This window comes from Myxococcus sp. MISCRS1, assembly GCF_026626605.1.
Classification (GTDB): Bacteria; Myxococcota; Myxococcia; order Myxococcales; family Myxococcaceae; genus Myxococcus; species Myxococcus fulvus.
In genome coordinates, this window is the sequence record NZ_JAPNKB010000001.1 from 5,854,424 (window position 1) to 5,968,012 (window position 113,589).

Consider the following 113,589-nt stretch of genomic DNA (forward strand, 5'->3'; position numbering starts at 1 on the left):
GGGTACAGCGCCGTGGTCCTGTTCGTGAAGGACCACACGCTCAACGCGCTGCGCTTCGCCCAGGCCCGGGGCATCCCGCACCTGGGCATCTCCACGGCCCTGTTCGAGGTGGCGCCCGAGGTGGCGTACTTCATGAACGCGCCCCAGCGCTCGGCGGTGCTGCTGGGCACCAGCTGGCTGGTGGGCGCGGCGACGCTGCCCGCGCTCCACTTCGCGCGGGAGTTCAAGACGCTGGACTCCATCGCGATGGGCGCGGTGCTGGACGAGCAGGACGTGGGTGGGCCCGCCGCGTCCGCGGACCTGGAGCGCGCCGCGAGCGCCGCGCCCAACGCGCTCATCCTCGAGGACGGCAAGTGGCGCTGGGTGGGCGGCCCGGCGGGGGAGCGTCGCTTCCGCGATGGCGACGGGAACGAGCACGTGGGGCAGGCGTACTCGCTGACGGACCCGGTGAGCCTGGCGGCCGAGACGAAGGCGCGCGCCATCCGGCTCGACGCGGTGGTGGGCCTGTCCGCCGGGCGTCGCAAGGGTGGGGCCTGCTCCGTCGAGACGCTCTTCGAGCTCGAGGGCACGCTGCAGGACGGCACGCGGGCACTCGTGCGCTACGAGATGAGCCACGCGCAGGGGCAGGCGCCTGTCACGGCGGTGGGCGTGGCCGTGAGCGTGGAGCGACTGCTGGGGCTCGCGGGCGGCGCTCCCGTCGCGCCGGGGCTCTACCTGCCGAACGTCCTCATCGAGCCCGCCTATCTGATGCGACGGCTCGAGGAGGCCGGTGTCCGTACGCGCCGCCTCTCCTGATTCGCATCCCCTTGCTCGAAAGGAATCCCGTCATGAACAACGCATCGAAGCTCAACCCCGTCCTCTTCATCGGTGGCTCCGGCGTCGTCGGTCGTCGCGCCGTGAAGGCCCTCCGCGACCTCCAGCCGCACCTCCCCCTCCGCATCGGCGCGCGCGATGTGACGAAGGCGTCCGCGCTCGCGCGTGAAGTGGGCCACGCCGACGCCGTGCGCATCGACCTGGAGCGCGATGACCTGGGCCTGCCTCCGGGCTCCACGTTCAGCGCCATCGTCGTGCTGCTCAAGGACGACTCGCTCCGGACCCTGCGCTACGCGCAGGACCAGGGGGTGCCCTACGTGTCCTTCTCCGACTTCGTCTTCGACATCGGCCCGGAGGTCGCGCTCCACGTCCAGCGGCCCACCGCCGCGCCCACGCTGCTGCTCGGGCACTTCCTGGGCGGCACCGTCGCCCTGGCCACGCTCCACTTCGCGCGCGAGCTGGCGAAGGTCCACGCCATCCGCATCTGCGCCGTGTTCGACGAGGAAGACGTGGGCGGACCCGCCGCGCTCGGCGACATGGACCGCGTGGCGAAGGGCGTGCCCAGTCCGCTCATCCGCAAGGAGGGCCGGTTCCTCTGGGCCACCAGCGAGGCCGACCTCACGCGCACCTTCCAGGGCGTCGACGGCACGCAGTGGCAGGGCCGTGCGTATCCGCTGCTCGACGTGGCCTCGCTCGCGGCGGTCACGGACGCGAGCGACATCCGCCTGGACTTCGCGCTGCGCCCCGCGTCGCGCCGCGCGCCGGGACAGGGTCCGGGCCACGAGGTCATCATCGAGCTGGAGGGCGTGAAGGCGGACGGAACGCCGTCACTCGTGCGTCACGCGCTGGTCGACGCGGACGTCCATTCCGGTCTCAGCGGAAAGGGCGCCGCGCTCGCCGTGGAGCGGCTGCTGGGCCTCACGGGTGGGACGCCCGTGGAGCCCGGCTTGTACTCACCCGAGGGTGTGCTCGACGCGGCCTACGTCGTGAGCCGCCTCCAGGAGTGGGGAACACGGATTCACCGCGTATGACGCAATCGAGTGCCTGGAGAGGAGGCCGCCGTCCCCACCCGACTGGCGACTGTCAGTCCACGGGCGGATACTCGCGCCTCCCCCTCACTCCGTTCCCGCAGGAGTCCGCTTCATGTCGCGTCCGCTGACCGCAGCACTCCCTCGTCCTTCTTCGGTGAATCGGTCTTCCGTGAGTGTCGCGGTCTCGAACGTGAAGGTGGCGGACCCCGGTGACGCGGGCGCGCCGCGCGCCGTGCCCGCGGGTGAGCGCACGGAGCGGCTCGACGGCATCTCCCGCTTCATGCAGGAGCTGGAGCAGGGACAGCGCGCGCTCGTCGGCGTCATCCAGTCGGCGCCCTCGGGCGAGCGGCTGTCCAACGCGGAGCTGCTCGCGCTCCAGGCCTCGATGACGCGCTACACCCAGGCGCTGGAGCTGGTGAGCCAGCTGGTGGGAATCGGCGGCAGGCCGACGCGCACCGCGCCGGCGCGCTAGCCGGACTTCTTGCGCTGACCCCGGGGCGCCGCGGCGGAGGACTCCTCACCCAGCCGCGCGCCCAACTGCTCCCGGATGGCGAGCACGCGGGCCTTCAAGTCCCGGAGCTCCTCCAACGTGCAGCCCGAGGCCTCCAGGATGGACGGCGGCACGCTCTCCGCCCTGGCGCGCAGCGCGCGACCGGACGCCGTCAGGCGGATGCGCACCTGGCGCTCGTCGAGCACGTCCCGCTCACGCTTGAGCAACCCCGCCGACTCCAGCCGCTTGAGCAGCGGCGTCAGCGTGCCCGAGTCGAGCAGCAGCCGCTCCCCCAGCGCCTTCACCGTGACGCCGTCCTCCTCCCACAGCACCATCATCGCCAGGTACTGGGGATACGTGAGGCCCAGCTTCTCCAGGAGCGGCCGGTACGTGCGGTTGAGCAGGTGCACCGTCGAGTACAGGGTGAAGCACAGCTGCTCGTCCAGGTGCAGCGCGTCGCCGCGCTTCTTGTTCGACGGGGACATGACGGCTCCTCTCCCCACCATGCCCCCGGACTGCATTGTGCGCAATGAAATCGTGCCTCAGGGCCGGGGCAGGTCGCGCGCCAGCCGCAGCCAGACGGGGAGCCGCTCCAAAAGCGTCTCCAGGTCGAAGGGCTTGAGCAGCGTGTCGAGCACGCCCGGGTGATGGATGGGCCGCGTCGTCATCGCCACGACGGCGAGGCCCGGCCAGTGCCGCGCCACGCGCCCGAGGAAGTCCTGGCCCGTCATGCGCGGCATTCCCATGTCGAGCAGCACCAGCCTGGGACGGCCGTGCACCTCCAGCCAGGTGAGCGCCTCCAGGCCGTCCTTCGCCATGGACACGAGCTGTCCCGTGCTCGCGATGATTTCGACGACGGCGGCGCGCAGGTCCGCATCGTCCTCCACGACGAGGAGGATGCCTTCGGGGACTCCCGACATATGCGAGCGTGCGTAGGTCAGCGTGGCCGTGGGGAACAGGGAACATCTGCCGGTTTCCACCGGCAGATGTCCGAAGAAGACTACGAGTCCTCGAACATCGCCTGGAGCACCCTCCGGGCGAGCTTCACCTCCGGGTCGGAGCGACACGAGAGGAAGTCGCAGATTTCCGCCACGTCGCCGGTTCGCTCGTGCTCGAAGCCCTGGAAGAGCGTCTTGAGCGACACGTCCAGGCCCACCGACAGCTTGCCCAGCGTGTCGAGCGAGGGAGAGAAGGACCCGCGCTCGATCCGACGGATGGCATCCACGGAGAGGTCGCACCGCTCGGCCAGCACCTCCTGGGTGAGCTCGCGGCCATTACGGAGCTGGCGTACATGGCTGCCGAACTTGCGATGGAACCTCGTCCAGTTCGCTACCTTGTTTTTCGCTTTCTCCATATGAGTGACGGGTAATTTGGGGACGCGGCGCCCCAAGTGAAGTGAGTCTGTTGGCGTGTGGACCCTGGCATCGGCCTGTCCGCCAACTCGCAGGCCCTGTGTGTCGCAGGCGCGCGCGAAACCAGTGGGCAAGGTGCGAGCCCCCGAAAGCTTCGGGCTCCCTCGGAGAGCAGGGGGCCTGGCGGGCCGGGAAAATGCGCGAGCGGAAGCTTTCGTCTACGCTGGATGCCGCATGACGCATTCGGAAGTCGGGTGGGTGGGCGTCGGGCGCGTGCTCCGCGTCCTGGCCTGTGGCGGGCTGCTGACCGCTTGTGAAATCGGTTCCGAGGCACGTCCCCCCTCCGCGCCAGTCCCCGCGGCGGTGGCGACGCCGGCCGTGGCGTCACCGAGGACCCCGGTGCCGGTGACATCCGCCGTGGCGCCCCGCAGGGTCTTTCCGGAGCCGTCCGAGCGGACCCGCTCGACGCAGGCGCTGGCGGTGAAGCTGGGTGCTCCGGGCGCGAAGGTGGAGGACCCGTGCGTGGCGTCGGTGGCGCAAGGGTGCGTGCGCACCGCGCTGGCGCCCTTCTTCGAGTCGCTGGACGCGCTGTCGTCGGGCACGGCGAGGCGGCCCACCGTCATCGAGGCGTTCGGCAACTCCCTCATCGCGGGAGATCGCATCGTGGACATCCTGCGGGATGACCTGGGCGCGAGCTTCGGCGCGGCGGGCCGGGGCGTGCTGCTGGTGGACCGGATGGCGCCCTACGGCGGGCGTGGCCGGGCGAGCCACAGCGCGAGCGGTTGGACGCCGCGCACGCTGGGCGAGCTGCGCGCGCCGCCGCTGCCGTTCGGAATCACCGGCGTGTACCACGTGGCCACCCAGGCGAAGGCGCGCGGCCGCTTCAAGCTGGAGGGCGAGGCGCGGGGCACGCTGTGGTGGCTGGACGTCCCGCGAGGGGGCGCGCTCAGCGTGGTGAGCGGCGACACGGTGCTGGCGCGGACGACGCCGGAGGGCACGGGCGCGTCGCGCTCCACGCGCTTCGAGCTGCCGCCCGGCGCGACGACGGTGGACGTGGTGGCGGAGGGCAAGGGCGCGGTGGTGCAGGGGGTGGTGCTCCAGCACGAGCGCCCTGGCATCGTCCTGGACATGTTGGGCGTCCCGTCCGCGGACGCGAGCCTGTACGCGCGGCTGGAGGACGGAGCGCTGCGCTCGCAGCTCACCGAGCGGGACCCGAAGCTGCTGGTGTTCTTCCTGGGCGGCAACGAGTCCAAGCGCCTGGAGTGGAAGCGCACGGACCTGGCGACGCTGCGCGAGGACCTGGGGGCGCTCTTGCGGCGGGCCCGCGTGGCGGCGCCGTCGAGCGCGTGCCTGGTGGTGGGGCCGATGGACGCGGTGCGCGACGCGAAGGACTCGGGCAAGGCCTTCACCCAGCGCCCGTTCCTGGAGGCGGTGGTGGAGGCGGAGCGCGAGGTGTCGCTCGCGGAGGGCTGCGCGTTCTTCAACCTGTACGAGGCGATGGGCGGCAAGGGCGCGCTGACGCGCTTCCACAAGTCCGGCTTCATGCATGACGACCTGGTGCACCCGCGTGGACGCGGGCTGGATGTGCTGGGGCACCTGGTGACGGACGCGCTCCTGCGCGCGTGGGTGGAGACGCCGCCGGCCCAGGGCCCCGTGGCCCAGGTGGCTCCGGCGGCCGAGCGGGTGGAGGCCGTGCCATGACGATGCGAAGCGCGGGGTGGCTGGCCGTCGTCCTCTGGGTCTCGACGCCGGTGGTCGCGGCGCCGAAGCTGCCGTCCGTCTGTGAGAGCGTGGAGGTGGACGAGGCCGGCGCCTCGCCGCGCGCGCTGCCCGAGGAGGTGACGAAGGCGCTGGACGCCATCGTCCGCTCGGAGCTGTCCCAGGGGCCCGTGGCGGGCTTGTCCGTCGCGGTGTCCCGCGGGGAGCAGCGGTGGGTGTGTGGCTATGGCTACCGCGACGTGGCGAAGCGGCTGCCCGCGACGCCGCGCACCACGTACCGCATGGCGTCCGTCACCAAGTCCTTCACCGCGGTGGCGGTGTTGCAGCTGGTGGAGCAGGGCAAGCTGTCGCTGGACGCGGACATCCACTCGGTGGTGCCGACGTACCCGGCGAAGCAGTGGACCGTCACGGTGAAGGATTTGCTGGGACACCTGAGCGGCGTGCCCACGTATGACGGCGTGGCGTCGACCCAGAACGTGAAGGCGGTGAGCACCGAGGAGGCGCTGGCGGTGTTCTCGCAGAAGCCGCTCGCGTTCGAGCCGCGCTCCCGCTACCTGTACAGCACGTGGGGCTACAACCTGCTGGGCGCGGCGGTGGAGTCCGCGTCCGGGCAGTCGTATCGCGACTACCTGCGCGAGCATGTCTTCCAGCCCGCGGGCATGGCGCACGCGGACCTGGATGTCACCGCGACGCGCGATGAGCACCAGGCGGTGGGCTACCGGGTGAAGGACGGGGTGCTCCAGCGCTCGCGCTTCCTGGATGTGTCCAGCCGCTTCGGTGGGGGTGGGACGCGGGGGACGGTGGGGGACATGCTCGGCTTCGGTCGGGCGGTGCTGTCGCACCGGCTGGTGTCTCGCGACACGATGGGGAAGATGCAGGCGTCCATGGCCACGAGCGATGGGCGGCTGACGGACTACGGCATGGGCTTCGCGACCTATCCGCTGCGCGGCCACTACCTGGTGGCGCACGCGGGAGGGCAGCCGGAGACGACGACGCTGCTGGTGATGTTCCCCGCGGAGGACACGGTCATCTCGCTGGCCACGAACATCGAGGGCGAGGCGAAGCGCCTGCGCCGGCTGTCCATCCGGTTGATGGAGGGGGTGCTGGAGCAGGGCGTCACGCGGCGGGATGCGCACTTCACGGACCCGGTGGACTCGGTGGTGTACGAGGGGCTGGGGCGCATCGCGAGCTATGGGCTCGCGTACCATCTGTGGGCCACGCGCGGGCCGGGCTCGCTGCCGGCGGAGGAGGACCTGCCGGGCGCATTCAGCCGGGTGTCGGAGCTGCTGGACCGCAAGGCGATTGCGCGCGATGGCAAGGCGGCGCTGGAGCGCATCCGCGGTGGGCATGACCCGCGGCTGGGGTCGGTGTTCATCCGCGTGGGCGCGCACATGGCGCGCACGTTGGAGAAGGCGCGGGGCCCTGAGCGGCTGCTGGCGTATCCGGCCGAGGGGCCGCTGTCGTTCTTCGCGGACTACCTGGCGGCGTGTGAGGCGCAGGGGGGGCCGGACACGGAGCGCTTCGGGGAGCCGCTGCGCACGGACCTGCTGCGGTTCGTGGCGGGGTGGAAGCGCGCGGAGGTGCCGGAGCTGCAACGTCAGCGGCTGGACGAGGAGTCGAACCCGGAGCCGCGCTGGGCGGTGGTGAAGAAGGCGGCGGGGCTGTCGCCGGACGTGCGGCCGGACTACTCGGACGAGATGCTGCGCATCGCGGAGCGCTTCGCGTGGCGCAAGCAGCAGGCGGGGCGGCTGCGCTGGCTGGAGCGCGCGGTGGAGCTGCACCCGAGGAGCGTGGACGCGCGGCTGGCGTTGGCGCAGGCGCTGCTGGTGGCGAAGCGGGACGAGGAGGTGCTGGGGCATCTTCGCGAGGCCCACGCGACGCCGCAGGGCATGCTGGCGCTGGCGCCGACGCCGCTGCTCAAGCGCGTGGCGGAGGCGGAGTCTCCGCGCGTGGGGCTGGGGCTCTTGCGTGCGGCGGTGGCGCTGCATCCGGAGTCGCCGGAGCTGTGGGAGGCGCTGGCGAAGCGGGAGAAGGCGCAGGGGCACAAGGCCGAGGCGAAGGCGGCGCTGCGTCAGGCGCGACGCGCGCGTGAGGCCCGGCCGGAGCCCTCGGTGGACCCCGCGAGCCGGAGCGGTGGAGACCGTGGCGCGGGCCCCGTGCCGGATGACCACGGACTGGTGCGGCCACGTCCGTCGCCCTGAGCGGTGGCTCGCGTCGCGGGCCGGAGCGGTGGAGACGGTGGCGCGTGCATGTGCCTCTCGCCTCGCGCGGGCGCCTCGTTGCGAGCCCACGCGCCGGAGCGGCGCGAAGCTCGTGCGCCCATGCTCTTCTCTCGCGCGGGCGCCTCGTTGCGAGCCCACGCGCTGGAGTGGCGCGGGCGCCACGTGCCGGAGCGGCGCGGCGGATGCGCCCGCGTTCCTCGCATTGCGAGGATGCCTCGCTCCGAGTCATGACCCGGGCGGGTGCCGGAATGAGCACGGGTTGATGCGTCCGTGTCTCATGTTCTGAGCGGGTGGCATGCTCGTCGAGTCACCGAGGGCAGACGGGCAGGCGCTGCGCATGAGGCGCTCCCGCAGGCGTTCCGCTGGGGCCTTGCGAGCGTTGCGACTGTGCGAGGATGTGAAGCGTGTCCGAGTTCGTGTGTCCCTTCTGTCAGGCCCCCGTGGGCGCAGGTGCTCTTCGCTGCGGTGGCTGCGGCGCCTCCTTTGTCGTCTCGCCTCCGCCCGACTCGGGCGCTCCGGTGTGTGCCGTCCATCCTCAGTGGATGAGCCTTCATGCCTGTGAGCGCTGCGGCGCCTTCGCGTGCGCCCGGTGTCTGCGCCGAGGTCCTCGGCAGGAGCTGGTCTGCGAGTCGTGCCACGCCCGCGTGCCCCACGCCCTGCTTCCGTGGGACCAGCGCGCGGAGCTGGGCTGGGTCAAGGCGTTCTGGAGGACGTGCGTCGAGGTGATGCTCCGCCCCGTCACCACCTTCGAGCGGATGTCTCGCGAGGCGTCGGTGGGCGACTCGCTCCTCTTCGCCGGCCTCAGCGCGTTCGTGGGCTACGCCTCCACCTGGCTCCTCTACACCCTCTTCCTGCTCGCCTTCCCCTACGAGAGCTTCCCCGCCAGCGGCTCCGACAACGAGACCCACCCCGCGCTCTTCCGCGGCGTCGTCGTGGTCCTCTTCGTCGTCTGCATGCTGCTGTTGCCGTTGCTGAGCATGGGCCTCACGCTCGCTGTCGCGGGGCTGGACCACCTGGTGCTCAAGGTCGCCGGTGCGCAAGGCACGTTCAGGACGACGCTGCGCGGCCATGCCCTGTCCCAGGGCGTCAACCTCGCGGGCCTGGTGCCCTTCTGCAGCATGTACGTGCTGCCCTTCTGGAGCCTCGGCGTCCGCGTCTCCGCGTACCGGAGCCTGCACGGTGTCGGCTGGGGGCCCGCGGTGTTCGGCGCGCTGCTGATACCCGCGCTCACCTGCTGCATCGGCGTGGGCAGCTACGTGGCCCTGGTGATGGCCCTCCTCGCACCCGGGACCCTCAAGCTCTGACGACCGCGCTCGGTGCTTCGCGTCGCCATGCCGTGGAGGGGACCCTGCCTTCGCGTCGCGGCGACGCGAAGGCGCGCTCATGCACCTGAGGGGACTACTGTGTCGCCGACGCGCCCGTCGTCGGGATGGCGGCCGTCACCGTGCGCTGCTTGGGCCAGAAGCGCGCGTCGTGCACGTCGTCCAATGACGCGATGCGCTTCTTCGTGCGCGCGTCGTAGACGCGGGCGTGGGCCTCCGCGCTCACCAGCAGCAGGGCGCCCCTCACGCGCACGGCCACCACCTCCGTGGGGGACAGCGACAGGGACTCGGGCTCCGCCAGCCGGTCCTCCGACTCCCACCGCAGCGGCAGCATCAGCACCGGCAACTCGGTCGCCGCGCGCCACGCGTACAGCGGCCCGCCATGCGTCTCCAGCGAGACCCAGGCGCCGTACTCCGTATGGCCCTTGTCCTTCACCACCGCGTCCAATCGCACGGCGTCCTCGCTGCCCTCGGAGAGCTCCGTCGCGACGGGGTCGTCCGGGTCCGTGCCGACGGTGGAGGACACCAGCTGGCTCGCGGTGGCCAGCGCGCTCGTGCCCGGCGCGTCCTCGGTCTCGTACACCGTGGCGACCGACTCGATGCGCTTCCACGTCTCACCCTCGCGGCGGTACGCGTGGGCCAGGCCCGGGCTGCTGCCCTCCATCTCCGGCACCATCAGCTTGCGGCCGTCGACGACGAAGAACTCCTCGCCGCGCTCCTCCTTGCGCGCCAGCCCCTCGAGCTGGGAGACGAGCGCCACCACCTGCCCTCGGGCGTCGAAGCCGACCGTGTCCGTGTGGCCCTCGGTGGGCAGCGGCAGCGGGACACCCTGGGCGGCGTCGAAGTCCACCCTCCAGGCGCGCGGCTGCACATTGCCGTTGCCCCGGTCCACCAGGACGCCCTGCTTGCCGTCCGGGCTCCACGCCAGGCGGACCCGCGCGCAGGGCGCCTCCACGGTGGCCAGGGCCTTGCGTATGCCCGTGGGGTCCTGACGCAGCCACGTACAGCTCGCTGGCGCCGCGTCCTGGAGGAGCGACAGCGAGAAGGCGGGCACGGGCTCCGGGGCGGGCTTGGGCGCCGCGGGCGTCTCGGGGACGGGGTCCTGTGACTTCTTGCAGGCGCCACCGAGAAGCATGGTGCCGAGGAAGAACGCGGGGCCGAGATGGCGGAGCATGGAGGCTCTCCGGTGCGGGGTTCCTTCACACCATCGCAGAACGGCCGGAGTGGGAGGAAGTCACCCTCGGAGTAGACGGCGAGGAAGTTTCCGATAGACCACTCGCGCGTGGGTGCCATTCACCCCGCTCCCCCCGTCACGACGCATCGCTTCCGTCGCATGTCTTTTCATTTTCTCGCGCGATGAAGGCAGGCGGGCTCAGACGAGCCAGCCGCTCTCGTCGAGGAACAGGGCCTCGCTGAACACGGTGTCGTCGTCTTCCTTCGCGGCGCGCGCGTTGTCGAAGTAGAGGCTCTCGCCGTCCTTGACGATGTGCAGCACGCGCAGGTCCTCGCGGGCGCGGGGCGTGATGGTGAGCGGGTTGTCGGAGAGCACGACGAAGTTGGCGCGCTGACCGGGCTCGAGCGTGCCCTGAGGTTCGGCGTCGCCGGAGGCCGCGGCGTCGGTGGTGGTCGGGTCATCGACGATGGCGGGAATCATGGTGCCGCCCCGCAGCGAGACGACCTCCGTGTCGGGGCCGCGCAGCGCGAGGATGTCGGCGCGGGTGCCCACGGCGAGGATGCGGCCGGCCTGGACTGCGATGGCCTCGGCGGTGGGCTGCTGGTCGTTCATGGTGAGGAGGGTGCCACCCTCGAAGATGCGGTCCGCGGGCTGGGTGGGGCTCATGGCGTGGGCTCGGGGGAGGGGGTTGCTTTCAGCAAAAGGTGTTGTCGCGCGCGGAGCCCGTCCACGGGGGCGTGAGGTGTCGCGCCGTCGCCCGAGAGGTTGCCCGCCGGGGTGGGAGCGCCGTGCGGACGGTCCCTGGGCCTGTCGGCGTGTGTTGCCCGCGGCGCGTGGCGTCCCCACGCTGCCAGTGGGGTGGTGGAGCGCTGACGGGCCGCCTCGCGCATGCCATGTCACTCGACCTGACGGAACCGAATGTCCAGGAGCAGGTCATCTCGCTGGGGACGCTGGTGGCGGACCTGCTGGGGGTGTTCTCCGGCTCGGTGCTGGGCGCGCTGCTGGCCGAGCGTCGGAAGATGGACCTGATGGGCTTCCTGGTCCTGGGCCTCGTGTCCGGCGTGGGCGGCGGCATCCTTCGCGACACGCTGTTGCAGGTGGGGCCTCCGCTGGTGTTGGTGAAGCCGGCGTATCTGGTCGCGGCCTTCACGGGGGCGTTCGCCGCGTTCCTCTTCGAGCTGCGGCACGGGCCGACGGTGAAGCTCTTGTCGATGCTGGACGCGCTGACGCTCGGCTCGTTCGCGGTGGCGGGCACGCAGCGCACGCTGGAGGTGGGGCTCAGTCCGGGGACGGCGGTGTTGATTGGCATCATCACCGCGTCGGGGGGCGGCATCATCCGCGACGTGCTCATCCGGCGCACGCCCACGGTGATGAGGCCGGAGCCCGGGTACTACGCCATCGCCGCGCTCGCGGCGAGCGTGGTGTGTCTGGCGTTCTCGCTCATGGGGCACAGGCGTCTGGCGTTGGCGGCGGGCATGGCGGTGGGCGCGCTGGTGCGGCTCATCTCCGTGCGGCGCGGGTGGAGGCTGCCGGTGAAGCGCTCGCGGCAGCCTCCCAGGAAGGGCGATGACTTCGGTGGGCCCCCGGACAGCGAGGAGTGGGTGAAGCCGTGAGGTGGCGGCTCAGGGCTTCTTCTTCTCGCGGAGGACCTCGGCGGGGAGGTTGCGTCGGAACGGACGCAGCAGCGCCGAGACGGCGGGCTACTCGGTGAACAGCTCCGCGGAGGAGTACAGCTCGGGCTCCTCCTGGCTGGTTCCGCCCGCCACGAGCACCTTGCCGTTGATGAGGCGCGTGGCGGTGTGGCCCTGCGTGGGCTGGTCATTGCCCACCACGGACAGCTGCCAGAAGGCCTGCGGGTCGTAGACCTCCGTGACGCCGCCAATCTGGTTGCGCGTGCCGCGCGCGACGAGCACCTTGCCCGACGGCAGCAGCGTCAGCGAGTGGCCCATGCGGCGCTCCTCGGTGGCGTAGGACGTGTACTCCCACTCGTTGTCCTCCGGCCAGAACAGCCACGCGCCGCTCGCGTACTGGCCCTGCTCCTGTCCCACCGCCAGCACCGCGCCCTGGTTCAGCAGGATGGCCGCGTGCCCGTAGAACGCGGGCGCCGCCGCGGCGGTGCTCCACGTGCCCGTGCTCACGTTGTAGACCTCGGCCGCGCCGACGACGCCGTCGTCGTTGATGGCCAGCACGTTGCCGGACGGCAGCCGCGTGAGGCTGGCGCGGCCCGCCACCACGGACGTCGAACCCGTCGCCGTCCACGTGCCCGTCGCCGGGTCATACAGCTCCGCGCTCTTCAGCGCCGTCGCCCCGAAGCCGCCGAACACCAGCACCTTGCCGGTCGACAGCACCACCGCCTTGTGGCCCCGCCGCGCCGTGGCCAGGCTGCCCGTGGCGCTCCACGTGTTCGTCGAGGGGTTGTACAGCTCCGCGCTCGCCAGCGTGCCGGCGCCCTGGCCGCCCACCACGAGCACCTTGCCCGAGGACAGGAGCGTCGCCGTGTGGTTGGAGCGCGTCTGGCTCATCGTCGCCGTCGCCGCCCAGGTGTTGGTGTTCGGGTTGTACGTCTCCGTCGACGCCGTCACGCTGCCCCAGCCGCTGCCGCCCGTGACGAGCACGTTGCCCGTCGGCAGCCGCGTCGCCGTGTGGTACGCGCGCACCTGGCTCATCGACGCCGCCGCGGACCAGGGCGAGGTGAAGGCCGCCCGCGCCTCGGTGCGCGGCGCCTCGGCCGCCGCCGTGGTGGCGCCCGCCATCGTCGCCAGCGCTCCGCACAGTCCCAGGCCCAGCCACGTCTTCGCTGTGGTTGCTCGTGTCATCCGTTCCTCGTGGTGAAAGGGTGAGGCCCGCATTGTGACAAGTGGGACCGACGCTCCGGGCGGTCTTCCACGTCAACTCCGCGTGACGGCGGCATAACAGTCACCTGGTTGCATTGGAAATACGGTGTAGATGTGTGTATCTGGCCCTTGAGGTATGTCCGTGGCAGCCTGCGCGCGTGACGGAGCCTCTGTTCGATGACCTGCTGGGCCTCGCGTGCTTCGCGCGCGTGGTGGAGCACCGCTCGTTCACCCGGGCCGCGGCGGTGCTCGGGGTGTCCAAGTCGGTGGTGAGCGCGCGCATCTCCCGCCTGGAGTCCAGGGTGGGGGAGCGGCTGCTCATCCGCACCACCCGCAAGCTCTCCGTCACGGACGCGGGGATGGGGGTGTACGCGCATGCCGCGCGCCTGTTGGAGGAGGCGGGCGCCGCCACGCGAGGGGCCTCCGACGCGGGACGGGGGAGTCTGCGCGTCAACGCGCCCATCAGCTTCGCGCAGATGTACCTGGCCCGTCCCCTGGCGCGCTTCCTCGCGGCCCACCCGGGGGCTTCGGTGGAGGTGATGTTGAGCGACAGGCTGGTGGACCTGGTCGAGGAGCGGGTGGATGTCGCCTTGCGAATCACGCGCCTGCGCGATTCGAACCTCGTGGCGCGCAAGCTCGCGACCACCGCGCTGTGTGTCTGCGCGGCGCCCGCCTACCTGAAGCGCAGGGGGACACCCCGCAGGCCCGAGGACCTGTCGGACCATGCGTGCCTGCGCTACGCGCACCTGCGCGCCGAGGACGAGTGGCGCTTCCACGGCCCCCGGGGGCGCATCCCCGTGTCGGTGAGCGGTCCGCTGACAGTGGCCAACGGCACCCTGCTGCGCGAGGCGGTGGCGGAGGGAATCGGCCTCGCGGTGCTGCCGCGCTTCATGGTGGACGAGGACCTGCGCGCGGGGCGGCTCGTCACCGTCCTGGACGACTTCATGCCCAGGCCCGTGGGCATCCACGCGGTCCACGCGGCGGGGCGCTCCCCCGCGCCGCTGGTGCGCGCCCTGCTCGACGTGCTGGCCGCGGAGTTCCGTCCCGCGCGCTGGGGCTGAACGGACCGACGCACGGGATTGTCCTGCCAGCAGAACGATTCGTTCTCGACACAGACCTTCCGCGGGAGCCGCCAGGCGCGCATTCCATGTCGCGTCAGCTCACCCGTCTTCCGGAGGTCGTCGTCATGCTCGGCAACGCATCCCATCCCGCCTCATCCGCCCTCGCCGCCACCGTGCTCCGCGTGTCCCTGGGGGTCGTGTTCCTGGCCCACGCGGGCGCCAAGTGGTTCATCTTCACCCTCGATGGCACCGCCCGGTTCTTCGTGGCCCACGGCTTCCCCGGGTGGACGGCCACGCCGGTGTTCGCCATGGAGCTGCTCGGCGGCCTCGCGCTCATCGCGGGCCTGCGGGTCCGCCTCGTGTCACTGGCGCTCCTGCCCGTGCTGCTCGGCGCCTTCGCGTCCCACGCCTCCCTGGGCTGGATGTTCACCAACCCGGGCGGAGGCTGGGAGTACGTCGCCTTCCTCATCATGGCGCTCGCCACCCAGGTCCTCCTCGGCAGCGGCGCCTTCGCCGTGGACGGCGTCCTCGCGCGAAACGCCTCGGTGAATCACGGCTCGGTCGCCCAGACCTCCACCTCGTGAGCCCGCGCCCGCGCCAGCCCGTCCCCGATGACGACCGAGTAGGGCGGCCTCGCCGGCTGCAGCGCCCGAACCTCCCTCGGCAAGCGCTCACGCTCCCGACGCGCGTACTCCCGCGCCTCGGCCAGTGACGCCACGGCCCCGGGCACGCGCTGTCCCGCGCGCATCACCGGCCGCAACAGCGGACGCCCCTGCGCCGCGTCTCCCCGCCGCACCAGCAGGTCGCGCCTCGCCACGCCGTCCTCCTCCTGCCGGTACACCTGCTTCGCCCCGGGGAGCAGCGCCTTGCCCGCGGACAGCTTCACCCGCGCCCGGCCCGCGTACTCCACCAGCTTGTAGGCCATGTCCAGCGAGGGTGCGTCCGCGGACACGCCCATCGCCGTGCCCACCCCGAAGCTGTCGATGGGCGCGCCCCGCGCGAGCAGCCCCGCCACCTGCTCCTCGTCCAACCCGCCACTGGCCACCAGCCGCACGCGCTGAAGCCCCGCCTCGTCGAGCAGCTCCCGCGCCGCCAGCGACAGCGCGAGCAGGTCCCCCGAGTCGAGCCGCAGCGCGCGCACGCGGAACTCCTCACCCCGCTCGCGCGCCAGCCGGATGACGTGCTGGATGCCCCGCAGCGTGTCGTACGTGTCCACCAGCAGCGTCGCGTCCGGATACACGCGCGTGAAGGCGCGGAACGCCTCCAGCTCATCGTCGTGCGACTGCACGTAGCTGTGCGCCATCGTCCCCGCGAGCGGAATCCCATACCGCTTCCCCGCGAGCACGTTCGACGTCGAGTCCACCCCCGCGAGGTACGCCGCGCGCGCCACCTTCAGCCCCGTGTCCGCGCCGTGGATGCGCCGCAGCCCGAACTCCATCACCGGCCGGCCCCGCGCCGCCTCCACCACCCGCGAGGCCTTGGACGCCGCCAGCGTCTGCAGATGCACCAGGTTGAGCAGGTACGTCTCCACCAGCTGCGCCTCCGGCAGCGGCGCCCGCACCTCCAGCAGCGGCTCCTGCGCGAAGACCGGCGTGCCCTCCGGCATCGCGTCCACGTCCCCGCTGAAGCGGAAGCGCTCCAGCCACCGCAAGAGCCGGTCCGAGAAGCGGCCCGTCGACTCGAGCCACGCCAGGTCCTCGGACTCGAAGCGCAAGCCCTCCAGTGTCTGGAGCACGTCCTCCAGGCCCGCCGCCACCAGGTAGTTGCGCTGGCGAGGCAGCCGGCGCGCGAAGAGGCTGAACACCCCCTCGTCCCACTGGCCCTCGGCCAGGTACGCCTCCGTCATCGTCAGCTGGTAGAGGTCCGTCAGCAGCGCGGCCTCGGACTCCATGTCGACTCCCCTCCTGCGCGGGCCCCGAGCCGAGGCGCGGGCCGCACTCGAATGCACGACTCAGGCCGTCACGCCCGCGCCTCCTTGCGCCGACGTCGCGCCCGCCACCCAGCGCTCCAGCTCCGGCTTCGGCATCACCCCGCTGCGCCGCGCCACCTCGCGCCCGCCCTGGAACACCACGAACGTGGGGATGCCCTGCACGCCGAGCGCGCTCGCGGAGCGCGGGTTCTGCTCCGTGTTGAGCTTGAGCACGAGCAGTCGCCCCGCCTGGGCCCGGCCCACCGCGTCCAGGATGGGGGCCGCCGCGCGACACGGTGCGCACCAGGGCGCCCACAGGTCCAACAGGATGGGCACCGGCGAGCCCAGCACCGCCCGGTCCAGCCCCTCGCCGTCCACCTCCTGCGGCGCGCCCGACAGGTCCAGCGCCCGGTGACACCGGCCACACTCGGGGTTTCCCGAGGGTCGGGGCTCTCTCACACGATTGAACGCACCACAGGCCGCGCAGCGGAACATGACGCCTCCTTCTCGACAGCCTCTCATTGCGAAAGGTAGGCCGCGCGGGGCCCCGGCGCGTCCCCCCCGCGAGCACGTCACGCCGAGGGCACCGCCTGCCCGCCCGCCACGGTGCCCTGACTTTTTTGCGCCCTCTGTCGCGCATGCGCAGTTTTTTCGCGGTCCTCCATCGCGCCCGAGCCACGAGGAGGGCATGGTGTGGGCGTTGCAGGGAGCACCATCAGGACGGGCACCCGGTCCGTCGGCGGGAGGGCAGGCATGCGGCTGGCGGTATTCGACACCCATCGCTACGACCGGAGCGCGTTGGAGGATGCCAACGCGGACTTCGGCCATGCGCTGACCTTCCTGGAGCCCCGCCTCACGGCGCAGACCGCGCGGCTGGCGGAGGGCTTCCACGCCGTGTGCTCGTTCGTGAACGACCGCGTGGACGCGGCCACGCTGGAGTTGCTGCGTGCGTGCGGCGTGCGGCTCGTGGCCACGCGCTCGGCGGGCTACAACCACATCGACCTGGAGGCCGCGCGGCGGCTGGACGTGCGGGTGACGCGCGTGCCGGAGTACTCACCGCACGCGGTGGCCGAGCACGCGGTGACGCTGGTGCTCTCGCTCAACCGCCACATCCCCCGCGCCTTCGCGCGCGTGCGCGACTGGAACTTCTCGCTCGACGGCCTGGTGGGCTTCGACCTGGCGGGCAAGACGGTGGGCATCGCCGGCACGGGCCGCATCGGCCGCGTCGCGGCGCGCATCTTCCGGGGCTTCGGCTGTGACGTCGTCTGCTTCGACGCCGTCGCCGACGCGGCCTTCGCGCGCGAGGTGGGTGCCCGCTACGTGACGCTGGAGGAGCTCTACGCCGTCAGCGACGTCATCTCGCTGCACGTGCCGCTGACGCCGGGCACCCACCACATGGTGGACGCGAAGGCGCTGGCACGGATGAAGCGCGGCGTGGTGCTGGTCAACACGGGCCGGGGCGCGCTCATCGACAGCCGCGCGCTCATCGACGCGCTCAAGTCCGGCCACATCGGCGCGGCGGGGCTGGACGTGTACGAGGAGGAGGAGGGCGTCTTCTTCCAGGACCTCTCCGGCCAGGTGCTCCAGGACGACGTGCTGGCGCGGCTGCTCACCTTCCCCAACGTGCTCGTCACCTCGCATCAAGCCTTCCTCACCCGTGAGGCGCTGGGCAGAATCGCCCACACCACGCTCGCGAGCGTCCGGGCCTTCGAGCGCGGCGAGCCCCTGGTCAACGAGGTGCGCGTGGAGCAGGTGCGGCCCGCGTGAACCCCATCCCGTAGCCGACTCGAGGAGTCCCCCATGTCCATCGTCTGCGCCACCAACTTCTCCGATGCCGCGCGCCGCGCGTGTGACGTCGCCGCCGAGCTTGCCCGGAAGGCGAACGTGCCGCTGTTCCTGGTGCACGTGCTCAACCCCAACTCCGCGCGGGCCTTCGGTCCCTCGCTGCTCCAGGCGGCCGAGGCCGCGCTGGGCGACGAGGCGAAGCGGCTGTCCCAGAAGGGCGCGCGCGTGGAGCAGGAGCTGCGCACCGGCGAGCCCTCCGCCGAGGTCGCCGACGTGGCCCGCCAGCGCCTGGCCACGCTCGTGGTGGCGGCCTCGCCCAGCAAGGAGGCCCCGTTCCTGGGCGTCGGCGGGACGGTGGACCGGCTGGCGCAGTCGCTGGAGGTGCCGCTGCTCGCCGTGCAGGACGCGAACGCCATGGAGGCGTGGGCGCGGGGCCAGCGGCCGCTCAAGGTGGTGCTGGGCGTGGACCGCTCGCTGCCGTACGAGGCCGCGCGCGAGTGGGTGCGCGCCCTGGGCGTGTGGGGCCCGCTGGACGTGGTGGGCGCGCGCGTGGTGTGGCCGGACGAGGAGTACCGGCGGCTGGGCCTGCCGCGGCCCATGGAGCTGGCGGAGGTGACGCCGGAGCTGCGCGCGGTGCTGGACAAGGAGACGCAAGCCCTGGTGACGCCGCTGGGCACGCAGGGCGTGAAGGTGCGCACGGTGCTGGAGCCGTCCCTGGGCCGCATCGCGGACCACCTGGTGGAGCTGGCCGCGCGCGAGCAGGCGGACCTGCTGGTGGTGGGCACGCACCACCGCCGGGCGCTGGGGCGCATGTGGAGCGTGTCCCACAACGCGCTGAGGCTGGCGCGGGTGTCGGTGGCCTGCATCCCGTCGCAGGCGATGGCGCCGGGCGTGGACGCGCCCCTGCCGTCGTTCCGCGAGGTCATGGTGGCCACGGACTTCTCCGAGACGGGCAACCACGCGGTGGCGCACGCCTTCGGCCTGGTGCCTCCCGGGGGCAAGGTCTACCTGGTGTCCGTGGCGGAGCTGGGCTCGCAGGTGGACACGGAGCGCGGCCGGCTGATGGCGCTGGTGCCGCGCGAGGCGGAGGCCACCGGACGCCGCGCGCAGGCGGAGGTCATCATGGATGCGCAGGACGTCGTCACCGCGCTGGTGCAGACGGCGGAGCGGCTGGGCGTGGACGCGGTGGTGATGGGGACCCACGGGCGCACGGGGCTCAAGCGCGCGCTGCTCGGCTCGACGACGCAGGCGGTGCTGTCGCGCACCTCGCGGCCCGTCCTGCTGGTGCGGCCTCCCACCGTGTGAAAGGCGACGCTCCACGCGCGGGCCCGCCCACCCGGAGGGCGGGCCCTCGTACGACGCGTCGAAGTGTTGACCCGAGGATGGCCGGGGGGCTCCAGCAGGTTGGCGGCACGCCAATGGATTGGAGTCAGGCCCTCTTCCCGGGTGGGATGGTGGTAGGTGTCCTCGTCCCTTTACCCTGGAAAGGACCTGACCATGGCCGTCACGCTGCCCCCTCTTCCCTACGCCCATGACGCCCTCGCTCCGCACATGAGCAAGGAGACGCTGGAGTACCACCACGACAAGCACCACGCGGCGTACGTGAACAACCTCAACAAGCTGCTGGACGGCAAGGCCGAGGCCAACAAGTCCCTGGAGGAGATCATCCTCAGCAGCGACGGCGGCGTGTTCAACAACGCGGCCCAGGTCTGGAACCACACCTTCTTCTGGAACTGCATGAAGCCCAAGGGCGGCGGGCTGCCCACGGGCGAGCTGCTGGCGGCCATCGAGCGCGACTTCGGCTCCTTCGACAAGTTCAAGGAGGAGTTCTCCAACGCGGCCGCCACGCAGTTCGGCTCCGGCTGGGCGTGGCTGGTGCTGGACAAGAACAAGCTGGCCGTCACCAAGACGAGCAACGCGGACCTGCCGATGAAGCACGGCCAGAAGGCGCTGCTGACCATCGATGTGTGGGAGCACGCGTACTACATCGACCACCGCAACCTGCGGCCCAAGTTCATCGAGACGTTCCTCACGCACCTGGTCAACTGGGACTTCGTGGCGGACAACCTCCTCAAGAAGGGCTGAGGTTTCCACCGGGGGGTGGCTTTCCAAGGCGGGCTGTCATTGGGTTGAATGACAGCCATGGCCCTTGCCGCCCCCCCTTGGTCGTCCCACCGCCGGAGCCGGGGCGTGACGAAAGCCCTGGTGCTCGTGGCGCTCTGTCTGGTGATGGGCGCCGCGGCCGGGCTGTTCGTCCTGAAGCAACGCGGGTTGTCCGGCGAGGGAGGCCCCACCGCGCGGGCCCCTGTCGTGTGGTGCGAGGGTTTGCCGGTGGAGCGCTGCGGGCAGCATCCGCGCGACTGCCGCGTCTTGGCCTACTGCGATGGCGTGAAGTTCTGCGCGGCGACGACGGCAGCGCCTGAGCCCTGTGGCGTGGCGGGCGAGCGACCCGAGGGCATCGAGGGAGGGGCTGACGGGGCGGCCTCGCTCGTGGAGGTGGCGGAGGACCCGGTGATGGAGGCCGTGCTCCGCTCGGACGGGTTCCGCCTGGGTGAGCTCATCGCCTCCGGGCGTGGCATCAACCTGCCGGGCAGGTCCAAGGCCACGCGGAACCTCTCGCCGCTGATGGCGGCGGCCGAGAAGGCGGATGTGGCCATCACCCGGCTGTTGCTCTCGTCGGGGGCGGACCCCTCCCTGCGGGTGCCCCGGCACGCGGAGGCCTGGCCGCCCCATGGGTGGACCGCGCGGTGCTTCGCCCGTTTCCAGGCGCTGTCCGCGGTGGAGGCGGGGCTCGTGGGCGCGAACACGGAGGAGGAGGGGTGTCTGCGGGAGGCGGACCTCCTGTCGGCGTTCCGGAGCCGGGACTCCACGCGCGCCCTCTCGCTGAGCCGCGAGCTGCGCGGAAAGGTGCAGGTCCGGGTGCTCGAGCGGGCCGCGGAGCTCTCCCTCAAGCACCGCAGCCCCTTGTTGATGCGCGCGGCGGTGGGCGCGGGCTGGGTTCCGCCGAAGGGCAACGAAGCCAGCTTCGAGCGCTGGCCCGCCTACCGGGCGTTGCTCCAGCGGGACCTGCAGACCGTGGAGGTCCTCGTGGAGGCGGGGGCGCGGTGGCCGCCGCTCGCGGAGCTGGCCCGGCTGGGACATGCGGACCTGGTGCGGCGCTCCCTCGAGGCGGGGGCGGACCCGAATGCCCAGCTGCCTCGGCTGCCCACGCCGCTCGTGGCGGGGGTGCAGTCGGGGAGCAGCTCGGTCGTCGACGTGCTGCTCGAGAAGGGCGCCGACCCGAACCTGCCGAGCCGGGGGGACGTGATGCCCCTGGGCGCCGCGGTGAACCGCCCGGGGGGCGCTCCCGCGGACGAGGAGATGGTGGGGCTGCTGCTGGAGGCGAAAGCGAATCCCAGCACGGCGGGGAAGGTGGGCGCCCTGTTGTACGCGGCGACGGGGGCCTGTCGTCCGAGCATGATTCCCCTGGTGCTGAGCCATGGGGCTCGCTGGGACAAGGCCACCCAGGGCGCGTTCCTGTATCTGTCGGCCCTGGACGCCCGCAGGTGCCCGGACGCCTCGAAGCTGGAGCTGCTCCAGGCCCTGCTCGCGGCGGGTGTCACGCTGAGCGCCGAGGACGCGGAGCGTCACGATGCGCGGTGGCGCGAAGCCATCCTCCATCCCCCCTTCGCGCGGGTCCTGCGTCAGGCGGGGCTGGTGCTGGCGCCCGTGCCTCCCAGGCCGGTGCACGAGAAGCACCTGCTCCTGTTCGACTCCGCGGACAGGGGCAAGGACCCGCGTGGCGAGCCCCGGTGGAACAACGCCGCGTCCTCCGACGCGCCGTGAGGTCCGCTCAGAAGGCGATGCCCGTCTGGATTTGCGGCCCGAAGCTGAAGCCGCTGTCGCCCGGCGCGCCGGTGAAGAACAGCGGCAGGTCCAGCTCGAGGAACCACTTGAGGTGTTCGGTGATGGGGAAGGGCTTCACGACGATGGGCACGACGCCCAGGTTGAACGGCTGGCCCGCGCCCACCTGCATGGCCAGGCGCACGCCGGCGGTGAAGCCGCCGAAGTTGTAGAGCAGGCCCGGGTCCACCACGAAGCTGGTGCCCACCCGCTCCGGCTCGCCGTCCTTCTCGAAGTCCCAGCGGCTGAAGGCGATGAACTCGAAGTCGAGCGTCCACTGCTCGGTGAGCTTCAGCGAGATGCCGGGCGTCAGGCCCAGGGAGAAGAAGTCCCCGCCGATGACCGTGGTGTCATCGTCGGTGATGTTGAGCAGCGGCAGCGCGAAGCCCACGTGACCGCCCAGCCGTGGATACATGGCCGCCATGCCGGAGCCGCCCATGGCGGCCTCTTCGTGGTGACGGCGGTGCCGCTTGTCCTTCTTGAGTGAGTACCCGGAGCTGGGGCGCCAGTCCTCGCCCTCGTGCTCGGTGGCCTGCGAGCTCCAGGGCGCGAACGTCGCGAGCAGCCCACCCAGCCCCACCATGCCTCGCCAACCCAGCCGACTCCCCATGCAGCCATCCCCCTCGTGACACTTCGCCCTACCTCGACACGACGGAGGGTGGGGAGCCCCTCAAGTCAGGACAAGCCGGCCGGGACTGGGGGACAAGGGGCGCGTCGGATTCTGGTGGGCCTCAGGGCAGCTCGCAGTCGAGGAAGTCCTTCTCGAAGACAGGGCCCAGCAGCATCCGCTTGCCGAAGACGGCGGCGGTGGCGGTGGCGGAGGTCTGCTGTCCGTCGTCGAGGAAGACCTCGGTGACCTTCATGTCCGCGTCGGTGCCGGACAGGCGCAGCACCTGGGCGGGCGCGCGGGCCTTGCCGGTGGTGTCGCCCGCATAGGCGGCGAAGTCGAGCAGCTTCGGATGGGCGGCGACCCAGAGGTTGCCCTCGGCGTCGAGCTCGATGTTGTCCGGGCCGGTGTCCAGCGCGAGCGAGTGGCGCAGGGTCAACGCGCCCGTGTCCACGTCGCGCGAGTAGCTGTCGAGCGTGCGACCCACGGCCTGCGCCAGGTACACCGTGGCCCCGTCGTGGGAGCGGTTGATGCCATTGGCGTACGTGGTGCCCTCGATGACCTTCTTGAAGCGCTGGCCGTCGAAGTAGAGGACGTTGCCCTGGCCCAGCTGGAGATAGTCCTCCAGGGTCTGCCAGAAGCCCGGCGGGTTGCCGTGGTCGTTCGTCACGTAGAAGCGCTCGGCGTCCACGGCGACCACGTCGTTGGGCGAGACGAGCTCGGGGCCCTCCCGGGTGGCGCGGTGGACGAGCAGGCCGTCGCTGCCCACCTCGAAGCGCTCGATGGTGTTGCGGTGCCCCGGGAGGTGGTTCACGACGAAGAGCGTCTGCGCGCCGGTGGGGTCCACGTACAGGCTGATGCCGTGGGGCTGGAAGGTGCCCTGGAAGCTCCCGGTCAGCAGCACCGGCGGCGTGTCGCCCTCGAGCGAGTAGCGGTAGATGTCGCCCCGGACGGGGGCGCCGGCCGCCATCGCCGCGCGGCGGTCATGCGAGGACACGTAGGCGTACTCGCCGCTCGGATGGAAGGTGAGGTCCTCCGCGCCGGGCATGCCCGACACCGGCTTGCACCTGCCGGGGGCGTGGGGGGCGATGGAGCGGAACTGACCCGCGTCTCTCATTGTCTTGAGCGCGAAACCCGCGAGCAGCACGCACAGCATGCCCGCGACCATCAGGAATTTCTTCATGGGGATTGGGAGGCAGGGAGGAGGAATCCCGCAGGCTACCACGGCGGTGTGGAGGCGGCTGGGGCCCTGGCGCCAGGTCCTGGTGACGGGGGGCTTCTTGCTGTGGCTGAGCCAGTCGCGCGGGGCCCTCTGGGACGTCCGCCCGCCGGAGCCGACGACGGTGTACCTGCCGGTCTCGCGGGTCGAGGGGCCCTCCGGGCCGATGCGCACCTTCGAGGATGGGATTGACGTGAGGGGGCGCGTGCTCGACGCGCGCGGCAGGCCCGTGGCCCGGGGCTTCGTCTCCTTCACGCTGCCGGGCGGCCTGTGTGGCAACGAGCCTCGGATGAAGGGGCGGGTGGCGTTCACCGAGGGCGTCTTCCGGGTGGAGCTCCCCCACGCGAGGTTCGTGACGGTGGTCGCGGAGGACGGCCGCGCGAGCTCGGTCCGCGTCGAGCCAGGGCTGTTCCGGAGGGTGGAGGTGACGGCGGTGCTGCCGGACCACCCGACCGCGCCCTCGGGCGCGGACGCCGTGCTGCCCTGGGCACGGCCCGAGGGGCCCATCGACGAGAGGTCCGAGCGGCGCTCGCCGCAGGAGGCGCGCCAGGCCGCGGCGCTGACAGGCCCCCCGCGCACCGCCTGTGAGTACCTGGCGGGCGCGCGCTTCGAGACCGTGGCGGTCCCCTCACAGGGGGCCCGGGAGGTCGAGTTCCCCGTGACGTCCGCGGGGGCGCTCACGTTGGACCTGGGGCGCTTCGTCGGGTCATCCCCGGTGGACTGCGACGGCTGGAGCCTGGTCAAGGTGGACCGGTCCTGGATGACGCGGCAGCGCGTGGGCCACGTGGAGCCGTCGACGGGGCGACTCGTGCTCGAGGGCGTCGAGTACCTGCGCGCGGGCCCGGTGCACGGGGGCCGCGTGTACTGAGCCGCGCGTGCCGGACGCTTCCGGGCGCGGAGGGCGGGCTCGCGCGAGCGGGCGGGCTTCAGGGAAGATGCGCGCGGTGGCCTCCACCGGAGCGAGGACGGCATGGACCTGGAAGAGTTGCGAGCCTTCGTGGGCGTGGCGGAGACGGGCTCGTACCTGGAGGCGGCGGAGGTGCTGGCGGTGTCGCGCACCACGCTGCGCAGGCGCGTGGAGGCGCTGGAGGCCCGCGCGGGCGTGCCGCTGCTCACGAGCACCCGGACGGGCATCATCCTGACGGAGGCGGGGGTCCTGCTCGCGCGCCGGGGCCGCTTGATGATGCAGGAGACGAGCGCGCTGGTGGCGTCGCTGCGCGAGGTGGGGCACACGCCCTCCGGCACCCTGCGGGTGGTGCTGCCGGTGGGGATGCCGCCGCACCTGCTGGCGCCGCTCTTCGGACTCTTGAGGACCACCTACCCCCAGCTGCGCGTGCACGCGCGCTTCAGCGAGCACCCTTTGTCGGAGTCGCTGGAGGACGTGGACCTGGCGGCGCACTTCGGCGACGCGCTGCCCCGCGGGCCATGGTTGTCGCAGGTGGTGCTGCGCGTGCGCGAGGGGCTGTGGGCCAGCGAGACCTACCTGCGCCAGCGTGGCGTGCCCGCCTCCGTGGAGGACCTGAAGGCGCACGAGCTGTTCTGCTGGCAGGCGCCCGGTGACGACGCGAGCGTGTGGCCCACGCTCACGGGGGCCCCGTTCCCGGTGGCGCCCGCGCTCATCTCCACCGACATCCACTTCGTCCGCGTGTGTTGTCTGGCGGGGCAGGGCATCGGCCTGATTCCCAGCGTGGAGCTGCCGGACCCGGCGGGAGGGGACGCGCTGGTGGCGGTGCTCCCGGACGTGGTGGGCCGGGTGCGTCCCTTGAGGCTGAGCGTGCCGGAGGCCCTGAGCGAGATTCCCAAGGTGCGCCAGGTGCTCACGCACATCCGCCAGTTCCTCGAGCCGCTGTGATGGGGCGGGGCGGCCATCGGGTGGCCATCTTCGGCCATCCGCGGGCCCTCGCATCCACGCTACGCCAGGAGCGTCTCATCCCCGCCCTGGAGCCCGCCATGCGTCCGTTGCTGATGTCGCTCGTGTCGACCTGTGTCCTCGTGTCCTCGGCCCACGCCAAGGACCCCGCGCTCGGGGCGAGCACCTTCACCGTCTACGAGGCGTTCCTCAGCCCCGCGCAGGAGCCGGGTGAGGAGTCGGAGGTGCCCAAGCTGTTGGAGAAGAGCCTGGGCGCCACCGCGCCCTCGACGCCGCGCGAGGCGCGCAAGTCCCGCGGGCACGGCGTGCTGCGCTTCAGCAAGGATTTGACCCGGGCCTACGTGGAGGTGGAGATGACGGGCGTCAATCCCGCGGACATCCTCATGTTCCACATCCACTGCGGGCCGCCCGGGGTGCTCGGGCCGGTGGTGGTGGACTTCGGGGAGCTGGGCAACCTGTCGAAGACGCTCGCCAACGGGCGCTGGTCCGTGGAGCTCACCAACGCCAACGTCACCTTCGTCAAGGAGATGAAGGGCATCAAGCCCGGGCTGCCGGAGAGCTGCCCCGCGGAGCTGGGGTTCCTTGCCCAGACGCGGACGCTGGCCAGCCTGGAGTCCCTGGCGCGCAAGGGCGTGCTCTACTTCAACCTGCACACCAAGGCGCATACCTATTACGGGGAGATGCGCGGGCAGCTCTACGCCGCGCAGCCCTGAAGGTTCCGCGCCGCCGGCGCAATCGTCTGGCTTTTCGTTCGATATGCGGGAGGGACCCCGGACGTTGGGAGTCCAGGGGCCGGAACACATGAACGAGGAGCTTCATGACGAACCGGTGGAAAGGTGGCGTGCTCTGGGGCCTGCTCTGCGCGGGGATGGGGAGCGCGTGTTCCCGCGAGCTGGATGACGTGGTGAAGGTGCCCGTGGAGCAGGGGCCCTCCCACAGACTGGAGGACCACGGGGACTGGTCCACCGAGCCGCTCGCCGCCTGCCCGGTGCTCCCCGCCGGGAGTACGAGCGCCGCGTGCGGAACGCTGGAGTCCTTCGACCTGTCGGCCTGCTCGCGCGACAGCCTGGGGGCGGTGCGGGGCGCGGGCATCTTCACCCTGCATGTCATTGGCAATGACATCCTGACGAACGACAACAGCCAGGGCACCGGAGCGGTGCGCATCCTGGAGGACGGGCGCGTGTTCCAGGATGGCGTGCCCTTCCCGGAGTCGCGCCTGGATGAGAGCACCTTCTTCGCCTCGCGCGGCGGCACGCTCCCGGATGGGCGGGCGTACCGGACGTCGATGGTGGGGTGCAAGGCGGAGGGCTCGACGCGGCTGACGGGCTGCTTCGTGAACTGCCTGGGTGGCACGCCGGCGTTCCAGGGCACCTTCGAGCTGGAGAAGGTCCGCCGGCGCGAGGGCGAGGCGGAGGGCTCCAAGCTGGAGCTGGTGGGTGAGGGCGTGGTGCCCCAGGGCACGGTGGCCGACGTCTTCGTCACCAAGGGCCACGCCTACGTGGTGTCGCTGGAGGATGCGTTCAAGGGGCCCGGCGGGCTCTACGTGTTCGACCTGGCGGACCGCAAGGCGCCCCGGCTGGTGAAGAACGTGTTCTTCCCGGGGGACAGCTACTGGAACGGCGTGTGGGCCAAGGACGACGCGCTGTATGTCGCCAGCGCGGCGCGGGGGCTGCTGGTGTTCGACATCTCGGACCCGGCGGACCCGGTGCTGGTGAGCGCGCTGCCGGGCGGAGGTGCGGTCAACGTGCACACCGTTTTCGTGGCGATGGACCGGCTGTATGCGATGTCCATCTCGCCGGCGCCGGTGACGCTCATCTTCGACGTGAAGAACGCGCGGGAGCCGGTGCTGCTCGGTCGCTACGCGGACCCGAGCGTCAATCCCAGCGTGGCCTCCTTCCCGCATGACGCCACGGCGTGGGGCAACCGGCTGTTCGTGAATCACTGGCGCGCGGGCCTGCTGATTCTCGACGTGAGCGACCCGGCGAACGTGGTGAAGGTGGGGGAGTATGTCTATCCGCGCTCCACCAGCCACACGAACCGCTGGCACTACGTGAACAACCGCCTCATCGTCTTCGAGGGCGGCGAGGACTGGGGAGGGCACGTGCGGGCCATCGACATGACGGACCCGAAGGACCCCATCCTCGTCGGCGAGTACCGGCTCTCCCCGGGCGTCTCCGTGCACAACATGGAGCTGAAGGGGAATCGGCTCTACCTGAGCCATTACCAGCACGGCGTGCGGGTGCTGGACGTGTCGCGGCCCTCGGAGATGAAGGAGGTCGCCTACTACAACACCTGGCGGGCGACGGACCGGGCGCGGGGGTTGATGTTCTTCGACGGCGCCATCGGCGTGCGCATCCCGGATGACGGCCACGTGTATGTCATCGACACCTCGCGGGGCCTGCTCATCTTCGAGGAGGTGGAGTAGCGGACGTGACGCCGCGCCGGAGGTGGGCCTCGTGTCCGCCTCCGGCGGTGGGGTCCTCCTCCGGGATGACTGGCATGGTCTCGCGAGGGCCTCCTGGCCTACGCTCGCGCGGGGTGCCGGGTCATTCGAAGTCGGGAGCCGGAGAGATGGGCTCGATGAAGCGTTACGGGTGGATGGTGGTGTTGCTGCTCGCGGGCGGCTGTGGTTCGCGTCACCACGGGCCGACGGTGCACGAGCGCCGGGCGGCGATTCGGGCCGACCATGCGGGCAAGTATGGCGGCGAGGGCTTCCAGGCCACGCAGTGGGGCATGTCGCGCGCGCAGGTGCGGGCGCTGTACCCCGAGGCGCTGGTGACGGCGCGCGAGGACCTGGTGGTGTCGACGACGCTCGGGGAGCGTCCGGCCCGGGTGTTCTTCCTCTTCGCGGGAGACAAGCTGGGCTCGGTGTTCGTGCGCTTCGCGACCCCGGAGGTCCTGCGGGACGAGCACCAGCAGATGGTGGAGGTGCTGAACGCGAAGTACGGGCGGCCCCGGAAGCGAGGCTCGTCGCGACGTGTGTTGAAGTACCGCGAGTCCATCGACCTGGCGTGGCTGCTCACCAAGACGTCGCCGCCCGCGGCTGAGTGGGCGCCCGCGCGGCGAGATTCCGCGTTCGGGACGAGCGAAGCACCGGCGGAGGCGATGTCCTCGCCGCCGCTCGTGGAGGAGTCGGGGAGGGTGACCGTGGCGCCTCCCGTGGAGGCGCAGGCGATGGAAGGGCGGGCGGGGAGCGAGGCATCCGCTCAGGCGCAGTCGACGGGAGGACAGGCGGAGATCGCGACACCCGCGCAGGAGCAGTCGACGGGAGGACGCGCAGGGAGCGCGGCATCCGCTCAGGCTCAGTCGACGGGAGGACGCGCAGGGAGCGCGGCACCAGCGCGGGCGCAGGCGACGGGAGGACAGGCGGGGAGCGAGGCACCCGCGCGGGCCCAGGCGAGCGGAGTTCCTGCGGACGACGCGATGGCCTCATCGCGCGAAGGGGCTCGGGAGGGCGAGGCGCAGATGGACGTGCCGCCGCTCGTGGCGGTCGAGCAGGACGCGATGGACGAGGCGCCGCCGCCGCTCGTGGAGGCCCAGGTGGACGATGACGACCGGCCTGACGCGTACGACGACACCCAGGAGGAACCCTCTTCTCCGGAGCCGGAGATTCGCGCGTCCCGGAACGGGTACGTGGTCGTCGCCCGCTGGAAGGCCCCGGAGACGGCGGTCCGGCTCCTGGGCTACCAGGTGGCGCGAGACCGCCTGCTGACGCTGCTCTACGAGAGCGATGCCTACGGCGAGGAGATTCGCGAGGAGATGGAGGGGCGGCTCGCCGCCGAGCTGCGCAAGCAGGCCCGCGACTTCTAGCGGACAGTGACGGCGGACCCCGCGTCACTCCCTGCTTCCCGCCGAGCGAAAGACATGGTTCCTCCCGGCTTTCGTCACGGAAGTCCGGCCGGGAGGAATCACATGAGCATCCAGGGTTCGAAGGTCGCCCTCGTCACCGGGGCATCGCGAGGCATCGGCGCGGCGGTCGCGGAGCGGCTCGCGCGGGACGGCTTCAGTGTCATCGTGAACTACTCGAGCTCCGCGGGGCCCGCGGAGGCGCTCGTGCGTGACGTCGAGCAGGCCGGCGGCAAGGCCCTGGCCGTGAAGGCGGACATCAGCAAGAGCGCCCAGGTGCGCGGCATGTTCGACGCGGCCGAGAAGGCCTTCGGCGGCGTGGACGTGCTGGTCAACAACGCGGGCATCATGACGCTGTCGCCCGTGGCGGACATGGAGGACGCCGCCTTCGAGCGGCTCGTCGCCGTCAACCTCCAGGGCACCTTCAACACCCTGCGCGAGGCCGCGCGCCGGCTGCGCAAGGGCGGGCGCATCATCAACTTCTCCTCCAGCGTGGTGGGCCTGCTGCAGCCCACGTACGCCGTCTACGCGGCCACCAAGGCGGGCGTGGAGGCGATGACGAGCGTGCTGGCCAAGGAGCTGCGCGGCCGCGACATCACCGTCAACGCCGTGGCCCCCGGCCCCACCGCCACGGACCTGTTCCTCGACGGCAAGCCCCAGGAGGTCGTGGACCGGCTGGCGAAGCTGGCCCCGCTGGAGCGGCTGGGGCAGCCCGTGGACATCGCGTCGGTGGTCTCCTTCCTCGCGGGCCCCGACGGCGCGTGGGTCAACGGGCAGGTGCTGCGCGCCAACGGCGGCATCATCTGACGCCGGGCGCCCGTGTCACGGCGAGCCGTGCACGTCGACATAGGCGCGCTGGGCCGGCACGGACACGAGCCGGCCCTCCGGCATCACGTACGCGGTGAGCCGCCCGCCGTACACGCAGCCCGAGTCGAGCCCCACCGCGTGCGGATGCCGCTGCACGCCGCGCATGGCGTCGTGGCCGAAGATGACCAGCTCCGGCCCCTGCCAGCAGCTGGCCCAGGGCACGCCGCCGTCCACCCGCTTCGACGGCGTCCCATCCGGGGCGATGCTGCGCAGGTTGAGCAGCTCGTCCGCGCGCTGCGCCTCCAGGGGAACCCCCGGTACCAGCCCGCCGTGCACCGCGAGCACGTTCAGCTCCGGGAAGCGGCGATACAGCGGCTGCGCCTCCAGGTACGCCCAGTCCTCGGCGCACAGCGTGTCGAGCACCTGTCGGTGCTCCTTGCCCAGCTTCTTGCCCTCGGGTCCGCGGCCCGAGTGCCAGCGCAGCACGTGCGCGTCGTGGTTGCCGCGCACCGCGAGCATCCCTCCCTCGCGCGCCCGCCGCACCACGCCCGCCGAGTCCGGCCCCTTCGCGACCAAATCACCCACCAGCACCACGCGGTCGTCGGGGCACCAGCCGCACGCGGTCAGCAGCACGTCCAGCTCCCGCGCGCAGCCGTGCACGTCGCCGATGAAGAGCGTGCGCATTCCTCACTCCACCTTCGAGCGCAACAGGCGGCTCAGGTTGACGTCGAGCTGGCTGGAGATGAGGCGCAGCACGCTGTCGAGCTGCGAGCCGGTGAGGCGCAGCTTCTCGGTGAGCAGCCGCCGCGTCTCCTGGAGCAGCGACTCCTGCGCGGCCACCACCCAGCGCGCCGCCGTGGAGCGGTGCACGCCGTACAGGGCGCCCAACTGGTCGATGCTCAGCCCGTCCAGGTACTTCATGCGCAGGAAGTTGCGCTGCCGCGCCTCCAGCATCCCGAGCGCGGCGGTGAACGAGGCGCTGAACTCCGCGCGGTAGGTGTTCTTCAGGTACATCAGCTCCGGGTCGTCCCCGGGCGCCACGAGCAGCGACAAGTCCCCGTCATCCGCCTGGGGATGTCCGCCGCGCTGGCGCTGCCAGTCGAGCGCGAGCCACAGCGCCGCGGCGCGCACCCAGCCGCTCAAGGGGCCCGTGCCGGGGTAGGCCGCCAGTCGGGCGGGGGCATCCTGGCTGCCCACCAGCATGCGCTGGCGCAAGAGCTGGCGGACCTCGTCGAGCCCCGAGGGCGGCAGCTTCAGCCGTGCCACGGCGGCGTTCACCTCGGGCATGAAGCTCGCCTCGAAGGCACTCAACGCGGAGGGGAGCTGGTCCGCCGCCGCGCGCGCCAGGTAGACGTCCGGGAGGTGGAACTTCTCCACGTCCTCGGAGGGGGCCTGCGCGGGGAGCAGCCGCGCCAGGTGGACGACGAAGCGTGCGCCGTCCAGCTCCACCCCGGGCCACGCCTCGCGCGCTGTACCCAACGCGCGCGCGAGCAACGCCTGAAGCGGGGGCAGCGACTCCGGCGCGCAGGGGACACCTCGCGCCGCGATGAAGGCCTGGGCCAGGGAAACGTCCGGGGAGGACACGCCGTGGGACGATAGCACCCCCCTCCCGTAATCCAGATTCGACCATTTCCGAAGTGAACGCTTGTTTGCCCCGTCTCGTGACGGGAGTGGGACGCCTGGATGCCTTGTGTGACAAGGGGCTCGCCTGTCCCGGAAACGGGCGCCCGCGGCCCCTGGACCGCGCGCTCCATGGCCCGGCCATTGCTGGTATGGGGCGGGAGTCGACGTCGCGGAGGTACACGTGGAGTCCATTGGTGGCGGGCCTGGGGACGCGGCTCATACCTCGTGGTTGGAGCTGAGCGCGGGTGCGCTGAGGCACAACGTGGAGGTGTTCCGGGCACTGGAGGGGGGCAAGGGGCCCTCGGGGGCACTGGGGGTGGTGCTCAAGGGCAACGCCTACGGGCACGGGCTGTCGCAGGTGCTGCCGGTCGTCCACGGGCTGGTGGACATCCTCTATTTCATCGCGCCGCAGGACGCGCTGCGGGTGCGGGAGTACGAGCGGGCCCAGGGCCTTTCTCCCCGGCAGGTGGTGGTGCTGGGCGCGGTGGGGCCGGAGGAGGCGGTGGTGCTGGCGCGGGAGGGCGTGGAGGTGGTGGTGGCCGACCGTGGCTGGGAGGCCGCGGTGCCGGTGCTGCGCGCGGCGGGGCTGGCTCGGCCGCTGCGGGTCCACGTCCACATCGACACGGGCCTGGGGCGCGAGGGCTTCACGTTGGAGCAGCTGCCCGGGGAGACGCGCTTCCTCGTGGACGCGCGCGACGTGCTGGAGGTGGTGGGCGGGTTGAGCCACTTCGCCAACACGGAGGACGTGACGGAGCAGGGGTACGCGCTGGCGCAGGTGGACGCGTTCGAGACGGGGCTGGGGTTGCTGTCGGCGCAGCTGGGGACCGGGCGGGTGTTGCAGCGGCACATCGCCGCGAGCGCCGCGACGTTGGTGTTGCCCCGGGCGCGCTACGAGGCGCGGCGGGTGGGGATTTCGTTGTACGGGCTGTGGCCGTCGGCGGAGACGCGGCTGTCGGCGCGACTGGTGCTGGGCGAGGTGCCGTCGCTGCGGCCGGTGTTGTCGTGGCGGTGCAAGAGCCAGGTGGTGAAGTGGCTGCCGGCGAATGCGTACGTGGGCTATGGCTGCACGTACCGGACGTCGGAGCCCACGCGCATCGCTGTATTGCCGGTGGGGTACTACGACGGCTACCCGAGGCTGGCGTCGGGCAAGGCGCACGTGCTGGTGAACGGGCGGCGGTGCGCGGTGCTGGGCCGCGTGATGATGAACCACCTCATCGTGGATGTGACGCGGGCGACGCCGGATGAGCGCCCCGTGACGGCGACGCTGATGGGCCGCGACGGCGAGGAGTCCATCACCGCCGAGGCGCTCGCGGGCTGGGCGCAGACCATCCACTACGAGGTCGTCACGCGCCTGGGCGCGCACCTGCGCCGCGTGGTGGTGGAGTAGGGCCCCGGTCAGCGCTTCGCGTCCATCCCAGCGGGCGCCGGACGCCGCCCGGGTGGTCGCGCGGCGGCATCACGCGGCCGCGCGATGGGGGGGCAGCCGGGCGCGCGCGCCTCAGCGCTTCTCGTCCGTCGCCGCGGGCGGCTGCACCTTCCAGCGGCGGTGCAGCCACATCCACTGGTCGGGGTACTTGCGGATGCAGCGCTCCAGCGCCGCGGTGATGCGCGCGGTGTGCTCCGTCACCGGGTCCGCGCACTCGCCGGGCGCGGGCGCCGGGATGGGGCCCTCCACCTCCAGCCGGAAGCGCGCGCCCTTGCCGCTGCGCACGCCCATCACCACGTACACCGGCGCGCCCGTGCGCTGCGCGGCCACCGCGCACGCGGGCGTGGTGGACGCGAGCCGACCGAAGAACGGCACGAACACCGCGGCCTTCGCCGGCAGCGCCTGGTCCAGCAGCATGTAGGGCGACTCGCCGCGCTCCACCGCCTCCGAAATCTCCTGGATGGCGCCGCGCGGATAGATGAGCCCCGCGCCGCAGCCCAGCCGGTTCTCCGCGATGCGCGTGTTGAGCGCGCCCTTGAGCGGACGCACCAGCGCGTCGATGCCCACGCCCCAGCGAATCAGCATGTCGCCGAGCAGCTCCCAGTTGCCGAAGTGCGCCGTCACCAGCAGCGCGCCCTGGCCCGTGGCCACCCGGGCCCGCAGCGCGTCCCAGGCCTCCTGGCCCACGACCCCCTGCTCGCCCCAGTCGGCGGGCAGCCGGTCCCCACCGGGAATCGACTCCAACACCACGCGCGACATGTTGATGTACGCGCCCCGCGCGATGTCGCGCCGCTCCGCGTCGCTCTTCTCCGGCAGCCCGCGCGCCAGGTTGTCCATCACCACGCGGCGACGGATGCCCAGCGTGTACGCCAGATTGCCCACGAAGCGGGCGAGTGCGTCGCGCGACTGGGGCGACAGCCAGGTGATGAAGGCGAAGACGGGCCGCGTCAGGAGCTTCACCAGCGCGCCGGGCGGCGTGCCGATGATGCGGCGCAGATGCTCCGCGGGCTGCTTCTGGGCGTTCGTTACCGGGACGACCTGGTCGGAAATGGGAGCGGAGGCGGACACGCGGGCACTCCACCCCGAAGTGAAGTTTCCGGCAAGGACACACTCGCGCTCGGCGCTACCCTGGCTGCTCGGCATAAGACACACTGCGCGCCATGCCCAACCTGCTCCGTCCGGTGGCGCTGGCCACCGTTGCCCTGTTGTCCGCATGCGGTGCCCGGCAGACCCCGCCGGCCACCGAGCCCGTGGCGACCACCGCCGCGGCTCCCTCCACCGCGGCCCCCACGCCGCCCACGCTGCGCCTGCCCAAGGACGTGCGTCCCAAGGGCTACGCCGTGGAGCTCACCCTGGACCCGAAGGCCTCCGCCTTCCAGGGCGTCGCGGAAATCGGCCTCGACGTGTCGAAGCCCACCACCGTCGTGTGGCTGCACGGCAAGAACCTCACCGTGAAGCAGGCCACGCTGACGCAAGGAGGCACGCCGCGCGAGGCGACCGTGCACCGGAGCGAGGCGGGAGACTTCCTGGGCTTCTCCGTGAAGGAGCCGCTGACGCTGGGCACCGCGAAGCTGCGCGTCGTCTACGAGGGCATCGCCTCCGAGAAGGAGACGGATGGCGCCTTCCGCGTGAACGAGGGCGGTGACTGGTATGTCTTCACCCAGTTCGAGCCCATCGACGCGCGCCGCGTCTTCCCCTGCTTCGACGAGCCCGAGTTCAAGGTGCCCTGGCAGTTCACCTTCCACGTGCCCGCGGGCAACGTGGCCGTCACCAACACGCCGCAGCTGGCAGAGGAGGCCCGCCCCGACGGCGGCCGCACCTACCGCTTCGGCCGCACGCAGCCCCTGCCCAGCTACCTCATCGCCTTCGGCGTGGGCCCGTTCGACTTCCTGGAGGCGGCCGACTCCGGACAGAAGAAGGTGAAGACGCGCATCATCACCCCGCGCGGCCGCACCGTGGAGGGCACGTACGCCGCCAAGGTGACGCCCGAAATCCTCGCCGCGCTGGAGGCGTACTTCGGCATCCCCTACGCATACGAGAAGCTGGACGTCATCGCGGTGCCGCTGCTCGGCGGCGCCATGGAGCACCCGGGCCTGGTGACGTTCAACTCGCAGCTCATGCTGTCCAAGCCGGAGGAGGACTCCATCGGCCGCCAGCGCGCCTTCTCGGAGACGCAGGTGCACGAGCTGGGGCACCAGTGGTTCGGCAACCTCGTCACCCTGGCGTGGTGGGACGACCTGTGGCTCAACGAGTCCTTCGCGTCCTGGGTGACGCCGCGCATCGTCGAGTCCTGGCAGCCGACGTGGGACGCGCCGGTGGAGCGCGTGCAGGACCGCAGCCGCTCGCTGGACGCCGACAGCCTCTTGTCCGCGCGCCGCATCCGCCAGCCCATCGACAGCGCCAATGACATCCACAACGCCTTCGACGGCATCACCTACGGCAAGGGCTCCGCGGTGCTGACCATGACGGAGGAGTGGCTGGGGCGCGAGGTGTTCCGCAAGGGCATCCAGCGCTACATGAAGAAGCACGCGCACGCCAACGCCACGGCGAAGGACTTCCTGGACGCGCTGTCGGCGGAGGCCGGGCAGGACGTGACGGGCGTCTTGAGCACGTTCCTGGACCAGGGCGGCGCGCCGCTGGTGACGGCGACGCTCGAGTGTGGCGCGGGCCAGCCCAAGGTGGTGCTCACCCAGCAGCGCTACCTGCGCCTGGGCTCGAAGGCGCCGGGGCCGCAGACGTGGAAGGTGCCCGTGTGCGTGAAGTACGCGGTGGGCAACAAGGACGCGAAGGCGTGCACGGTGCTGGAGGGCGAGCGCGCCGAGGTGGCCCTGACGGAGGCGAAGACGTGCCCGGCCTGGGTGTTCCCCAACGCGGAGGGCGCGGGGTTCTTCCGCATCCAGCTGGCGGGCGAGGCGGCGAAGAAGCTGACGAAGGCGGGCATGGCGAGGCTGTCGCGCGCGGAGCGGGTGGCGCTCTTGGGCGACGTGCGGGCGCTGGCGCTGGCCGGGGCGCTGCCGGCCTCGGAGGCGCTGGCCCTGGCGGAGCGCTCGGCGCACGACCCGGACCGGGTCATCGTCGAGAGCACCATGGAGATGCTGGACCTGGTGAGCACGCGGCTGCTGCCGGAGAGCCGGCATGCGGACCGGGCGCGCTTCCTGCGCGAGACGTACGGCCCCCGGGCCCGGGAGCTCGGCTTCACGCCGCGCAAGGGCGAGAGCGAGGACACGCGGCTGTTGCGTCCCCGCGTCATCCGGCTCGCGGGCCGCGACGGCGCGGACCCGAAGCTGGTGGCGGAGGCGAAGGGGCTCGCGGACAAGTGGCTCGTCAACCCCGCGGCGGTGGACCCGGAGATGGTGGACGCGGTGCTCTCCATCGCCTCGGCGCACGGGGACGCGGCCTTCCAGCAGAAGCTGCTGACGGCGGTGCGCTCGGAGAAGGACCGCTCGCGGCGCGGGGACATGATTCTGGCGCTGAGCGGCTTCGTCGACCCGGAGCTGGTGAAGCAGAACCTGGGGCTCGTGTTCGAGAAGGGGATGGACCCGCGCGAGACGGTGTGGATGGCGTTCGCGGCCTCGCAGCACGTGAAGACGCAGGGCGTGGCGTTCGACTTCGTGACGAAGAACTACGACAAGCTCGTGGGCGACTCGCCGGACGCGCTCCTGCCGCAGGACGCGGCGGGGCGGCTGTCCTTCGTGGGCCGCGCGTTCTGCGGTGAGGAGCAGCGCAAGGCGCTGGCGGAGTTCTTCACGCCGCGCGCCGAGAAGGCCCCGGGGGGGCCTCGCACGCTGGCGCAGGTGCTGGAGTCGGTGGACCAGTGCGTGGCGCTGAAGGCCGCGCAGGCCCAGAGCGTCGAGTCGTTCCTCGACGGCCGCGTCACCCACCCCCAGCCGAAGCTGCAGAAGACGCGCTGAGCTCGGCGTCACACAAGCCCGGAGGGCCTTCGCGGCCTCCCGGGCGGGCAGGCCCCGCGACGTCGCGCGCGGGGCCTGTCGTCGCGGGCGGGCCGACTACTTCCGGCCGCGCGACATGAACGCCATGAAGGCCTCCTGGGCCTCCGTGGAGCCCAGGCGCTCGATGAACTTCGCGCCCTCGCGCGCGAGCGTGGCGTGGGTCTGCTCGCGCAGCGGGCCGCGAATCAGCTCCTTCGTCACGCGCACGGCCTCCGCGGGGCGGGAGGCCAGGGTGCGGGCGCGCTCGGTGGCGACCTCGTGGAGGCTCGTGTCGGGGACGACCTTGTTGATGATGCCGGCGCGCAGGGCGGTGGCCGCGTCGAAGGGCTCGCCGAACAGGAGCAGCTCGCTGGCCAGCGCGTAGCCGGCCATGCGCGGCAACAGCAGGCTGCTGGCGCCCTCGGCGCACAGGCCCAGCTGCACGAAGGGCATGTGGAAGCGCGCGCGCTCGGTGGCGATGACGTAGTCGCAGTGCAGCAGCATGGTGGTGCCGATGCCCACCGCCGGGCCGTCCACCGCCGCGAGCACGGGCTTGGGCGCGTCCACCAGCGCCTTGAGGAAGAGGAACACGGCGCTGTCCTCGCCCGCGGGCGGGTGCTCCATGAAGTCGCCGATGTCGTTGCCCGCGGTGAAGACGGTGCCGGCGCCGATGAGCAGCACCGCGCGGACCTCGTCGTCCGTCGCCGCCTGCTGGAGCGCGGCGGTGGCCGCCTCGTACATCGCATGCGTGAAGGCGTTCTTCTTCTCGGGTCGGTTGAAGGTGAGGGTGAGGACCCCCGCTTCCCGCTTCGTCAGCAACGTGTCGGACATGGCGCCGGAGCCTAGACCGACTCGCGCCGGGGCGCGGGCGGAACTTGCGGCCCACCCCGCGTGTGCTCCGTCTCCCTACGCGAAGCGGCTCAGGGCCGCAGCGCGCGGGCCACCAGCGGCGCGAGCGTCACCACCCTGTGCTCGATGGGCAGCCCCGAGCGCGGCTCCACGCTGTCGGTGGAGACCAGCTGCCCCAGGGGCAGCGTGCGCAGGCGCTCCACCGCCGGGCCCACGAGCAGCGCGTGTGTCGTCACCACCGTGAGGTCGTCCGCGCAGCCCGCGTCGCGCAGCGTGCCCGCCGCCGCCACCAGCGTGCCGCCGGTGGACACCATGTCGTCGACCAGGATGGGGCGCTTGCCCCGCACCTCGCCCATGAGGCCGCTGGCGTGCACCTGGTCCCCGCTCAGGCGCACCTTGTGAATCACCGCCCAGGGACGCCCGAGCAGCCGCGCCAGCGCCTCCGCGCGCTTCACCGCGCCCAGGTCCGGCGCCACCACCACGGACGTGTCGCTCACCCTGGGCAAGAGCGCGTCCGCGAGCAGCGGCAGCGCGGTGAGGTGCTCCAGGGGCGAGTCGAAGCACCCCTCCAGCGCGGGGCTGTGCAGGTCCACCACCAGCACCCGCGCGAAGCGGCCCTGGGACAGCATGTCCGCCACCAGCCGGCCACCCAGGGGCTCGCCGGGCCGGGCGCGCCGGTCCTGTCGCGCGTAGCCCAGGTAGGGCACCACCGCCTCCAGCCGCGCCGCGCCGGCCCGCCAGCACGCGTCCGCCATCAGGAGCAGCTCCAGCAGGTGCTCCCCCGCGGGCGGCGTCAGCGACTGCACCAGCACCACCGTGCGGCCCCGCACCGAGGCGGGCACCTCCAGGTGCATCTCCCCATCCGGGAAGCGCTCGAAGTGACAGTCGGCGAGGGGCACGCCCAGGGCCAGGGCGAGCTCCCGTCCGAGGTGCGGACTGGCGGTGCCGGTGAGGAGGAGGGGGTCCATGGGCCGCACCCTAGCGCGCCCGGTGCCCCGGAGCGCGGGCCCCCGCCGTCCGCCCCGGGCACATGCCTCCAGGCGGGCCGTGGGTCGCCCCTCCGGCGCAAGCAGGCCGGGCCGTGCTTTTCCTTGGGAGCATGGAGGATGACGCATGCGCTTTCGCGACAGGGCCGATGCCGGACGCAGGCTGGCGGCCACGCTCTTGCCCTACCGGGGCTCCAACGTGCGCGTGTTGGGGCTGGCCCGGGGCGGCGTCCGGGTGGCGTACGAGGTGGCCCGCGCGTTGGAGGTCCCCCTGGACATCTGGGTCTCGCGGCGACTGAGCATCCCCGGCCGGGTGATGACGCTGGGCGCGGTCTCCGAGAACGGCGCCCGGTTCCTGCTCTCGGATTCCCTGCGCCTTATGCCCATGCCCCGCGCGGAGGTCGACGCCCTGGTGTCCGACGAGGCGGCCGAGGTGGACGCGCAGGTGCGGCGCCTGCGCGGGCGGGCCCAACCGGAGCTGGGCGGCTGCACGGTCATCCTGGTGGATGACGGCGTGCTGACGGGCGCCACGGCCGCCGCCGCGCTCGTCGCCTTGCGACAGTTGCACCCGGCGCGCCTGGTGATGGCCACGCCCGTGGCGTCGCCGCGAGGGCTGGAGGTGGTGCGCGCGGAGGCGGACCAGGTGTCGTGCGTGGAGACGGAGCCGGGCCTGCGCACCGTGGCCGAGGCGTACGACGACTTCCGCGCGTTCCCGGACGTGGAGCTGCAGAGCCTGGTGGAGCGCTCGCGCCAGCCGCCGTGGCGCTCGCGCTCGGTGCTGGAGTCCGCGGACCCGGGCGGCTCCTGGATGTGAGTCGTGAGCCGTGACGCGTTCTGGAGTCCCCCGCAATCCAACAAGAGGTCCGCCGCGATGACGACCGAGGTCAGTCTGGACGTGGACGTTCGCGAGGTGAGGGTCCGCTCCGGTCACGCGGAGCTGGGAGGCAGCCTGGGGGTTCCGCCCGGCGCGCGCGGGCTGGTGGTCTTCGCGCACGGCAGCGGCAGCAGCCGGTTCAGCCCGCGCAACGTCGCCGTCGCGCGCGGCCTGCGCGAGGCGGGGCTGGGCACGCTGCTGTTCGATCTGCTCACCGAGGACGAGGAGGCGATGGACCTGGGCACCGGCGAGCTGCGCTTCGACATCCCGTTCCTCGCGCGGCGGCTCATCGCGGTGACGCGCTGGGCGCGCACGCAGCCGGAGCTGGCGGGGCTGGGCCTGGGCTACTTCGGCTCCAGCACGGGCGCGGCGGCGGCGCTGCTGGCGGCGGCGCTGCATCCCGGGGACGTCCAGGCGGTGGTGTCGCGCGGCGGCAGGCCCGAGCTGGCCGGGCCCGCGCTCGGGCGGGTGCGCGCGCCCACGCTCCTTCTGGTGGGGAGCCTGGACGTGGACGTGCTCGAGCTGAACCAGGAGGCGTTCGACGAGCTGCTCTGCGCCAAGTCCCTGGTCGTCATCCCCGGCGCCACGCACCTGTTCGAGGAGCCCGGCGCGCTGGGGGACGTGGCGCGCCGCGCGGCCGACTGGTTCTCCCGCCACCTGGACGCCCCCGGGTTCGCCGCGCGCGAGTGAGGTCGTCCTGGGGACTCGCGGTGCGACGGCGCGCGGACGGGCCGTGGACCGTCGGGGGCTCGCGCCGGAGCCAAGCTTTGGCGCACCGCCCGGACGCGCGGGCTGCTATAGGCAGGTGCATGCCCTCGCGTGAACCACGCTTCGTCTGGTTGGACCTGGAGATGACCGGGTTGGACCCCGAGTCCTGCGCCATCATCGAGATTGGCGTCATCATCACCGGCCCCGACCTGCGCCCGCTCGCGGAAATCGAGCGGGTCATCTGGCAGCCGGAGGAGGTGCTCCTGCGCATGGAGCCCGTCGTGCGCGAGATGCACACGCGCAACGGCCTTCTGGAGAAGGTGCGCGCCTCCAGCACCTCGCTGCGCGTGGCCGAGCGCGAGGTGACGGCGCTGGTGGCCGAGCACTGCCCGCTGGGCGAGGGCGTGCTGGCCGGCAACTCCATCCACACCGACCGCCGCTTCCTGTTCCAGTACATGCCGCTGCTCGAGCGCTACCTGCACTACCGCATGGTGGACGTCACGAGCCTCAAGGTCCTCACGCGCGCCTGGTACCCGAACCTCGTCGAGCCGCGCAAGCCGCCCTCCGGGCACACCGCGCTCGCGGACCTGCGCTCGAGCATCAACGAGCTCCAGTACTACCGGGACACGCTCTTCCGCGCGACGCCGGGCTGAGCGGCGTCACGCTCGAGGGCCTCAGCCCTGGGAGCCCTCGCCGCTCCCGGGCACGGGCGGTCCGTTGGGGCCGCCCAGGAGCTCGCTGATGGTGTCCAGCAGCAGGTCCAGCTCGAAGGGCTTGGCCAGGAACCTCGCGCTGGAGCGCCGCTCCTCGTCGGAGATGCGCCCGGCGCTCATGACGACGACGGGGATGGACTTCAGGGCGGGGTCGTCGCGCATGCGGCGCAGCATCTCCCGCCCGTCCATCACCGGCATCATCAGGTCCAGCAGCACCAGGTCCGGCTTGATGTCCGCCATCCGCTGGAGCCCCTCCGCGCCGTTGAAGGCGGTGAGGATGCCGTAGCCCTCCACGGAGAGGATGTCCTGGAGCGCCTCGACGATGGCCAGCTCGTCATCGACGATGAGCAGCCGCTTCATCGAAGCCCTTCCTCCCTTCGCCAGGCGCCCTCGGCGCGCTCATGGGCCGCATCTCGCCAGACGTCATTCCACCCGCGCGCCCCTGGGCGCAAAGCTAGGGGAAAGTCCGGCGCAAGCCACGCATTTGCGTGAGGTGTGTTCGGAATATTGCGCTCGAGGTGGCTCACCGCAGGCGCGCTCGCAGCAGGTGTTTCTGCACCTTGCCCAGCGCGTTTCGCGGCAGGGAGTCCATGAAGACGACGCGGCGGGGCTTCTTGAAGCTGGCCAGCCGGTCCTTGCACCACTCCACCAGCGCCTGGGCCTCCGGGGCGTGCACGCCCGGCGGGGGCACCACCACGGCGACCACCTGCTCGCCGTAGTCCGCGTCCGGCAGGCCCAGCACCGCCACCTCGGCCACGCCCGGGTGGGTGGCGAGCACCTCCTCCACCTCGCGCGGGTACACGTTGAAGCCCCCGCAGATGATGAGCTCGCGCGCCCGCCCGGTGATGCGCAGGTAGCCGTCCGCGTCGAGCTCGCCCAAATCCCCGGTGTGGAACCACCCCTCCGAGTCGAACGACTCGCTCGTCGCGTCCGGACGCCGCCAGTAGCCGGCGAAGACGTGGGGGCCGCGGACCTCGATTTCCCCCGTCTCGCCCTGGGGCAGCGGGCGGCGGGTGCGCACGTCCACCACGCGGGCCTCCTGGCCGGGGAAGGGGAAGCCCACCGTGCCGGGGCGGCGCTCGCCGTCGTACGGGTTGGTGGTGTTCATGATGGTTTCCGTCATGCCGTAGCGCTCGAGGATGCGCGCGCCGAAGTCGTGCTCGATGTCATGGAACAGCTGGGGGCTCAGGGGCGCCGAGCCGGAGACCCAGAGCCTCAGCTCCCGGGGCTTCACGCCCGTGCGTCGCGACTCCTCCAGCAATCGTCCATACATGGTGGGCACACCAAAGAACATCGTCAGCGACGTGTCATCGCGCAACGTCGCCAGCGCGTCGGTGGCCACGAAGCGCCGGTGCAGCTCCAGGCTCGCGCCCGTGTACAGCGTGCCGTGCAGGCCCACCATCAAGCCGTGCGTGTGGAACAACGGCAGGGTGTGCAGCAGCCGGTCCGCCGCCGTCCACCGCCACGCCTCGGTGACGGCCTTGACGTTGGCCAGCAGGTTCCTGTGCAGCAGCATGGCGCCCTTGGAGCGCCCCGTGGTGCCGGACGTGTAGCCCAGCACCGCCAGGTCCTCGGGCCGCGGCAGCGCCAGCGCCAGCGTGGACTGGCTCCCCTCGGTGACGAGCGTGTCGAAGTCGATGACCTCCAGCGACGCGGGCGGCGTCACCGTGGGCGCCTCCACCGTCACCAGCCACTGCAGCGTGGGCAGCTGCTCGCGCAGCGGCGCCAGCTCCGCCACGCCCGCCGCGCCGGTGACACACGTGTGCACCTCCGCGTCCGCCAGGATGTGGGCCAGCTCCACCTGGCGATACGCCGTGTTCACCAGCACCACCACGCCCCCCGCGTACTGCACGCCCAGGTAGGCGACGATGAAGCTCGGGCTGTTCTCCAGGAAGAGCGCCACGCGCTCGCCCGGTTGCAGGCCGCGCTGGCGAAGTCCCCGGGCGAGCGCCGCGACGCGCGCGGCCAGCTCTCCGTAGGAGGTCGACTCACGCTCGAACGTGAGCAGCGGCCGTGCTGGCGCGCCGTGGGCGTGGTCCAGGAAGGCCTCGAGCAGGGACGAAGTCATTCGCACCGCAGCCTACTGCCGTGGCTTCGTCTGGGAACAAGCTGTGAGTCAATTTTGACGCTCTAGAATGGTATTAACTGCATAGTCTGCAATTCTAGTCGACGCTGACCTCACCCGGGAGACGGGGAGTGTTTGCCGGGCCGGACGGCACGCGCATCCGGGTCGCGCGGTTGTTCGCTTCTGGGACATCACTTCGCGGAAGCGGGCACGGCCTGGGGCGAGGGAGGCCCTGCCTCCAACGATTCTGTGGGGTTGGTGCGCGAGGAGGTGTTGGCACGCGGCTCGCTCTAGGGCCTGGCGTGGACATTCCCAAAGCCAAGAAGCCTCGCCGCAAGCCCTGGGTCTTCGCCATCGGAGGCGCGCTCGCCCTCATCCTCGTCACGGTGGGGCTGGGCCGGCTGCGCCCCGCGGCGCCGTCGGTGGACCGGGCCTCGGTGTGGTTGGACACGGTGAAGCGCGGCCCCATGGTGCGCCAGGTGAAGGGCGCGGGCACGCTGGTGCCCGAGTACATCCGCTGGCTGACGGCGGACACGGCGGGGCGCGTGGAGCGCATCCACGTGCGGCCCGGCGCCGAGGTGAAGGCGGACACGCTCCTGATGGAGCTGTCCAACCCGGACGTGCAGCTGCAGATGCTGGAGGCCGAGCGGCAGCTGGCGAGCGCGGAGGCCGAGTACATCCAGCTGCGGATGACGCTGGAGACGCAGCGGCTGGCGCAGGAGGCGACGGTGGAGACGCTCACCGCGGAGTCCTCGGACGCCGCGCGCCGGGCGTCGGCGAACACGGCGCTGGCCCAGAAGGACCTCATCCCCGCGCTCGAGGCCCGGCAGCAGGGGGAGAAGGCGGGCGAGCTGACGCGCCGGCTGGAGTTGGAGCGCAAGAAGCTGACCGTGGTCGCCGCGAGCATGAAGGACCAGCTGGCCGCGCAGGCCGGACAGGTGGAGCGATTGAAAGCGGTCGCGCGCTTCCGTCGTACCCAGGTGGACTCGATGAAGGTGGTCGCCGGGGAGGATGGCGTGCTGCAGGAGCTGCCGTTGGAGCTGGGCCAGTGGGTGACGCCGGGCGTGCTGCTGGCGAAGGTGGTGAAGCCCGAGCGGCTCAAGGCGGAGCTGAGAATCGCCGAGACGCAGGCGCGCGACATCGTCCAGGGCCAGAAGGCGCTGGTGGATACGCGCAACGGCGTCGTCGAGGGCACGGTGGCGCGCGTGGCGCCGGCGGCCAGCCAGGGCACGGTGCGGGTGGAGGTGTCCCTGCCGGCCCAGCTGCCCCGGGGCGCGCGGCCGGACCTCACGGTGGAGGGCACGGTGGAGCTGGAGCGGCTGGCCAACGTGCTGTCGGTGGGGCGCCCGGCGGGCGCGCAGCCCAACGGGACGATGTCGCTCTTCCGTTTGATGCCAGGAAGCGACGAGGCCGTGCGGGTGCCGGTGCAGCTGGGCCGGGGCTCGGTGAATGCCGTGGAGGTGCTCCAGGGCCTCGCGGAAGGTGACCAGGTGGTGCTTTCGGACATGGCCGCGTGGGACGCGGTGGAGCGGGTGAGATTGCGATGACGACGACGACGAGCAGTGTGGAGACCCCCGCTTCCGAGGACGCGGCGGTGCTTTCGGGTGGACCGAAGGCGGACCCGAACAAGGCCCTCATCACGCTGGAGGGGCTGACGAAGGTGTTCGAGACGGAGGAGGTGGAGACGCACGCGCTCTCCAACATCCACCTCAACATCCGCCAGGGGGAGTGGGTGGCCATCGTCGGCCCGTCGGGCTCGGGCAAGTCGACGCTGCTGGCGGTGCTGGGGTTGCTCGACACGACGACGCGCGGCACGTACCTGCTGGACGGCAAGAGCGTGCTGGACCTGTCCGCCACGGACCGCGCGCTGGTGCGCAACCGGCACATCGGCTTCATCTTCCAGAGCTTCAACCTCATCGGCGATTTGACGGTGTTCGAGAACGTGGAGCTGCCGCTGACGTACCGGGGCATGCCCGCCGCCGAGCGCAAGCAGCGGGTGGAGCGCGCGCTGGAGAAGGTGGGCATGGCGCACCGCGCGCGGCACATGCCGGGCCAGCTCTCCGGTGGTCAGCAGCAGCGCGTGGCCGTGGCGCGCGCGGTGGCGGGAGACCCGCTCATCCTGCTGGCCGACGAGCCCACGGGCAACCTCGACTCGAAGAACGGCGAGGCGGTGATGCAGCTGCTCTCCGAGCTGCACAAGGCGGGCGCCACCATCTGCATGGTGACGCACGACCCCGCGCACGCGCGCACCGCCACGCGCACGGTGAGCCTCTTCGACGGCCGCATCGTGCAGGACGAGCAGCGCCGCTGACCGCCCGTCGTCCCCTTCGACACGCGGACTCCCCACCCATGGAAAACCTTCTTCAGGATGTCCGCCTGGCGCTGCGCTCGCTGCGCAAGAGCCCCGGCTTCACGCTGGTGGCGGTGCTGGCGCTGGCGCTGGGCATCGGCGCGAACAGCGCGGTCTTCAGCGTGGTGAACGGCGTGCTGCTGGTGCCGCCGCCCTTCGCGGCGCCGGACCGGCTGATGGACGTGTCGAACGACTTCGCCCGCGCGGGGCGCAAGGGGCTGACGTCCTCGGTGGCGGAGTACCAGGACGCCGCGAGGCTGCCCGTCGTCTTCTCCTCGGTGGCGGCGTACACGGATGACAGCGTGACGCTGACGGGCGTGGACACGCCGCAATCGCTGGTGATGGTGGAGGCCACCGCCTCCTTCCTGCCCACGCTCGGCGTGGCGCCCATGCTGGGCCGCAACTTCACCGAGGCGGAACAGACGCAGGGCAATGACCGGGTGGTGGTGCTCACGCACCAGACGTGGCGCGCGCACTTCTCCGAGGACCCGAGCGTGCTGGGACGCACGCTCCAGCTGAACGGAGAGCCGTACACCGTCATCGGCGTGCTGCCGCGCGGGGTGGCGTTCCCGGCGGGCTCGCAGCTGTACAAGCCCTTCGCGCCCTCGGCGGAGCTGGCGTCCGAGGACAAGCGCGACACGCGGTTCCTGGAGGTCATGGCCCGGCTGAAGCCCGGCGTGACGCTGGAGGCGGCGCGCGAGGACCTGGAGCGGGTGTCGCGGCAGCTCGCCCAGGAGCATCCGAAGTACGCGCAGGGCCAGCGCACCATCGCCCTGAAGTCGCTGGAGGACGAGGTGGTGGGCGAGGTGCGCGGGACGCTGTGGCTCTTGCTGGGCGCGGTGGGCTTCGTGCTGCTGGTGGCGTGCGGCAGCGTGGCGAACCTGCTGCTGGCCCGAGCCGCGGCGCGCGAGCGCGAGGTGTCCATCCGCGCGGCGCTGGGCGCGAACCGCGCGCGCCTGGTGGCGCAGTTCCTCACCGAGAGCCTGCTGCTGTCGCTCCTGGGCGGGGCGCTGGGGTTGCTCTTCGCGCTGTGGGGGACGGACGTGCTGCTCGCCTTCGTGGGTGACGCGTTGCCGCGCGCGGCCGAGGTGCGGCTGGAGGTGCGCTCGGTGCTGTTCACCGGTGGGGTGAGCCTGTTGTCGGGACTGGTGTTCGGGCTGGTGCCGGCGCTGCAGGCGAGCCGCGCGGACCTGAACGCGGCGATGCGCGAGGGCTCGCGCGGCACGGCGGGCGGGCGCTCCGGGAAGCTGCGCTCCGGGTTGGTGGTGGGGCAGGTGGCCTTCGCGCTGGTGCTGCTGGTGGGCGCGGGGTTGTTCGGCCGGAGCCTGCTGGCGCTGCTGTCGGTGGACCCCGGCTTCCGGCCCGAGGGCGTGCTCACCGCGCGGCTGACGCTGCCGGAGAACCGCTACGCGACGACGGAGCAGCAGGGCGCCTTCCAGCGCGAGCTCCTGACGCGCCTCCAGGCCCTGCCCGGCGTGGAGTCCGCGGGGCTCACCAACCTGCTGCCCCTGGGCCGCTCGGTGACGTTCGGCTTCGACATCGACGGGCGCACGAAGGGCCCCGACGAGGTGTGGCCCGCGGTTCAGCTGCGCACCGTGAGCCCGGACTACCTCTCCACGCTGGGCATGCGGCTGCGCGAGGGGCGGCTGCTCGAGGCGACGGACGTCCCGGGCACGGCGTGGGCGGTGGTCATCAACAAGACCTTCGCGGACGCGTACTGGCCCCAGGGCAACGCGCTGGGACAGCGGCTGAAGTTGAGGTACCCGAAGGCCGAGTGGGCCACGGTGGTGGGCATCGTCGAGGATGCGCGCGAGTGGGCCTTGGACAAGCCGGTGGTGCCCATGGCGTATTACTCGCTGCCGCAGCTGGGCGGCTCGCACCTGGCGCTCGCCGTGCGGACGAAGGCCGGGGCCCCGGAGGCGCTGCGCGCGGGCATCGCCGCCGAGCTGCGCCAGGTGGACGCGGACGTGCCGCTGTTCGGCGTGGCGCCGCTGACGCGGCTGGTGGACGAGTCCATCGGCGCGCGGCGACTGTCGGCGCTGCTCATGGGCCTGTTCGGCGGCACCGCGCTGCTCTTGGCGGCGCTGGGCCTCGCGGGCGTCATCGGCTACTCGGTGGCGCAGCGCACGCGGGAGCTGGGCATCCGCATGGCGCTGGGCGCGGCGCGCTCGGACGTGCTGTGGCTGGTGCTGCGCCAGGGCCTGAGCCTCGCGGGGCTGGGGGTGGTGCTGGGCCTGGGGTTGTCGCTGGGCCTCGCGCACCTCTTGCGCTCGCTGCTGTACGGCGTGGCCGCGTACGACGCGTGGACCTTCGCGGGCGTCGCGGCGCTGCTGGGCGCGGTGGCGCTGGCGGCGACGTGGCTGCCGGCGCGCCGGGCCACGCGCGTGGACCCCATCATCTCCTTGCGCTCCGAGTGAGCACGAAAGAAGCACGCACCATGACCACTCCCCTCATCTCCCTGCGCCAGGTCGAGAAGTCCTATCCCCTGGCGGGCGGCCGCACCTGGGTGCTGCGCAACATCGATTTGGACATCCAGGCCGGCGAGTTCGTCACGCTGATGGGCCCCTCCGGCGCGGGCAAGTCCACGCTGTTGTCCGTGCTGGGCATGCTCGACGCCGAGTGGAAGGGCGAGTACGTCCTGGACGGCCAGGCCGTGCACGCGATGAAGCCCAAGGAGCGCGGGGAGCTGTCCCGCCGCACCATCGGCTTCGTGTTCCAGCAGTACCACCTGCTCGACAACCTCACGGTGGCCGAGAACCTGGAGGTGCCGCTGTCCTACCGCAACCTCAAGCGCGGCGAGCGCGAGGCGCTGGTGGGCGACATGCTCGACCGCTTCCAGCTGGTGGGGAAGAAGGACCTGTTCCCCTCGCAGCTCTCCGGCGGTCAGCAGCAGCTGGTGGGCATCGCCCGCGCGCTCATCGCCACGCCCAAGGTCCTGTTGGCGGACGAGCCCACGGGCAACCTCCACTCGGCGCAGGCGAAGCACATCATGGAGGTGTTCCAGACGCTCAACCAGCAGGGCACCACCATCATCCAGGTGACGCACTCGGAGGCCAACGCGGCCTACGGCCACCGCATCATCCAGCTCGCTGACGGCTGGCTCCAGAAGTCCTGAGAGTTTCGCGAGGAACGCCATGCTGAGCGACCTGTCGATGGACGTGAAGTACGCCCTGCGGACGATGCGCCAGTCGCCCGTCTTCACGGTGGCGGCGGTGCTGGTGTTGACGCTGGGCATCGGCGTGACGACGGCGCTGTTCAGCGTCGTGGACGCGGTGCTGCTGCGCCCCCTGTCGTTCCCGGAGCCGGAGCGACTGGTGGTGCTGTCCAACGCGCGGCCCGGGAAGCCCCTGGCGCGCTACAGTCTGCCCAACTACGAGGACGTCGCGCGGCGCTCCACGCAGCTGCGCTCGATGACCGCGTACGGCCAGCGGCTGATGAACCTCACCGGCCAGGGTGACGCCGAGCAGCTGCGCGGCGCGGTGGTGGTGGGGGACTTCTTCGGGGCCTTCGGTACGAAGCCGATGCTGGGCAGGACCTTCGCGCCCGAGGAGCGCGCCGCGCCGCTGACCGTCATCTCGTACGCGCGCTGGCTGAAGGAGGGCGGCGGCGCGGGCGTGCTGGGCCGCACGCTGACGCTGGGCGGTCAGCCCTACACGGTGATTGGGGTGATGCCGCCGTCCTTCGACGCGCCCTCCCTCACCACCGAGGTCTGGGTGCCCTTCGACAGCCTGCCGGGCGCGGCCACGTCGGATGAGCGCACGCAGCGGGGCTTCCGCTCCTTCGCCGTCGCGGCGAGGCTGGCCCAGGGCGCGACGCTGGAGTCGGCCCGGCACGAGCTGGAGGGCCTGCGCGAGGAGCTGCTCGCGCGGGACGACACCACCCTGGGGTTGCGGGTGGTCCGCTACGACGAGCACCTCACCCAGGGCGTCAGCCTGCTGCTGTGGGTGCTGCTGGGCGCGGTGTCCCTGGTGCTGCTGCTGGCGGCGGCCAACGTGGCGCACCTGCAGCTCGCGCGGGCGGCGGCGCGGCAGCGGGAGATGGGCATCCGCGTGGCGCTGGGCGCCGGGCGTGGCCGGCTGATGCGTCAGCTCCTCACGGAGAGCGTGCTGCTGGCGCTGATGGGCGGGGTGGGCGGCGTGCTGCTGGCGCTGTGGATCACCGATGTGTTGATGGCGCTGGGCGCCGACAAGCTGCCCCGCTCGGGCGAGGTGGTGGTGCATGGCCGCGTGCTCGTCTTCGCGCTGGCGGTGACGCTGACCACGGGCGTGGGCGTGGGGCTGGTGCCGGCGCTCCAGCGCACGCAGCTGTCGCCGGCGACGGTGCTGGGGCGCGGAGCGACGGAGACGTCCCGCGGGCGCGCGCACGCGGCGCTGGTGGTGGCGGAGGTGGCGCTCGCGCTGATGCTCGTCACCTCGGCGGGGTTGATGCTCAAGAGCTTCTGGCGGATGTACCAGTCCGACCCGGGCCTGGACCCGGCGGGCGTCTTCGTGGCCCGGCTGGCGCTGCCGCAGGGCCGCTATGACACGCCGGAGCGGACGGAGGCCTTCCATCGGGAGCTGACGGCGCGGCTCTCCGCGCGTCCGGAGGTCGCTGGTGTGGGCGTGGGCGAGAGCCTTCCGGCGGGGGGCTCCATCTCGCGCTCGGGTTACTGGAAGGAGGGCTCCGAGGATCCACCCGTGCGTCCCGACGCGCTCATCAACGCCGCCACGCCGGGCTTCCTGGAGGCGCTGCGCGTGCCGCTGCGGGCGGGGCGGCTCCTGACGGAGGCGGACGGAGCGAAGGCGCCCCGGGTCGCGGTGGTGAGCGAGCGCTTCGCGCGCGAGGTCTTCCCGGACCAGGACCCGATTGGCCGCCGCATCTCCTTCGGAGGTGACGACGAGCAGGGCAACCCGCTGTGGACGACGGTGGTGGGCGTGGTGGCGGACGTGGCGTACGCGGGTGTGGAGACGGGGCACGAGCCCACCGCGTATGTCCCCATGGCGCAGGAGCCGACGACGGACGGGCAGCTCGCGGTGCGGGCGGCGCCGGGCCTGGACCCGAGGACGCTGGAGTCGGTGGTGCGCGAGGAGCTGCGCGCGGTGGACTCCTCGGTGGCGCTGGCGCGCGCGAGCACGCTGGAGGAGCGGCTGGCGATGGACTTGGGACAGCCGCGCTTCCGGGCGGTGCTGTTGGGGGCCTTCGGCGTGCTGGCACTGGTGCTCGCGGCGGTGGGCATCTACGGCGTGATGTCGTACTCGGTGGCGCAGCGCTCGCACGAGATGGGGGTGCGGCTGGCGCTGGGCGCGCGCGGCGTGGATGTGCTGTGGCTGGTGGTGGGGCAGGCGCTGCGGCGGGTGGGGCTGGGGTTGGGCCTGGGCCTGCTGGGCGCGCTGGCGGCCCATCGCATCATGGAAGGGCTGCTGTATGGCATGGGCGCGCTGGATGTTCCGGTGTTGGCGGGCGTGGCGCTGTTGCTCCTGGGTACCGCCTGGCTGGCGAGCTGGCTTCCGGCTCGCAGGGCGGCGAGCGTGGACCCCGCGTCGGTGCTTCGTCGCGGCTGAGTCCCTTCCTTTCTGGCACTCTCTTTCTCCTGGATGACCTCCGTGTCCGAATCACTCTCCGTTTCCGTTCCCACCCCCGTCCCTGCGTCGCCGGCCCTGGTGGCCGCCGCGAGGCCCTCGCGCATCCTCATCGCGGACGACCAGGCCGACGTGCTGGAGGCCCTGCGCCTGCTGCTCAAGCGTGACGGACACACCGTCGTCACCGCGCAGTCGCCCGCGGGAGCGCTCGCCACGCTGGAGGCCGAGGACGTGGACCTGGTCCTGATGGACCTGAACTACGCGCGCGATACCACGTCCGGCAAGGAGGGCATGGACCTGCTCGGCCGCATCCGCGCACAGGACGCGTCGCTGCCGGTGGTGGTGATGACGGCGTGGAGCAGCGTGGAGGGCGCGGTGGAGGCCATGCGTGGCGGCGCGCGCGACTACGTGCAGAAGCCGTGGGACAACACGCGGCTGCTCGCCACGCTGCGCACGCAGCTGGAGCTGAGCCGCGCGCTCAAGCGCAGCCGCCGGCTGGAGGAGGAGAACCAGCACCTGCGCCGGGGACAGGGCGGGCTGCCGAACCTGGTCTCCGAGTCGCGCGCGATGATGCCGGTGCGCCGCATGATTGAGCGCGTGGCCCCGTCGGCCGCCAACGTGCTGGTGACGGGTGAGCACGGCACGGGCAAGGAGGTGGTGGCCAGGCTGCTGCACGCGTCCTCCACGCGCGCGGACCGGGCCTTCGTGGCGGTGAACTCCGGCGGCCTGTCGGAGGGGGTCTTCGAGAGCGAGCTGTTCGGCCACGTGAAGGGCGCCTTCACGGACGCGAAGACGGACCGCATCGGCTGCTTCGAGCTGGCGGACGGCGGCACGCTGTTCCTGGACGAAATCGGGAACATGCCGCTGTCGCAGCAGGCGAAGCTGTTGCGCGTGCTGCAGACGGGGGAGCTGCACCCGGTGGGCTCGTCGAAGACGCGGCGGGTGGACGTGCGCGTGGTGAGCGCGACGAACGTGGACCTGCCCAAGGCGGTGGCCGAGGGCCGCTTCCGCGAGGACCTGCTGTACCGCCTCAACACGGTGGAGGTGCCGCTGCCGGCCCTGCGGGAGCGGCGCGAGGACATCCCGCTGCTGGCGGCGCACTTCCTGGCCGAGCACGGCAAGCGCTACGGGCGCCATGACGTGCGGATGTCGGCGGGGGCGCTGGAGGCGCTCTTGTCCTATCCGTGGCCGGGCAACGTGCGCGAGCTGGAGCACGCGGTGGAGCGCTCGCTGTTGATGGCGGTGGGCAACGAGGTGACGGCGGAGGATTTGCTGCTGCGCCGGGCGGGGCGTGAGGGGTTGTCGCGGCTGGAGGAGATGACGCTGGAGGAGGTGGAGCGCTACCTCATCGAGCGGGCGCTGGCGCGGCATGAGGGCAACGTGAGCGAGGCGGCGAAGGGGCTGGGCCTGTCACGCAGCGCGCTGTACCGTCGGCTCCAGTACTACGGCATCAAGGGAGCAAGGTGAGGCGCGAGCGCGGGCCCTGGCCACATGACCTGCAGGTGCTGGCCCTGACGTGGCTGGCGGGACTGCCGGGCGGGGTGGCGTCGCTCGCGCTGGTGTGGACGGGAGACTTCTCGTCGAAGGTCCGCTGGACGCTCACCACGCTGGTGGTGGGCATCTTCCTGGGCGTGGGGCTCCTGGTGCGCGAGCGGGTGATGCGGCCGCTGCACGCGGTGGCGAACCTGTTGGCCGCGCTGCGCGAGGGCGACTACTCGACGCGCGGGCGTGGGGCTCGGGCGGGCGACGCGCTGGGCGAGGTGCTGCTGGAGGTGAATGCGCTGGGCGACACCTTGCGCGAGCAGCGACTGGGGGCGCTGGAGGCGGGGGCGCTGCTCGAGCAGGTGATGGAGGAGATCGACGTCACGGTGCTGGCGTTCGACGTGGCGGGGACGCTGCGGCTGGTGAACCGGGCGGGTGAGAAGCTGTTGGGCCAGTCGCGCTCGCAGTTGATGGGGAAGGGCGCGGGCTCGGTGGGGCTGGCGGACCTCTTGGAAGGGCCGGCGCCGCGCAGGCTGTCGCGCATCTTCGCGGAGGAGGGCGGGCCGTACGAGCTGCGGCGCGGGGCGTTCCGTCAGGGGGGACTGCCGCATCACCTGGTGGTGATTGCCGATTTGCGACTGGCGTTGCGCGAGCAGGAGCGCGAGGCGTGGCGCCGGCTGGTGCGCGTGTTGAGCCATGAAATCAACAACTCGCTGGCGCCCATCCAGTCCATCGCGGAGGCGCTGCGGGACACGCTGGTGATGGAGCCCAGGCCGTCGGATTGGGAGGACGACGCGAAGAGCGGACTGGGAATCGTGGCGAGGCGCTCGGAGGCGCTGGCGCGGTTCATGTCCGCGTATGCGCGGCTGGCCAGGCTGCCGCCGCCGGTGTTGCGAGGCGTGGAGGTGGATGGGTGGGTGCGGCGCGTGGCGGCGCTGGAGCATCGCAAGCCCGTGGCGGTGCGGACGGGGCCGTCGCTGGTGGTGCGGGGGGACTCGGACCAGCTGGAGCAGTTGCTCATCAACCTGGTGCGCAACGCGGTGGACGCGGTGCTGGCGGAGCCGCGCGGGGGCGACGTCTGGGTGTCGTGGGCGGTGCTGTCGCCGGGGGCGGTGGAGGTCTGGGTGGAGGACGAGGGCCCAGGGCTGGCGGACACGGGGAACCTGTTCGTGCCGTTCTTCACGACGAAGCCGCAGGGCAGCGGCATCGGCCTGGCGCTGAGTCAGCAGATTGCCGAGGCGCACGGTGGCACGCTGCGCCTGGAGAACCGTCCGGAGGGACGTGGGTGCCGGGCGCGGCTGCGGCTCCCGCTGGAGGGGCGTGGGGTGATGGTGGGGTGAGGGTGCTTCAGCGGAGCTCCTCGGCCAGGGCGACGATGATGCCCGAGGGGCCTCGGAGGTAGCAGAGCAGGTAGAGGTCCTGGTAGCGGGCGACCTCGCCGATGAGCTCGGCGCCGTGTTTGCGCAGGCGGGTGACGACGTCGTGGATGTCGTCGACGGCGAACATGATGCGACGCAGGCCCATGATGTTGGCGGGAGCGTCCTTCGGCTCGCCGTGGGTCGCGGCCGGGTGGTGGAACTTCGTCAGCTCCAGGCGGGTGGGGCCATTCGGGGTCCGCATCATCGCGATGTCGACCTGGACGTTCTCGAGTCCGACGCAGCGGTCGACCCAGTCACCGGCGACGGGCATCTCGCCCTCGAGCTCCAGGCCCAGCTCGGTGAAGAAGGCGATGGCCGCCGGGAGGTCCTCGACGACGATGCCGATGTTGTCCAAGCGCTTGACGGTCATGTGTTCGTCCCTGGGGTGATGGGGGCCGGCGGACAGCATCGCTCAGTGGGGCCAGGTACACGGCATGAAGATGCGTGTGAGTCGTTGCCCGGTGGGGCGTTCGAGCAACTGCAAAGGCAAGCGCCGTGAGCGGGTGGGTCCCAGGGGACACGATTGTCAGGCTGGCACGCCTGCCCGAGGATGGGGGTGGCTCGAACATCCCTGGCTCGCACAGCTCCACGAAACGGGAGGGCTGCCATGAAGTGCTTCAAGTGGTGGGTTTTGGCCTGTGCTGTCGGTCTGGTGATGGGATGTGGAGGCGCGTCGACCGAGGTCGCTGTCGAGGGCGAGGTGCTGGAGTCGTCCTCGCAAGAGCTCGCGGTCTGTACCGCGCTCTGTTCCTCGGGCTCGGTCAGTTGTCCGACGGGGACCTCGACGTGCACGACGACGGACTACCAGGGCGTGACGTGCGACGGGGTCTTCATGCCGTGCCCCTCCTCGCCGCCTGGGTGTATTGACGATACGCCCTGCAAGTTCGTGCACCGGACGGAGTGCGGAGAGGAGACGAGGAGGCGGTGCTGCTATCCGGTCGATATTCCTGGAAGCTGCGTCTGCTTGGGGCGATGGCAGTGCGATCCGGATTGGCCGTAGCGGGTTGGCCTGTAAGTGATTGAGTCGGGCACCTCGAGTGAGCGATTCGAGTGTTCGCCCGGGGTGTCTTTCGTGGGCGGGACTGTTCTTCCGGTCGCTGGCTCGCCGCGCGAGAAGCCACGCGGCGAGGAACGGGCGACGCTCAGAAACCGCAGCAGGTGATGTACTGGTCCTGGCACACAGCGCGGCACGCGGTGTCGCCGTTGCAGCCGGCGACACAGGCGACCCGGGCCGGGCCGCAGTACGAGGGGCACGCGGCAGTGGGGCCCGGAGGCACCAGCTCCTGCGCGGTGTGCGCGGCGACACAGACCTGCTCGCCGGCATCAAGGTTCGTCACCTCGGCACCGCTCGTGGCGACGACGCCCATCAGGCCCACCAGCATCACCACCGCGGACATGAACACCTTGTTCAGCATGGGGCTTCCTCCAGGTTGTGTGGAACCGCGCCTGCGCTGCCTCACGCGAGCCCGAGGGACTCACGCGTGACAGGCGTTGCGTGCATTCCAGCACAGAGCCCTGCCCTGGAGGGACGGGTGTCCGGAGACTCAGGCCACCTGGGCGCCGGTGTCGGGCGGGGCGTCGTAGGTGGGGGTGAGGTCGACCACGTTCACGGTGACCAGGTGGTAGACGATGACGTTGCTCACCCAGAAGAACATGGCTGCGTAGTGCACGTAGATGAGCGGCGAGCCCGGCCACACCTGGAGGGGATGGTCGAACATGTTGGCGGCCATGTAGCCGCCGAACCACTCGCCCATGAAGCAGACCACGGCGCCGATGCCCACGCGCGTCCAGACCTTCACGCGGCGCGGGTAGAACCAGAAGTAGTGCAGGGTCCACAAGAGGCCCACGCACCCGGCCCACAGAATCATGCTGCCGAAGGAGAACCAGTGGTACGGCGACTCCGGGTAGTGCCACCCCCAGTCGCCGTTCATCCATCGCCAGGCCACGTTCTGGGACAGCTCCATGAACCAGAACAGCGGTGCCACGTAGAGCACCTGCGTCATGAGGACCCTGAGGAAGCAGCTCAGCGTCTTCCAGAGTCTCACCGTGGACCCGTCGAGCGAAATCATGCCTTTGTCCCCCCCGTGTCTCGGCCTGGTTGACCGAGGGCCGTGCACTTCACAGAACGCAAGAAGTCGCATGTCTTGAGACGAACGTGGGCGACAACCCGTTGTCTCCTGACGCCAAGCCGGTGCGCGCGGATGCCGCGATGCACGGCGTGCCCTGTGTCACGCGCGCGTGAAACCCGAGGGGACGCGGGGGCTTACGGTGTCTCGATGGGAAAGGCGCCGTGCGTCAGAAGCCGCGGCTCAATGCCGTGAACGGCCACGGACCTGCAGTAAGCGCGGAGCAGGGCTGTAGCTCGTGATCGAGTGTCCGCGCCGTGGCGGTTCCGGGGATGGTTGCGCCAGCGCTGCCCGGCTGTCGGCGCGCACTGCCTTGTCGTCAGTGTGGATTGCCCGACAGTTCATCCACTGCTCATGGGCTACGAGTTGGAGAGCCCCAGGATTGGTAGCACCCCGAATGCACGGTCGGCATGGACCAGGAGCGCTGCCGAGCTCGCTGGCGGAGCAACTTGCCAGGAGCGCATGGAGCCTCATAGGTGACGGGTCCGAGTTGAGAGGTCTCTTCGTGCAGAGAGCTCAAGAGTAGGGACATGGCACAGCGCTACTTCGACCTGAGCATGGACGAATACGTCAAGGGGCGGTGGTACCTCGACGACCCGACGTCAGTGACAGGTCAGGCGTTGGAGGATGTCTGGATGTTCTCGGATGGGCGGCCCATCGCGCCACAGGCGCAGCTGAGAGTGCCCATCTCTCGTCCAGGAATACCGCTCGATATCGAGTTTGCCGGAACAGGGTTGGCACCTGTCGTGAGCGGGCGTGTGGCGTCCATCTTCCGCGAGATGGCACCAGACGATGTGCAGTTGTTCCCGGTGGAGGTCGAAGGAGAGTCGAGCCCCTATTTCATTTTGGATGTCGCTCGGACCATTCGCTGTATCGATGATGCAGCTTGCCGTGAGGTGCAGCTCTACACCGCGGACGACAAGCTGCATGCGGACCGGGTGGGCGAGTACCGGTCGGTCATCGGTCTGCGAATCGACCCAGCGAAGGTCGTGAATGCGCGCGTGTTCCGACCCTGGGGATGGCCTGCGGCCCTGATCGTCGACGAGGAACTCAAGGACGCGCTGGAGGCGAACGGTATCTCGGGAGGACGGTTCGACGAGGTCTGAGCTGCCTGGCAACTCGTCGCCGGAGCGGAGCTCCGTCACGGGTCCACGGGCACCCGTGACACAGGGAAGCGACGTACCCGGTTGGCCTGGGGCGGGAAGCACTCCAGAATCGGCGGCATGAAGCGTCTCCCCCACCTGTGTCGCGCCCTCGCCCGGGCCTTGACCCTCCTCCTCGCTCCCCTGCTGTGTGGCCTCGCCCTGGAGGCTCGCGCCGAGGTCGCGGTCCAGCGCACCTTCACCAAGCTCGCCTCCTCCAACGGCCACGGCGCCGTGATGCTCGACCTGGAGCAGAAGAAGGTCTCCCACTTCCGCGAGCACCTCTTCGCCACCGAGGAGCCCGTCATCGACGGCGTGGGCAACGACGTCTTCGTCCGCGGCCAGCCCCAGGTCGTCCACGCGCGCGATGTCCTCTTCGACGCCTTCTTCGGCCTGCGCTCCGGCGGCTCCCAGCGCTGGCTGAGCGCCCAGGACGTCGACCTGGACGCGAGCGGCTACGCCCCCTGGGCCTCTGGTGAGAACGGCGGCACCGGCCTCGCACGCATGGTCCAGCGCATAGGCACCCTCGAGGTGACGACCTACGTCTTCGCCCCCCAGTCCCTCCCCCACGCCGCCTTCGTCATGGCCCTGCGCGTGCGCAACACCGGCACCGCGCCCTCCACGGGCGTCAGCGTCTTCTCCCTCCAGAACTTCCACCTGGGCTACGGCCGCCCCGGCGTCATGTCCGACATCGACGAGAACGGCGAGACCGTGGAGCTGAGCGGCAACGACTTCGTCGAGAAGGGCTTCGCCGGCGTCGTCGTGGGCCGCCCCCTGGGCGCCGTGGCGCGCAAGGCCGCGTGGATCTCCACTGCGACGGGCGCCGCCAATGGCTACAACGTGGTGCAGAGCGGCGGCGGCCAGGACCTGCAGGACTTCACCGCGCAGCCCTCGGCCGCCAAGGGCTGGGCCACCGCCTACCAGTTCAACCTGGGTGACATCGCCGCCGGCGCGGAGAAGTGGGCCGGCGTCGCCTTCGTGCACTTCGGCAACCCCGAGGGCTCCGCCACCGCGCGCCAGTGGCTGTCCGACTACGTGGGCACCTCCGACGCCAAGGCCCTGGTCGACGCCGAGGTCGCCCGCTGGGCCTCCTTCCAGACCGACACCGTCAAGGTCCCCACCGGCTTGTCCGACAACGAGCAGACGCTGCTGCGCCACTCCGCCGTCGTGATGCACATGGCCCAGGTCCGCTCCAGCGAGGCCTGGCTGCGCGAGTTCCTCTCCCGCGACGGCGAGCCTCGCGCGACGCGCTTCAAGGCCCCCAATGGCTCACCGGCCACGCTGCCCGGCCTGGTGAAGCACGCGGGCAAGGGCGCGGTGCTCGCGAGCCTCCCGCCCGGACAGTGGACCTACGCATGGATTCGCGACGGCGCCTACGCGGCCGCCGCCATGGCCACGCTGGGCATGAACACCGACGCGCGCGAGGCGCTGTCCTACTACCTCAACGCGGACAGCGGCCGGTTCCAGAACTGGCGCGAGCTGCAGCCGTACTCCATGCCGCCGTACATCATCACGCTCACGCGCTACCACGGCTTCGGCGTGGAGGAGACGGACTTCAACGAGGCGGGACCGAACATCGAGTTCGACGGCTTCGGGCTGTTCCTCTGGGCGCTGCGCCACTACGAGCGCACCACCGGAGACGTCACCCTCGTCGACCAGACGTGGCCCACCGTGTCCACGAAGGTGGGTGACGCGCTGGTGGCGCTCATCGACCCGCAGACGGGGCTCATCCGCGCGGACTCGTCCATCTGGGAGACACACTGGAACGGACGGCAGCGCGCGTGGACGTACACGAGCCTCACCGCGGCGCGCGGCCTGTGTGACGCGGCCGCGCTCGCCGAGCGCGTCGGTGACACCGAGCGGGCCACGCGCTACCGCAACGCCGGCGAGTCCATCCGCCGCGCGATGGCGGAGAAGCTGACGGACCACAACTTCGCGCTCGGCTCCAACCTGGAGGAGGTGCGCTCGGGTCGCGGCTACTGGGACGCGGCGGTGCTGGACGCGTTCGCGTTCGAGCTGTTCGACCCGGCGGGGAAGATTGCTCGCGAGACGATTCGCGGACTGGACCTGCGCCTGTCCTCTCCCGCGGGCGCGGGCTGGTCGCGCAACGATGACCGCTATGACCACACGGGCGGCGCGGACCTGAGCCCCTGGGGCGGCGAGTACGACAGCGCGGAGTGGGTCATCGTGAGCCTGCGCGGCGCCATGGCGAAGCGGATGGCCGGAGACCCGGAGCGTGCGGAGCGGGTGCTCAAGTGGGTGACGGACCAGTCGCTGAAGAACTACCTCGCGGTGTCCGAGACGTATGACGAGCTCAATGGCACCTACAAGTACAACTCCCCCATGGTGGGCTTCGGCGCCGGTGCGTATGCGCTCGCGCTGGCGCACCGCGCGGAGGGCACGGCCGACCCGGCGTGCGGCGCGTACCTGGATGAGAGCACCATCACCAAGACGCCCGACGCGGGCCCTGGCACGCCCGACGCCGGCCCGGGGACGCCCGATGCGGGCAACCCCGGTCAGCCCGACTCGGGTTCGTCCGAGGAGCCCCAGGTGACGGGCGGTGGCTGCAGCGCCACGGGCCCCGGCGCGATGGCGCTGTGGCTGATGCTCTCGCTCGCAGGTATCACCGCGCTCACGCGCCGTCGGCGGGCCTGAGGCTCGCGTCAGTGCGCGCTCCATTCCGCGCGGATGGAGCGTGGCATCTGGGGCAGGGAAACGCCTGAAGCGCTGCTGGACGCGCTGGCGCTCCGCTCGGCATCTGCGCAAGCGGATTGGACGGGCGGCCATCGCCGCGCACGCTCGAGGCACAAGCCTGGGCGGGTGATGCTGCAAATCACGGCGTTGCCCGCGTCAACGCTGGCGCCTGCTCAATCCTGACGCCTCGCCGAGCCTCGTCCGGTTCGGCGAGGCGGTGCGGTGAGCCGAGAAGCTCAGCGGCGCGAGTCCTTGCGCGCCTGCGTGCGCCGGTTGCGACCCTGGACATGGGACGCGCGCCGCATCGAGCTGAAGCCCTGCTGCTTGCGAGCCCCACCCTTGCGGCGCTGGGCCTTCATCTCGCGCACCGAGCCCGTCGCGGTGCGACCCGCGGCGCTCATGCGGCGCACGGGCTTGCGCCCACCCACGGCTCGCGTCGCCGTGCCCGTGCGCGTCCTCCGCGCGCCGCCCGTGGTCCGCGTCGCCGTCCGAGTCCTCCGCGTACTCCCACCCGCGGCCCTCGTCGTCCTCCGGGCCCCCGTGGCCTTCCTCGTGACACGGGCCCGCTTGGCCATCATCGCCTCCTGGCGGTCCAGCATCGCCAGGCGCTTCTCGAAGCGCATCAGCGCCTGACGGAAGTAGGTGGCCTTGCGCCGCGTGTTCGCGTTGCCCTCGGCGCGCTTGGAGCGCGTGGGCGTGCGCCTGCCCAGGGCCTCGCGCCGCTGACGCGTGGCCAGGCCGTCATACTTGTCCATCAGCCGCCGCGCGCGCTGGATGCGACCTCGCAGCTCGCGGCGGGACAGCTCCATCAGATTGCGGGGCGCGCTGGCGAGCACGAGCTGGGCTTCGTTCTCCGTCAGCAGGGACATCTTCTTCTCGGGCGTCGTACGCAAGGGCCTGCTCCTTCGAGGCAATGTGGACTACCTCGCGCAACGTCGACACGTGTCCCCCGGGCAGCAACCTGCTCTCCAGGGCGATGGCCCCTACTCGAACACCGAGAGCTCCGAGAGCGCGGAGATGGGAATCGTCCACGAGCCTCCTCCCGCGAACACCCGCAGGCGCACGAAGCGCACCGGCACCTCCCCCGTCAGCGCCACCTCGACGAAGCGCGCCGGACGCTTCATGTCCAGCGGCCCATCCCCATAGGGGCTGTCCTCCGCCGTGTGGTCGAGCGCGGTGGAGAAGCTCGGGTCTCGTATCTCGACGTCGTCGTAGTTCTCGTACGGCGCGCTCCCCAGCGTCGCCCAGCTCCCTCCATCCAGGCTGCCCTCCACCTGGAAGAGGAGCTGGGGCGTGGCGCTCGAATGCAGCTCCACCTCCCGGATGACGGCGTGCCGGGGACGGATGGGGGCCTCCCACTGGAGCACCACCTGGTCCACGCCGGACCCCACCTCGCCCTGCGTGGTGCGCACCTTGCGCAGCAGACCATCCGTGTACGGACACGGCTCGCCCACGGGAGCAGGCGTGCACGCGGCCCCTCGGCTCACGGGGTGCAACGTGCCCACGGGCACGGGGACACGCGGACCCCGCCACTCCACGCGGAACGACACCGAGCTGTCATTGGAGGCCAGCGGGCGGAAGATCCACGTGCCCAGGCTCACCGCGCGCACCTGCGCCTCCACCCCGGCGAAGTCCTCCAGTTGATAGGGATTGGGACGCCAGGGCGCCGCCGCGTCATGGACCTCCCAGAGCCTTCCTCCCGGGCCATGCAGCTGGACCACCGGGTAGGGCGTCCACGGCTCGATTGCCACCAGGTCCGGCGAATCGCCCGACTCCCATTGCATCAACCGCCCCGAGGGCGGCAGCGGCGGCACCGGCGGCGCCGCGTCGAACGACAGCGCGAGCCCTTCCGCGCCCCGCCCCACCGTCAGGTTCGGCGCCCACGGGCGCAGGGGAGGAATCTCCACGTCGTCCTCGAAGACGAAGGACGTGTAGACGCCATGCCCCGCCTCGAGCGGCGCGGCCAGCCGGAAGCGGTACTGCGTCCGCTCGTACTCCCCCTCCTCCAGGGCGTCTCCGTGGAGCACCTCCAGCGTGACCTGGCCCCCACCCTCGCTGCGAGCCTCCGTGTAGGGCTTGAAGCCCTCGTTCTCGGGGTGCTCGTAGCTCGGCTGGCGCGTGCGCTCCAACGTCAACGCGACGTCCGGGCGCGGCGAGCCATCCAGGTGTTGCAGGAGGCCGTAGACGAAGACGGGGTCCTCCGGCTTGCGGTCGCAGCCCGTGACGAGCAGCGCGACGAGGGGCAGGCAACGAAGCAGTCGCGGCATGTCAGTAGGTCCCCTTCGCGCCGAGCAGCGGCAGGATGATGGGAAAGCGCGTGGGCTTGCGCTCGGGGCGCAGGGCCTCGTCGAAGCCGTAGTCGTACGCGAACACCTCCTGCCGCGCGGACACGTTGAGGATGTCCAGGTACGCGTCGAGCGTGAAGTCCTCCATCGCCCAGGACTTCGCCACGCGCAGGTCCACGCGGAAGAACGCGTCCAGGCGCTCGGCCTTGTCGCGGTCCTGTCGCACCCAATCCTGCGTCCCGTCCGCGTCCGTCACCAGGCGCTGCGTCAGCGTGGTGATTTCGCCGGACTCGGGGCGGCCGGTGTTGAAGTGCACCACCGTGCCCACCGTCCAGTTGTTGCCGAGCTTGTAGCTGAGCGCCGCGTTGAGCACGTGCGCCTGCTCGAAGGCGAAGGGCAGCGTGCCCTCCACCGTCTCCACCACGCGGTCATCATCCCCGTACCGGTCGAAGCGCACGCGCCGCTTGCTCTGCAGGAAGCTGTAGGAGACCCAGCCGAACCAGTCCCTCCCCAAGGGGTGTCGCGCCATCAGGTCGATGCCGTACGCATACCCGCTCGCGGCCGGGTCCGGCGTGTCGAGCCCCCGGCGACGGCGGTTCTCCACCACCTGCCGCAGGTCCAGCTCCACCGTGCGGGTGAGCGGGTTGTAGAAGACGTCGCCGCTCAGCTCCAGGCCCTCCATCGCCTTCCACTCGGCGCCCACGTCGAACTGCAGGCCCTCCTGGAGCCCGTGGCGCAGGCTGGACGTGTCCACCGCGGGCAGGTGCACCAGCACCGTGGGCGTCTGATGGAAGACGCCCGCGCCGCCCTTGAGCGCGAGCGTGTCCGTGAGCTGGCGCCGCACCGTGAGCCTCGGCTCCGCCACCGTGTGGTTGATGCCGGGGGACAGGTGGTAGTTGTCCACGCGCACGCCGGGCTGCACCAGCCACCCGGGCGCCGGCAGCCACGTCGCGGAGAGATACGCGCCGGAGAACAGCGCCAGCGAGGACGGGCTCTTGAGCGGGTCCGTCGTCTCGCCGGGCCGGCTGCCAGGAGGAATGCCGGTGCCCCGGATGTCCGTGGCCGCGCGCCGGTGCTCGAGGTCGCCCCCGACGGCGACCTCCAGCGTGTCGCTCAAGCTCCGCTTCCAGCCCGCGCGCGCCGCGAAGGTGAGCTGTTCGAGCGCGTACTCACCGACGTCCTGGTAGTCGATGGCGCCGCTCGCCGTGCGGAAGGACTCCTGGCCGGTGAACCCCAGCGCGTCCGTGCCGAAGGTGAGGCCCACCTCCGCGTCGCCGCCCGCGAGCGGGTGCGTGCCGCGCAAATCCACGCGGTGGAAGCGCGAGACGATGCGGCCGCCCGTCATGCCCACCCAGTCGAGCGAGGGCGAGGAGCCCACGTCGTCCGAGCTGCCCAGCGCGAACAGCCGCAGCCGTCCCTGGCCCACCTTCTGCTCGACGCGCGCCTGGTAGTCCCAGAAGTCGGCGTGGAGCTTCTCCGTCTCCGCCGAGCTGAGCAGCTTGGAGCCCAGCGTCATCAACAGCGCCGAATAGCTGAGGCGCCCCGCGACGCTGACGGAGGTGCCGGTGCTCTCGAACGGGTACTCGATGAAGCCGCCGGCGTTGATGGGGTCCACCGAGGCGGTGACGTGCAGCCGGTCCTCGCGCGGACGGCTCAGCCGTCCATCCACCGCGCCGCCCAGGAGCCGGCCGTACTGCACCGGCGGCGTGCCCGGGAAGAAGTCCACGGTGTCGATGAAGTCCGGGTGGAGCACCGCCGGCCCGAGCATCAGGTGGTACAGCATGGGGATGCGCACGCCGTCGAGGAAGAAGCCCGTGGCCGCGGGCTGGCTGCCGCGCACCACCGGGTAGCTGATGCCCGAGGCGAGGCTGCCCACGCCGGGCATCAACATCACCACGCGGAACGGGTCTCCCAACGTGCCGGGCACCTCGCGCAGCTCCTGCTCGTGCAGCGTGATTCGCGTCACCTCCGTGCGCGGGCGCTCGTCGCGCACCACCGTCTCGTACGGATTCACGCGGCCGGGCTGCAGCCGGTAGATGACCTGGAGCGCCTGCCCCTCCGACAGCGTCTCCTCGAACGTGCCCGGTTGATGTCCCGGCGCGCGCACCTCCACGCGGTGGACGCCGGGCGGCAGCGCCAGCGTGAAGCGCCCGTCCGCGTCCACCGCGCCCGAGGGCTCGGTGGCGCCGTCGACGAAGAGCGTGGCGTCCGCGAGGGGACGGCGCGTGCCCCGGGCCCGCACCTCTCCGGAGAGGCTCGCGGTGGAGCGGGGCACGGGTGCGGGCGGCTCAAAGCGATAGACGAAGGGCAGCCGCACCGCCACCGGCGCGCCGGCGAGCACCGCGGGCGTGAAGCGCAGCCCCGCCGCGGCCTGGCGCGCGGCCTCGGTGAGCCGGGGCTCCTGGGGCGCGGCCACGACCTTCACCTCGGCCACCGCGCCCTCCACGTCCACCAGGAGCTCCAGCGTCACCTCGCCCGGCGTGCCCTCCAGCCCCTCGGGCCACGCGGCCGGGGAGGGCGTGACGAGCGTGGGCGGCTTGAGTCGGGCCTCGCGGCCATCCTCGGTGACACCCAAGCGCTCCGCGTCGTCGGCGGAGAGCACGGTGCCGCCGTCGCTGGCCTGGAGCTGGACCTCGATGGCGCGCGCGTCCGACGCGGGCGAGGGGACACCCTGGGCGTGCGCGAGGACGGACAGCGTGGTGAGGACGAGCAGCGGGAGGAAGACACCGCGTCTGGAACGCATGAGGCCCCCTTCAACACCCGATGACCGCGGAACTGTCACTCCGGCGAGTCCTCAGGTGGGCGCAGCCTCGCCCCGTCCCTCCGGCGCGTCGAATGGTTTGTTCGATTACGCGGGAAGTCATGCATCCCGCGTGCGGTGGGTCCCTCACGGCGAGTCCTGGTCGCCGGGTACGAGTCCGTCGTCGTCCCGAGGACGGCCGGGGCGCACGTTCGTGCGTCCGCGTGTGTGGCAACTCACGGAGGAAGGGCGCGGGCGTGGGGCGCGGGTGGAGGGCCCGGGAGGGCACCATTACCGTTGAGTCCACGCGGGGCTTCTCGTGGGGAAGGAGTCGGGGCGATGCGCGCGCAGAAGGAGCAGCTGCTCTTCCAGGCGATGGAGCAGGGCCTGTCGGGACGCGCCGACGAGGCCACGGCGTCGCTGGGGGCGCTGGAGTCGATGCTGGACGTGGACGCGGTGCCCGAGGACCTGGGCTACCAGCTCTTCGCCACCGCCGTGAGGCATCGCCTGGCGGGCGCGGGTGCGGGGAGCCGCAATCCCTATCTGCACCCCGACGCGAGCGAGCGGCAGATTGATTTGTTCCGCTCGCTGATGGCCCACATGCCGCTGGCGTCCACGGCCGACGCGCTGGCGAACGCGGTGCTGGAGTCGCTGCTGGGGGGCCAGGAGGAGGCCACGCTGGTGGACGTGGGCATCGGCCAGGGACGGCAGGCCGTGCGGCTGTTGCAATCCCTGTCACGACGCGGCGCCCTGCCAGGGCGGCTGACGCTGGTGGGCGTGGACCCGAGCGGGGCGAGCCTCGCGCAGGCGGAAGCCACGACCGCGCGCGTGGCCCGTGAGGTGGGCGCGAGCGTGTGCTTCATCGGCGTGGAGTCCCCGGTGGAGGCGCTGAGCGAGGCGACGTGGGCCCGGCTGCGCGCATTGCCGGGACCCCGGGTGGTGAACGCGGCGTTCGCCCTGCACCACGTGGCGGAGGCGCCGGACAGCCAGGGCCCGGCCCGGGACGCGGTGCTGCGGCAGCTGCGCGCGCTGGAGCCCGTGGCGCTGGTGATGTGCGAGCCGAACACGGACCACTTCCAGGCCGCGCCCCTGGAGCGCTTCGGCCACGCGTGGCGGCACTTCACGCACGTCTTCCAGTTGCTGGACTCCCTGGGCGTGCCGGGCGAGGAGCGCGCCGCCATCAAGCGCTTCTTCGGGCGCGAGGTGGAGGACGTGGTGGGCACCGTGGACGAGTCGGCCCGCTGCGAGCGCCACGAGACGGCGCGCATGTGGATGGCGCGGCTGTCGCGCGCGGGCTTCGAGCCCCTGGAGCTGCTCGAGCACCTGCGCCCCGACGGCGTGCACCCGGCGCTGACGCTGGAGCGCGAGCCGGGCGTGGTGGGCCTGCGCTGGAGGGACGAGGTGCTGGTGGCGGTGCTGGCCGTGAAACCCGCGCCTGCCCGGAGTTGAGGCCCGTGGCCCTCCGCGCGAGGATGGCGCGGTGACGCCGCGAAACGACGGACAGGAGCAGTCGCTGGAGGAGCGCGTGCTGGAGCGCTGCCGGAGCGCGGGCGTGCGGCTGGTGCTGGTGGAGGCGTGCGCCGGCGGGCTCTTGTGCGGGCGGCTGACGCAGGTGCCCGGGGCCTCGGCGGTGGTGGAGCGCGGCTTCGTGCCGTACTCCCACGAGTCCAAGGTCGAACAGCTCGGCGTCCCGCTCGAGCTGCTCCAGGCGCATGGCTCGGTGAGCGCCGAGGCGGCGGAGGCCCTGGCGCGCGGGGCGCTGGAGCGCTCGCGCGCGGACTGGGCCGTGGCGGAGACGGGCATCGCGGGCCCCGGAGGGGGCACGCCGCACAAGCCCGTGGGCCTGGCCTTCATCGCGGTGATGCGGCGGGGCGGAGCGGCGGCGGTGGAGCGCCACGTCTTCGCCGGGGGCCGGGCCCAGGTGCGCGACGCCGTGGCCCGCCGCGCCTTCGCGCTGTTGCTCGAGCGGCTGAGCGTCGAATCCTGAACCGGACATCCACCCCGCACTCCCGGGTGTCTGGGCTCTCCACCAGCGGGCTCCTACGCTGTGGGGGCGCGCGACGCGCGTGCTGGTGGCGAAGGAGCCCGGGTGTTCCGAATCGACGTCGACAATGCGCACGCCATCGTGGGCTTCGTCCTGGAGGGCTACATCCGGGTGCCGGAGATGGAGGCCTTCGTGACGGAGCTGGAGCGGGCCACCGACTCGCTCGCCGGTCAGGACATCAAAATCCTGGCGGACCTGCGCGCCTTCCGCCCCGCCTCGCCCGAGGCCGCCAACATGATTCGCCAGGTGCAGGAGTACGGCCTGCGCTCGGGCGTGGTGCGCGTGGCGGAGCTGGTGGAGAGCGAAATCATCGCCCTCCAGCTCAACCGCGTGGCCCAGAACAGCCGCACGGACCGCATCCTGCGCCGCTTCTGGGAGGAGCCTCCCGCGCGCCTCTGGCTCATCCAGGGGGATGCGACCGAGCCCCCCCAGCCGCGCCCTTGAGCCGCGCGAAGTCAATGCCTCTCAAACCCCGTTGAATCCCTGACGCTGACAGACGTGTTTTCAGGCGGGCTCGACTTCTACCGCCAGACACGCTCTTTCGAGCCATTGTCCTACCCTTGTGCTGGCCATTTCTCGTCGCGCGAGGATTCACACGTAAAGCAAATTGACGTGTCTGGGTTGGAAATATATCGAAACATGAATAATGGCTTTTGCGTTTGAAATCGTGATTCCGGGTGTGTCACGAATAAATGGCCTTTTACCGGAGGTCTTGCGTTTGGCTCATCGAGTCCTGAAGACGATTGGCGTGGCCTGCTTGGGTGTTGCGCTCACCGCGTGTGGCACCACGGAGTCCGCGCCGGACGAGGCGAAGGCGCCCGAGGTGAAGGCGGGGTCGGACATCCAGCAGTCGCTCAAGAAGCTGCCGAGCGCGGGCGTGGCGGGGGCGCACACGGACGGCGTGCCCGACACGCTGGTGGGTGAGCTGGGCAAGGTGGAGCGCACGCTGTCGGCGCTGGGCGTGGGCCAGGCGGCGTTCGCGGCGGCCCCGGCGCTGACGGACATCGCCCCGGTGTTCCGCCTGCGCGCCGACGACCTGTTCCTGCAGCGCGCGCGCACGGACAACCAGGGCAACCAGCACCTGCGCTATCGCCAGACGAAGAACGGCCTGGAGGTGGTGGGCGGTGAGCTGATGCTGCACGTGCGCCCCGACGGCAACGTGTACGCGGCCAACAGCTCCGCCCGTGACGGCGTGGACCTGCCCGCCACGCCCCGCGTGGACGCCGCCGCGGCGGCGAGCGCGGCGGCCCGTGCCACCGCCGGCACCGGCATCGCCTCCGAGGGCCAGCCCCGGCTGGTCTACGTGCGTGACGACGCGGGCACGCTGTTCCTCGCCTGGCACGTGCGCGTGACGGGCACCCAGCCCTCCGGCATCCCCCTGGTGGACAACGTCTACGTCGACGCGCTCGGCAAGGCGGGCGTCGTGGCGCGCCACCCGCTCATCCACACCGCCCGCAACCGCGCGGTGTACACGGCCAACAACGGCACCACGCTGCCGGGCACCCTGCGCCGCGGCGAGCTGGGCGCGGTCACCAACGACGCACACGTGGACCAGAACCACACGCAGCTGGGCTACACGTACGACTGCTACCAGACGCTGTTCGGCCGCGACTCGTTCGACAACGCGGGCGCGGAGCTGCGCAGCACCGTCCACTACAGCAGCAACTACGTGAACGCCTTCTGGAACGGCAGCCAGATGGTGTACGGCGACGGCGACGGCGTGAACTCCATCGAGCTGGGCAAGGACCCGGACGTCACGGTGCACGAGCTGACGCACGCGGTGACGGAGCGCGAGTCCAACCTCATCTACTCCGGCCAGTCCGGCGGTCTGAACGAGGCGCTGTCGGACACCTTCGCCGCCATCTGCCAGAGCTGGGCGTCCGGCACCTGGAGCACCGCGCCCGCCATCTGGATGATTGGCGAGCAGGTGTGGACGCCGAACACGCAGAACGACGCCCTGCGCTACATGGATGACCCGAGGAAGGACGGCGTCTCGCTGGACCACCTCGACAGCTACACGTCCAGCACCGACGTGCACTACAGCTCGGGCATCCCCAACCTGGCCTTCGCGCTGCTCGCCAAGGGCGGCACGCACCCGCGCGGCCGCACCACCATCAACGTGCCGGCCATCGGCGTCGAGACGGCCGCGCGCATCTGGTACAAGGCCAACACGGACATCTTCACGGAGGGCACCACGTTCCTCCAGGCGAAGACGTGGACCATCCAGGCCGCCGCCGACCTCAACTACAGCCAGGCCATCCAGGACGCGGTGAAGGCGGCCTGGGAGGCGGTGGGGGTCAACGGCGTGTGGACGCCGCCGGTCTCCATCCCGCTGACCAACGGTACGCCCGTGACGGGCATCTCCGGCACGCTGGGCAACGAGAAGTACTACTCGCTGGTCGTCCCCGCGGGGACCACCAAGGTGGTGTTCACCACCACGGGCAGCTCGGGTGACCTGGACCTGTACGTGGGGCGCGGCACCCAGCCGACCACGTCCAGCTACGTGTGCAGCTCCGCGGGCAGCAGCAGCACGGAGACGTGCACCCTCAACAATCCGACGGCGGGCACCTACCACGTCCTGCTCTACGCGTACTCGGCCTACTCCAACGTGACGCTGACGGGCACGGCGAGCGCCACCGTGAGCAACGTGCTGCAGAACAACGTGCCGGTGACGGGCCTGTCCGCCGCCACGAGCGCCAGCGTGAACTACACGATGGACGTGCCGGCCAACACCCGCGTGACGTTCACCACCAGCGGCGGCACGGGTGACGCGGACCTGTACGTCCGCTTCGGCTCGGCCCCCGGCACGGGCTCCGGCACCTACGACTGCCGCCCGTACCTGGGTGGCAACGCGGAGACCTGCCAGCTGACGAACTCCACGGCCGGCAAGTACTACGTGATGGTGCGCGCCTACTCGGCCTTCACGGGCGTGACGCTGAAGGGCTCCTACTAGCTCCAGGAGCTTCGAGGTTCGGGGTTGGACGGCGACACCCGGGGGGCCATCATGGGCCTCCCGGGTGTTGCTTTTTCCCGGGGCACGCAAGGGAGCATGCGGATGGCACGTGACAGCGCGGCGAAGCCGGGTGGCACCTCGTGGGGCCGGTACGGCTGCGGCGTGTCGCTGCTGGTGTTCGTGCTCGTGCCGGGACTGGTGCTGTTCTTCTCCTGGCTGAGCGCGCGCGTCCTGACGCCGCGCAGGGAGCGGCAGGTGCAGGCGCGCATCGCGGGGTTCTGCGGCGAGGTGAAGGCGGGCGAGCTGCCCGAGGACGCGCTGGAGCGCTCGCGCTCGCTGGGCTACCCCGTCCGGCTGGAGGGCTCCGTCGCGAAGCGGCTGCGCATCCTCCGCTTCGACGCGCCGGTGAGCCAGATGCTGGGCTGCGAGCTGCACACGGACGCCGCGGGCCGGGTCAGCGCCACGAAGCCCTATGTCATCTCGATGGAGTACGAGGACTTCTGAGCCTCGGGGTCGGTCGGCAGCTCGACGGTGAAGGTGCTGCCCTCGCCGGGGGTGCTCTCCACGTGGATGGAGCCCCCGAGCGCGGTGAGGATTTCGCGCACCAGGTGCAGCCCCAGGCCCAGGCCGCCGTAGGCGCGCACGGAGACGGCGCGCTCGAAGCGCTCGAAGATGTCGGCGAGCCGGTCCTCCGCGATGCCGATGCCCCGGTCCGTCACGCTCACGCGCACCCGCCCGTCGTCCTCCCACGCGCGCAGGGTGATGGGCTTGCCCGGGCCGAACTTGAGCGCGTTGGACAGCAGGTGCACCAGCACCTGCCCCAGCCGCGCGCCGTCCCAGTTCCCCCACAGCGGACCGTCGATGTGCAGCTCCAGCGCGCAGCCGGCGCGCTCCAGCGGCTCGGCGAGCCTGCCGGCCGCGTGGCGGATGAGGTCCGCCAGGTCCACGCGCGACAGGCGCAGGTCCATGCGCCCGGCCTGGAGCCGTGAGATGTCGAGCATCTCCTCCACCAGCGTGGCCAGCTTCAGCGTCTGGCCGTCCAGCGTGCGCAGCGCGCGCACGGCGTGGGGCGGCAGCCCGGGCGGCGTGTGGCGCAGGAGCGTCTGCACCATGAGGCGCAGCGAGGTGAGCGGCGTGTTGAGCTCGTGGGAGGCCACGCTGAGGAACTCGTCGCGCAGGCGCACGGCGTCCTGGGCCTCGCGGTAGAGGCGGGCGTTGTCCAGGCAGACGGCCACGCGGCGCGACAGCTCCTGGGCGAGCCCCAGGTCCGCCTCCGTGTAGCGCCTTCCGGGCGCGCCGGAGACGAAGGTGGCGACGCCCAGCGTCTTGCCTCCGGCGATGAGCGGCACGTGCATGGCGGCGCGTGAGCCGATGTCGCGCAGGGTGTCGATGTACTCCTGGCCATGGCCATGCTCGCGCAGGATGAAGTCGGGGACGTCCTCGCGCAGGAAGGGCTGGCCGGTGCGCAGCGCGTGGACGAGGGCGGGCGGGGACGTCCAGTCCACCGGGTACCGCTCCAGCATCTGCTTCAGCCGCGCCTCCTTGCGCGCGTCCACGTGCGTCGCCGACAGCACCCTCAGGTGCTCGCCGCGCTCGACGACGGTGACGATGCACCAGTCCGCCAGGAAGGGCACCACGCGCCGCATGGCGTTGCCCAGCATCACCTCCACGTCCAGCGACTCGGCCAGGGCCAGCCCCGTGTCCGCCAGGAAGCGCACGGCCCGCTCCGCGCGGCGGCGCTCCTGCACCTCCACGTGGAGCTGCTCGAACAGGCGGCTGTTCTCCAGCGAGATGGCGATCTGCGACGACAGCGTGCGCAGCACGCCCACGCGCTCCGGGGTGAAGGCGCGCGTGGCCAGGTCGTTCTCCAGGTAGAGCACGCCCACCGTGTTGCCGTGGCGCTGGATGGGCACGACGAGCGCGGACTTCACCGCGCGGCGGACCACGTAGGCGTCCCCCACGAAGCGGCCCTGGTGCGCGGCGTCGGCCAGCACCAGCGTCTCACCGGTGTGGAAGGCGTGCTCCACCAACGTCACCGGCACCTGGGGGCTCGACTCCAGCGGGGTGCGCTCCAGGCTGACCGGCTCGGAGCTGGCGCCCACGGCGCAGACCTGGCGGCTGCCGCCCTCGTCCAGCACCAGCGCCCCGCGCGTGGCCCCCGCCGCCTCGAAGCACACCGCCATCAGCTTCTCGAGCAGCCGGTCCAGCACCACCTCGCTCACCAGCGTCTCGGAGGCCTTGAGCAGGGTGAGCAGGTCCAGCGAGGCCCCCGGCGGCGTGGGGCCCGTCGTGATGGCGCCGGGCTCCGTCCAGGGCCGGTCCAGCCGCGTCGCCAGCTCCGGGAACTCCTCTTCCAGCTGCGTGACCTTCGCCTGCGCGCCCCAGCGCACGTAGCAGTCCAGCGCCGCGCGCAGGTACAGCGGCACCAGGCGCCGGTGGCCCTGCTGCTGGTGGAACCGCCCCGCCAGCTCGTGGGCCAGGGCCTCGTCCTGGAGGAAGCCCTCGGTGTGCGCGCCGTCGATGGCGCTGTCGTACAGCCGCATCGCCTCCAGCGCCCGGTCCTCCAGCCGCGCCACCTCCGCCGCCACCAGCTGGTGCTTGTGACGGAAGTTCTCCGGGCACGTCCGGGCCCACGCCTCCAGCCTGCGCTGGTTGGCCTCCACGTGGGACAGCAGGGCCTCCTTCTCCAGCGGTGTCCGCGACGCGCGCGCCAGGAGCGTCAGCGAGGTGAGCACGTTGAAGTCCACGTTGCGGAAGAAGCCCTGCGTGTAGTGCACGTAGGGCAGGGCCTCGCGCGACATGCGCAGCGCCTCGTCGAGGTCGCCCATCACGTAGGCGACGAACAGCTTCATCATCGCGAGCAGGTAGAGGTTGGTCTGCTCCACCCGGTCCGACGCGAGGTAGGCGCTCTCGTCGAAGTCGTCGTCGTCCAGCCGCGCCGGCGTGCGCGTGCGGCCCTGGAGCGCGCGGATGGCCTGACGGTAGAGCAGGGACACGTCCACCATGCCCTGCACGTTGGCGCGCCGGGAGTAGGAGAGCGCGGTGTCGATGGAGCCGAGGATGCGCACCAGCTCGGTGCCCATCGCCAGCTCCGTGGAGACGACGGTGGTGAGCGCGTAGCTGGTGAACTGCAGGTCACCGCTGGCCAGCCCCGTCGTCACCGCCCGGCGCAGCAGGGACAGGCTGGTGCGCAGGGGCGCGCGCCAGTGGTTGACGTTGAGCGTGAGGCTGATGAGCGCCCGGCACTCCTGCCTGGCGTCGCCCAGCTTGCGCGCGAGCGCCACGCCCAGGTGTCCGTAGGCCTGGGCCTCCTCCACCTCGCCCCGGCTCGCCAGCAGCATGCCCTGCACGGCGTACACGGCCGGGGCCCAGCGCGAGCTGCCATGCTCCAGCGTGAGCGCCAGCGCCAGCGTGTTGAGCCAGGCGAACAGGTCCGGGTCCACGAAGAAGGCGGGCGTGACGAGCTCCGACAGCAGCTGCACGCAGGCCAGGTGCCCGCTGTCCGTCATCATCGGCGCGTCCAGCAGCGCCTCCACCCGGCGCCCGTCCAGGTGCCGGCGCACGCGCGCCTGTCCCTCGGCGAGCGCCTCCGTGTAGCCGTGCTCGGGCAGCTCCACGCCGAACAGGCGCAGCCCCTCGCGGCCCGCGGCGAGCGCCTCCGGGTAGCTGCCCGTCATGAGGTTCGCGAGCACCTGGAGCACGTACAGGTCCGCCTTCTGCGTCGCGGACGCGGCGTGCGTGTGCGCGGTGTGCAGCAGCTCCTCCGCCAGCCTCCCGTTGCCGGAGAGGTACGCGCACTCTGCGGCCTCCCGGTGCACCTGGAAGAGCCGGGCCTGTCGCCGAAGTCCCCCGTCCGCGGGCAGCAGCGACAGGCCGCGGGTGAAGTACACCAGCGCCGCGCCGAAGGCGGAGGCCCCCTTGGCCTTGAAGCCCGCGCGGAAGAACAGCTCCGCCAGCTGCTCGCGCTCCTCTCCGTCGCTCAGCTGGCCGAGGCCCCGGTACAGGTGGTCCACCACCGCGAACAGGCGCTCCTCCAGCGCCTCGCCCCTCGCGCCGTGCCACAGCTTGCGTCCCACGGCCAGGTGCAGCGCCTGACGCTGGTCCTCGGTGAGCAGCGAGTACGCCGCCTGTCGGACGCGGTCGTGCGCGAAGCGGTAGGTGGCCTCGCGCCGAGCGCCGTCCGTCGTCGCCGGCGCGCGCGCGGGCTCGCTCTCGGGGACGAGCAGCCCTTCTCGCAGGAGGCTCCACAGCGCGGAGGCCGCGTCCTGCTCGTCCTCGTCGACGAGCGACGACAGGAGCCCCAGCTCCACCTGGTCCCCCAGGCACGCGGCCACCTCCAGCACGTACTGGGTGCGCTCGGGCAGGCGGCGGATGGCGGCGAGCAGTAGCTCCACCACGTTCTCCGTCACCTCCACCCGGGACAGCCGCTCCAGCTCCCAGGTCCACGTGCCGCGCTCCCAGTCGAAGCGCAGGAGCCCGGACGCGTGCAGCAGGCGCAACAGCCGCGTGAGGAAGAGCGGGTTGCCCGCCGTCTTGCCCGCGAGCAGCCGGGCCAGGGGCGCCACCCGCGCGGGCTCCAGCTGGAAGGTGTCCGCGCACAGCGCGGTGATGGCGCCGACCTCCAGCGGCGCCAGCTCCAGGTCCTGGACCGGCAGCGTGTCCTGCTCCGCGAGCACGTCGAGCAGGCGCGACAGCGGGTGTCCGGGGCCCACCTCCTGCGGTCGCCACGCGCCGATGAAGAGGACGTGTCGCGAGCCCGGGTCCGTGCACAGGCTCTCCAGCAGGTGGAGCGAGCCGGGGTCCGCCCACTGCAGGTCATCCAGGAACAGGATGAGCGCGTGCCGGGGCGTGGCCAGCGACTGCACGAAGGACTGGAAGAGCAGGTGGAAGCGCGCGGCGGCCTCCACCGGTCCCAGCGCGGGCGGCACCGGCTGCGGCCCGAGCAGCACCTCCAGCGCGGGCACCACGTCGGTGATGACACGCGCGTGCGGCCCCAGCGCGCCCAACAGGCGCTCGCGCCAGAAGTCGCGCGACGGGGGCGACTCCTCCAGCAGCTCGCGCATCAGCCCCTGGAACGCCTGCACGAAGGCGGCATAGGGCACGGTGCCCTGCAGCTGGTTGAACTTGCCGGTGAGCAGCCGGTCTCCAGGGAGCGCGTCGCGCGCCAGCTCGTGCACCAGCGCGGACTTGCCGATGCCCGCCGCGCCCGACAGCAGCACCAGCTCGCTTCCGCCCCGGCGCACGCGCTCGCGGGCCGCGCGCAGCGCCTGCTGCTCGGGCTCGCGGCCGTACAGGCGCTCCGGGAGCGACAGCTGGTGGGCCAGGTCCAGCCGCCCCAGCGTGAAGTCCCCGTCGTTCTGACGCCGGCTGGCCTCGAGCAGGTCCGACAGGAGCGAGTCGGCGCCCTGGTAGCGCTCCTCCGGCATCTTCGCGAGCAGCTTGAGGACGATGTCCGAGACGATGCGCGGCACGGCGGGGTTGACGAAGGCGGGCGGCACGGGCGCGCGGGCCAGGTGCGCGTGCACCAGCTCCACCGGGTCCGGGGAGGTGAACGGCGGCAGCCCCGTGAGCAGCTCGTAGAAGGTGGCGCCCAGCGAGTACAGGTCCGCGCGGTGGTCGATGGGCCGGTTCATCCGTCCCGTCTGCTCCGGGGCGACGTACGGCAGGGCCCACTGCAGCTCGCCGGGCAAATCACTGCTGGGGGCGATGCCCGAGACGCGCGTGGCCAGGTCCAGGTCGATGAGCGTCAGGTGCGTGCCGTCGGCGCTCATCACCAGGTTGGTGGGGTTGAGGTCGCGGTGGATGACGTGCTGCTCGTGCAGGCGGGTGAGGATGCCGGTGAGCTGGAGCGCCAGCGCCATGAAGCGCTCCAGGTCCACGGGCTTGCGGCGCAGCCACTCCTGCAGGTTGTGCGGCCCCGCGTCCTCCAGCACCAGCGCGGGCGGGTGCGAGGGCGCGTCCTCCAGCGACACGACCCGCGCGAGGTCGGGCACGGTGTCGCGCAGCCCGGTGAGCAGCGCGTGCTCGTGGCGCAGCATGGGCGCGCTGCCGGCGGCGAGCGGCCCCTGGCGGACCTGCTTGATGATGAGGGGCCGGCCATCGCGTGCCCAGGTGCGGAACACGACGTACCGGCGTCCCCGATGGATTTCCTGAAGGCCTTCGGTGCCCGGCGCCTGCCACATCGTTCGTCCCCGCCGCGAGGCGAGGTCCTCCGTCCGTCCCCCAGGCGCGCGGACGTTTCCACGCGCGGGCGGGCCCGTTCCCTCAGGATTTGGACGAAGGCGCCCCTCGGCACGCGGGACGGGAGGCGACAGCGGGCAGCGGGGCGGGGCCTCGCGGCATGCCCGGGCGGCGAGCGGCTTCAGCTGACGCGGCGCAGCTCCGGCAGGTCCTCCGGCTTGAGCGCCCAGGGCGGCGCCGCGGGCAGCGCGGACAAGAAGCCCGTCTGCACCGCGGGGAAGCCATCCACCTGGGCCGCGTCCGGGAAGAGCGAGCCGGGGCGCACCATGCTGCCCGCGCCGACCAGGCAGCCTCGCCCCAGCCGGCTGCGGTCGCAGAGGATGGCGCCCGCCTCCACCACGGTGCCCGCGCCCACGAAGCAGCCGTGCACCAGGCAGCCCGGTCCGATGATGGCCCCATCCTCCACCACCAGCGTGCCCCCCGGTTGCAGCTGCACCACGGCGTTGGCGTGGATGCGCACGCCCGCGCCGATGCGCAGCGGCGCGTGGGACTCGCCGATGATGCGCACGCCGGGGCCGATGATAGCGCCGGGGCCGATGAGCACGTCGCCCGTCACCTCGGCGGAGGAGAACAGGGTGGCGGTGGGGTGGACGAGCGGGTGCTTGTCTCGGAGGGAGTAGAGCTGTCCCATGGGTGCATCCTCGGCGCGGTCTCTGGCGAAGAAAGGGGTGAGGGGTTGTTGGGGAAGGGTGAGCGAGCCGCCGCGCGAGGCGCGCAGCCGCTCCAGGTCGCCGGTGTCCACGCGCCGCACGACGCGCGCGGGCCGGCCGACGACGACGGAATCCGAGGGCACCCACATGCCGGAGGGCACCAGCGCCCCATCCGCCACCAGGCAGCGGTCGCCCAGCCGGGCGTCCGGTTGGAGGATGGCCCCCGGGCCCACGTCGCACAGGTGGCCCACCGACGCGCCGAGCACCAGGCTGCGCGGGCCCAGCGTCGTCTTCTCGCCCACCACCACGGGATGACGCGCGGTGCCGACGGCGGTGGTGTTCTCCCGCAGCGTGGAGCCCGCGCCCAGTTGAACCGCGCCCTCCGGAGAGCAGACCACCGCGCCCTGCGCGAGGTGGACTCCGGGTCCCAGGTGCACGCGCCCCAGCACGCGCGCACTGCTGGCCAGACGGAAGTGCGCGGTGCCCGGACTGGGGACTGACGGGAACAGCGAACGAGAGAAGCTCGGCATCATGAGTGGGCGCAAGCTACACCTCGCCTCGGCGATGAAGGACCGCCCGGAGGCGCTGGAGTGGTGTCGGAGGTGCAACGGCGAACAGCGCGTAACCCGGCCCCGGGTCTGGGGTGGGTGACGGCCATCCACGCCCGCCCGGGCGCGGAGGACAAGGCCGAGCGTGCGCACCCGCCCCGCCGCGAGGCGCCGTGCGGGTCAGCCGGCCGCGCGCCGCGGCGTCCTGGACGCCGTCGCCCCTTCCTGACAGAAGGGCCCGAGGCTCGGCGGGGCGGTCCAGGAGGCAGCACACATGTCGCAGGTGGAGGGGCGGGAGTCCGTGCCGCGAGAGGAGTTCTGGGCGTCGCTGAAGGAGGCCATGCACGGCACGGAGAAGGACCTCACGGGGCTGCCCGTGAAGCGCGCCATCTTCCTGCTCGCGGTCCCCATGGTGCTGGAGATGGTGATGGAGTCCATCTTCGCGGTGGTGGACGTCTTCTTCGTCGGGCGGCTGGGCGCGGATGCGGTCGCCACGGTGGGGCTGACGGAGTCGTTGCTCACCATCATCTACGCGGCGGCCGCGGGGCTGAGCATCGGCGCCACCGCGCTGGTGTCGCGGCGCATCGGTGAGAAGAACCCGGAGCAGGCCGCGCGCACGGCGGTGCAGGCGATTGGCCTGGGCGTGTTCCTGGCCATCCCCCTGGCGGTGGGCGGCGTGGTGTTCTCGCGCTCCCTGCTGGAGTTGATGGGCGGCGAGCCGTGGGTGCTGGAGCACGGCGTGCGCTACACGCAGGTGATGCTCGGCGGCATGGGCACGGTGCTCCTGCTGTTCCTCATCAACGCCATCTTCCGGGGCGCGGGGGACGCGGCCATCGCCATGCGGGTGCTGTGGCTGGCCAACGCCATCAACATCGTCCTGGCGCCGATGCTCATCTTCGGCGTGGGCCCCTTCCCGGAGCTGGGCGTCATGGGCGCGGCGGTGGCCACCACGTTCGGCCGGGGCTGCGGCGTGGTGTACCAAATCTACCGGCTGGCCCGGGGGAGCGGGCGGCTGCGCGTGCGCTGGGAGCACGTGCGGCTGGAAGTGGGCACCATGCTCTCCATGCTGCGGCTGTCGGGCGCGGGCACGGCGCAGTCGCTGGTGAACACCACGAGCTGGGTGGTGCTGGCGCGCATCGTCTCCACCTTCGGCAGCCAGGCGGTGGCGGGCTATACCATCGCGATGCGCATCGTGCTCTTCGCGCTGCTCCCCTCGTGGGGCCTGGCCAACGCGGCGGCGACGATGGTGGGCCAGAGCCTGGGCGCGCGTCAGCCGGAGCGCGGCGAGCAGGCCGTGTGGACGGCGGGGCGCATCAACGCCGTGTTCCTGGGCTCGTTGGGGGTGTTGTTCGTCGCCTTCGCCCAGCCGCTGGTGGGCGCCTTCTCCCCGGACCCGGTGGTGGTGGACCACGGCTCGCACGCGCTGCGCATCATCAGCGGAGGCTTCCTCTTCTACGCCTTCGGCATGGTGCTGACGCAGTCGTTCAACGGCGCGGGGGACACCACCACGCCCACGCTCATCAACGTGTTCTGCTTCTGGATTCTGGAGCTGCCCCTGGCGTGGGTGCTGTCGGGGCCCCTGAAGATGGGGCCCTCGGGGGTGTTCCTCTCGCTCACCGTGGCCTTCTCCGTGCTGGCGGTGCTCGCGGCCCTCCTCTTCCGCAGAGGGCGCTGGAAGCTGCGCCAGGTGTAGGCGCCACGTCAGACGCCGTGCGCGCCGCCCGCGGACTCATCCCAGAAGGACGCCTCAATCTTGTGGCCGTCCAGGTCCTTCACGAAGCAGCCGTAGTAGGGCGCGCCGTACTGCGGACGGGGCCCGGGGGCGCCGTCGTCGGTGGCGCCCGCCGCGAGCGCGGCCTGGTGGAAGGCGTGCACGGCCTCCTTCGATGCGGCGATGAAGCCGAAGTGGGTGCCATTGCCGACGTTGGCGCGCTGCCCGTCGATGGGGGCCTGCACCCAGAACTCGGGGAACTGCTTGCCGTAGGCCACGGCGTTGGGGAAGTCGAGCACCCGCTTGCAGCCGAGGGTGCCGAGGACGGCGTCGTAGAAGGCCACGGCCTTCGCGAAGTCGTTCGTGCCGAGGGAGACGTGGGAAAGGATGCTCGGGTTCGAGTCGCTCATGGGTGCGGCTTTAACCCGGCCCGAGCCTCCTCGCGCGCCCAATCGCTCAGGGGCAGTAGGGGCAGGACGGCATGCCCGGGTTGTCCGCCTCGAACTGGGCGTACACGCGGCAGTTGTCGTCGCGCCGCGACGTCTGGCCCTGGCAGCCGTAGTGGTACGCGGCCTGGCAGAAGGAGGAGGACTGCGGGTCGGCCGAGGGGCCCGAGTACGGGCTGTTGCACGCGCTCGACGTACCGCCGCACTCGTCCGCGTCGTCCTTCAGCTCCGAGTAGGAGCAGGAGCTGCCCTCGCCATACGCGGAGCAGGTGCTGTCGGACGGACACCACTTGCAGGCGTTGGCGACGTACTCACTGGCGCAGCCGCCACAGGTGGAGATCTCGGTACAGACGTCGTCCTCGAAGCAGGCGGTGAGACCGAGGCACGACACGAGGAGCGCGAGCAGGGCGATGGGGCGAAACACGTGGACTCCGGGAGTCGGGGGGGGGGGGGACGCTGGGAGTCTCCCCGGAGCGGTTCCTCTGGGGCAATGAGTCCGAAAACATCCAGGTGCCTCGGCTCAACGTGGCGCGAAGAGGCGGACCTTGCGCAGGAGGACGTGGAGTGTCTGCCCCGCGCACACCTCGAGTGGAGGGGCCACCGCGCGCAGGAGGGTGCTGCCGACGGGGAAGCGGTACTCGGCGGCGTGGCCCAGGAAGAGGCGCGCGGACATGGGCAGGGGCGTGCCGTGCTCGCCGAGCGCCACGTCCTCGGGGCGGACCACCAGGGTGGTGGGGCCCGGGGTGGCGGGGCTCTCGGGCGGCAGCGCGAACACGGTACCGCCGGGGGCGGTGTGGAAGTGGCCGTCGCGCACCTCGCCCGTGAGCACGTTGGCGCCGCCGACGAAGCCCGCGACGAACGGGGTGGCGGGCTCCCGGTAGAGCGTCTGGGGTGAGTCCACCTGCTCGAGCACGCCCTGGTTCATCACCGCGATGCGGTCCGACAGCGCGAGCGCTTCGCCCTGGTCATGCGTGACGAAGACGAGCGTGGTGCCCAGCTTCGCGCGCAGGGTGGCGATTTCCGCGCGCAGCTCCTCGCGCAGCGCCGCGTCCAGGTTGGAGAGCGGCTCGTCGAGCAGCAGCACGCGGGGGCTGGCCACCAGGGCGCGCGCGAGCGCCACGCGCTGCAGCTGTCCGCCCGACAGCTCGTGGGGCCTGCGCGTGGCCAGGTGCTCCAGACGGACTTGTCGCAAGGCCTCGCGCACGCGGGTGGCCAGCTCCGCCTTCGGCACGCGGCGCAGCACCAGCGGATAGGCCACGTTCTCCTCGACGGAGCGGTGGGGCCAGACGGCGTAGCCCTGGAACACCATGCCCAGCCCGCGCCGCTCGGGCGGCACGCGCACGCCGGGGCCCGCCACCGTCTCGTCGCCGATGCGGATGACGCCCGAGTCCGGGTGCTCCAGGCCCGCGAGCATGCGCAGCGTCGTCGTCTTCCCGCAGCCGGAGGGGCCCAGCAGCGACACCAGCTCGCCCTCGTGGACGTCCAGGCTCAGCCCGCGCACCACGGGCGTGGCGCCGTAGGCCTTGAACACGGACCGCAACGCAATCGCCGCCATCACCGCGTCTCCGTCGCGCGCCGCGACACCAGCGCGAGCACCGCTTGTCCCGCCACCACCAGCGCCACGAAGGCGCACGCGAGCACCGCCGCGGAGGCCGGGTCCGCGTAGCTCTGCAGGTCGAACAGCAGCTTGCCCAGCACCTCCGAGCCCGCGGGCACCAGCAGCACGGACATCGTTATCTCCGTCGCGCACGCCAGGAAGGTCAGGATGAAGGCCACCGTCAGCGCGGGCCGCAGCAGCGGCAGCGGCACGTCCAGGAACGCGCGCAGCGGGCCCGCGCCCGACACGCGCGCCGCCTCCGTCAGCGAGGGGTCCAGCTGCGCGAGCGCCTCCGAGGCGTTGCGGGTGCCCAGCGCCAGGTACTTCGCCGCGTACGCGACGAGCAGCAGCCACGGCGTGTGCGCCAGCGCCAGCACGAAGGCCACGCGGTCCACGAGGATGAAGCGCCAGTCGCGCGAGAACGCGACGAGCAGCGCCAATGCCAGCACCGTGCCCGGCACCGCGTAGGGCCAGACGGCGAGCGCCTCCACGCCCGCGCCCAGGCGACGCCACGCCCGCTGGAGCAGCGCCGCCGACAGCCCCAGGCCGCACACCAGCGCACCCGCGCCCGTCGCGAGCAGCAGGCTCAAGCCCGTGGCGCGCAGCGTGCGCGGCTCGAACAGCACGCCGGACCAGTGCGACAGCGTCAACTCCTCCCACGCCAGCCGGGCCCCGAAGCCCCGCTGCAGCGAGGTGAGCAGGATGGCGCCCAGGGGCAGCAGCACCAGCAGCACGCAGGCCGCCGCCACGCCACCGGTGGCCAGTCTCCGCGCGCGGCCCAGGGACAGGGGCCGTGGAGACAGCCCCTTGCCCGCGCTCAACCGCACGCGCCCCGCGCGCCCCAGCGCCCACGTGGCGAAGAGCGACAGCGGCGTGAGCAGCAGCAGCACGAGCGCGAGCGTGCTGGCGCGTCCCAGGCCCTCCTCGCCCAGCAGGACCAGCTCGTAGATGCGCGTGGTGAGCACCCGCGTGGGCGGCGTCGCGGACACGCCCAGGAGGTACGGCACGCCGAACGACGACGCGGCCATCAGGAACACCATCACCGCGCCGGAGAGCAGCGACGGCATCACCAGCGGCACCGTCGTCGTGAGCAGCGCGCGCAGGGGGGAGGCGCCGCACACGCGCGCGGCCTCCTCCAGCGCCGGGTCCACGCGCCGCAGCGCCGCGGCGCCCGCGAGCAGCACGAGCGGGAGGCCGGACACACCCTCGACGAAGGCGATGCCCACCGGGCCGTGGATGTCGAGCGTGCCCGCGCCCAGCAGGCGATTGAGATAGCCCGCGCGAGGGCTCGCCAATGACAACCACCCCATGCCCCAGATGAAGGCGGGGATGGCGGAGGGCAGGGTGAAGAGCACGGTGAAGCCGCCGCGCAGCGGCAGGTCCGTGCGGAACAGCAAGAGCGACAGCGGCGTGCCCAGGCAGAGCGCGAGCAGCGCCGCGCCGCCGGAGATGGCCAGCGTGTTGAGCAGCGCCCCCGCCTCCGCGCCCAGGCCGCTCATCCCCGCGTCGCCCGTCTGCGCGCCGAGCCCGCGCGCCAGCAGCGCCACCACGGGCCCCACCGCGAAGACGAGCAGCGGCAAGAGCCACGCGCCAAGCCCCAGCCACCGCGTGGGCACCCTCATCGCGCGAAGGCCCGGCTGAAGGCTTCCTTGATGGCGCTGCCCCGCGTGAGCCCCTGTTCCAAAAGGGGCGGCGTCCACGGCTGCGTGCGCTGTAGCAGCGCGTCCACGCCCGGCTCCTCGCGAGGGCCCGGCAGCCGGGGGTCCACCGCGTGCATGTCTCCCTTCTCGACGATGAGGCGCTGGCCCTCGGCGGACAGCATCACGTCCACCACGGCGCGGGCGGCCACGGGGTTCGGCGTCCCGGCGAGGATGGCCACGGGGCCGGGGATGGTGACCGCGCCGTCGGTGGGCCAGACGATGTGCAGCCTGCTGCCGCGCGCCCGGGCGGCCAGCGCGTTCTCGAGCAGCAGCACGCCCGCGTCGGCCTCGCCGCTCTCGACCTTCTGGAGCACCGCCGCGTTGCCTCCTGCCACGAGCGCGCCGTGCTCGCGCAGGCCGGTGAAGTACGCCTCGCCGTACCTGGAATGACAGAACACGGCCCACGTGAAGGCGGTCCCCGACGTGAGCGGGTCGCCGATGGCCACGCGTCCCTTCCAGCTCCCATCCACCAGCGCCGCGAACGAGGCGGGCGGGGGCGGCGAGCCCTCGCGATGCACCAGCACCATGGTGGACACGCGGATGGAGGCGTAGCGGGCATCCAGGTCTACCAACGCGCGCGGGGCCCGCAGCACGTGCACGGACGCATACGGCAGGAGGGCCCCCTCGCGCGCGAGCCGCTCGACGAGGAACGGGTCCGACGCGGAGAGGAGGTCCGCGCGCACGGCGCCCGCGGCGCGCTCGGCCTCCAGGCGGCTGGCCACCTTCTCGCTGCCGGCCTGGTACCAGCGCACCGTGACGCCGGGGAGCTTCTCCTTCAGGAGCGGCTCCATCGCGTCCAGCACGTGCTGATACATGGACGTGTAGACCCAGACCTCGCCCGATGGCGCGCCCTCGTGCTTGTTGGCGGCGCCGGACGCGGGCGCCGCGGACTCGATGCGGCACGCGGCGAGCACCGCCAGCGCGACGGCGAGGCCCAAGGCCCGGGCGAGGAGGGGAAGGGACATGGGGGCGGGATTATGCGACACGCCTGCGGAAAGTCCTGGGGGGCGATGTCACGAAAGGACCCACGGGTCGACGACGACAAGGCCAGGTCCAGGGAGGACCCGCATTGCACAACCCGGGATGTGAATGCGACACAGTGGCGCATGTCACGCCGGATGGAAGACGTGGACGTGCGCCCCGAGTCGCTGGACCTGGGGTACCTGGCCCTCTTCGTGGGGCAGCGGATGAACGACCAGGTGCTGGAGGAGCTCCACGGCGCGGGCTTCACCGGGCTGCGCCACTCGCACGGCCATGTCTTCCAGCACCTGCTGGGCGGCGCGCGCTCCATCAGCGAGCTGGCGAAGCTGTTGGGCGTGACGCAGCAGGCGGCGTCCAAGTCCGTCGCGGAGCTGGAGTCGCTGGGTTACGTGGACAAGACGGAGACCGGGGACGCGCGCGTGCGCCAGGTGGCGCTGTCGCCCCGCGGGCTCGCGTCGGTGGAGAAGTCCCGGGCGCTGCGCTCCGCGCTCCAGAAGCGCTTCGAGCGCCAGCATGGCGAAGGCCCGCTGCAGGAGGCCCGCACGCTGCTGGCGGGCATGCTCGTGTCGCTGGGCGGTGAGGACGCGGCGCGCCGCCGCCGGGTGCGGCCGACTCGCTGAGGCCCGACAAGGCGAAGGCCCTCCGCCGTGCCTCGAAGGGGCAGCGGCGAAGGGCCTTCATCCACACCCAGGACTGTCGCGCCGCTACTTGCAGGACTGCGGCGGCATGGCGTCAATCCAATCGGCGATGAGCTGCGAGCCCACGTCATGGCGCAGGGCGCGGCCAATCTCCGGCATCATCTTCCCCGACTCCTCGGTGTGCAGCCGGTACCAGAGGATGGACGTGGAGTGGTCTCCGGGGACGATGTCGAACTCACCGCCCACGCCGCTGCCCGCGGAGCCCGGGCGCTTGCAGTAGCCCAGGCTGAACTCGTCCGTCGTCTTGATGTCCAGGAACAGCCGGCTGGTGATGCCCGGCTGCGCCTTCGGGTTGTGGCAATGCGCGCAGTTGATGTCCAGGTACGTGCGCGCCCGCTCGGCCACCGTGGCCTCCGTGGCGTCGAACGCGTTCGGCGCGCGGGGGATGTTGGCGGAAGGCAGGTTGCCCAGCTTCCCCAGCGCCGCCAGGTGCTGGAGCTGGTTCACCGGCTGCCCGTCGTAGACGTGCTCCCGGTTGAGGTAGCGCGCCTTCACGCCGATGGGCACCAGGTACTGGTTGTCCTGCGCGTCCACCTCGTGGTGGCACTTCTGGCACTGGTTGCGCTGGGGTACCAGGTAGTTGAACGTCTTCTTCACGCCCTCGGCGTCGATGAACTCGAAGTTCTCGAATACGTAGCCGCCGACGACCTTGGTCGCCTCTGTCAGCGCGTCGTTCCAGACGTAGGGATACGCCTCCCAGCCGCTCGGCTGTCGCACCAGGATGCGTGTCTCCAGCGGGCGCACATTCTTGTCCGGCTCCCGGAAGTCCGCCGGGTACGCGAACGTCTTGGTGATGATGGTCCCCACCGGCAGGTCCAACACGTCGTTCGCCGAATACAGCGCCTTCTTGCCGTCCGGCACGTACAGCGTGCGGGACTTCAGCGAGTAGTCGGAGAACAGCGGCGTGGTCAGCTCGTACGGGATGTTGCCCGCCACGGGCTGGAAGTCCCCCGTCGCCGGCGTGCCCGTGAAGAGCTTCAGGTCCGACAGCTTGTTCGGGATGACCACCGTGCCCGGAGGCCCGGCGTCGGGCGTGCCCGCGTCGGGGGGACCCGCGTCCGGCACCCCCGCGTCGGGGGGCCCCGCGTCCGGGCCCGAGTCCGGCGCACCCGCGTCCGGCGTGCCGGCATCCCCTTGCGAGGGATTGCCCGCGTCCGGCGTGGGCTCGTTGCCCGGTGGGTCCTCGTCACCGGAGCAGGCGGCCACCGCCGCGGCGAGCAGCACCGCGGCGAGGCCCAGATGTTTCGTGTACGGCGCGCGCATGGCGACGGGCGTCCTCGGTCCGCTCACTTCAGGGGAGGTCCAGCGCGGGCGCGAAGCCGCGGCAGTTGAACGGCTCGGCGCCCTGGTCGTAGCGCGCCGTCGCGGCCCACGCCGCCGCCGGGTTGGGCGTCTGCGCCGTCAGGTACGCCTGCACCGACTGCAGGTCCAGGTCCACCACCGCCTGCTTCGTCGTGGCCGGCACCGTGTTGTTGTAGAAGCACAGGTTCAGCGCGTTGGGCTCGCGGCCCTCGGCGCGCGGCGCCGGGTCGATGCCGTCCCACAGCACGTGCTCCACGCGCTCCACGCCGTGCACCGCCTTGCCGTACGCGTACAGGTTGAACATCAGCGCGCCCAGCGGGCGCTTCTGCAGGTCCGGCTGGCCGTTGTCCACGTTCGCGCCGCTGCCACCCAGGAACGTGTTGTCGTGGATGGACACATCGCCCGTGTTGAAGTTGAAGAAGCCCGCCGACCACAGGATGGGGTTGGGCTCGATGGCCAGGCCGCTGAGCACCGCGATGTCCACGGAGCCGTTGTCACCCCACGTGTTGCCCACGAACTCCACCCGGCGCGACGCCAGGATGAACGTGCCCGTGCCCGCCGGCACCTGCGACACCGTGCTGCTGCTGGCCGTCACCGACGCGAAGTTCGGCCGGTTGTTGCCCGTGATGGTGTTCTTGGTGATGAGGATGTCGGTGCCCTTGATGGGGTTGCCCGGCAGGTCGAACACCACCAGGCCCGTGGTGTTGTCGATGGCCGTGTTGCCCTCCACGTAGGCGAAGCGCGTGTTCTCGATTTCGATGCCCGCCACGTTCTTCTTCGCGATGTTGCGCCGGACGATGGTGTAGCGCGTCTGGCCCACGTAGATGCCCGCGTCCGCGGCGTTGTACGCCTCGCAGTCCTCGATGAGCACGTAGCGCGACTTCACCGGGTAGATGCCGTACTTGCCGTTGTTCTCGTCGTTCTCCACCGCCCACTCGGTGCGGATGCGCTGGATGAACACGTTGGACGAGTTCTCCACGCGCAGCGCGTCCTTCTTCGCGTTCCACAGCGCCACGTCCTTTACCGTGAACAGCTTGCCCACCACGTCCAGGCCGTTGGTGTTGGCCACTGCGTTGGAGAAGTCCAGCACGGTGCTGGCGGCGCCGCCGGTGCCCTCGCCCTGCGCGCCCCGACCCGCGCCGACGATGGTGATGCCGTCCTGGCGGATGGTCACCGCGTTGTTGAACTTGAACGTGCCCGCGCCCAGCTGCACCGTGGTGCACGGCTGCAAGTCATTGACGGCGTTCTGCAGGTCCTGCTCCTGACCCGGATTGAAGGTCAGCGTCTTGCGCTGCGCATCGGTACACGAGAACTCGGCGGGCCACACGTCACCTGAGTCCGGCGTGCCGGAGTCGGGCGTGCCGGCGTCCGTCGCGGGCTCTCCCGGGCTCGGGTTGGGGCTCGCGAACTGACGGTCCTCGTCGTCGTCCGAGCAGGCGGGAAGGGCCAGCAGACTCAGCGCGGCGACGAGCACGGCACGTGACAGACGGTTCATCAGGGTTCCTCCAGGAGTCGGCCATGCCCCCCTCGTGTCTCGACGGGGAGCGGAGCGGGGCGGGGCCAAGGGATGGCGCGAATCCTCATCCCGCCCGCGCCCGACCTCAAGGGTGAGGTGAGGATTTCCTTCGCGCCTGGGTTTCGTGACGCGCTGCGATGTGCAAGGAATGGCAGGCTGTATTTTTCTCGGGTCGGAGCTTCGTCCACGTGCTGCCCTACTTCCCCTTCGAGCAGGACGCCTACGCCATGGCACTTGGAGTGCGCGCCTTGCGTCCCGGTGAAACACTCATCGAGGTAGACGCAGCGCATTATCGCGCTGAGCTGGCGTTGAAAGCCTCGCTGCTCGGCGAGGACCCGCACGCGCGCTTCCAGGCGCAGCCGGGCACCGGGCCCCAGCAGTGGGAGGTGTTGCGGCTCTTGCTGTCGCGCATGGCCGAGCAGACACCGGAGTCGTTCACCCTGCGGGTCGACAACGACGGGCGCTGGCATTGGCACAACACGCTCACGGGCGACGCGGCCTCCTTCACGCCGGGCCAGGAGGACGGCCTGCCGTTCGCGCCGCTGGATTGGGTGGGGAGGCAGGTGCAGGAGGACTTGCTGGTGCTGGACGGCACGCGCGAGGGCTGCCCGCTCATCGCCGGACAGCTCTGCTTCCCCTCTGGCTGGAGCCTGGGGGAGAAGCTGGGCAAGTCCCTGCTCGCGGTGCACGCGCCGGTGCCGGGCTTCGCCGAGCAGATGGGCCGCGGCACGCTGAAGCTGCTGGAGGGCCTCAAGCCGGGCCGCCCCGTCACCCGCTGCAACTGGGCCGTCACCGTCACCGACAGGCTGTGCATGGAGCCGCGCTCCTTCCCCGAGTGGCGCCACCTCTTCGAGGGCCTCACGCCCGACAACGCCGGGGAGCGCTGCTTCCTGCGCCTGGAGCGGCAGACCTTGAGCCGCCTGCCCCAGACGGGCGCCATCCTCTTCACCATCCACACCTACGTGGCCCCGGTGGCCGGCGAGGTGCCCACGCCCGAGCGCCGCCAGCGCCTGGCCCGCGTGCTCGCCACCGTCCCGGACGACCTGAGCGGCTACAAGCGCCTGGGCCCCCTGCGCGAGCCGCTCCTCGCGTACCTGCGCCGCCCTGGCGCTTGTTGACGCTCGAGCCCGGAGTCCCTTCGCGTTCGTAGGGCCTCGGGATGGTGGGTGGAGAAATATCCTACCCGGATGAAACGAGGGCGGCGGATGGGCGTCGCGGTGCGGCGCCAAGAGGAAGGACGCGCGTTTCTGTAGTAAGTCGCCCCTCCGGAACGAGAGATTGGCGGCGCGCTTTCGCCGCCGCGGCCACAAGCGAAGGAAGGGCAAACACATGCGGAAGATGTGTCTGGTTGCGATGATGCTGAGCCTGACGGCGTGCCAGCCGCAGGGTGCGAAGGACGGGGGCGCCACCGCCACGGCGACGGCGGGCGCGGCGGCCAACCCGCAGACCGAGGACCAGAAGACGCTGTACGCGCTCGGTCTGTCCATTGGCAAGAGCATCAGCGTGTTCGACATGACTCCGGAGGAGCTGGAGTACGTCAAGGCGGGCCTCAACGCCCAGGTGAAGGGCGACAAGCCCGCGGTGGAGCTGGAGACGTACGGGCCGAAGCTCCAGGAGCTGGCGCGCGCGCGCACCACCGCCAAGGCGGAGAAGGAGAAGGAGAAGTCCAAGCAGTTCCTGGACGAGGCCGCCAAGGAGTCCGGCGCCACCAAGACGGAGTCCGGCCTGGTGTTCAAGGACATCACCCCCGGTACCGGTGAGTCCCCGAAGGCCACGGACATCGTGAAGGTGCACTACAAGGGCACGCTGCCCAACGGCACGGAGTTCGACAGCTCCTACAAGCGTGGCGAGCCCACGCAGTTCCCGCTCCAGGGCGTCATCAAGTGCTGGACGGAGGGCGTGCAGAAGATGAAGGTCGGCGGCAAGGCCAAGCTGGTGTGCCCGTCCGACATCGCCTACGGCGACCGCGGCGCGCCCCCGAACATCCCGGGCGGCTCGGCGCTGGTGTTCGAGGTGGAGCTGCTGGAGATCGTCAAGCCGCCCGAGGCCCCCCCCGCTGGCGCGCCGGCCGCTCCCGCGACGCCTCCGTCCGCCGAGCAGAAGAAGTAGTCCGGCCCGCTCCAGTCATTGGAGCGTGGGCACATGGAGGGCTGGCGGGGATGCTCCCTGCCGGCCCTCTTCGTTTGCAGTCATGCGAGCGCCTCAGGGCGCGAAGGAGCGTTCATGCACCGTCACCTGCTGTGGTTGGGTGTGTTGTTGCTGGTCTCAGGCTGCACGCGGGGCAAGCCGGTGGAGGTGCGGCGCGAGCCCTCTCCCACGGGCGCGGTCTCCGAGGCGGAGTTCAAGGCCATGCACACCCTGCGCGACGACGCGCCGCCCGAGCTGAAGGGGCAGGAGGTGGAGGTGGCCGGGACGAAGATGTACCTGAGCCTGCCCGAGGGCGCGAAGGGGCCCCTGCCGGCGGTGCTGGTCCTCCATGAGTGGTGGGGGCTCAACTCGCACATCAAGCACTGGGCGGACCGGCTGGCGGCCAACGGCTACGCGGCGCTGGCGGTGGACCTGTATGGCGGCAAGGTGGCCACCACGTCCGAGGAGGCGCTGGCGCTGGTGAAGGCGGTGGACCACGCGCGCGCGGGGCAGACGCTGGTGGCGGCGCACAAGTTCCTCCAGGAGGACGCGCGGGTGAAGGCCACGCGCACGGGCAGCCTGGGGTGGTGCTTCGGCGGGAGCATGTCCCTGCGCACGGCGATGCTGGTGCCGGAGCTGGACGCGGCGGTGATTTATTACGGCAGCCCGGTGACGGACGTGAACGAGCTGTCGACCATCCGCGCGGCGGTGCTGGGCATCTTCGGGACGCGGGACGCGTCCATTCCGCTGGAGAAGGTGGCGGAGTTCCGCGCGGCGCTGGACCAGCTGGGGATTGCCCACCGCATCGTCGAGCTGGATGGGGAGCATGCGTTCGCGAACCCCTCGGGGGCGCGCTACGACGAGCAGTCGGCCGCCAGGGCGTGGGCGGAGACGTCGATGTTCCTGGAGCACCACCTGAAGCGCTGAGTGGGAGTGTCCAGCGGTCCACACGAGCGAGCCCGGACGCGACACGGTGTTGCGTCCGGGGCCCCGGGTCGGCTTGAACGCGCGCGCGTCAAATCATCGGAGGCGTGGCGTGCCGAGGCTGGGTGTGAGCGTGGTGGTGGTCCTGGGGCTGGTGCTCGTCGGCAGCGGAGCCTGGGCGACCGGGGCGACGGTCCCCGTCGAGGGGGTCTGGCGTCGGCCGGATGGAGGGCTGGTGCGGGTGGCGGGGGAGGGCACGGCCCCGTTCCTGATGGACTTCGCCTCGCGGCGGCGCTGGCGGTTGGAGCCGAGGGAGCCCGGGGTGTGGGCGCTCGCGGGAAGCCGTCCGGAGGCGCGCGTCACGTGGCGATCGCCGGAGCTGGTGCTCACGGGGGTGAGCGCGGAGCCGATGGTGCTCGCGCCGGCGCCGGTGCGCACCGAGGCGGTGACGGTGTCCGTGGAGGGCGCGGAGCTGCCGGCGACCCTGTGGCTGCCGGGGACGGGAGTGCCCAGGAACGCGGTGGTGCTGCTGCACGACGTGGGGCGGGGCTCTCGCGCGGCGCTGGAGCCCTATCCGGCGCTGCTGGTGGAGCATGGATTCACGGTGCTCACCTACGACGCACGTGGGACGGGGCTGAGCGCGCAGGGGCGTGATGGCCGCGCCACCGATGACGCTCGCGTGAGCGCGAGTGCCACGGGAGTAGGGCCGGCTCGGGGTGATGTCGGCCGGGCCACCGATGCCACACGCACGAGCGCGAATGCCACGGGAGCGGGGACAGCTCGAGGTGATATCGGCCGCGCCACCGATGACGCTCGCGCGCCGGGGCTGAAGAAGCAGGGCGATGACAAGCGCACCACCGATGCCGCTCTCCAGCCGGGACTGAAGGGGCCGGGCGATGACGGCCGCACTGCCGAAGACGCTCTCCAGCCGGGGCTGAAGGCGCAGGGGGATGACGGCCTCGCGGCGGTGCGGCTGCTGCGGCAGCGGCTGGGCCCCGCGGTTCGCGTGGGGCTGATGGGCTTCGGGCAAGGCGCGTGGGCTGCGGTGAACGCGTCGGCGCGCGCGCCGGAGGAGGTGGGCTTCCTCATCCTCATCTCGGGCGGAGCCGGCGCGGTGTGGAAGCAGGAGCAACACCGCATGCGCAACGAGGGCCGCAAGCGCGGCCTCACCGGGCCGGAGCTGGTGGACCTGAACGAGTTCCTCGAGGTGCTCCACGACGCGCGCCTGTACGAGGACGGCGGCGAGGCCCGTGCACGCAAGACGCTCGACTTCCACTTCCAGCGCGCGAAGCGCAAGCGCTGGCTCGCGGTGACGCCGCTGTCGTCACTCGGAGACGTGACGGTGGAGCGCTTCCTGGAGCGCCAGCGTCCGCTGTGGCGCGACGTGCTGTCCTACGACGCGGCCGAGGACCTGCCACGCGTGCGAGGCCCCGTGCTCGCGCTGCTGGGCGAGCGCGACGAGACGACCCCCGCCGCGCTCACGGCGCGAGCGCTCAACCAGGGGCTGTCGAAGCGCACCGGCGCGAACGACCGCGCACAAGTAAAGGTCATCGAAGGCGCGGACCACGCTCTCGCCGTGGTCACGCGTGAGTCGCCCGCCGTGGAGACGCTGTCCCGGCAGGCGCTGGACACCCTCTCCGCATGGCTGCGCGCCCTGGCATCTCAGTAGGGCTTCTGTCCCGTGTAGTTCCCCGGCGGCGCGTAGTTGCAGACCCAGTACTGCCACGTGGGGAACCTGCTGCCGAACGGCGAGTTCTCCGTGCAAGTCACGGTGGCGCAGCCCACGCGCTTCGTGTCGCGCCACACCACCTGCGTGTAGTGGCCGCACTGCTTGCCCGACGCGCACGAGTTGTTGGCGTAGTTGTAGTCGACGGCCTCATCGCTCCAGCCCTTCACCACCTCCAGCGTGGACATGGAGTTGGGCGTGGCCGCGGTGATGTTCTCACCGTAGGGGCCGCGGTTGGGGTTGTGCCCCCACTGGCACTTCGCCGCCCACGCCTTCGCCACGTCCTCCGCGCCCGTGTCCCAGCCGAGCGGCTCCAGCGCGGGGCTCGGCGTGGGCCTGGCGGAGGCCCGCGTGGCGTTGTGCCCCGTCAGCATGTCCTGCGCGAACTGCGACAGCGACCCGGAGCCCGAGTCGGGCGTACCGGAGTCCGGGCTGCCCGAGCCCCCTCCATCCGGGGGCCCCGCATCCCCCGAAGGCGTGTCGTCATCGTTGTCATCATCGGAGCCGCAGCCGGTGGCGAGGCAGGGCACGAGCAGACCGAGGGCCAGCAGACGTCGGACGGAGGAGCGGTTCATCCCGCGATTATCGACGGCGCCACGGGCCTCCGGAAGGTGTACGCACCCACGCACCCTCCCACGGCGACACCGCGTCTCAGTAGGGCCGCTGTCCCACGAAATTTCCGGGCGGCGCGTAGTTGCAGACCCACAGCTGCCACGTGGGAAAGTCGGCCCCGAAGGGCGAGTTCTTCTTGCACGTCACGGTGGCGCAGCCCACGGCCGTCGTCTTGCGCCACACCACCTGCGTGTAGTGCCCGCACACCTTGCCCTTCTTGCACGTGTTGCGAGCGTGGTCGTAATCGGAGACCTCGTCCGCCCAGCTCTTCACCACCTGCGGCGTGGTCCACGCATCCGGCGTGGCGGCGGCCAGGTTCTCGCCGTACTCACCCCGCTCCGGGTTGTGCTCGAACTTGCAGGCCCTGGCCCAGGAGGCGGCCTGGCGAGCGGCCTCGTCGGACCAGACGAGCGGCGGCAGCGCGGGCTTCGGCGTGGGCCGCGCCTGGGCGCGCGCCTGGTTGTGGGCCTCCACCATGTCGCGCGCGAAGTCCTTCGCCGTGGGCTGCGCGGGCCGGGTCTGCGGAGCGCTCCGGGCCTGCTGTCCCCGGGGCGCGCTGGCGGAGGCCCGCTGGGACGGCGCGGCCTTGCGCGCGCTGGACTTCGAGGCCGACGCGCAGCCGGGAGGAAACACGAGCAGGAGCAGGACGACTGCGCGGAGCACGGAAGACGGACGCATGCCGAGGATGATGCGTCAGGACGTCCGTCCATGCATGGTGACGTTTTGCGTCCATGCCGCGAGGTCGGGCGCTACCCCCCGAATCCCGGCAATTCCCCCGTACCGTCCGAGCCAAAAGTCGTGATTCCGGGGACGCCCATGGCCCGCATCATGGAGATGTAGAGGTTGGCGATGGGCAGGCCCGTCGCGCGCAGGTGTCGGTTGGTGCCCACCGCGCCGCCACACCGGCCGGCGATGAGCACGGGCAGGTTGCGATGGATGTGCCCGTTGCCGTCCTCCAGCTCGCTCGTGAAGTAGACCATCGAGCTGTCGAGCAGCGACGCGCCGCTGGCATCCCGGCTCTCCTTCAACCGCCGCACGAGGTAGGCGTACTGCTCCACCTCCCACCGGTCGATGCGTGAGAGCGCGTCGAAGTTGGCCGGGACGAACTGGTGGTGCGAGTACGCATGGTGTCCGCCGCTGAGCCCGAGGAAGCCGTACACCTTGTTGCTGCGCGCGTTGGCGAGCATGAAGGTCGCCACGCGGGTGAGGTCGCATTGGAAGGCGAGGACGATGAGGTCCATCATCGCCTTCGTCTTGGCGCGAGGGTCCTCGTTGTCGACGGGCGACACCTGGGCGCCGCACACGGGCACCTGTTGCCCCAGGACCTCCAGCTGCTTCTCCAAATCTCGCACGCTGGTGAAGTACTCCTCCAGCTTGCGCTGGTCCGTCACGCCGAGCTGCTTCTGGAGCGCCGTGGCGTCCTCGCGCACGAAGTCGATGATGCTCAGGCCATAGGCGCGGCGCTTCTCCACCTGGGCCTGGGTGGAGCCGGGGTCCACGCCGCCGAAGAGCCGGTCGAAGACGGCCTTGGGGCGCACCTCCTTGGCCATGGGCGTACGAGGCCCGGCCCAGGAGATGTTGTTGGCGTAGGGGCACGCGTAGCCGGAGTCACAGTTGCCGATGCCGCGCCCCGCGTCGTTGCCCAGCTCCAGCGAGGCGAAGCGCGTGGCCTTCTGCTGGGCCAGGTGTCGGGCGATGACCTGGTCCATGGAGATGCCCGCGCGGAAGTCGGTGCCCTCCGTCTTGACGGCCTTCATGCAGGACAAGAGCGCGGCGGTGCCCGCGGCGTGGTGGCCGTCGCCGTCGGGCCTGCCCGCGTCGTTGGTGAGCCCGCTGATGACGAGCACGTCGCTCTTCACCGCCGCCAGGGGTTGGAGCGTGGGCGTCAGCTCCCAGGCGGCGCCCGTGCCGGTGGGCAGCCACTTCTGCATGTGGATGCCATTGGGCACGTAGAAGACGGCCAGGCGGCGAGGGGCCAGGGGCGCCTCGGCGGCGTGGGCGGTGGAGACCATGCGCTCGAGCAACGGGAGCGCCATCAGCGCGCCCGTGCCGCGCAGGAATGTTCGACGGGAGAGTGGCCGCTTGTGGCTCATGGCGTCTGGGCCTCCGTGTCGCCGCGCCGGGAGGTGAACGAGTCACTGAGGACGATGGCGAGGATGTAGTCGACGAGCCGCCCGCCGCTGGCCTCCGCGGAGGCGGAGATTTCGCGCACCACGCACGCGTCGGCCTCGGACATGCCCCGGCCGAGCGCGTACGTGAGCAGGTGCTCGGTGATGCACGCGGGCAGCTTCGGGTCCTCCTTGACGAAGCGCCGCATGTCCGCGCCACCGTTGAGCACGGCGCCGTCGGGCAGGTCCCCCGTGGCGTCCACCGGCGCGCCGCTGACCTCGTTGAGCCGCCAGCGGCCGATGGGGTCGTAGTTCTCCAGCGCGAGCCCCAGCGGGTCCATCATCCGGTGACAGCCCTGGCACTGCGGCAGGCTGCGGTGCAGCGCCATGCGCTCCTTCATCGTCATGAGCGGGTTGACCGGAGGCGGCAGGCCCTCGACGTTCGGCGGCGGTGGCGGCGGCGCGGAGCACAGCAGCTGCTCGAGCACCCACACCCCGCGCTGCACGGGCGAGGTGCGGTCCGGATTGGAGGTGACGGTGAGCAGCGAGCCGTGGCCGAAGATGCCCTGGCGCTCGGGGTGCGCGGACAGGTCCACGCGCTTCGGCGTGGCGCTGCCGGGCAGCGGCAGTCCGTAGTGCGCGGCGAGCGCGTCGTTGACGTAGGTGAACGGCGCGTCGAGCAGGTCGCGCAGCTTGTGCTCGCCGGTGAGGAACTCCTGGAAGACGAGCTCCGTCTCCTGGCGCATGGCCTGGCGCAGGTCCTCGTTGAAGGTGCCGTAGAGCATCGGGTCCGGCTCGGCGGAGGCGAGCGCGCGGGTGAAGAGCCACTGTCCGGCGAAGTTGCTCACCAGGGCCTGGGACTTGGGGTCCGCGAGCATGCGGCGCACCTGGGCCTCCAACTGCGCGGGCGTGGAGAGCTGGTCCTGCTCCGCGGCCTGGAGGAGCGCCTCGTCGGGCATGCTGCTCCAGAGGAAGTAGGACAGGCGGCTCGCCAGCTCGAAGGCGTCCAGCCGATGGGGCGAGAGGGACGTTGCCTGCGGGTCCTTCTCCACGCGGAAGAGGAAGTGGGGCGAGACGAGCACCGTGCGCAGGGCGAGCTTCACGCCGGCCTCGGGCGGGTCTCCGTGTCGCTTCGCGAGCGTGAGCGCGCCGAGCAGCCGGTCCACCTCCTCGGGTGTCACGGGGCGGCGCCAGGCGCGGCGGGCGAAGCGCGAGAGGATGTCGCGTGCGCAGGGCTCTGGGTTCGTGGCGTCCAGGGTGCAGGTGCGCACGGTGCCCTGGGCCCAGGCGTTCTCCACGAGCTTCTCCGCCGCGGTGGCGTACTTCTCCAGCAGCAGGGGCGAGAGGCTGAGGACGTCCGCGTTGTTGTCGAAGCCGTAGCCGTGGTCATCGGCGGGGAAGTCGCGCGCGGGGCGGGTGGTGTCGCCGAGCAAATCCCTCACGGTGGCGTCGTACTCGGCGCGGTTGAGGCGGTGCAGGGTGACGCGGCCCGGGTCCGCGGAGGTGTTCTCGCAGCCCTCGGCGTGGGTGGGCGGCGGCTCGGGGAGGACGCGGGCCTTGGGCAGCGAGTCTCCCTTGCAGGCGGCGAGCAGCAGGAGGAGGCCCGTGCTCGCGCGGGCGCGCCAGGGGCGTCGCCTCCGTTCGTGAAACCTGGAAGTCACTGCACCTTCCCCCTTTCACCGAGCCGCCCGAGGCGGAGTTCGGTGAGGGCCGAAGCAAATCCCTCTCCAGCGCGAGGCGGTGGGCGGTGAACGCGGGGGCCGTCCCGAGGGGAGGGTGAGGGGGTGGGCAGTGCCCTGTCATGGGTCGGAGGAGGGCGGTCGAGGGGAAGCGGGGTGCCGTTGGTGGGCGTGCGGGAGGGTGGTGGAGGGAGCAGGTTGAGGTGGAGGGGCATGGATGCCGCCCCGGGCGTTCCGGTAGAGGAGAGGCGCCATGACTTCACCGCGTGTCGATGCCGTCGCCGATGACTTCCTGTTGCTGGTGGAGGTGTTGCCGGAGGGGCTGCGGACGGCGGTGGGGGCGCTTGCTCCCTCGGAGGTGTTGGAGGTGGTGTTGGACCTGGGGCGGTGCCGGAGGCGCGGCTGGTGGACCGGGTGGTGCGGCTGCGCGAGACGCCGGTGGGGGTGGAGGACCTGCGTCAGGTGATGGAGCGGGTGGGGGCGCCGGGGGAGGACAACCGCGCGGGCATCGAGCGGACGTTGCATCGGGTGTCGGCCATCCGGAACCGGCGCGGGCAGGTGGTGGGGCTGACGCTGCGGGTGGGGCGGGCGGTGTTCGGGACCATCGACATGTTGAAGGACCTCATCGGCTCGGGGCGCAACCTGTTGTTGTTGGGGCGGCCCGGGGTGGGGAAGACGACGAAGCTGCGCGAGGTGGCGCGCGTGCTCGCGGATGACCTGGGCAAGCGGGTGATGGTGGTGGACACGTCCAACGAGATTGGTGGGGACGGGGACGTGCCGCATCCGGGGATTGGTGGGGCGCGGCGGATGCAGGTGTCGCGGCCGGACCGGCAGCACGACGTGATGATCGAAGCGGTGGAGAACCACATGCCCGAGGTCATCATCGTGGATGAAATCGGGACCTCGGCGGAGGCGTCGGCGGCGCGGACGATTGCCGAGCGGGGCGTGCAGTTGGTGGCGACGGCGCACGGCAACACGCTGGAGAACCTGGTGTTGAACCCGACGCTGTCGGACCTGGTGGGCGGGGTGCAGACGGTGACGCTGAGCGACGACGAGGCCCGGCGCAGGCGCACGCAGAAGACGGTGAGTGAGCGCAAGTCGCCGCCCACGTTCGACATCGTGGTGGAGATGGTGGGCCGTGACGAGGTGCGTGTGCACGGCGACACGGCGGAGGCGGTGGACCGGCTGCTGGCCGGCAAGGACGTCGGCGGCGAGCGACGAAGGCAGGACGCGCAGTCGGGGCGCGTGGAGGTGGAGCCCGCGAGGCAGGTCACGGTGGCTCCGGAAGGAAGAGCCGCGTCGAGCACGGAAGAGGAACCCGAGGGACCGGCATCCGAGGGCGTCTCTGTGTCAGGTGAGACGCCCGAGCACGGGGGGCCCTTCACTCCGCCACCTGACGAACTGCCGGCACCGAGTCCGGAGCCGCGCGCGCCGGAGCCCGCGAGCCCCAGGCAGACGCGGTTCTCCTCGCGGTTCGTCGACGAGCCCCAGGAGGAAGGGGCCGCGCCGGCGGCCCGCCCCACGCGCATCTATCCGCACGGCGTGAGCCGGGAGCTGTTGCAGCGGGTGCTGCGCGAGATTCCGGTGGAGGTGCGACTGGTCAGCCGGCTGGAGTCGGCGGACCTCGTCGTCACGCTGCGCTCGAACGCGAACGACCCGAGGATGCGTCGGGTGGTGGCGAAGACCGGCGCGCGCGTGGAGTCCGTGAAGCGCAGCAGCTCCGCGGAGCTGCGCCGGATGTTGAAGGGCTTCTTCAACGTGCTGGAGGGCGTGGACGCGGAGGAGGTCCGCGAGGCGGTGGCCGAGGCCGAGGCCGCCGTCCAGCGCGCCCTGCGCGAGGGCGTCCTGGTGGAGCTCGCACCGCGCCAGCCCCGCGTGCGCAAGCTCCAGCATCGTCTGGTGAGCCGCTACCGCCTGGAGGCGGTGAGCCACGGCAGCGAGCCCTCCAGGCATCTGGTCATCTACCCGCTGGGCGCGGAGCTCGACGCCGCGCTCGCGGAGGAGACGGAAGGCGGCGCGTGAGCGCTCAGCGTCCGTCCCAGAAGACCCGGTCGCCGTACTCCCAATCGAAGGGCACGCCCGTCTCCCCCAGCACGAAGCGCACCAGCTGGGGGAAGGCGTTCTCGGCGCGCACGTCGTTGGCGAGAATCAGCACACAGCGGCGCGCGCCGGGCAGACACACGAGCGTGTTGCCGGTGCTGTCATTGTGCCCGCCCTTGTAGAAGCCGCGCCCCTGCGGCCCCTCGAACAGCACCACGCCGAGCCCCGCGGCCAGGTCCTTGCGGCGCTGCTCCACGGGCAGCTCGGCCTGGAGCGAGGGGAACTGGCTCTTGGTGGTGATGGCGAGCTGCGGCGAGGTCAGCTCGGCGAAGGACTGTGACGACAAGCCCTCACCGCGCACCAGCGCCGCGGCGAAGCGCGCCAGGTCATCGATGGTCGTGTCCATGGAGCCCGCGGCGCGCACGGTGCTGCGCTCGTCGTGCGGCTCCACCGCGCCCTCCATCGTCCACCCGTCCGCGAGGTTCTTCGCGAAGTCCGGTCTCCAAACCATGCTGGTGTTGACCATGCCGAAGCGGTCGAACACGCGCTTCTGCATCTCCGCGCCCAGGTCCAGTCCGAGTCCCCGCTCCAGCACGAACTGCAACAGGATGAGCCCATCCCCCGAGTACGCATACCGGCTGCCCGGGTCGAAGTGGAAGCGCAGCCGCTGGTCTGGCTCGAGGAAGCCGAAGTTGGCGAAGCCCACGCTGTGGGTGAGCGGGTGGCGCGGCGTGATTCGCTTCCAGCGCTCGTCATCGGCCAGGTGCGACCACGTCGAGTAGCGCTGCTCGTCCGGGTACTCCGGGAGCGGCTTGTCGAGGTAGCGCGAGATGGGCGTGTCGAGCTGGAGCTTCTTCTCGTCCACCAGCTGCAACACCGTATAGGCGAAGACCGTCTTGGTGATGGAGGCGCCATACATCACGGTGTCCGTCTGGAGCGGCTCGCCCTGGGCGTTGCGAGCGCCGTAGGCCCGCGTAGCCACCACGCGCCCGTCGTCAATCACCGCGATGGCCAGCCCCTTGGCGCCCGTCGCCGCCATGGCGCGAGCGACCTCGGCATCCAGCGCGGCCGTGTCAGGAAGGGAAGGAGGCGCCTGACGTGAAGCGGACGTCGTGGCACAGCCGCTGGTGACGAACAGACCCAGGACACACGCATGCAGCAGTTTCATCGAGATGAGCTCCGGACCGAGGCGTCTCCACCCTCGAAGTCGAGGCTCAATCTACCGGCGCCACCGGGCTCCTTCAATTGTTCCGAGGAGACTTCGGTAACCCGATTACCAAGACATGCGGTTCATCCCCGAGGGGCTGTCACCTGTCGGCATCCAAAGGTCTTGAGGTCTTCCGTCACCGTGTAGCACTCTTGTCCCTGTGGGCAGAGTTGCTCGCCGAAGTCGCAGGCTCGGTAGCAGACACTACGGCCTTGGCTGCCGGCACCACAGACGGACCCAGGGGGACAGCTGTGGGCCTTGAAGGGACTGCAGCTCTTGCGACACTCGAAGATGGCGGCCTCGAGACGCGCGTCGACCTCACAGACCTCACCCTCCGCGCACCCCGTATCCAGGCAGTTTCTTCCGATGCGGGTGAAGCATGCCGGCGCGGCGTCGAGTTCGAGGCACTCCTGGCCCTGCGGGCATTGCCCTTCACGACATGACGGCATGCAGCCAGGGCCACCCGGTGTTGCGACGCAGCGCTGCCCCGAGGGGCAGCTCCCCAAGGTGTTCAGTTCACAAGGGCGTCCGCACTTGCCCTGGACACAGCGCAGCCCCCTGTCGCACATCTGGGAGAGGTCACTCGACAGGTGGTGACACGCCTCGCCTTCCTTGCGCGTGCCGGAGGACATGCAGCGATGGATGGGCGCTCCAGAAGAGACGTTGCTGGCAAGCCGGCAGACCTCTTCCTGGGCACAATCCTCATCGCGCGCGCAGTTGGAGGACTGACAGCTCATGATGCTGTCGCGAGGTTCGAACACGCAGCCTTGCCCCGTGGGGCAGTCAGAGCTGTTGGCGCAGCGCCGGGATTCGGTGGCCGGCGCGGCGTCTTCCGCTTGCTGGTCGGGGCCGAGAAGGCTGTCCGCGCCTGGCGTGGAGGAGGGCTCGGACGGACGAGGGGCTGACACCTGCTGGGTCGCTGGAATCGCGCTGACGGTCGCCGAGGATGCTTGTCGCCGCGCGTCTCGCACCGCCCCTTTCTCGGCATGGAGAGGTGGCTTCGGGCCGAACGGCACAGACGGTGTTGGCTCTGAGGTTGAAGATGCAGCTGTGGCAGGGCTCTCGATGTGGGGAACACCGAATCGCCAGTTCGTGGCAAAGCCGGCAACGATGGTGATGCCAACCACGCACAATGTCAGGCGTACCATCGTTGCCTTCATGATTCAGTGGATTCCTTGCTTACGGCGTGCCGCCATCAGGAGTGACGATCTTGCGGCAGGTGCAGTGCAGGCCCGTGCCGTTCTGGTAATCCACGCAGTAGACTTGGTAACCAGCCGGGCACGTGAAGTGATAGGTGGGGTCACTGCCGCCGCCCCCTCCCGTGCCTGTCCCGCCGCCCCCGCTCCCTCCGCCGGAGCCACCCCCGCCAGGGTTGCCGTTGTTGGCGCACCCTTGCTCAAGGAACTCACAATGCATTGCATCCGCAGGTGCGCTCGTCAGCGAGACCGCGATGGGAAGCAGCCCCAACGCAGCCGCCATGAGCGACGCCGCGATGTGCGACTTGATTTGACGCATATGTCCCCCTCTTCATTGCCCCAGGATGGGCGGGCGAAGGGTACATCTGCGTTGATGATGTCTGCAATGGATTTGTTGTGAGGCTTCAGGGTGGGGAAGGTGTCAACCCATTGGATGGGGAGCCCATGGTGACACGGGCTCCCCGGGGGATGCGTGTTACTTCCCGGCGTCGACGTAGGCGCGGTACGCCTCGAAGCCGTAGTCACGGCCGAGGAAGTCCTTCACCAGCTCGGCGGCGGGCTTGGCTCCGCCCGGCTCCAGCACGGTGCGGCGGTACTTCATCGCCGTCTCGCGGTCCAGGTAGCCCTTCTTCTGGAACTCCGTCTCCAGGTCCTTCGCGATGACGGAGGACCACAGGTACGTGTAGTACGCGGCCGAGTACCCATCCAGGTGGCCGAACGCGAGCTCGAAGTGCGTTCCCGGGCGGTGCTCGTGCTTGAACGGGCTGAGCTTCGTCTGCTGTTCCACGAGCGCCGCCGTGGTGTCGAAGCCCGGCTTGCGCGAGTAGTAGTCCAGGCTCACCGCGGACAGGAACAGCTGCCGCCGCGCCCACAGGCCCTTGCCGAACTCCTTCGACGCGCGCAGCTTCTCGACCATCTCCGCGGGAATCGCGGCCTCCGTCTCGTGGTGCTTGGCGAACTCCTTGAGCACCTCCGGGTTGCCCGCCCACTGCTGGAGGAGCATCGACGGCGTCTCGACGAAGTCCCACTCGGTGCGGATGCCGGAGATGCCGCTCCACTGCTGCTTGCCGGAGAACACCGCGTGCAGCAGGTGGCCGAACTCGTGGAAGAACGTCTCCACCTCGTCATGCGTCATCAGCTCGCCGGGGCGCGCGAAGTTGCACACCAGGGTGCCCTCGGGGAGCCGCTTGCCGGCCTGGCCCTGCGCCAGGTCGAACTGGGCCGCGTGCTTGTACTTGTCGTCACGCGGGTGCATGTCCAGGTAGATGCGGCCCAGGAGCGTGCCGTTGTCGAGCACGTCGTAGGCCTCCACCTCCGGGTGCCACACCTTGGCGTCCGCCGCGCGCTGGTAGGTGATGCCCCAGATGCGCGAGGTGATGTCCATCACGCCCGCCTTCACCCGGCTGTACTCCAGATACGGGCGCACCTGCTGCGAGTCGAACCCGAAGCGCTCCGCGCGCAGCCGGTCCTCGTAGTAGTCCTGGTCCCACGGCTCGAGCGTCTTGGCGCTCGGGACGTCCTTCTTCTTGCGCGCCAGCAGGTCCGCGAACTCCTGCTTCGCTCTCGCCTGGGTGGCGTCCGCCAGCCGGTCGATGAACTCCGACGCGGCCTTCTGCGTGCGGGTCATCTTGGTCTCGGTGGTGTACGCGGCCCAGGACTCGTAGCCCAGGAGCGTGGCCAGCTCGTGGCGCTTGGCGATGAGCTGCTGGAGCACCTCCTGGTTCGCCGGGAAGGCGCGCTGGCGGTAGGTGCGCCAGAGCTTCTCGCGCGCCTTGCCGTCCTTCGCGTACGTCATGAACGGGAAGTAGTCGGGGTAGTTGGTGGTGATGACCACCTTGCCGTCCTTCCCGGCCGGGTGGGACTTCACGTAGTCCTCGGGCAGCCCGGCGAGCTCCTTGGGCGTGAGGGACACCTGGCGCACGCCCTCGGCGATGTTCTTGCCGAACTGCTGGCCCAGCTTGAGCAGCTCCTCGTTGAGCGACTTCACCTTCGCGCGCGTGGCGTCATCGCGGTCCACGCCGGCGCGGCGGAAGTCGAGCAGCGTGCGCTCCATCCAGTACTTCGTCGGCCCGTCCGCCTGGGACAGGTCCACCGCGGACAGCGCGTCATAGACGCCGCGGTCCTGGGAGATCTCCACGTTGAGGGCGTCCACGCGCTGCTCGCACTCGCGGGCGGCGTCGCGGAAGGCGGGCAGCGGGTGGACCTCGCGCGCGAGGCTGGAGCGGTTCGCGGCGGCGATGAGCGAGCCCGTCGCCTCGTCATACGCGGCGAGCACGGCCTGGGCGTCCTTGCGCGCGTCCAGCTTCTTGAGCGCGGTGATTTGGGCCTGGGCGCGCTCGAGGTCGGCGGTGCAGGCGGCGGTGAAGGCCTCGGCGGTGCCGGCGAGCACGTCCGACGTCCGGGGCGCGGGCAGCGGCGCCGGGGTCTTCTCCGGAGCCGGCGTGGCGGGCGCGGTGGCCTGCTCAGGCGGGGTGGTCGGCTCGGTGGCCGCGGTGCCATGCGTGCAGCCGGCCGCCGCCAGGGCCGCCGACAGGGTGAGCGCAGTCAGTCTCTTCAAGGCAGATTCCTCCGGGATTCCAACACAAACGCCCGAGCGTCATGCCACATCCCGGCCTGCCGTGCTCGCCCGTCGCCCGGGCCTGCTGACATTCTCGGACGGCTTCGAACACAAGGAGGCCGGGGTGAAGGACGACGACTGCGTCGAGCTGATGCGCTGGGCGGGCCCGCGGCTCGAGGGTTTCCGTCGGGTGCGAGTGCAGGTGTGCGGGAGGCCGCGGTGAGGGATGAGGACTGCGTCGAGCTGATGCGCTGGGCGGGCCCGCGTCTTCGTCTGCGGATCGAGGGCTTCCGTCGGGTGCGAGGGCAGGTGTGCAAGCGCATCGGCCGCAGGCTCGCGGCCCTGGGACTCACGAGCGTGGCCGAGTACCGCGCCCGGCTGGAGTCCGACGAGGGCGAGTGGGCGGTGTTGGACGGGCTCTGCCGCGTCACCGTCTCGCGCTTCTACCGCGACGCCGAGGTCTTCGATGTGTTGCGGGACACGCTGCTCCCCGCGCTGCTCGGGTCGACGTCGGTGCTGCGCGTGTGGAGCGCGGGCTGCGCTTCGGGGGAGGAGCCCTACACGGTGAGCCTGCTCTTGCGGCTCGGGCTGTCGCCGCGCTTTCCGGAGGCACGGTGGGAGGTGCTCGCCACGGAGGCCGACCAGGCGCTGCTCGCGCGTGCGAGTCGGGGTTGTTATCCGCGCGGCTCGCTCCGGGAGCTGCCGCGCGCGTGGGCCGCGGAGGCGTTCCCCGGCACCGAGGCGGAGGCCTGTCTCGCGCCCGCGTTCCGCGAGGGGCTCACCTTCGTCCAGCAGGACTTGCGAGCCCGCATGCCGGAGGGTCCTTTTCACCTCGTCCTGTGTCGCAACGTGGCCTTCACCTACTTCGCGCCGGCGCTTCAGCGAGAGGTGCTCGCGGGGCTCGTGGCGCGGCTCGCGCCGGGAGGGCTGCTCGTCACGGGGGTGGAGGAGTCGGTTCCCGAGGACGGCGCGATGCTGGAGCGCGTTGCGGGCTCACTGCCCATCTTCCGTCGTGTTGAACAGTGAAGCCGGGTCGGTGCACACCCTTGAGACATGCGAGATGTTTCACGCGTGAGATGTGACGCACCCGGCCTTGAGTGAGTCGTGAGCGCCCGGTACCACCGCGAGACTTTCGGGGTCGAGTCAGTCCCCTGGCCGGAGGGATGCAACGATATGCGCAAGGTGCTCTGTGCGGTCGCGACGTTGATGCTGTGGGCCTGTGGTGGTGCGAGCGGGAGTTCGCAGGTGAAGCAGGAGGGCCTGTCGCTGGCCGCCGAGACGGGAGACACGCGAGGCACCTTCGTGAAGGAAGGTGGCGCGGTGTCGTTCCAGGCGCTCGAGGTGGAGCCGGGGGTCTACCGGTTGGAGGTGCGGCTGCGCGGGATGACGCTCGCGGGGTTGTTGGACCCGGCCAGCGGCGTGTCGACGATGGATGGCTTCGCGGACGAGGGCGCGGCGGACACGCAGCTGACGGACGCGGACCGGGAGCTGCTCAAGTCGCTCTACGACGCGCTGAGCGCCGAGCTGCCCGCGGGTGACGCGGCCGCGCCGGAGGCGATGTACCTGCGGCGCGCGGTGGGCCTGTGGGCGCAGCATCCCTCCACGGTGGAGCTCCAGCGCACGGTGATGGGCGAGCAGGGGCGTGGCTACACGATGTTGTGCAGCTATGCGCGCTGCAACGGCAAGTTCACGGGGAGCTGCGGGGGTGTGTACAACTGGTATTCGTACGCGAAGCACGACTGCAACAAGGGTGGGTTCAGCTTCGCGGGCAACCAGCAGATCGCCCAGCTGGGCGACCACACGTCGTGCAGCGGGGATGAGTTCTACCTGAGCGGGAGCACGTGGCTGTGCGGCGAGCCGGACCACTGGTCGCGCCCGAAGGTGATGGGCAACTGCTTCGGCCGGTGTGGTGGGGGCTGTGGGGGGGACACGCAGTACACGCTGGATGCGACGAACCACGACGGCTGCGTGCGCAACGGCCACATGCTGGCGAGCGCGTGGTGTGACGACCAGTTCGTGTCCGCGGCAGACGACGAGCTGTTCGCCTCGAACTGCTACTGAGCCATGCGTTCGGGTCGTGACGTGGGTGTGTGGGTGGGCGGGGCCACGCTGGCCCTGCTCGCGTGTACGTCAGCCGCCTCGAAGACGGAGGCGGCGGAGGCGACGGTGACGCGCTTCTTCGAGGCGTTGCCCTCGGGGGACTGCGCGGTGCTGGGGCCGATGCTGGCCACGGGAGGGGGCATGCGGCCGTGCGAGGAGGCGGTGTCGGAGATGCATGCGCACGGGTTGATGCTGGTGGGTATTGTGGAGTCGAAGCTGGACGGCCGGGATGCGGACGTGGTGCTGGTGCGGGCACGGGTGGCGAGGGATGGGAATGTGGGCAAGGAGCCGTGGCTGCTCCGCGTGGAGCGGCAGGGCGGCGGCTGGCGCGTGCGATTCTGAAGAAGGCGGGCGATGAAGACTCGATACCGACTGATGCTGGCGGCGGCGGTGGTGCTCGTCGTGGCCGTGGGGGTGGGGCTGATGGGGCAGGGGACGGCCCCGGTGTCGCGGGGCGTCGAGCAGGCCGAGCTGGTGCCGGTGCCCCTCCCGTCGTCGCCCGAGGCGCGCGCGGTGGAGGGGGCCCATCCCGAGCCCGTGGTGCCGGCTGGGGAGGCGACGCCTCCGGCGACGGTGGTGGCGCTGGGGCCGGGGGATGTGGCGCCGGAGCCGGAGGTGGCGAACCCGCCGCCGCAGCAGAACGACGAGATTGTCCCGGAGCAGCCGCAGACGGCGCAGTGGAAGTTGGAGAAGACGAAGCACATCGCGTCGGTGTTGGGGCGTGACGTGGAGCGGCTGGAGCGCGAGCGGGAGCTGGCGGAGTCGCGCGGGGACCTGGAGCGGGTGCGGCAGACGGAGATGCTCATCCAGCGTCACCGTGGCCGGCTGGTGAGCCTGGGGGAGGAGATCCAGGCGCTGAGCACGGAGGCCGCGGCGGAGGCCTTGCGGCAGTGAGGTGATGTGGCTACCGGAAACCGAGGCAGGCTTCCTGGTAGTCGAAGACACCCGTGCGATGGCCCTCCTCGAAGTAGTCCTTCAACGAGGCGTAGGGGACCTCGGGTGGGATGTCGATGGCGAGCAGGCCATGTCCGAACTCCGTGTCGCACCCGCGTCGCTTCAGCTCCTCGCGGATTCTGGGGATGTCGCTGGGATGTGTAACCAGGAGCTGGACGGTGCTGTGTCCGCTGGCTCGAACGAGCCCGGTGCACCGAAGCATGCCATCGGCCTCGGGCTCGGCGGAGACGACGTCGCCGCAGGCGTAGCCCCGCGTGATGAACGGGATGTTGTCCAACTCGTAGCCATCAGCCCGCGGGATGGTCCACATCGACTCGACGTCCGGGTTCCCATCGGAGTCCGTGCAGTAGAAGACGACCTTCCTGTGAGGGCTCATCGTGGGGTGTCCGGACAGACCGTGGCCGTGGTTCGAGCGCGAGCCGGCGGCATGAACCCATTCTACTCGAGTGGGCGGAGTCGCAGTGGCTCTTGGAGCGAGTGGGCTCGGGGTGTGTGGCTCCTCGTGCTCACGCTTTGCGCGCTGTTCACAGGGTGTTCCCCTGTCGGGGAGGAGGCAGCACGAGAGCCGGCTTCCTCGTCCCAGGCGGCGTGGCCGATTGTGGGGGGCACGGATGCTCCCGAGGATGTGGCCACGGTGGCGCTGCTCGCGCGTCGTACGCGGTGCAGTGAGCCGTCGCCGTTGTTGCTGTGCTCGGGTGTCCTCATCGCGCCGGACGTCGTGCTCACGGCGGCGCACTGTCTGGACCTGTTCGGGCCCGAGGGGTCGCACGAGGTCTTCCTCGGCCGGGAGTTGCTGCCGAGGCCGAGTGAGGAGGGGCGCTTCGTGCGGGTGGCTCGCGCGGTCGTCCATCCGCGGTATGAGTCGAAGACCCATGCGTACGACGTGGCGCTGCTGCGGTTCGCGAGCCCGGTGCATGTGACTGCCGCGCAGTTGCCGTCGAGTGACGTCGTCCCGATGACCGGCGAGTTGGTGCGCGCGGTGGGCTATGGAGACACGAAGGATGTGGATGAGCCCTCGGGTCAACGACGCCAGGGGACCCTGCGGGTGACGGACGTCGAGCCCGCGTCCTTCCGGGCGGGACCGGCACCAGGCATGAGCTGCGTGGGAGACAGTGGCGGGCCGGTGTTCGCCCGTGACGACACGGGGCGGGACGTGCTCGTGGGCATCACGGTGAGCGGTGACGTCGCCTGTCGGGAGGAGGCGGTCAACGTGCGAGTGGACGCGTTGATGGTCGACTTCATCGAGCCCTTCCTCGCGCTGCCAGCGCCTGCGCAAAGCACGACGCTCTCTCCGGAGGCCCTGTGCCTGGAGGACTGTGAGAACGACGCCCAGTGCCCTTCCGGGCTCACGTGCGTCGTCACGGAGGGGACTGGGGGCCGGTGCCTGCTGCCCGCGCTCCGAGAGGGCGACTTCGGAGCCACCTGCACGGAGGACACGGCCTGTGGGGTTGGTGGTCTCTGTGCGCGGCTGGAGCCGGAAGGAACGGTCGCCTGTCGCTGCTTCACGCCCTGTGTTCCGCCACCGGACCCCGAACCCGAGTCACCGCGAGAGCCTTCCGGAGGCGGCTGTTCGACCACTTCCGGGCTCGCGATTTTCTGGGTCCTGCTGCTCGCGGGAGTCAAGCGGCGGCGCTGATTTTCTCTCGGGGTTCATTCGGCGGAAGCCCCACTTTTCGAGCGAAGAAGCTCGGTCCCGAGCCGCGTGTCTGATATTGTCTGGAGGTGCAAAACAGCGGAGAGGAATTGCGGCGGGCCATCCGCCGGCGGCCAGCAATGTACGTTGGCGACACCATGGAATTCGGCCTGGGGCAGCTCGTCGAAGTCCTGCTGTTGCTGGGGTTCCTCGGGGCGCGGAACGGGGGTGTGAGGGACATCTCCGTGGAGTTGCTGGCGGATGGCGCCTGTCGCGTCACCTTCGACCACTGGCCCTGGCCCGCCGGGTCCCGGGAGTCGGCGCTGTCGAGCCTCGAACGCTGGTTGTCTTTCGAGGGCATCGACTGGAGCACGCCACCTCCGCTGGGCTTGCCCCGAGGCGTCATCTCCCTGCCCCCCTACGTGGAACTGGGACTGGTCAATGCGCTCGCGTCCCGTCTGGACGTCATCGCGTGGGAGGGGGCCCACCATTGGCGGCGCTGCTACCGCGAAGGGCTCGCGGAGCCGGAGTCCTCCAGGAGCCTGATGGATGCGCCCTCTCCGCGCCACGCGGAGCAGGGGCTGTGCATCACGTTCACCCCGGATGCCTCCATCTTCGAGCCCGGTTCTCGCATGCGCTCCCAGCACATCCTGGAGCGGGTCCAGATCCTGTCGGCCATGCTCCCAGGCGTCACCTGGCGCCTGCGAGATGCCCTCGTGGGCCGTGAGAGCTGCTTCCGGCGGACGCGAGGGCTCGCGGACCTGTGCGACGAGCTCGTGGACTCCCGAGGGCTTCTATCGCCGCCGTGGAGCTTCGAGGGGCAGGTGGGGTCGACCCAGGTGGGCCTCGCTCTCCAGTGGGGGGCCTTCGAGGGGGCTGGAGTGCGGTCCTGGGCGAACATCCATCGCTGTTACGAGGGTGGAACCCACCACCAGGGATTCCATCAAGGTCTGCGCAAGGCGCTGCGCTCCAGGATGAAGGCACGAGGTTCCAGCCAGGAGGCCTGGGCGTTCCCCGAGGAGGCCCTGGTTGCCCACCTCACGGCGGTGCTCAGCCTCGGCTTGCCCGAGCCCGTCTGGAAGGGACCCACCCGGGCCCAGCTCGCCAATCCCGAATTGAAAGAGGGCGTGGCCCAACTGGTCGCGACCTGGGTGGAGGCTGCGCTTGCCCAGGACTCCCAGGTGGAGGCCCGGGTCCTGGCGCTGTCAGGAGCCCCCTCGAATGCACTCCGACCCTGACTCATTTGGCGGCTGGATTCGACGACGGCCGGGGATGTACGTCGGCGACACCGGAATGCGTGGCCGGAGCTCGCTCGTCGATTTCCTCCTGACGCTGGGGTTCATCGCGGCCAGGGATGGCGGTGCACAGGAGCTCTCCGTCTCACTGCGCGCGGACGGCTCCTGCCGCTTCCACGTCGGCCTCTGGCCGTGGAAGCTCTCCTGTGGCACCTCGGTCGCCCAGCTCGAGACGTGGCTCACCCCACAGGACGTCCTCACGGACAAGGACGGAGAGCCTCCGCCGGGCACTCCCTCCGGGGGGCTCTGGCAGTCACCCTTCGTGGACCTGGGGATGCTCTGTGCGTTCTCCTCCCCGCTGGACGTCATCGTCTGGACCGAGGAGGACACCTGGTGTCGCCGTTACCGTGAAGGGCTCGTCGAGCAAGGGCACTCGGATGACACCGCTCCACGAACCTCGAAGTCCGGGCTGTGCATCACCTTCACGCCGGATGCTTCCCTGTTCGAACCGCCTCCTTGCTTCGATGTGCCTCGCCTGCGTGAGCGCATCGAGGCGCTGTCCGCGTTTCATTCCGGCGTCACCTGGACGCTGCGAGACGAGGCCACTGGCACCGAGGCCCGGTTCCTCCGGGAGGAGGGGCTCGCGGATCTGTGTCGGGACCTCGCTCCGTCTCCACTCGGCTCCCAGAACCCTCTGTGCTTCCAGGCGAAGGTGGGGAAGACCTCCCTACAGCTCGCGCTCGTCTGGACGGAGGGCCCGGGTCGGGGAGTGGTGGCGTGGGCGAACCTCTTCGCACGCAACGATGCCGGGCCTCATCGGGTCGGATTCCGTCAGGGGATGCGTGAGGCCATCTCCGCGCGCCTGGCGCGGCGAGGTGTCTCGGCGCGGGCCCGGCGCTTCGATGCCACGGCCTTGTTCGAACACCTCACCGCCGTGCTCCACATCCAGGTGGAGAAGACGGACTGGTACCTGATGACCCGAGAGCGACGCGCCAGCGCGGAGGTCCAGTCCACCGTCACCCAGCTTGTCGCTCAGCGGGTGGAGCAGGCGCTCGCCGAGGACCCGAAGCTGGAGGAGTTCGTACTGAAGGTCGCGGGCCTTCGCTCTCGCTGAACCCCACCTCTTCACGCATGACTCCGGGCTCCCACCTCCCTGGCTCACGGCCGGGTTGTGAAGAGCTTGGAGCGTATCGAGGACTCCTTCATGGACCACGAGTTCACACCGGATGATCTCCGCCGAATGATTCGTCGGCGGCCCGGGATGTATGTCGGAAACCGGGACGAGTTCGGGCTGAGCATGTTCCTGGAGCACCTCCTGGTGCTCGGGTTCAACGCGGGCAGGGCGGGGCGCGTGCGAGCCATCTGCGTGGACCTGCTCGCGGACGGTGCCTGCCGGGTCTCCTTCGACGGTTCGCCGTGGCCGCTGCTCCCCTGGACCGCGCCCCTCGAGAGCCTCGAGCCCTGGTTCACGGTCGACGCGTTCGCGTCCAGATCGAGGGCGGTCCCCGCCGTGCTCGGCACCCCCTCGGGCATCCACTGCCGGGAATCGGAGGTGTATCTCGGTGCCATCAACGTCCTCTGCTCACGGCTCGATGTCGTCGCGTGGTCGAAGGGGCAGACGTGGCGGCGTCGCTATCGGGAAGGCGTTGCCGAGGAGGGCATCCTCCCGTTCGTGCCGAGCGAGGCCTCCGGCACGGACTCCGGAGTGCACATCACCTGCACCCCGGATGAATCGCTCTTCACCTCCACCGTTCGCTTCTCCTGGAGCGGGCTCCAGGAGCGCGTCCATGCGATGTCCGCCTTCCATGCCGGCGTGTCCTGGACGCTGAGGGACGAGGCCACGGGCACCGAGGCGCGCTTCTTCCGTGAGCGCGGACTCGCTGACCTGTGCGCCGAGCTGGCGGACACTTCGTTCATCCAGGAGCCCTGGACCTTCGAGGGACAGGTGGAGGATGTGCGGCTCCGGGTCGCGCTCGGCTGGAGACATCGTCTGAGCCGAGGTCTGTCGTCCTGGGTGAACCTCCAGCGCTGTCTGGTGGGCGGACCGCACCACCGGGGATTCCTCGTGGGGATGCGCAGGGCGTTCGTCGCACGCCTGCGGCGCCTCGGCCGTGAGCGCGATGCGCAGACCTTCTCGGACGGGGCATTGCTCGAACACCTCACGGGGGTGCTCGACCTACGCATCGCGCCGGACATCCTGGGCAACCCCAGCAAGCATGTGTTCGCCCCGCCCGAGGTCGAGGCTCCCGTCGCGCGGCTCGTCGAGGACTGGGTGACGTGCGCGCTCACCGAGGACCCGAAGCTGGAGGCCACGTTGTTCAGGTTCGCGGGATGCGAACGCGCTGGAGGGAACGAACCCTGAAGAGCGATGGAGAGCTGTGTCTTCCGATGAAGCCAGTCGACCCCGAGTGAGCCCGCACCCGGTCGGAGCAGAACCGGGGAGCCACCATCACGAGGAAGAAGAATGAGCGCGCCCGAGTGAGGAAGCCGGAATCTCTGATTACGAATCAGGTGCCGCACCCGCGGCGTCACCCCCATGGAAGTGGAGGTGGACGGAGTTGAACCGTCTTGAGGAGCGTGTAGGACCTTCTCGAACGGGCGCGCTCGAAGCAGAGGGACGGTGACGCGTCACCGTCCCTGACGGCCCACCCCTCACCCACAGGTGCCCGAGGGGCCACACGTCTCCGGCGGGATGCAGATGGCGGCGCAGATGTTGGGCGAGGGGCACGTGCCGCAGTACACCGAGCGGTGTTGGCCGCATGAATCGACGGCCGTCACATGCCCGCAGGAGCCGAAGCTCTGCATGCACAGCGACGAGTCCGGCTCGCCCGTGCAGGTGGGCAGGGTGGACTCGTGCGAGCCCTCCGTGGACGACGAGAGCGCCGCGTTGGACATCCGCACGGCACCGCAGGCGCACAGCATCAACAGGGGCAACAGGAGGAGGCGCTTCATCGTAAGGACCTCGGGGACCCACGGGGACACTGCGACTTCTGCACGAGGACTGCGATTCCGGCAGGGACCCTTCACCCATCTCCCTCGCGCGCCGGAGCACGGGCCATCCCCACGCTCCATCAGTGCAACCCCAGGGCCCCCCGACTTGCGAACCCCACCCGTGTGGACCCAGGACCACACACGGAGCTGGCCCACCCCTTGCTCTACACTCGGGGCTCCAACGCAGACCCCACCGTGGCGTGGTCCACGGGCCACACACCCATGTCCTCGGCCATGACCCTGTTCACCGTGTCGCGTCACCACGGCCTCGTCCCCGCCACGCTGTGCAGCGTCCTGGCGGTGGGGCTGCTGGCCTTCCGCCTCGACTGGAGCGAGCGCGCCAGCTTCGCCTTCCTCACCTGGAACCTGTTCCTCGCCTGGGTCCCCTATGTCCTGGCCCTGCTCGCGCGGGTGCTCATGGTGCGGGGTCACGGCAGGGGCTGGGTGCTGGCGCCGCTCGCCCTGGGGTGGCTCGCGCTGTTCCCCAACGCGCCCTACCTCCTCACCGACTTCATCCACCTGCACCAGCGGCCCGTCGTCCCGCTCTGGTTCGACGCCGCCCTACTGGCCCTGTTCGCCGCCACCGGGTGGATGCTGGGCCTGCTGTCCCTGGAGGTCTGGAAGCAGTGGCTGGAGGAGCGCCACGGCCGTCGCACGGCGTGGGCCTTCGTCGGCGTCACCTCACTCTTGTGCGGCTATGGCATCTACCTGGGCCGCGTGGAGCGGTGGAACAGCTGGGACGTGCTCGCGGACCCCGGGCGCCTGTTCGCCTCAATCGCCGCCCACCTGAAAGACCCCTGGGCCTTCCCGTACCTGCCCCACCTCACCGTCTTCTTCGCCCTGGTGCTGCCCGTGTCCTACGTCGCCTTCGAGGCGCTCGTCCTCCGGCTGCGACGCCAGCGCGCCACCCCCTGAAACACGAACACCGCCCACGCTCCGGCCAGGGAGCGCGGACGGCGTGTCGATGAGAGGGCCTTTGGAAGCGGCGCTTCAGCCGCCGTGGATGCGCGAGCGTTTGCGCGGACCACCCCGGTGCTTCACGTTCATCTCGCTGGGCGCCTTCTTGCGCCCGTTGAGCGAGGTGCGCCGCCGGTTGCTCTTGGGCGCGTGCTCCTCGGCCGCCGGGCCCAGCGTCACCCGCGCCAGCGTCTTCGTCCGCCTGAGCGCCGCCGCCTCGTCCCGGGGCAACGTCTTGCGGCCCTT

General features: G+C 71.2%; 96 protein-coding genes (2 of these 96 only partly in view). 55 read left to right on the forward strand and 41 right to left on the reverse strand.

Translation table 11 applies throughout. The features are described from left to right. The 3 genes from OWM54_RS23185 to OWM54_RS23195 form a co-directional block, all read left to right on the forward strand. Nucleotides 1-795, forward strand: partial view of an NAD(P)-dependent oxidoreductase gene (locus OWM54_RS23185; protein WP_223750441.1) — the 3' portion only. The gene continues 219 nt to the left of window position 1, outside the view; 795 of the gene's 1,014 nt are visible here — the last part of the coding sequence; its start codon lies beyond the left edge, outside the window; its stop codon occupies nt 793-795. A gap of 32 nt (nt 796-827) precedes the next feature. Beyond that, a complete protein-coding gene (locus OWM54_RS23190; RefSeq protein WP_223750440.1) occupies nt 828-1,844 on the forward strand; it encodes an NAD(P)-dependent oxidoreductase in 1,017 nt (338 codons plus the stop codon). Nucleotides 1,845-2,013: 169 nt separating this feature from the next. Continuing rightward, entirely contained in the window at nt 2,014-2,316 is a 303-nt protein-coding gene (locus tag OWM54_RS23195) for a hypothetical protein (RefSeq protein ID WP_223750439.1), read from the forward strand. On the opposite strand, the gene OWM54_RS23200 is transcribed toward OWM54_RS23195, so the two are convergent. The 3 genes from OWM54_RS23200 to OWM54_RS23210 are packed head-to-tail and all read right to left on the reverse strand — an operon-like array spanning nt 2,313 to nt 3,688. Beyond that, nucleotides 2,313-2,819, reverse strand: a complete 507-nt coding sequence (locus OWM54_RS23200) for a MarR family winged helix-turn-helix transcriptional regulator (RefSeq protein WP_223750438.1) — start codon at nt 2,817-2,819, stop codon at nt 2,313-2,315. The genes OWM54_RS23195 and OWM54_RS23200 overlap by 4 nt on opposite strands. A 57-nt stretch (nt 2,820-2,876) precedes the next feature. Next, complete coding sequence (locus OWM54_RS23205) at nt 2,877-3,314, reverse strand: response regulator (protein ID WP_267698888.1); 438 nt, start codon at nt 3,312-3,314, stop codon at nt 2,877-2,879. A gap of 20 nt (nt 3,315-3,334) precedes the next feature. Continuing rightward, nucleotides 3,335-3,688, reverse strand: coding sequence for a helix-turn-helix domain-containing protein (locus OWM54_RS23210; RefSeq protein WP_141327495.1), 354 nt, complete (start codon nt 3,686-3,688; stop codon nt 3,335-3,337). Between the two features lie 232 nt (nt 3,689-3,920). On the opposite strand from OWM54_RS23210, the gene OWM54_RS23215 reads away from it, so the two are divergent. From OWM54_RS23215 to OWM54_RS23225, 3 genes are all read left to right on the forward strand, one after another. Continuing rightward, nucleotides 3,921-5,387 carry a GDSL-type esterase/lipase family protein gene (locus OWM54_RS23215; RefSeq protein WP_267698889.1) on the forward strand — a complete coding sequence of 489 codons (1,467 nt, stop codon included), beginning with the start codon at nt 3,921-3,923 and terminating at the stop codon, nt 5,385-5,387. Nucleotides 5,388-5,389: 2 nt separating this feature from the next. Continuing rightward, nucleotides 5,390-7,606 carry a serine hydrolase gene (locus OWM54_RS23220; protein WP_420715382.1) on the forward strand — a complete coding sequence of 739 codons (2,217 nt, stop codon included), beginning with the start codon at nt 5,390-5,392 and terminating at the stop codon, nt 7,604-7,606. 563 nt (nt 7,607-8,169) lie between these two features. After that, a complete protein-coding gene (locus tag OWM54_RS23225) occupies nt 8,170-8,931 on the forward strand; it encodes a YIP1 family protein (RefSeq protein WP_267698891.1) in 762 nt (253 codons plus the stop codon). A 94-nt stretch (nt 8,932-9,025) separates the two neighbouring features. Here the strand turns inward: OWM54_RS23225 and OWM54_RS23230 are convergent, their stop codons facing one another. Next, complete coding sequence (locus OWM54_RS23230; RefSeq protein WP_267698892.1) at nt 9,026-10,123, reverse strand: hypothetical protein; 1,098 nt, start codon at nt 10,121-10,123, stop codon at nt 9,026-9,028. A 198-nt stretch (nt 10,124-10,321) separates the two neighbouring features. Then, the gene (locus OWM54_RS23235) at nt 10,322-10,789 is read right to left on the reverse strand and encodes an amidohydrolase family protein (RefSeq protein WP_223750432.1); all 468 of its coding nucleotides are present in this window, start codon (nt 10,787-10,789) and stop codon (nt 10,322-10,324) included. Nucleotides 10,790-11,016: 227 nt separating this feature from the next. Here OWM54_RS23235 and OWM54_RS23240 point away from each other — a divergent pair, with 227 nt between their 5' ends. Continuing rightward, nucleotides 11,017-11,736, forward strand: a complete 720-nt coding sequence (locus OWM54_RS23240) for a trimeric intracellular cation channel family protein (protein ID WP_267698893.1) — start codon at nt 11,017-11,019, stop codon at nt 11,734-11,736. A gap of 87 nt (nt 11,737-11,823) precedes the next feature. Here OWM54_RS23240 and OWM54_RS23245 read toward each other — a convergent pair whose 3' ends face one another. Then, a complete protein-coding gene (locus OWM54_RS23245; protein WP_267698894.1) occupies nt 11,824-12,939 on the reverse strand; it encodes a Kelch repeat-containing protein in 1,116 nt (371 codons plus the stop codon). A 176-nt stretch (nt 12,940-13,115) separates the two neighbouring features. Between OWM54_RS23245 and OWM54_RS23250 the strand changes: the two genes are divergently transcribed. Both OWM54_RS23250 and OWM54_RS23255 read left to right on the forward strand, forming a co-directional pair. Then, nucleotides 13,116-14,018, forward strand: a complete 903-nt coding sequence (locus OWM54_RS23250) for a LysR family transcriptional regulator (protein WP_267698895.1) — start codon at nt 13,116-13,118, stop codon at nt 14,016-14,018. 86 nt (nt 14,019-14,104) lie between these two features. Further along, nucleotides 14,105-14,602 carry a DoxX family protein gene (locus OWM54_RS23255; protein ID WP_267698896.1) on the forward strand — a complete coding sequence of 166 codons (498 nt, stop codon included), beginning with the start codon at nt 14,105-14,107 and terminating at the stop codon, nt 14,600-14,602. Here OWM54_RS23255 and OWM54_RS23260 read toward each other — a convergent pair. Beyond that, complete coding sequence (locus tag OWM54_RS23260) at nt 14,569-15,909, reverse strand: nicotinate phosphoribosyltransferase (protein ID WP_223750427.1); 1,341 nt, start codon at nt 15,907-15,909, stop codon at nt 14,569-14,571. The two genes, OWM54_RS23255 and OWM54_RS23260, sit on opposite strands and share 34 nt — an antisense overlap. A gap of 60 nt (nt 15,910-15,969) precedes the next feature. After that, nucleotides 15,970-16,386, reverse strand: coding sequence for a thioredoxin family protein (locus OWM54_RS23265; RefSeq protein ID WP_324289141.1), 417 nt, complete (start codon nt 16,384-16,386; stop codon nt 15,970-15,972). Nucleotides 16,387-16,680: 294 nt separating this feature from the next. On the opposite strand from OWM54_RS23265, the gene OWM54_RS23270 reads away from it, so the two are divergent. From OWM54_RS23270 to OWM54_RS23285, 4 genes are all read left to right on the forward strand, one after another. After that, entirely contained in the window at nt 16,681-17,694 is a 1,014-nt protein-coding gene (locus OWM54_RS23270) for a 2-hydroxyacid dehydrogenase (protein WP_223783814.1), read from the forward strand. A gap of 33 nt (nt 17,695-17,727) precedes the next feature. After that, nucleotides 17,728-19,017, forward strand: a complete 1,290-nt coding sequence (locus tag OWM54_RS23275; protein ID WP_267698897.1) for a universal stress protein — start codon at nt 17,728-17,730, stop codon at nt 19,015-19,017. Between the two features lie 192 nt (nt 19,018-19,209). Beyond that, a complete protein-coding gene (locus OWM54_RS23280; RefSeq protein ID WP_223750423.1) occupies nt 19,210-19,797 on the forward strand; it encodes a superoxide dismutase in 588 nt (195 codons plus the stop codon). A 105-nt stretch (nt 19,798-19,902) separates the two neighbouring features. Next, nucleotides 19,903-21,537, forward strand: a complete 1,635-nt coding sequence (locus OWM54_RS23285) for an ankyrin repeat domain-containing protein (RefSeq protein ID WP_267698898.1) — start codon at nt 19,903-19,905, stop codon at nt 21,535-21,537. 7 nt (nt 21,538-21,544) lie between these two features. Here the strand turns inward: OWM54_RS23285 and OWM54_RS23290 are convergent, their stop codons facing one another. After that, nucleotides 21,545-22,204 carry a hypothetical protein gene (locus OWM54_RS23290; RefSeq protein WP_267698899.1) on the reverse strand — a complete coding sequence of 220 codons (660 nt, stop codon included), beginning with the start codon at nt 22,202-22,204 and terminating at the stop codon, nt 21,545-21,547. A gap of 121 nt (nt 22,205-22,325) precedes the next feature. Next, nucleotides 22,326-23,384, reverse strand: coding sequence for an SMP-30/gluconolactonase/LRE family protein (locus OWM54_RS23295; protein WP_267698900.1), 1,059 nt, complete (start codon nt 23,382-23,384; stop codon nt 22,326-22,328). On the opposite strand from OWM54_RS23295, the gene OWM54_RS23300 reads away from it, so the two are divergent. The 6 genes from OWM54_RS23300 (at nt 23,383) to OWM54_RS23325 (ending at nt 29,943) form a co-directional block, all read left to right on the forward strand. After that, on the forward strand, nt 23,383-24,288 hold the full coding sequence (locus tag OWM54_RS23300; protein ID WP_267698901.1) for a hypothetical protein: 906 nt from the start codon (nt 23,383-23,385) through the stop codon (nt 24,286-24,288). The genes OWM54_RS23295 and OWM54_RS23300 overlap by 2 nt on opposite strands. 102 nt (nt 24,289-24,390) lie before the next feature. Continuing rightward, a complete protein-coding gene (locus OWM54_RS23305; RefSeq protein ID WP_267698902.1) occupies nt 24,391-25,272 on the forward strand; it encodes a LysR family transcriptional regulator in 882 nt (293 codons plus the stop codon). Nucleotides 25,273-25,370: 98 nt separating this feature from the next. Continuing rightward, on the forward strand, nt 25,371-26,003 hold the full coding sequence (locus OWM54_RS23310) for a CHRD domain-containing protein (protein ID WP_141332680.1): 633 nt from the start codon (nt 25,371-25,373) through the stop codon (nt 26,001-26,003). A gap of 104 nt (nt 26,004-26,107) precedes the next feature. Beyond that, on the forward strand, nt 26,108-27,715 hold the full coding sequence (locus OWM54_RS23315) for an LVIVD repeat-containing protein (RefSeq protein WP_267698903.1): 1,608 nt from the start codon (nt 26,108-26,110) through the stop codon (nt 27,713-27,715). 155 nt (nt 27,716-27,870) lie between these two features. Next, nucleotides 27,871-29,100: a hypothetical protein gene (locus tag OWM54_RS23320; RefSeq protein ID WP_267698904.1), complete on the forward strand. Its 1,230-nt coding sequence runs from the start codon at nt 27,871-27,873 to the stop codon at nt 29,098-29,100. Nucleotides 29,101-29,202: 102 nt separating this feature from the next. Further along, nucleotides 29,203-29,943 (forward strand): SDR family oxidoreductase, encoded by a 741-nt coding sequence (locus OWM54_RS23325; RefSeq protein WP_267698905.1) that lies wholly within the window; start codon nt 29,203-29,205, stop codon nt 29,941-29,943. Between the two features lie 15 nt (nt 29,944-29,958). Here OWM54_RS23325 and OWM54_RS23330 read toward each other — a convergent pair whose 3' ends face one another. Together OWM54_RS23330 and OWM54_RS23335 are read right to left on the reverse strand one after the other, a co-directional pair. Then, complete coding sequence (locus OWM54_RS23330; RefSeq protein ID WP_267698906.1) at nt 29,959-30,627, reverse strand: metallophosphoesterase; 669 nt, start codon at nt 30,625-30,627, stop codon at nt 29,959-29,961. A 3-nt stretch (nt 30,628-30,630) separates the two neighbouring features. After that, complete coding sequence (locus OWM54_RS23335; protein WP_267698907.1) at nt 30,631-31,527, reverse strand: transcriptional regulator; 897 nt, start codon at nt 31,525-31,527, stop codon at nt 30,631-30,633. A 220-nt stretch (nt 31,528-31,747) separates the two neighbouring features. On the opposite strand from OWM54_RS23335, the gene alr reads away from it, so the two are divergent. Beyond that, the gene (gene alr, locus OWM54_RS23340; protein WP_267698908.1) at nt 31,748-32,953 is read left to right on the forward strand and encodes an alanine racemase; all 1,206 of its coding nucleotides are present in this window, start codon (nt 31,748-31,750) and stop codon (nt 32,951-32,953) included. A gap of 111 nt (nt 32,954-33,064) precedes the next feature. On the opposite strand, the gene OWM54_RS23345 is transcribed toward alr, so the two are convergent. Continuing rightward, nucleotides 33,065-34,060, reverse strand: coding sequence for a lysophospholipid acyltransferase family protein (locus tag OWM54_RS23345; RefSeq protein WP_267698909.1), 996 nt, complete (start codon nt 34,058-34,060; stop codon nt 33,065-33,067). 92 nt (nt 34,061-34,152) lie between these two features. Here OWM54_RS23345 and OWM54_RS23350 point away from each other — a divergent pair, with 92 nt between their 5' ends. After that, on the forward strand, nt 34,153-36,903 hold the full coding sequence (locus OWM54_RS23350; RefSeq protein WP_267698910.1) for a M1 family metallopeptidase: 2,751 nt from the start codon (nt 34,153-34,155) through the stop codon (nt 36,901-36,903). Nucleotides 36,904-36,999: 96 nt separating this feature from the next. On the opposite strand, the gene OWM54_RS23355 is transcribed toward OWM54_RS23350, so the two are convergent. Both OWM54_RS23355 and OWM54_RS23360 read right to left on the reverse strand, forming a co-directional pair. Then, nucleotides 37,000-37,752 carry an enoyl-CoA hydratase gene (locus OWM54_RS23355; protein ID WP_267698911.1) on the reverse strand — a complete coding sequence of 251 codons (753 nt, stop codon included), beginning with the start codon at nt 37,750-37,752 and terminating at the stop codon, nt 37,000-37,002. Nucleotides 37,753-37,841: 89 nt separating this feature from the next. Then, a complete protein-coding gene (locus OWM54_RS23360; RefSeq protein ID WP_223750408.1) occupies nt 37,842-38,747 on the reverse strand; it encodes a ribose-phosphate diphosphokinase in 906 nt (301 codons plus the stop codon). A 136-nt stretch (nt 38,748-38,883) separates the two neighbouring features. Between OWM54_RS23360 and OWM54_RS23365 the strand changes: the two genes are divergently transcribed. The 3 genes from OWM54_RS23365 (at nt 38,884) to orn (ending at nt 40,991) form a co-directional block, all read left to right on the forward strand. Then, complete coding sequence (locus OWM54_RS23365; protein ID WP_267698912.1) at nt 38,884-39,570, forward strand: phosphoribosyltransferase; 687 nt, start codon at nt 38,884-38,886, stop codon at nt 39,568-39,570. Nucleotides 39,571-39,627: 57 nt separating this feature from the next. Beyond that, entirely contained in the window at nt 39,628-40,320 is a 693-nt protein-coding gene (locus OWM54_RS23370) for a dienelactone hydrolase family protein (protein WP_267698913.1), read from the forward strand. 119 nt (nt 40,321-40,439) lie between these two features. Next, nucleotides 40,440-40,991 carry an oligoribonuclease gene (gene orn / locus OWM54_RS23375; protein WP_046716931.1) on the forward strand — a complete coding sequence of 184 codons (552 nt, stop codon included), beginning with the start codon at nt 40,440-40,442 and terminating at the stop codon, nt 40,989-40,991. Nucleotides 40,992-41,012: 21 nt separating this feature from the next. On the opposite strand, the gene OWM54_RS23380 is transcribed toward orn, so the two are convergent. Together OWM54_RS23380 and OWM54_RS23385 are read right to left on the reverse strand one after the other, a co-directional pair. Next, on the reverse strand, nt 41,013-41,411 hold the full coding sequence (locus OWM54_RS23380) for a response regulator (protein WP_267698914.1): 399 nt from the start codon (nt 41,409-41,411) through the stop codon (nt 41,013-41,015). A gap of 163 nt (nt 41,412-41,574) precedes the next feature. After that, nucleotides 41,575-43,119, reverse strand: a complete 1,545-nt coding sequence (locus OWM54_RS23385) for an AMP-binding protein (RefSeq protein WP_141330564.1) — start codon at nt 43,117-43,119, stop codon at nt 41,575-41,577. A 299-nt stretch (nt 43,120-43,418) separates the two neighbouring features. On the opposite strand from OWM54_RS23385, the gene OWM54_RS23390 reads away from it, so the two are divergent. From OWM54_RS23390 to OWM54_RS23420, 7 genes are read left to right on the forward strand one after another with little or no spacing between them, the layout of a single operon-like run. Beyond that, complete coding sequence (locus tag OWM54_RS23390) at nt 43,419-44,663, forward strand: efflux RND transporter periplasmic adaptor subunit (protein WP_223750404.1); 1,245 nt, start codon at nt 43,419-43,421, stop codon at nt 44,661-44,663. Continuing rightward, nucleotides 44,660-45,427, forward strand: coding sequence for an ABC transporter ATP-binding protein (locus tag OWM54_RS23395; protein ID WP_046716927.1), 768 nt, complete (start codon nt 44,660-44,662; stop codon nt 45,425-45,427). The genes OWM54_RS23390 and OWM54_RS23395 overlap by 4 nt, the downstream gene beginning before the upstream one ends. Nucleotides 45,428-45,465: 38 nt before the next feature. Continuing rightward, nucleotides 45,466-47,883, forward strand: coding sequence for an ABC transporter permease (locus tag OWM54_RS23400; RefSeq protein ID WP_223750402.1), 2,418 nt, complete (start codon nt 45,466-45,468; stop codon nt 47,881-47,883). A 20-nt stretch (nt 47,884-47,903) separates the two neighbouring features. After that, nucleotides 47,904-48,581 carry an ABC transporter ATP-binding protein gene (locus tag OWM54_RS23405; protein ID WP_267698915.1) on the forward strand — a complete coding sequence of 226 codons (678 nt, stop codon included), beginning with the start codon at nt 47,904-47,906 and terminating at the stop codon, nt 48,579-48,581. Between the two features lie 19 nt (nt 48,582-48,600). After that, on the forward strand, nt 48,601-51,006 hold the full coding sequence (locus OWM54_RS23410) for an ABC transporter permease (protein ID WP_267698916.1): 2,406 nt from the start codon (nt 48,601-48,603) through the stop codon (nt 51,004-51,006). A 33-nt stretch (nt 51,007-51,039) separates the two neighbouring features. Then, nucleotides 51,040-52,491, forward strand: coding sequence for a sigma-54-dependent transcriptional regulator (locus tag OWM54_RS23415; protein ID WP_223750399.1), 1,452 nt, complete (start codon nt 51,040-51,042; stop codon nt 52,489-52,491). Then, entirely contained in the window at nt 52,488-53,846 is a 1,359-nt protein-coding gene (locus OWM54_RS23420; RefSeq protein ID WP_267698917.1) for a sensor histidine kinase, read from the forward strand. The genes OWM54_RS23415 and OWM54_RS23420 overlap by 4 nt, the downstream gene beginning before the upstream one ends. Before the next feature lie 7 nt (nt 53,847-53,853). Here the strand turns inward: OWM54_RS23420 and OWM54_RS23425 are convergent, their stop codons facing one another. The 3 genes from OWM54_RS23425 to OWM54_RS23435 form a co-directional block, all read right to left on the reverse strand. After that, complete coding sequence (locus tag OWM54_RS23425; protein ID WP_267698918.1) at nt 53,854-54,294, reverse strand: VOC family protein; 441 nt, start codon at nt 54,292-54,294, stop codon at nt 53,854-53,856. A gap of 772 nt (nt 54,295-55,066) precedes the next feature. After that, the gene (locus tag OWM54_RS23430; RefSeq protein ID WP_267698919.1) at nt 55,067-55,339 is read right to left on the reverse strand and encodes a hypothetical protein; all 273 of its coding nucleotides are present in this window, start codon (nt 55,337-55,339) and stop codon (nt 55,067-55,069) included. 129 nt (nt 55,340-55,468) lie between these two features. Further along, complete coding sequence (locus tag OWM54_RS23435) at nt 55,469-55,993, reverse strand: hypothetical protein (protein ID WP_223750395.1); 525 nt, start codon at nt 55,991-55,993, stop codon at nt 55,469-55,471. Between the two features lie 587 nt (nt 55,994-56,580). Here OWM54_RS23435 and OWM54_RS23440 point away from each other — a divergent pair. Both OWM54_RS23440 and OWM54_RS23445 read left to right on the forward strand, forming a co-directional pair. Beyond that, a complete protein-coding gene (locus OWM54_RS23440) occupies nt 56,581-57,156 on the forward strand; it encodes an imm11 family protein (protein WP_223783831.1) in 576 nt (191 codons plus the stop codon). A gap of 117 nt (nt 57,157-57,273) precedes the next feature. Beyond that, on the forward strand, nt 57,274-59,847 hold the full coding sequence (locus tag OWM54_RS23445; RefSeq protein ID WP_267698920.1) for a glycoside hydrolase family 15 protein: 2,574 nt from the start codon (nt 57,274-57,276) through the stop codon (nt 59,845-59,847). A gap of 275 nt (nt 59,848-60,122) precedes the next feature. Here the strand turns inward: OWM54_RS23445 and OWM54_RS23450 are convergent, their stop codons facing one another. The 3 genes from OWM54_RS23450 to OWM54_RS23460 form a co-directional block, all read right to left on the reverse strand. Then, nucleotides 60,123-60,779, reverse strand: coding sequence for a hypothetical protein (locus OWM54_RS23450; protein WP_223750391.1), 657 nt, complete (start codon nt 60,777-60,779; stop codon nt 60,123-60,125). 90 nt (nt 60,780-60,869) lie between these two features. Further along, nucleotides 60,870-62,153 (reverse strand): hypothetical protein, encoded by a 1,284-nt coding sequence (locus tag OWM54_RS23455; protein ID WP_267698921.1) that lies wholly within the window; start codon nt 62,151-62,153, stop codon nt 60,870-60,872. 1 nt (nt 62,154) lies between these two features. Next, the gene (locus OWM54_RS23460; RefSeq protein WP_267698922.1) at nt 62,155-64,914 is read right to left on the reverse strand and encodes a TonB-dependent receptor domain-containing protein; all 2,760 of its coding nucleotides are present in this window, start codon (nt 64,912-64,914) and stop codon (nt 62,155-62,157) included. Between the two features lie 336 nt (nt 64,915-65,250). Here OWM54_RS23460 and OWM54_RS23465 point away from each other — a divergent pair, with 336 nt between their 5' ends. The 5 genes from OWM54_RS23465 to OWM54_RS23485 all read left to right on the forward strand — a co-directional run bounded on the left by OWM54_RS23465 (nt 65,251) and on the right by OWM54_RS23485 (nt 70,412). Beyond that, the gene (locus OWM54_RS23465; RefSeq protein WP_267698923.1) at nt 65,251-66,360 is read left to right on the forward strand and encodes a GRAS family protein; all 1,110 of its coding nucleotides are present in this window, start codon (nt 65,251-65,253) and stop codon (nt 66,358-66,360) included. Between the two features lie 31 nt (nt 66,361-66,391). Beyond that, on the forward strand, nt 66,392-66,898 hold the full coding sequence (locus OWM54_RS23470; RefSeq protein ID WP_267698924.1) for a CinA family protein: 507 nt from the start codon (nt 66,392-66,394) through the stop codon (nt 66,896-66,898). 102 nt (nt 66,899-67,000) lie between these two features. Next, nucleotides 67,001-67,399, forward strand: coding sequence for an STAS/SEC14 domain-containing protein (locus tag OWM54_RS23475; RefSeq protein ID WP_267698925.1), 399 nt, complete (start codon nt 67,001-67,003; stop codon nt 67,397-67,399). A 274-nt stretch (nt 67,400-67,673) separates the two neighbouring features. Further along, entirely contained in the window at nt 67,674-69,908 is a 2,235-nt protein-coding gene (locus OWM54_RS23480) for a M4 family metallopeptidase (RefSeq protein ID WP_267698926.1), read from the forward strand. Nucleotides 69,909-70,010: 102 nt separating this feature from the next. Continuing rightward, on the forward strand, nt 70,011-70,412 hold the full coding sequence (locus OWM54_RS23485; RefSeq protein WP_267698927.1) for a hypothetical protein: 402 nt from the start codon (nt 70,011-70,013) through the stop codon (nt 70,410-70,412). Here OWM54_RS23485 and OWM54_RS23490 read toward each other — a convergent pair. Both OWM54_RS23490 and OWM54_RS23495 read right to left on the reverse strand, forming a co-directional pair. Further along, the gene (locus OWM54_RS23490) at nt 70,379-76,090 is read right to left on the reverse strand and encodes an AAA family ATPase (RefSeq protein ID WP_267698928.1); all 5,712 of its coding nucleotides are present in this window, start codon (nt 76,088-76,090) and stop codon (nt 70,379-70,381) included. The genes OWM54_RS23485 and OWM54_RS23490 overlap by 34 nt on opposite strands. A 179-nt stretch (nt 76,091-76,269) precedes the next feature. Next, nucleotides 76,270-77,343: a gamma carbonic anhydrase family protein gene (locus OWM54_RS23495; RefSeq protein WP_267698929.1), complete on the reverse strand. Its 1,074-nt coding sequence runs from the start codon at nt 77,341-77,343 to the stop codon at nt 76,270-76,272. 277 nt (nt 77,344-77,620) lie between these two features. On the opposite strand from OWM54_RS23495, the gene OWM54_RS23500 reads away from it, so the two are divergent. Next, complete coding sequence (locus OWM54_RS23500) at nt 77,621-79,039, forward strand: MATE family efflux transporter (RefSeq protein ID WP_267698930.1); 1,419 nt, start codon at nt 77,621-77,623, stop codon at nt 79,037-79,039. 8 nt (nt 79,040-79,047) lie between these two features. On the opposite strand, the gene OWM54_RS23505 is transcribed toward OWM54_RS23500, so the two are convergent. From OWM54_RS23505 to OWM54_RS23525, 5 genes are all read right to left on the reverse strand, one after another. Beyond that, on the reverse strand, nt 79,048-79,467 hold the full coding sequence (locus OWM54_RS23505; protein ID WP_141327056.1) for a VOC family protein: 420 nt from the start codon (nt 79,465-79,467) through the stop codon (nt 79,048-79,050). Between the two features lie 46 nt (nt 79,468-79,513). Then, entirely contained in the window at nt 79,514-79,927 is a 414-nt protein-coding gene (locus OWM54_RS23510; RefSeq protein ID WP_141327058.1) for a hypothetical protein, read from the reverse strand. Between the two features lie 96 nt (nt 79,928-80,023). Further along, complete coding sequence (locus OWM54_RS23515) at nt 80,024-81,058, reverse strand: ABC transporter ATP-binding protein (protein WP_267698931.1); 1,035 nt, start codon at nt 81,056-81,058, stop codon at nt 80,024-80,026. Next, nucleotides 81,058-82,722, reverse strand: coding sequence for an ABC transporter permease (locus tag OWM54_RS23520; protein WP_267698932.1), 1,665 nt, complete (start codon nt 82,720-82,722; stop codon nt 81,058-81,060). Before OWM54_RS23520 ends, OWM54_RS23515 begins: the two co-directional genes overlap by 1 nt. Further along, complete coding sequence (locus OWM54_RS23525) at nt 82,719-83,765, reverse strand: ABC transporter substrate-binding protein (RefSeq protein WP_267698933.1); 1,047 nt, start codon at nt 83,763-83,765, stop codon at nt 82,719-82,721. The genes OWM54_RS23520 and OWM54_RS23525 overlap by 4 nt, the downstream gene beginning before the upstream one ends. A gap of 141 nt (nt 83,766-83,906) precedes the next feature. Between OWM54_RS23525 and OWM54_RS23530 the strand changes: the two genes are divergently transcribed. Continuing rightward, complete coding sequence (locus OWM54_RS23530; protein ID WP_223750377.1) at nt 83,907-84,401, forward strand: MarR family winged helix-turn-helix transcriptional regulator; 495 nt, start codon at nt 83,907-83,909, stop codon at nt 84,399-84,401. A gap of 84 nt (nt 84,402-84,485) precedes the next feature. Here OWM54_RS23530 and OWM54_RS23535 read toward each other — a convergent pair whose 3' ends face one another. Further along, nucleotides 84,486-85,742, reverse strand: coding sequence for an SO2930 family diheme c-type cytochrome (locus OWM54_RS23535; RefSeq protein WP_267698934.1), 1,257 nt, complete (start codon nt 85,740-85,742; stop codon nt 84,486-84,488). 28 nt (nt 85,743-85,770) lie between these two features. Beyond that, a complete protein-coding gene (locus tag OWM54_RS23540) occupies nt 85,771-87,276 on the reverse strand; it encodes a parallel beta-helix domain-containing protein (RefSeq protein ID WP_223750376.1) in 1,506 nt (501 codons plus the stop codon). A gap of 209 nt (nt 87,277-87,485) precedes the next feature. Between OWM54_RS23540 and OWM54_RS23545 the strand changes: the two genes are divergently transcribed. The 4 genes from OWM54_RS23545 (at nt 87,486) to OWM54_RS23560 (ending at nt 92,017) form a co-directional block, all read left to right on the forward strand. Further along, nucleotides 87,486-88,415 (forward strand): heme-dependent oxidative N-demethylase family protein, encoded by a 930-nt coding sequence (locus OWM54_RS23545; protein ID WP_267698935.1) that lies wholly within the window; start codon nt 87,486-87,488, stop codon nt 88,413-88,415. Nucleotides 88,416-88,626: 211 nt separating this feature from the next. Beyond that, the gene (locus tag OWM54_RS23550) at nt 88,627-89,406 is read left to right on the forward strand and encodes an FKBP-type peptidyl-prolyl cis-trans isomerase (protein ID WP_223750374.1); all 780 of its coding nucleotides are present in this window, start codon (nt 88,627-88,629) and stop codon (nt 89,404-89,406) included. Nucleotides 89,407-89,520: 114 nt separating this feature from the next. Beyond that, nucleotides 89,521-90,351 carry a dienelactone hydrolase family protein gene (locus OWM54_RS23555; RefSeq protein WP_223783843.1) on the forward strand — a complete coding sequence of 277 codons (831 nt, stop codon included), beginning with the start codon at nt 89,521-89,523 and terminating at the stop codon, nt 90,349-90,351. 109 nt (nt 90,352-90,460) lie between these two features. Next, a complete protein-coding gene (locus tag OWM54_RS23560; protein ID WP_267698936.1) occupies nt 90,461-92,017 on the forward strand; it encodes an alpha/beta fold hydrolase in 1,557 nt (518 codons plus the stop codon). Here the strand turns inward: OWM54_RS23560 and OWM54_RS23565 are convergent. The 4 genes from OWM54_RS23565 to OWM54_RS23580 all read right to left on the reverse strand — a co-directional run bounded on the left by OWM54_RS23565 (nt 92,011) and on the right by OWM54_RS23580 (nt 96,455). Next, nucleotides 92,011-92,649: a CAP domain-containing protein gene (locus tag OWM54_RS23565; RefSeq protein WP_267698937.1), complete on the reverse strand. Its 639-nt coding sequence runs from the start codon at nt 92,647-92,649 to the stop codon at nt 92,011-92,013. The genes OWM54_RS23560 and OWM54_RS23565 overlap by 7 nt on opposite strands. A gap of 76 nt (nt 92,650-92,725) precedes the next feature. Beyond that, nucleotides 92,726-93,364 carry a CAP domain-containing protein gene (locus tag OWM54_RS23570; RefSeq protein ID WP_248545507.1) on the reverse strand — a complete coding sequence of 213 codons (639 nt, stop codon included), beginning with the start codon at nt 93,362-93,364 and terminating at the stop codon, nt 92,726-92,728. Between the two features lie 71 nt (nt 93,365-93,435). Next, nucleotides 93,436-94,779 carry a DUF1552 domain-containing protein gene (locus OWM54_RS23575; protein ID WP_267698938.1) on the reverse strand — a complete coding sequence of 448 codons (1,344 nt, stop codon included), beginning with the start codon at nt 94,777-94,779 and terminating at the stop codon, nt 93,436-93,438. Continuing rightward, complete coding sequence (locus OWM54_RS23580) at nt 94,776-96,455, reverse strand: DUF1592 domain-containing protein (protein ID WP_267698939.1); 1,680 nt, start codon at nt 96,453-96,455, stop codon at nt 94,776-94,778. Before OWM54_RS23580 ends, OWM54_RS23575 begins: the two co-directional genes overlap by 4 nt. A 271-nt stretch (nt 96,456-96,726) precedes the next feature. Between OWM54_RS23580 and OWM54_RS23585 the strand changes: the two genes are divergently transcribed. Continuing rightward, the gene (locus OWM54_RS23585; protein WP_267698940.1) at nt 96,727-96,939 is read left to right on the forward strand and encodes a hypothetical protein; all 213 of its coding nucleotides are present in this window, start codon (nt 96,727-96,729) and stop codon (nt 96,937-96,939) included. Beyond that, on the forward strand, nt 96,879-98,495 hold the full coding sequence (locus tag OWM54_RS23590; protein WP_267698941.1) for a R3H domain-containing nucleic acid-binding protein: 1,617 nt from the start codon (nt 96,879-96,881) through the stop codon (nt 98,493-98,495). The genes OWM54_RS23585 and OWM54_RS23590 overlap by 61 nt, the downstream gene beginning before the upstream one ends. Before the next feature lie 4 nt (nt 98,496-98,499). On the opposite strand, the gene OWM54_RS23595 is transcribed toward OWM54_RS23590, so the two are convergent. Both OWM54_RS23595 and OWM54_RS23600 read right to left on the reverse strand, forming a co-directional pair. Beyond that, nucleotides 98,500-99,681, reverse strand: coding sequence for a serine hydrolase domain-containing protein (locus OWM54_RS23595; RefSeq protein WP_223750366.1), 1,182 nt, complete (start codon nt 99,679-99,681; stop codon nt 98,500-98,502). Between the two features lie 1,710 nt (nt 99,682-101,391). After that, the gene (locus OWM54_RS23600) at nt 101,392-103,473 is read right to left on the reverse strand and encodes a M3 family metallopeptidase (protein ID WP_223783850.1); all 2,082 of its coding nucleotides are present in this window, start codon (nt 103,471-103,473) and stop codon (nt 101,392-101,394) included. Nucleotides 103,474-103,692: 219 nt separating this feature from the next. Here OWM54_RS23600 and OWM54_RS23605 point away from each other — a divergent pair, with 219 nt between their 5' ends. From OWM54_RS23605 to OWM54_RS23620, 4 genes are all read left to right on the forward strand, one after another. Beyond that, the gene (locus tag OWM54_RS23605; protein ID WP_267698942.1) at nt 103,693-104,499 is read left to right on the forward strand and encodes a CheR family methyltransferase; all 807 of its coding nucleotides are present in this window, start codon (nt 103,693-103,695) and stop codon (nt 104,497-104,499) included. A 147-nt stretch (nt 104,500-104,646) separates the two neighbouring features. Further along, on the forward strand, nt 104,647-105,534 hold the full coding sequence (locus tag OWM54_RS23610) for a hypothetical protein (protein WP_267698943.1): 888 nt from the start codon (nt 104,647-104,649) through the stop codon (nt 105,532-105,534). Between the two features lie 3 nt (nt 105,535-105,537). Further along, the gene (locus OWM54_RS23615; protein WP_267698944.1) at nt 105,538-105,915 is read left to right on the forward strand and encodes a hypothetical protein; all 378 of its coding nucleotides are present in this window, start codon (nt 105,538-105,540) and stop codon (nt 105,913-105,915) included. 12 nt (nt 105,916-105,927) lie between these two features. After that, nucleotides 105,928-106,467, forward strand: coding sequence for a hypothetical protein (locus OWM54_RS23620; protein WP_267698945.1), 540 nt, complete (start codon nt 105,928-105,930; stop codon nt 106,465-106,467). Between the two features lie 10 nt (nt 106,468-106,477). On the opposite strand, the gene OWM54_RS23625 is transcribed toward OWM54_RS23620, so the two are convergent. Further along, the gene (locus OWM54_RS23625; protein WP_141331634.1) at nt 106,478-106,903 is read right to left on the reverse strand and encodes a DUF4265 domain-containing protein; all 426 of its coding nucleotides are present in this window, start codon (nt 106,901-106,903) and stop codon (nt 106,478-106,480) included. Between the two features lie 222 nt (nt 106,904-107,125). Between OWM54_RS23625 and OWM54_RS23630 the strand changes: the two genes are divergently transcribed. From OWM54_RS23630 to OWM54_RS23645, 4 genes are all read left to right on the forward strand, one after another. Then, the gene (locus tag OWM54_RS23630) at nt 107,126-108,163 is read left to right on the forward strand and encodes a S1 family peptidase (protein WP_267698946.1); all 1,038 of its coding nucleotides are present in this window, start codon (nt 107,126-107,128) and stop codon (nt 108,161-108,163) included. Nucleotides 108,164-108,318: 155 nt separating this feature from the next. Further along, nucleotides 108,319-109,398 carry a DNA gyrase subunit B gene (locus OWM54_RS23635; RefSeq protein ID WP_223751227.1) on the forward strand — a complete coding sequence of 360 codons (1,080 nt, stop codon included), beginning with the start codon at nt 108,319-108,321 and terminating at the stop codon, nt 109,396-109,398. 55 nt (nt 109,399-109,453) lie between these two features. After that, nucleotides 109,454-110,509, forward strand: coding sequence for a DNA gyrase subunit B (locus OWM54_RS23640; protein WP_223751226.1), 1,056 nt, complete (start codon nt 109,454-109,456; stop codon nt 110,507-110,509). A gap of 126 nt (nt 110,510-110,635) precedes the next feature. Then, a complete protein-coding gene (locus tag OWM54_RS23645; RefSeq protein ID WP_267698947.1) occupies nt 110,636-111,757 on the forward strand; it encodes a hypothetical protein in 1,122 nt (373 codons plus the stop codon). A gap of 290 nt (nt 111,758-112,047) precedes the next feature. Here OWM54_RS23645 and OWM54_RS23650 read toward each other — a convergent pair whose 3' ends face one another. Beyond that, a complete protein-coding gene (locus OWM54_RS23650) occupies nt 112,048-112,347 on the reverse strand; it encodes a hypothetical protein (protein ID WP_267698948.1) in 300 nt (99 codons plus the stop codon). Between the two features lie 261 nt (nt 112,348-112,608). Here OWM54_RS23650 and OWM54_RS23655 point away from each other — a divergent pair, with 261 nt between their 5' ends. Next, complete coding sequence (locus OWM54_RS23655; protein WP_267698949.1) at nt 112,609-113,301, forward strand: DUF1361 domain-containing protein; 693 nt, start codon at nt 112,609-112,611, stop codon at nt 113,299-113,301. 75 nt (nt 113,302-113,376) lie between these two features. Here OWM54_RS23655 and OWM54_RS23660 read toward each other — a convergent pair whose 3' ends face one another. Further along, nucleotides 113,377-113,589 carry the 3' portion of a hypothetical protein gene (locus OWM54_RS23660; protein WP_194869461.1) on the reverse strand. It continues 87 nt past the right edge of the window, so the window shows 213 of its 300 coding nt (coding positions 88-300); its start codon lies off the right edge, out of view; it ends in the stop codon at nt 113,377-113,379.

What these genes read in the sequence shown, in the direction of transcription:
- OWM54_RS23190 (WP_223750440.1), top strand. Translation starts at nt 828, where the DNA reads ATGAACAACGCATCGAAGCTCAACCCCGTCCTCTTCATCGGTGGCTCC.
- OWM54_RS23200 (WP_223750438.1), bottom strand. Translation starts at nt 2,819, where the DNA reads ATGTCCCCGTCGAACAAGAAGCGCGGCGACGCGCTGCACCTGGACGAG.
- OWM54_RS23210 (WP_141327495.1), bottom strand. Translation starts at nt 3,688, where the DNA reads ATGGAGAAAGCGAAAAACAAGGTAGCGAACTGGACGAGGTTCCATCGC.
- OWM54_RS23215 (WP_267698889.1), top strand. Translation starts at nt 3,921, where the DNA reads ATGACGCATTCGGAAGTCGGGTGGGTGGGCGTCGGGCGCGTGCTCCGC.
- OWM54_RS23220 (WP_420715382.1), top strand. Translation starts at nt 5,390, where the DNA reads ATGCGAAGCGCGGGGTGGCTGGCCGTCGTCCTCTGGGTCTCGACGCCG.
- OWM54_RS23225 (WP_267698891.1), top strand. Translation starts at nt 8,170, where the DNA reads ATGAGCCTTCATGCCTGTGAGCGCTGCGGCGCCTTCGCGTGCGCCCGG.
- OWM54_RS23230 (WP_267698892.1), bottom strand. Translation starts at nt 10,123, where the DNA reads ATGCTCCGCCATCTCGGCCCCGCGTTCTTCCTCGGCACCATGCTTCTC.
- OWM54_RS23235 (WP_223750432.1), bottom strand. Translation starts at nt 10,789, where the DNA reads ATGAGCCCCACCCAGCCCGCGGACCGCATCTTCGAGGGTGGCACCCTC.
- OWM54_RS23240 (WP_267698893.1), top strand. Translation starts at nt 11,017, where the DNA reads ATGTCACTCGACCTGACGGAACCGAATGTCCAGGAGCAGGTCATCTCG.
- OWM54_RS23245 (WP_267698894.1), bottom strand. Translation starts at nt 12,939, where the DNA reads ATGACACGAGCAACCACAGCGAAGACGTGGCTGGGCCTGGGACTGTGC.
- OWM54_RS23255 (WP_267698896.1), top strand. Translation starts at nt 14,105, where the DNA reads ATGTCGCGTCAGCTCACCCGTCTTCCGGAGGTCGTCGTCATGCTCGGC.
- OWM54_RS23260 (WP_223750427.1), bottom strand. Translation starts at nt 15,909, where the DNA reads ATGGAGTCCGAGGCCGCGCTGCTGACGGACCTCTACCAGCTGACGATG.
- OWM54_RS23270 (WP_223783814.1), top strand. Translation starts at nt 16,681, where the DNA reads ATGCGGCTGGCGGTATTCGACACCCATCGCTACGACCGGAGCGCGTTG.
- OWM54_RS23275 (WP_267698897.1), top strand. Translation starts at nt 17,728, where the DNA reads ATGTCCATCGTCTGCGCCACCAACTTCTCCGATGCCGCGCGCCGCGCG.
- OWM54_RS23280 (WP_223750423.1), top strand. Translation starts at nt 19,210, where the DNA reads ATGGCCGTCACGCTGCCCCCTCTTCCCTACGCCCATGACGCCCTCGCT.
- OWM54_RS23290 (WP_267698899.1), bottom strand. Translation starts at nt 22,204, where the DNA reads ATGGGGAGTCGGCTGGGTTGGCGAGGCATGGTGGGGCTGGGTGGGCTG.
- OWM54_RS23300 (WP_267698901.1), top strand. Translation starts at nt 23,383, where the DNA reads ATGGGGATTGGGAGGCAGGGAGGAGGAATCCCGCAGGCTACCACGGCG.
- OWM54_RS23295 (WP_267698900.1), bottom strand. Translation starts at nt 23,384, where the DNA reads ATGAAGAAATTCCTGATGGTCGCGGGCATGCTGTGCGTGCTGCTCGCG.
- OWM54_RS23305 (WP_267698902.1), top strand. Translation starts at nt 24,391, where the DNA reads ATGGACCTGGAAGAGTTGCGAGCCTTCGTGGGCGTGGCGGAGACGGGC.
- OWM54_RS23310 (WP_141332680.1), top strand. Translation starts at nt 25,371, where the DNA reads ATGCGTCCGTTGCTGATGTCGCTCGTGTCGACCTGTGTCCTCGTGTCC.
- OWM54_RS23315 (WP_267698903.1), top strand. Translation starts at nt 26,108, where the DNA reads ATGACGAACCGGTGGAAAGGTGGCGTGCTCTGGGGCCTGCTCTGCGCG.
- OWM54_RS23320 (WP_267698904.1), top strand. Translation starts at nt 27,871, where the DNA reads ATGAAGCGTTACGGGTGGATGGTGGTGTTGCTGCTCGCGGGCGGCTGT.
- OWM54_RS23325 (WP_267698905.1), top strand. Translation starts at nt 29,203, where the DNA reads ATGAGCATCCAGGGTTCGAAGGTCGCCCTCGTCACCGGGGCATCGCGA.
- OWM54_RS23330 (WP_267698906.1), bottom strand. Translation starts at nt 30,627, where the DNA reads ATGCGCACGCTCTTCATCGGCGACGTGCACGGCTGCGCGCGGGAGCTG.
- OWM54_RS23350 (WP_267698910.1), top strand. Translation starts at nt 34,153, where the DNA reads ATGCCCAACCTGCTCCGTCCGGTGGCGCTGGCCACCGTTGCCCTGTTG.
- OWM54_RS23355 (WP_267698911.1), bottom strand. Translation starts at nt 37,752, where the DNA reads ATGTCCGACACGTTGCTGACGAAGCGGGAAGCGGGGGTCCTCACCCTC.
- OWM54_RS23365 (WP_267698912.1), top strand. Translation starts at nt 38,884, where the DNA reads ATGCGCTTTCGCGACAGGGCCGATGCCGGACGCAGGCTGGCGGCCACG.
- OWM54_RS23370 (WP_267698913.1), top strand. Translation starts at nt 39,628, where the DNA reads ATGACGACCGAGGTCAGTCTGGACGTGGACGTTCGCGAGGTGAGGGTC.
- orn (WP_046716931.1), top strand. Translation starts at nt 40,440, where the DNA reads ATGCCCTCGCGTGAACCACGCTTCGTCTGGTTGGACCTGGAGATGACC.
- OWM54_RS23380 (WP_267698914.1), bottom strand. Translation starts at nt 41,411, where the DNA reads ATGAAGCGGCTGCTCATCGTCGATGACGAGCTGGCCATCGTCGAGGCG.
- OWM54_RS23385 (WP_141330564.1), bottom strand. Translation starts at nt 43,119, where the DNA reads ATGACTTCGTCCCTGCTCGAGGCCTTCCTGGACCACGCCCACGGCGCG.
- OWM54_RS23395 (WP_046716927.1), top strand. Translation starts at nt 44,660, where the DNA reads ATGACGACGACGACGAGCAGTGTGGAGACCCCCGCTTCCGAGGACGCG.
- OWM54_RS23400 (WP_223750402.1), top strand. Translation starts at nt 45,466, where the DNA reads ATGGAAAACCTTCTTCAGGATGTCCGCCTGGCGCTGCGCTCGCTGCGC.
- OWM54_RS23405 (WP_267698915.1), top strand. Translation starts at nt 47,904, where the DNA reads ATGACCACTCCCCTCATCTCCCTGCGCCAGGTCGAGAAGTCCTATCCC.
- OWM54_RS23410 (WP_267698916.1), top strand. Translation starts at nt 48,601, where the DNA reads ATGCTGAGCGACCTGTCGATGGACGTGAAGTACGCCCTGCGGACGATG.
- OWM54_RS23415 (WP_223750399.1), top strand. Translation starts at nt 51,040, where the DNA reads ATGACCTCCGTGTCCGAATCACTCTCCGTTTCCGTTCCCACCCCCGTC.
- OWM54_RS23425 (WP_267698918.1), bottom strand. Translation starts at nt 54,294, where the DNA reads ATGACCGTCAAGCGCTTGGACAACATCGGCATCGTCGTCGAGGACCTC.
- OWM54_RS23430 (WP_267698919.1), bottom strand. Translation starts at nt 55,339, where the DNA reads ATGCTGAACAAGGTGTTCATGTCCGCGGTGGTGATGCTGGTGGGCCTG.
- OWM54_RS23435 (WP_223750395.1), bottom strand. Translation starts at nt 55,993, where the DNA reads ATGATTTCGCTCGACGGGTCCACGGTGAGACTCTGGAAGACGCTGAGC.
- OWM54_RS23440 (WP_223783831.1), top strand. Translation starts at nt 56,581, where the DNA reads ATGGCACAGCGCTACTTCGACCTGAGCATGGACGAATACGTCAAGGGG.
- OWM54_RS23445 (WP_267698920.1), top strand. Translation starts at nt 57,274, where the DNA reads ATGAAGCGTCTCCCCCACCTGTGTCGCGCCCTCGCCCGGGCCTTGACC.
- OWM54_RS23455 (WP_267698921.1), bottom strand. Translation starts at nt 62,153, where the DNA reads ATGCCGCGACTGCTTCGTTGCCTGCCCCTCGTCGCGCTGCTCGTCACG.
- OWM54_RS23460 (WP_267698922.1), bottom strand. Translation starts at nt 64,914, where the DNA reads ATGCGTTCCAGACGCGGTGTCTTCCTCCCGCTGCTCGTCCTCACCACG.
- OWM54_RS23465 (WP_267698923.1), top strand. Translation starts at nt 65,251, where the DNA reads ATGCGCGCGCAGAAGGAGCAGCTGCTCTTCCAGGCGATGGAGCAGGGC.
- OWM54_RS23485 (WP_267698927.1), top strand. Translation starts at nt 70,011, where the DNA reads ATGGCACGTGACAGCGCGGCGAAGCCGGGTGGCACCTCGTGGGGCCGG.
- OWM54_RS23490 (WP_267698928.1), bottom strand. Translation starts at nt 76,090, where the DNA reads ATGTGGCAGGCGCCGGGCACCGAAGGCCTTCAGGAAATCCATCGGGGA.
- OWM54_RS23500 (WP_267698930.1), top strand. Translation starts at nt 77,621, where the DNA reads ATGTCGCAGGTGGAGGGGCGGGAGTCCGTGCCGCGAGAGGAGTTCTGG.
- OWM54_RS23505 (WP_141327056.1), bottom strand. Translation starts at nt 79,467, where the DNA reads ATGAGCGACTCGAACCCGAGCATCCTTTCCCACGTCTCCCTCGGCACG.
- OWM54_RS23515 (WP_267698931.1), bottom strand. Translation starts at nt 81,058, where the DNA reads ATGGCGGCGATTGCGTTGCGGTCCGTGTTCAAGGCCTACGGCGCCACG.
- OWM54_RS23520 (WP_267698932.1), bottom strand. Translation starts at nt 82,722, where the DNA reads ATGAGGGTGCCCACGCGGTGGCTGGGGCTTGGCGCGTGGCTCTTGCCG.
- OWM54_RS23525 (WP_267698933.1), bottom strand. Translation starts at nt 83,765, where the DNA reads ATGTCCCTTCCCCTCCTCGCCCGGGCCTTGGGCCTCGCCGTCGCGCTG.
- OWM54_RS23530 (WP_223750377.1), top strand. Translation starts at nt 83,907, where the DNA reads ATGTCACGCCGGATGGAAGACGTGGACGTGCGCCCCGAGTCGCTGGAC.
- OWM54_RS23535 (WP_267698934.1), bottom strand. Translation starts at nt 85,742, where the DNA reads ATGCGCGCGCCGTACACGAAACATCTGGGCCTCGCCGCGGTGCTGCTC.
- OWM54_RS23540 (WP_223750376.1), bottom strand. Translation starts at nt 87,276, where the DNA reads ATGAACCGTCTGTCACGTGCCGTGCTCGTCGCCGCGCTGAGTCTGCTG.
- OWM54_RS23550 (WP_223750374.1), top strand. Translation starts at nt 88,627, where the DNA reads ATGCGGAAGATGTGTCTGGTTGCGATGATGCTGAGCCTGACGGCGTGC.
- OWM54_RS23555 (WP_223783843.1), top strand. Translation starts at nt 89,521, where the DNA reads ATGCACCGTCACCTGCTGTGGTTGGGTGTGTTGTTGCTGGTCTCAGGC.
- OWM54_RS23565 (WP_267698937.1), bottom strand. Translation starts at nt 92,649, where the DNA reads ATGAACCGCTCCTCCGTCCGACGTCTGCTGGCCCTCGGTCTGCTCGTG.
- OWM54_RS23570 (WP_248545507.1), bottom strand. Translation starts at nt 93,364, where the DNA reads ATGCGTCCGTCTTCCGTGCTCCGCGCAGTCGTCCTGCTCCTGCTCGTG.
- OWM54_RS23575 (WP_267698938.1), bottom strand. Translation starts at nt 94,779, where the DNA reads ATGAGCCACAAGCGGCCACTCTCCCGTCGAACATTCCTGCGCGGCACG.
- OWM54_RS23585 (WP_267698940.1), top strand. Translation starts at nt 96,727, where the DNA reads ATGACTTCACCGCGTGTCGATGCCGTCGCCGATGACTTCCTGTTGCTG.
- OWM54_RS23595 (WP_223750366.1), bottom strand. Translation starts at nt 99,681, where the DNA reads ATGAAACTGCTGCATGCGTGTGTCCTGGGTCTGTTCGTCACCAGCGGC.
- OWM54_RS23610 (WP_267698943.1), top strand. Translation starts at nt 104,647, where the DNA reads ATGCGCAAGGTGCTCTGTGCGGTCGCGACGTTGATGCTGTGGGCCTGT.
- OWM54_RS23615 (WP_267698944.1), top strand. Translation starts at nt 105,538, where the DNA reads ATGCGTTCGGGTCGTGACGTGGGTGTGTGGGTGGGCGGGGCCACGCTG.
- OWM54_RS23620 (WP_267698945.1), top strand. Translation starts at nt 105,928, where the DNA reads ATGAAGACTCGATACCGACTGATGCTGGCGGCGGCGGTGGTGCTCGTC.
- OWM54_RS23625 (WP_141331634.1), bottom strand. Translation starts at nt 106,903, where the DNA reads ATGAGCCCTCACAGGAAGGTCGTCTTCTACTGCACGGACTCCGATGGG.
- OWM54_RS23635 (WP_223751227.1), top strand. Translation starts at nt 108,319, where the DNA reads ATGGAATTCGGCCTGGGGCAGCTCGTCGAAGTCCTGCTGTTGCTGGGG.
- OWM54_RS23640 (WP_223751226.1), top strand. Translation starts at nt 109,454, where the DNA reads ATGCGTGGCCGGAGCTCGCTCGTCGATTTCCTCCTGACGCTGGGGTTC.
- OWM54_RS23645 (WP_267698947.1), top strand. Translation starts at nt 110,636, where the DNA reads ATGATTCGTCGGCGGCCCGGGATGTATGTCGGAAACCGGGACGAGTTC.
- OWM54_RS23650 (WP_267698948.1), bottom strand. Translation starts at nt 112,347, where the DNA reads ATGAAGCGCCTCCTCCTGTTGCCCCTGTTGATGCTGTGCGCCTGCGGT.
- OWM54_RS23655 (WP_267698949.1), top strand. Translation starts at nt 112,609, where the DNA reads ATGTCCTCGGCCATGACCCTGTTCACCGTGTCGCGTCACCACGGCCTC.